The organism is Pseudomonas sp. FP1740 (assembly GCF_030687165.1).
Lineage (GTDB): Bacteria > Pseudomonadota > Gammaproteobacteria > Pseudomonadales > Pseudomonadaceae > Aquipseudomonas.
This window is the reverse complement of the sequence record NZ_CP117461.1, coordinates 1,860,976-1,976,062: the sequence shown is the minus strand read 5'-3', so window position 1 is coordinate 1,976,062 and position 115,087 is coordinate 1,860,976. Positions and strand designations below refer to the sequence as shown.

The window sequence follows — 115,087 nt, the reverse complement described above, 5'->3', positions numbered from 1 at the left end:
CAAAATCACCGGCCAGGACGTCACGCCGCGGATGCTGCGTCGTGGCTTGCTGTGCGATGCCGGTGCTTCGTTTTTCGCCGGCTTCTTCAACACCTTCACCCACTCCTCATTCGCTCAGAACATCGGCCTGGTACAAATGACCGGCGTACGTTGCCGCTCGGTGACCATCGTCGCCGGTGGCTTACTGATCGTGCTGAGCCTGCTGCCGAAAGCCGCGTTCCTGGTGGCGTCGATTCCGCCGGCGGTCTTGGGCGGTGCGGCAATCGCGATGTTCGGCATGGTCGCCGCCACCGGGATCAAGATTCTTCAAGAAGCCGACATCGGTGACCGGCGCAACCAGTTGCTGGTGGCGGTGAGCATCGGCATGGGGCTGATCCCGGTGGTGCGTCCGGAATTCTTCGCCCATCTGCCGATGTGGATGAGCCCGATCACCCACAGCGGCATCGCCATGGCCACGCTTAGCGCCCTGGCATTGAACCTGTTGTTCAACATCCTCGGCGGTCACGAACGCGCAGCCGTCAACGACTGCCACGCCCACACGCACTGACACAGTACAAAGCACACACCCTGTGGCGAGTTCCCACAGGGGTGGCTGCCTGCACCTCAAACAATAAAAACAAGAGGGAGCAACAGATGATTCGTACCCAGACAAGTCTGCCGTTCAGCAATGCCCCACATCTGTCGCCGGTGCTCTGTTGCGGGGCACTTGAGACCTGGCCAAGGAGTCAGTATTCTCCGCGGCCGCCCGAATCCGGTCTAAAAAAAAGCGCGGATTTAATTCCTGACCAGAAAGCCAACTTACCCCGACTCTGGACAGTACCAAGGCTTCCCGAAAAGACGCTCAATCGACTGTTTTAGAACAGCCGAACGGGCATTTTTTGGCTTTTTGAAAGCCTTGGCTCAGCTCTTGCTAACAGCACCAAAGCTGACCGAATGGATGATTTTTTACAGCAGCAAGAAAAGGCGCCACACCAGAGCGCCGACCTTAGAAAAATAACGTGGAACCACCTACTTTTTGGGAGCAACCGAATGAAACGTACGTGCACCAGCCTGATGCTCGCGGGATCCTTGCTGGCCGGGGGCCAGGCCATGGCCGGCGACTTGCTGCAATGGCAGAACAACAGCCTGACCTACCTCTATGGCAAGGACTTCCAGGTCAACCCGCGCATTCAGCAAACCGTCACTTTCGAGCACGCCGATGCATGGAAATACGGCGACAACTTCGTGTTCGTCGACAAGATTTTCTACAACGGCAAGGACGACCCCGGCGTCGGTTCGAACACCTACTACGGCGAAATCAGCCCACGCTTGTCGTTTGGCAAGATCTTCGACCAGAAACTGGAGTTCGGTCCGGTCAAGGACGTGCTGCTGGCCATGACGTACGAGTTCGGTGAAGGCGATACCGAGTCTTACCTGATCGGTCCTGGTTTCGACCTGGCGATTCCTGGCTTCGACTACTTCCAGCTGAACTTCTACCAGCGTCACACCGAAGGCAGCCGCCCGGGTGACAACGTCTGGCAGATCACCCCGGTCTGGTCCTACACCATTCCGGTGGGCGATTCGAACATCCTGATCGATGGCTTCATGGACTGGGTGGTCGACAACGACCAGAACAGCAAAGGCACCTACCACGCCAACCTGCACTTCAACCCGCAGATCAAATACGACTTGGGCAAAGCGCTGAACATTGGCGAGAAGCAGTTGTATGTGGGTGTCGAGTACGACTATTGGTCGGACAAGTACGGGATCAGGGACAGCCAGTACTTCAAGACCGATCAGAGCAACACGAGCTTGCTGGTGAAGTTCCACTTCTGATCGTAAAAGCTTCGCGGGCAAGGCTTGCCCGCGATTGCCACACCACAAACCTCAAGCCGGAACCGCAGGCTCCACCAACCCCAGAAACCGGCACAGGTCATCGCGCTTGGCCAACGCATCGCGCCGCCCCAGGTCAATCAATTCGCTGCAATACCCCGCCTCGAACAGCAGATAACTCAGCACCCCGGCCCCGCTGGTCTTGGTCGCCCCCGGCCCGCGCAAAAACAGGCGCAAGGCTGCCGGCAGTTCCTGGCGATGCCGCGCGGCAATTTCATCGATCGGCTGACTCGGTGAAATCACCAACACATCCACCGGCGCCGCCCCCAATGCACGACTCGAGATGCCGTCGGGCAGCAGATGGCTGAACTGGTTCAGACGCTGCAACAACTCGATGTCACTTTCCAGGCTGTCAATGAACGTACTGTTGAGCAGGTGCCCACCGACTTGCGCCAGGGTCGGCTGCTGACCGGTGTAGGCACGTTGCAGCGGCTGTTGCGGATCGATACCGCGCGGGTTGCCGCTGACGCCCACCACCAGCACGCGACTGGCGCCCAGATGCAGGGCCGGGCTGATCGGTGCTGATTGACGCACCGCGCCATCGCCGAAATATTCTTCGCCGATTTTTACCGGTGCGAATAGCAATGGAATCGCGGAACTGGCGAGCAGATGGTCGACAGTCAGTTGGGTCGGCACGCCGACTCGCCGATGGCGCAACCAGGATTCGATGGTGCCGCCGCCCTGATAAAACGTGACGGCCTGGCCGGACTCGTAGCCGAACGCTGTAACCGCTACGGCCCGCAATTGCTTTTGCGCAATCGCTTCGGCGATCCCGGGCATGTGGAGTTTGTGATTGAGCAAGCGGCGCAGCGGCGAACTGTTAAGCAGGGCCACCGGCACCGGCGAGCCAATGCCCATCAGGTTGTGACTGACAAAACGGGTGGCCTGATGAATCACCCCCGGCCAATCGCTGCGTAATACCAGATGGCTGCGAAAACCTTGCCAGAAGGCTGTCAGACGCTCAATCGCGCCACGAAAATCCATCGCCCCACTGGCCAGGCTGACCGCATTGATCGCACCGGCCGAGGTGCCGACGATCACCGGAAACGGATTCGCCGCCCCCATCGGCAGCAGCTCGGCAATCGCCGCCAGCACGCCCACTTGATAGGCCGCGCGAGCCCCACCGCCGGAAAGAATCAACCCTGTAACCGGTTCAGCAGGACTCATTGCAACACTCCATGGTGCTTAAAGGGATCGGTGACTCAACCGCGTTTGGCGTACAGTTTCGGCTCGCCCGGTGGGCGGCTCTTGAAGCGGCGATGCGCCCAGAGATATTGCTCCGGACATTCGCGCAACGCACCTTCCACCCATTGGTTGATCCGAATGCAATCGGCCTCTTCCGTCTCGCCGGGAAAGCCTTCGAGCGGGGCATGAATCACCAGTCGATAACCGCTGCCGTCAGCCAGGCGCTCCTGGGTGAACGGCACCACCTGCGCCTTGCCCAAGCGTGCGAATTTGCTGGTGGCGGTGACAGTTGCCGCCTGAATCCCGAACAGCGGCACGAAGATACTTTGCTTGGCGCCGTAGTCCTGATCCGGTGCGTACCAGATCGCTCTCCCTGCGCGCAGCAGTTTGAGCATGCCACGCACGTCGTCGCGCTCCACCGCCAGCGAGTCGAGGTTATGCCGCTCGCGGCCTTGGCGCTGGATGAAGTCGAACAGCGGATTCTTGTGTTCGCGATACATGCCATCAATGGTGTGTTGCTGACCGAGCAACGCTGCACCGATCTCCAGCGTGGTGAAGTGCACAGCCATCAGAATCACGCCCTTGCCTTGCGCCTGAGCCTGTTTCAAATGCTCCAGGCCTTCGACATGGGCCAGTTTCGCCAGACGCTTGCGCGACCACCACCAGCTCATGGCCATCTCGAAGAAGGCGATGCCGGTGGACGCGAAGTTTTCCTTGAGCAGGCGTTCGCGCTCGGCAGCGGATTTTTCAGGGAAACACAGCTCAAGATTGCGCTTGGCAATGCGCCGTCGGTCGCCGGCCACTCGGTACATCAATGCGCCCAGGGCGCGACCGATCGCCAGTAACGCCGGATACGGCAACTGCACAATCAGCCACAACAGCCCCAGGCCACACCACAGCGGCCAGAAACGCGGAGAAAGAAATGCTGTTCGAAATCGCGGGCGTTCCATTAAAGGTTCCGGAAAGTTAATGGCCGCGCATTCTACATCGTTCGACCCGGCTTGCGGCCTGCGGGCGTTCTCGTTATAAGTCTCGGCACTTTTAGTGACAAGCCGTTGTATGCCGACCATGAGCCAAACCGAACCGCTAGACCAAGATCCCGTGTTCCAGTTGAAGGGCAGCATGCTGGCCATTACGGTGCTGGAACTGGCCCGTAACGACCTCGAGAACCTTGATCGGCAACTGGCCGCCAAGGTCGCCCAGGCGCCCAACTTCTTCAGTAATGCGCCGCTGGTACTGGCCCTGGACAAACTCCCGGCCAGCGAAGGCTCGGTCGACCTGCCGGGATTGATGCGCATCTGCCGCCAGCATGGCCTGCGCACCCTGGCGATCCGTGCCAGTCGCATCGAAGACATCGCAGCGGCCATTGCGGTCGATCTGCCAGTGCTGCCGCCGTCCGGCGCGCGGGAACGCCCGCTCGACCCGCTCGAAGGCGTCGTAGCGAAAAAACCGGAAAAACCACCGGAGCCGACCATCAAACCGACAAAAATCATCACGTCGCCAGTACGGGGTGGCCAGCAGATTTATGCCCAGGGCAGCGATCTGGTGGTGATTTCGTCGGTCAGCCCGGGGGCGGAACTTCTCGCCGACGGGAACATCCATGTATACGGCGCGATGCGCGGCCGTGTGCTGGCCGGCGTCAAAGGTGATACGAAAGCCAGGATTTTCTGTCAGCAAATGACCGCTGAACTGGTCTCCATCGCCGGTCACTACAAGGTTTCCGAGGACCTGCGCCGCGATCCATTGTGGGGCGCCGGAGTACAAGTCAGCCTGTCGGGTGACGTGTTGAACATCATTCGGCTTTAACGGATACTGCCGCATTTTCCAAGCATCTCTAAAACGTAGCGAAAACGGCTCAAACGAAGTAGGAAAAAGGCTAAAAGCAGTGTTTACCGGGGGTAGATACCGCTCAAAACCGGATTCCAGCCAAGGCTGTCCGACTGCAGTAGTTTTTCAAGAGATGTTTTTCAGGGGCTAAACGTCCTTTTTCCTTAGGGGTAAAACACCTTGGCCAAGATTCTCGTGGTTACATCCGGCAAGGGTGGTGTGGGTAAGACCACCACCAGCGCCGCTATCGGTACCGGCCTCGCTCTGCGTGGTCACAAAACAGTTATCGTCGACTTCGACGTCGGCTTGCGTAACCTCGACCTGATCATGGGTTGCGAGCGCCGCGTGGTGTATGACTTCGTCAACGTGGTGAACGGCGAAGCCAACCTGCAACAGGCCCTGATCAAAGACAAGCGCCTGGAAAACCTCTACGTGCTGGCCGCCAGTCAGACCCGCGACAAAGACGCGCTGACCCAGGAAGGCGTAGAAAAAGTCCTGATGCAGTTGAAAGAAGACTTCGAATTCGTGGTCTGCGACTCCCCGGCCGGTATCGAGAAAGGTGCCCACCTGGCCATGTACTTCGCTGACGAAGCGATCGTCGTGACCAACCCGGAAGTCTCCTCCGTACGTGACTCGGACCGCATGCTGGGCCTGTTGGCCAGCAAGTCCCGTCGCGCCGAAAACGGCGAAGACCCGATCAAGGAACACCTGCTGCTGACCCGTTACAACCCTACGCGCGTCGTCAACGGCGAAATGCTCGGCGTCGAAGACGTCAAGGAAATCCTCGCGGTGACCCTGCTGGGCGTGATTCCGGAATCGCAAGCCGTCCTCAAGGCCTCCAACCAGGGCGTGCCGGTGATTCTCGACGACCAGAGCGACGCCGGCCAGGCGTACAGCGATGCCGTCGATCGTCTGTTGGGCAAGACCGTGGACCATCGTTTCCTCGATGTCGAGAAGAAGGGATTCTTCGAGCGACTTTTTGGAGGTAGGTAATGAACCTTTTTGACTTCTTTCGTGCCAACAAAAAGCCCAGTACCGCCTCGGTAGCGAAAGAGCGTCTACAGATCATCGTGGCGCATGAACGCGGCCAACGCAGTACGCCGGACTACTTGCCAGCCTTGCAGAAGGAACTGGTGGAAGTGATCCGCAAGTACGTCAATATAGGGTCCGATGACGTGCACGTCGCTCTGGAAAACCAGGGCAGCTGCTCGATTCTGGAACTCAATATCACCCTGCCCGATCGCTGAGTCGATCCGGCGGGAGCCACGGCGGCTCAGGGCCCTTCCATGACTGGAGGGGGCCTGAGTCGCCGTTGGCGTTTGTTACGAGGCTGTTTTAATGCCGTTGTCCAACATCCGCATCATCTATCAGGACGCCGCCGTACTGGTGGTGGATAAACCGACCCTGTTGCTCTCCGTCCCCGGACGGGCCGATGACAACAAGGACTGCCTGATTACGCGCCTGCAAGAAAACGGCTACCCGGAAGCGCGAATTGTCCATCGGCTGGACTGGGAAACCTCCGGCATCATTCTGCTGGCCCGTGATCCGGACACTCATCGCGAGCTGTCTCGGCAATTTCACGACCGCGAAACCGAAAAGGCCTACACCGCCCTGTGCTGGGGACAACCGGAACTGGACAGTGGCAGCATCGACTTGCCCCTGCGCTACGATCCGCCGACCAAGCCACGGCATGTGGTGGACCACGAATTCGGCAAGCACGCCCTGACCTTCTGGCGTGTACTGGAGCGTTGTGGCGACTGGTGCCGCGTCGAGCTGACGCCAATCACCGGCCGTTCTCACCAGTTGCGCGTGCACATGCTCTCCATCGGCCACCCGCTGCTGGGTGACGGGCTCTACGCCCATCCGCAAGCCCTGGCTGCCTGGCCACGCCTGTGCCTGCACGCGAGCATGCTGAGCTTCACTCATCCGCAAAGCGGCGAACGCCTGCGCTTCGAGTGCCCGGCACCGTTCTAACGGTGGTGCCCAGGCTTCGGTGTCGAGGGAGCTGTTGTGGCGAGGGGGCTTGCCCCCGTTGGAGTGCGAAGCGCTCCCAAACCCAGTGACCGTAGTTTGTCGGGCACACCGCGCAAGCAGGATTTGCGGCTGCTTCGCAGCCGAACGGGGGGCAAGCCCTCTCGCCACAACAGCAGTCCTTCACCGCCGCACTTTGCGCTTTCAATACGTTAAACTGGCGCCACTGCTGTCTGGAGCTTCTTATGCGCGAAGAGTTGAACCAAGGCCTGATCGACTTCCTCAAGGCCTCCCCTACCCCGTTCCATGCCACCGCAAGCCTTGTCCAGCGCCTGGAAGCGGCCGGTTTTGTGCGCCTCGACGAGCGCGAGCCCTGGACCACCGAAGCCAATGGCCGTTACTACGTCACCCGTAACGACTCTTCGATCGTCGCCTTCAAAATGGGCCGTCATTCGCCCCTGCACGGCGGCATTCGCCTGGTCGGCGCGCACACCGACAGCCCGTGCCTGCGGGTCAAACCCCAGCCGGAACTGCAACGCCAGGGCTTCTGGCAATTGGGCGTCGAAGTCTACGGCGGTGCACTGTTGGCGCCATGGTTCGACCGCGATCTGTCGTTGGCCGGCCGCGTGACCTTCCGCCGCGACGGCAAGGTCGAGAGCCAGTTGATCGACTTCAAGGCCCCCGTTGCAATCATTCCGAACCTGGCGATTCACCTCAACCGTGAAGCCAACATGGGCTGGGCGATCAATGCCCAGACCGAACTGCCGCCGATTCTCGCGCAATTCGCCGGTGACGAGCGCGTGGACTTCCGCGCCGTGCTCACCGATCAGCTGGCCCGCGAACATGGCCTGAATGCCGACGTGGTGCTCGATTACGAGCTGAGCTTCTACGACACCCAAAGCGCTGCGGTCATTGGCCTGCATGGCGATTTCATCGCGGGCGCTCGCCTGGACAACCTGTTGTCGTGCTACGCCGGCCTGCAAGCATTGCTGACGACCGAAACCGACGAAACCTGCGTGCTGGTCTGCAACGATCACGAAGAAGTCGGTTCCTGCTCGGCCTGTGGCGCCGACGGTCCGATGCTTGAGCAAACCCTGCGTCGCCTGTTGCCCGAAGGGGATGAGTTCGTACGGACCATTCAGAAATCCCTGCTGGTCTCGGCCGACAACGCCCACGGCGTACACCCGAACTACGCCGACAAGCACGACGCCAACCACGGCCCGAAACTCAACGCCGGCCCGGTAATCAAGGTCAACAGCAACCAGCGCTACGCCACCAACAGCGAAACCGCCGGGTTCTTCCGTCATTTGTGCATGGCCGAAGAAGTACCGGTGCAAAGCTTCGTGGTGCGCAGCGACATGGGCTGCGGCTCGACCATCGGCCCGATCACCGCCAGCCACCTGGGCGTGCGCACCGTGGACATCGGCCTGCCGACGTTCGCCATGCACTCGATCCGCGAGTTGTGCGGTAGCCATGACCTGGCACACCTGGTCAAAGTGCTGAGCGCGTTTTACGCCTGCCGCGAATTGCCATAACCCTTGTGATTAAAAGGCAACTTTTGTGGCGAAGGAGCAAGCTCCCTCGCCACAATGATCTTGCGATCCATTCCTGCCACACATCACCAACGCCCGCCCGAAAGCCGCCTAGACTTGCAGTAACCCCTCCGACAAGGCTGTCACCATGATCTCGATGTCTTCGTTTCACGCCATGCTGATCCCGATTCTTTCCGGGATGATCATGCTGGCCATCGGTTTCAACTTTCGCGACAAGAACGCCGGTGTGTTCGCGATGTGGGTCGGCATGCTGATGATCCTCGCCACCGTGATCTACAAGATCCTCGCCAAACTCAACGAATAAATCCTTACGCCCGGCTCGCATTGATTTTGACGGGCTCGTACACTCGGCCGATTCGCTCATCCGAGGTTGACCGCCTAGTGTTCGCTCGTCTTTTTGCCCTGCCCTATTTGTTCCTTGTCTGCCTGATAACGCTGCTGCCGCTGACGCCTGCCCAGGCGGCCGGCTTGCCGGGGCTGCTCAGCGGCTCGGCGAAAACCCAGCCCGAAGCGCAAGCTCCACTGGGACAGTCGCTGGACGAAGTCATCAAGTCGCTGGAAAACGATCAGCAGCGGACCAAACTGCTGGCGGACCTGAAAAAGCTGCGCGACGTCAGCAAAAAAGCCCAACCCACCACAGAAGAAGGCGTGCTGGGCCTGATCGGCGGCACCCTGGCCAGTTTCGAAAAGCAATTTTCCGGCGCCGACAGCCCCCTCACTCGCTGGTCCGAAGAAGTCAACCTGGCCAAGGATGAACTGGTGGCACTCATGCTGCCGGCCAATGAATGGCTGCCAATCATCTTTGCCTTCGCCATGATCCTGATGGTCTGGAGCCTGCTGGCGGCCGCCCTGATCTGGCTCGGCCACCGGGTGCGCATGCGCTTCGGTCTCACCGAAGAACTGCCGCAACACCCCAAGGCCCTGGACATGCTGCGCTTTGCCTTGCGCAAACTCGGGCCGTGGATGATCGCCCTGGTCATGACGGTATACATGACCTACGCCCTGCCCTCGTCATTGGGCAAAAGCCTGGCCATGGTGCTGGCTTATGCGCTGGTGGTCGGTACCTGTTTCTCGGCGATCTGCGTCATCGCGTTTTCCCTGCTCGATGGCCCGCATCGTCATCGCGCCCTGTACATCCTGCGGCATCAGGCCTTCCGCCCGTTGTGGCTGATCGGCAGTTTCGCCGCCTTCGGTGAAGCCCTGAACGACCCGCGCCTGATCGCCAGCCTCGGTGAGCATCTGGCCCATACGGCGGCGACGTTCGCCAATGTACTGGCGGCGATCTTCACCGGGCTTTTCATTCTGCGTTTCCGGCGGCCTATCGCACACTTGATCCGCAACCAACCGTTATCCCGGCGTCTGACCCGCCGCGCTTTGAGCGACACGATCGAAATCCTCGGGACGTTCTGGTATCTGCCGGCGCTGGTGCTGGTGGGCATCTCGCTGTTCGCCACCTTCGTCTCTGCCGGCGACACCAGCACCGCGTTGCGTCAGTCGCTGATCTGCACCGTGCTGCTGGTGTTGTGCATGGTCATCAACGGGCTGGTGCGCCGTCACTCACTCAAGCCTCAACGCGGCCCCAAGCGCCATGCGCTGTATTCGGATCGCCTGAAAAGCTTCTTCTACACCCTCGCCCATCTGCTGGTATGGCTGGCGTTCATCGAACTCGGCCTGCGGGTCTGGGGCATGTCGCTGATTCGCTTCACCGAAGGCGAAGGGCATGAAGTCAGCGTCAAGCTGTTCAGCCTCGGTGGCACGCTGATTTTTGCCTGGCTGATATGGATCCTCAGCGACACCGCCGTGCATCACGCCCTTACCCGCTCACGCAAAGGCCTGGCCAATGCCCGGGCACAGACGATGATGCCGCTGATCCGCAACGTGCTGTTCGTGGCGATTTTCATCATTGCGCTGATCGTCGCTCTGGCGAACATGGGCATGAACGTCACGCCGCTACTGGCCGGCGCCGGTGTCATCGGCCTGGCCATCGGCTTCGGCGCGCAATCGCTGGTGGCCGACTTGATCACCGGGCTGTTCATCATCATCGAAGACTCCCTGGCCATCGACGACTACGTGGACGTCGGCGGTCACCTGGGCACCGTCGAAGGCCTGACCATTCGCACCGTGCGCCTGCGGGACATCGATGGCATCGTCCACACCATTCCGTTCAGTGAAATCAAAAGCATCAAGAACTACTCCCGAGAGTTCGGCTACGCGATTTTCCGGGTGGCGGTGCCCTCAAACATGGACATCGACGAGGCGATCAAGCTGATGCGCGACGTCGGCCAGAAAATGCGCACCGACCCGCTGCAACGGCGCAACATCTGGTCGCCGCTGGAGATTCAGGGTGTAGAGAGTTTCGAGTCAGGCAATGCGATTCTTCGCGCGCGCTTCAAGACCGCGCCGATCAAGCAGTGGGAAGTGTCCCGGGCGTTCAACCTGTCGCTCAAGCGGCACCTGGATGAGGCCGGATTGGATCTGGCGACACCGCGCATGAGCATTCAGGTGATCACACCTGGTGGCGAACAATCTGCGTAGGTGAGAAATATCGTGTGTGCAGGTTCAGACCACATCCACCCCGACATGAATCGCATCATGGCGCCAAAACTCCAGGTCACAATCGATCAGCCGCTGATGCTGATCGTAGTTGACCCGGGCAATCCGCAACCCCGGGCTGCCCACCGACACCCGTAAAGCCGCCGCGGCGTCCACCGACAGCGCGGTCGGTACGATCTCGAAGCGCACCCGCCCGTAGTGCAAGTCGTAATGCCGCGCATACAGTTCGGTCATCGACTGATTCAGATCGAAGTCCAGGATCCCCGGAAAATACTGCGGGTTCAGGTAGTGCTCCACATACAGCACCAATCGCCCGTCAATCCGTCGCGAGCGGCAGATCTGGATCACGCTCGACAGCGCTGGCAGCTGCAGCCAGGCACACACCGCCGCTGACGCCGGTTGCAAACGCGCGGAAATCACCTCGGTGGACGGCACCCGCCCCTGGGCGCTGACCATCGCGTGAAAGTGGCTGCGCTGCATCAGGTTATAAGCCAGTCGCGGTGGCGACACGAACCAGCCGCGACGCTCCTCGCGATAAATCTGGCCCTGGGCCTCCAACTGCAACAACGCCTCACGCACGGTGATCCGCGTGGTACCGAACAACTCACTGAGCTTGCGCTCGGCCGGCAACTTGCTCCCGGGCGCCAACAGCCCGTGGTCGAGCTGTTCTTGCAGAACCTGCCCGATCGCTGTCACCGCTTTGGTTGTCTCGATGCGCATTAACGTTACCTATCTGGACTAGACCAGCACTGATTCAGGGCAGAACCGCGATTGAAACCGGGCTCCATCAATTGCCTGCAAGCCTAGGCACTGCAGATGACTGACAGATGACAAAGCCGCCGAACGGTTGCTTCAGACACCTGCAATTTCATGGCCAAGTCCCTTTCATATCAGCCCTTTAGCCATGGTCTACGCTTATCTCGCACCCCGCGTATCCGAGCGCAGGAAATTCAGGCCGACCGGTCGTCGACATCAAAATGTCATCCAGGACGCCTAAATTGGCTCAGGTATTGCTGACCTAGACCAACACAACCGCAATCGCAGCGTTGAAAACGCCCAAAGGAGCTTCGGATGAAACAGTTTTTCCTGGCATCACTGTTAGGCTCGACCATTGCCCTGTGCACTGCCGCCATGGCGGCGGATACCGATCTGAAAACACTCGAAGCCGCTGCGAAAGCGGAAGGCGCCGTCAACAGCGTCGGCATGCCCGATGACTGGGCCAACTGGAAAGGCACCTGGGAAGACCTGGCCAAGAAATACGGCCTGAAACACATCGACACCGACATGAGCTCGGCCCAGGAAATCGCCAAGTTCGCCGCCGAAAAAGACAACGCCACCGCCGACATCGGAGACGTCGGTGCCGCCTTCGGCCCGATCGCGGTCAAGCAGGGCGTGGTGCAACCTTACAAGCCGAGTACTTGGGCACAGGTTCCGGATTGGGCCAAGGACAAGGACGGTAACTGGGCGCTGGCCTACACCGGCTCCATCGCGTTCATCATCAATAAAAAGCTGCTGCACGGTTCCGAAGCACCGACCAAATGGGCCGACCTCAAGAGCGGCAAGTACAAAGTCTCCATCGGTGACGTGAGCACCGCAGCCCAGGCTGCCAACGGCGTACTGGCCGCCGCCCTCGCCAATGGCGGTGACGAGAAAAACATTCAGCCAGCCCTGTTGCTGTTCGCCGACATCGCCAAGCAAGGCCGCCTGTCCATGGCCAACCCGACGATCGCCACCATGGAAAAGGGTGAAATCGAAGTCGGCGTGGTCTGGGACTTCAACGGCCTGAGCTACAAGGCCAAGATGGCGAATCCGGATGACTACACCGTGCTGATTCCATCCGATGGCTCGGTGATTTCCGGCTACACCACCATCATCAACAAATACGCCAAGCACCCGAACGCCGCCAAACTGGCCCGCGAATACATCTTCAGCGACGCTGGCCAGATCAACCTGGCAAAAGGCAACGCCCGTCCAATTCGCGCCGAGCATTTGACTCTGCCGGAAGAGGTCAAGGCCAAGCTGCTGCCTAACGAACAGTACAAAAAGGTCACGCCGATCAAAGACGCCGACGCGTGGGAAAAGACCTCCAAGTCGCTGCCGCAGAAGTGGCAGGAAGAAGTCATCATCAATATGCCGTAAACCTGTAGATCCCCATTTGGAACTCCGATGGAGATCCAAATGGGGAAGCGGGCTTGTGTGGCGAGGGGGCTCGCCCCCGTTGGGCCGCGCAGCGAACCCAGGATCTGCGAGCGCTGCGCACTCCAACGGGGCGATGCGGCGGTCCGACAAGCCCCCTCGCCACAAGCCCGCTCCCACAGGGGATTGGTTGCGTACTTGATCATCTGTTTTTTGCGGAGTCCCACCCCCCATGAAGCACAACGTCATCCTTGTCGTGCTCGACGGCCTCAACTACGAAGTCGCGCGGCACGCCATGGGGCATCTGCAGGCTTACGTTGGCGCAGGACGCGCGGCGCTCTACAAACTGGAGTGCGAACTGCCGGCCCTGTCCCGACCGCTTTACGAATGCATCCTGACCGGCGTTGCGCCGATCGACAGCGGCATCGTTCACAACAACGTCTCGCGCCTGTCCAACCAGCGCAGCATCTACCATTACGCCAGCGACGCCGGCCTGAAAACCGCCGCCGCGGCCTATCACTGGGTCAGCGAGTTGTATAACCGTTCACCGTTCGTGGCTGCCCGGGACCGTCACACCGACGACCCGAAACTGCCGATCCAGCACGGTCACTTCTACTGGAACGACCACTACCCGGATTCGCACCTGTTCGCCGACGCGGAAAACCTGCGCCTGCGCCACGCGCCGAACTTTCTGTTGGTCCACCCCATGAACATCGACGACGCCGGGCACAAGCACGGCCTCGACACCCCGCAATACCGCAACAGCGCCCGCTCGGCGGACGTCATCCTCGCCGACTACCTGCAAGGCTGGCTCGATGCCGGATATCAGGTGCTGGTGACCGCCGACCACGGCATGAACAACGACCGCTCGCACAACGGCCTGCTGCCTGAAGAACGCGAAGTGCCGCTGTTCGTCCTTGGCGACGCCTTCAGCTTCAACCAAGGCGCTGCACCGAAACAAACCGAACTGTGCGGCACCGTCTGCGAACTGCTGGGCGTGCCCCACGACAAACCTGTGTGCCGGGAGCTGCTCAAGTGAATGCCATGACCCGCGGTAAATGGCTGGCCGCTTTGTGCCTGGTGCCCTTCGCGATTTTCTTCTTCGTGTTCGAGATCGCCCCGCTGCTCTGGGTGATGATCAACAGCCTGCAATCGGAAGAGTTCGGTTGGGGCCTGGCCAACTTCAGCAAAATCTTCAATTCGAAGTTCTATTTACAGGCGATCCAATACAGCCTCGAGATCAGTTTCTGGTCCAGCGTATTCGGCATCGTCATTGCCGTGCTCGGCGCCTATTCCCTGCGCCGGGTCGACTCGAAACTGCGCAACTTCGTGAATGCGTTCGCCAACATGACCAGCAACTTCGCCGGTGTGCCCCTGGCCTTCGCGTTCATCATCTTGCTGGGCTTCAACGGCACCTTCACCATCATGCTGAAACAGGCCGGAATCATTCAGGATTTCAACCTGTACTCGAAAACCGGGCTGATCATTCTCTACACCTACTTCCAGATCCCCCTGGGCGTGCTGTTGCTCTACCCGGCCTTCGATGCCCTGCGCGAAGACTGGCGTGAGTCTGCCGCGCTGCTCGGCGCCAACGGCTGGCAATTCTGGCGGCACATCGGTTTGCCGGTGCTGACTCCAGCACTGCTGGGCACGTTTGTGATTCTGCTGGCCAACGCCTTGGGCGCCTACGCCACGGTCTACGCGCTGACCACCGGCAACTTCAACGTGTTGCCGATCCGTATCGCGGCGATGGTGTCCGGCGACATTTCCCTCGACCCGAACCTCGCCAGCGCCTTGGCCGTGGTGCTGGTGGCGTTGATGACCCTGGTGACCATCGTGCATCAGCTGCTGTTGAAGAGGAGCTACCATGTCTCGCGCTGAACTGGGGCCCGTCGGTGTCTACCACCGGGTCATCGTGTATTTGCTGTTTGCCATTCTGTTGTTGCCGCTGCTCGGAACCCTGATCTACTCGATCGCCAGCAGTTGGTCGGCGACGATTATGCCCAGCGGCTTTACCTTCAAGTGGTACATCCAGCTATGGAGCGATCCGCGCTTTCTCGACGCGTTCGGCCAGTCGCTGCTGGTGTGTATCGGCTCGCTGATTCTGTCGGTGGTGCTGATCCTGCCGCTGCTGTTCGTGGTGCATTACCACTTCCCGAAACTCGACGCGCTGATGAACATCCTGATCCTGCTGCCCTTCGCGGTGCCGCCGGTAGTGTCGTCGGTGGGGCTGTTGCAGCTCTACGGTTCGGGGCCGTTCGCGATGGTGGGTACGCCGTGGATTCTGATCGGTTGCTACTTCACCGTGGCACTGCCGTTCATGTACCGGGCGATCACCAACAACCTGCAAGCGATCAACCTGCGCGACCTGATGGACGCGGCGCAACTGCTCGGCGCCAGCACTTGGCAAGCAGCCTTCCTGGTGGTGTTGCCGAACCTGCGCAAGGGGCTGATGGTGGCGTTGCTGCTGTCCTTCTCGTTCCTGTTCGGTGAGTTCGTGTTCGCCAATATCCTCGTCGGCACCCGCTACGAAACCCTGCAGGTCTACCTCAACAACATGCGCAACAGCAGCGGCCACTTCACCAGTGCGCTGGTGATTTCCTACTTCTTCTTTGTGCTGGTTCTGACCTGGGTGGCCAATATCTTGAACAAGGACAAAAGCGAATGAGCTATGTAAGCGTCCAACATCTTCAGAAAGATTACTCAGGCACCACCGTCTTCAGCGACATCAACTGCGAAATCAGGAAAGGCGAATTCGTCACCCTGCTCGGCCCGTCCGGTTGCGGCAAGTCCACGCTGCTGCGTTGCATCGCCGGCCTGACCTCGGTGGACGGCGGCCAGATTCTGCTGGAAGGTCACGACCTCGTCCCACTGAGCCCGCAGAAACGCGGAATCGGCATGGTGTTCCAGAGTTATGCACTGTTCCCGAACATGACCGTGGAGCAGAACGTCGCCTTCGGTTTACGCATGCAGAAGGTCAACGCCGACGACAGCCAAAAACGCGTCGCCGAAGTGCTGAGACTGGTAGAGCTCAATGACTTCGCCGCCCGCTACCCGCATCAGCTGTCCGGTGGCCAGTGCCAGCGTGTCGCCCTCGCTCGTTCGTTGGTGACCCGGCCTCGGCTGTTGTTGCTGGATGAGCCGTTGTCGGCGCTGGATGCGCGGATTCGCAAGCACTTGCGTGAACAGATCCGTCAGATCCAGCGCGAACTCGGCCTGACCACGATCTTCGTCACGCACGATCAGGAAGAAGCCCTGACCATGTCTGACCGAATTTTCCTGATGAATCAGGGAAAGATCGTACAGAGCGGCGATGCCGAAACCCTCTACACCGCACCCGTCGACGTGTTCGCCGCAGGCTTCATCGGCAACTACAACCTGCTGGACGCCGACAGCGCCAGCAAATTGTTGCAGCGGCCGATCACCCACCGCATCGCGATTCGCCCGGAGGCCATCGAGCTGAGCCTGAACGGCGAACTCGACGCGCAGGTGCGCAGCCACAGCCTGTTGGGCAACGTGATTCGCTACCGGGTCGAAGCCCGGGGGGTGGAATTGGTGGTGGATGTGCTGAACCGCTCGGCGTCCGATCTGCATCCCGATGGTCAGCGCCTGGCACTTTCCATCGATCCGACAGCCCTGTGTGAGGTAGCCTGATGACCTTGCTGATGTTGAAGAGAGAACCGTACTGATGGCCCTGGCAATTTTTGATCTGGACGAAACCCTGATCCACGGCGACTGCGCCTCGCTATGGAGCGAACAGATGGCCCGCCTCGGCTGGGTCGATGGCGAATCCTTCCTGCGTCGCGACAAGGAATTGATGGATGCGTACGGCAGGGGCCACCTGGCCATGGAGGACTACATGGCCTTCAGCCTGGAGCCGCTGATCGGTCGCACGCCGCAAGAGCTCGAGCACTTGGTAGCGCCCTGGGTGGAAGACTTCATTGAGCCGATTATCTTCAGCGACGCCACCAAAACCATCGCCGCCCACCGCAAGGCCGGCGACCGGATTCTGGTGATCTCGGCCTCGGGCACGCATTTGGTCAAGCCGATTGCCGACCGTCTGGGCATCGACGAAATTCTCGGCATCGAACTGGAAGTGGCGCACGGGGTGTACAGCGGCAACACGGTGGGCACCCTGACCTACCGCGAAGGCAAGATCACCCGCTTGCTGGAATGGCTGGATGCCGAAGAGGAAAACCTTGAAGGCGCGAGTTTCTATTCCGATTCACGCAACGATCTGCCGCTGCTGCTGAAGGTGGATTTCCCGCATGTGGTGAATCCGGATCCAGTGTTGCTCGAACACGCCGAAAAAGCCGGCTGGCCGATCCATATCTGGAAGTAACCAGATCCCTTGTGTTGATCGTTCCCACGCTCCGCGTGGGAACGATCATTAAAAGGCACTCACAGGTTCATGTTGTCAGCTCAGGCTGTCATCAATCACCAGCACCAGCTTGCCCGACACCTGATTGGTCGCCAGCTCCGCAAACGCCGCTTCGGCGTCCTCGATCGCAAACGTCCTGGCCAGTTGCGGGCTCAAACGCCCTTCGGCAAACAACGGCCAGACGTGCTGGCTGAGATCGCTGAACAAATCGGCCTTGAACTGCTCGTCGCGATTGCGCAGGGTCGAACCCAGCAGTTGCACGCGCTTGGCCAGCACCTGCGCCAGATCCAGCTGCGCTTCACGACCGCCCATCAAACCGATCAACACCCAACGGCCATCACGAGCCAGCAGCTTGAGGTTCAATGCCGCGTAGTTGCCACCCACCGGATCCAGGATCACATCGAACGGCCCCAGATCGTTCAGGCGGTCCAGATCCTTATTGCGCACCACTCCACCCTGGGCACCCAGCGCTTCACAGTAGGCCAGACGATCCTCGGAGCCGACGCTGACCCAGCACGGGTTGCCGAATGCCTTGCACAGCTGAATGGCAGCTGAACCGATTCCACTTGCTCCGGCATGCAGAAGAACTTTCTCACCCGGTTTGAGCGAAGCCAATTGAAACAAATTCAGCCAAACGGTCGCATACACTTCCGGCAACGCCGCGGCCTCGGCCAGGGACAAACCTTCGGGAACCGGCAACACATGCCGTCCGTCGACAACTACCTCTTCGGCCATCCCACCCCCGGCCAGCAAGGCGCAAACCCGATCGCCGACCTGCCAGGACGAGCCCGGGCCGACCTCGCTGATCACCCCCGAACACTCAAGACCCAGTGCTTGACTGGCTCCCGGCGGTGGCGGATACAGGCCCGCTTTCTGTAACAAATCGGCTCGATTGAGTCCCGCTGCCGCCACTCGGATACGAACTTGTCCTACATCGCACGTAGGACTCGGCTCCTCAACCCACTCCACTCGCCCCTCAACGCCTTGCAATGCTTTCACAGTGCCTCCATAGTGAGTCTGGACTGAGCCCGAAGCTATAGCGCCGGGCTTTCTTGCATTATGCGACCGGCCCTTGTGGGAACCGGCGACTTCAAAGACGGCCTAATATGCGTGATCAATTGTCCCCGCGTCGAATCAGCATGAAGCATTTTTTCCCCAGCACCGCCCTCGCTCTTGTCATTGGTCTCGGTCTTTTGCCGATGTCGAGCAATTCGTTCGCAGCCAACAGCTGGGACAAGCTTCAGCCCGATCGCGACGAAGTCATCGCCAGTCTGAACGTCGTCGAATTGCTCAAGCGTCACCATTACAGCAAGCCGCCGCTCGACGATGCACGCTCGATGATCATCTACGACAGCTACCTCAAGCTGCTGGATCCATCGCGCAGCTACTTCATGGCCAGTGACATCGCCGAATTCGACAAATGGAAAACCCAGTTTGACGACTTCCTCAAGAGCGGCGACCTGAACGCCGGGTTCACCATCTACAAGCGCTATCTGGATCGCGTCAAGGCGCGTCTGGACTTTGCCCTTGCCGAGCTGAACAAGGGCGTCGACAAGATCGACTTCACCACCAAGGAAACCTTGCTGGTCGACCGCAAGGATGCCCCTTGGCTCAAGACCACCGCCGAGCTCGACGACCTGTGGCGCAAACGCGTCAAGGACGAAGTGCTGCGGATGAAGATTTCCGGCAAAGAGCCAAAGCAGATTCAGGAAACCCTGACCAAGCGTTACAAGAATCAGCTGGTGCGTCTGGACCAGACCCGCGCGGAAGATATCTTCCAGGCGTACATCAACACCTTCGCCATGTCCTACGACCCGCATACCAACTATCTGTCGCCGGATAACGCGGAGAACTTCGACATCAACATGAGCCTGTCCCTGGAGGGCATCGGCGCCGTGTTGCAGAGCGATAACGATCAAGTCAAAGTCGTGCGCCTGGTGCCTGCCGGCCCGGCCGACAAGACCAAGCAGGTCGCTCCGGCCGACAAGATCATCGGCGTGGCCCAGGGCAACAAAGAGATGGTCGACGTGGTCGGCTGGCGCCTGGACGAAGTGGTCAAACTGATTCGTGGGCCGAAAGGCACCGTGGTGCGCCTGGAAGTGATCCCGGCCAGCAATGCGCCGAACGACCAGACCACCAAGATCGTGCCGATCACCCGCGAAGCGGTGAAGCTTGAAGATCAGGCGGTGAAGAAGTCGATCCTCAGCCTCAAGCAGGATGGCAAGGACTACAAGCTCGGCGTCATCGAGATCCCGGCCTTCTACCTGGACTTCAAGGCCTTCCGTGCCGGCGATCCGGACTACAAGAGCACCACCCGCGACGTCAAGAAGCTGCTGACCGAACTGCAGAAAGACAAGGTCGACGGCGTGGTCATCGACCTGCGCAACAACGGCGGCGGTTCCCTGCAGGAAGCCACCGAGCTGACCAGCCTGTTCATCGACAAAGGTCCGACCGTGCTGGTGCGTAACGCCGACGGCCGGGTCGATGTGCTGGAAGATGAAAACCCGGGCGCGTTCTACAAAGGCCCGATGGCGTTGCTGGTCAACCGTTTGTCCGCCTCGGCGTCGGAGATCTTCGCCGGTGCGATGCAGGACTACCACCGTGCACTGATCATCGGCGGCCAGACCTTCGGCAAAGGCACCGTGCAAACCATTCAGCCGCTGAACCATGGCGAACTGAAACTGACCCTGGCCAAGTTCTACCGGGTTTCCGGTCAGAGCACCCAGCATCAGGGCGTACTGCCGGACATCGATTACCCGTCGATCATCGACACCAAGGAAATCGGCGAAAGCGCCCTGCCGGAAGCCATGCCGTGGGACACCATCCGTGCGGCCATCAAGCCGGCGCTCGACCCGTTCAAGCCGTACATCACGCAGCTCAAGTCCGAGCATGACGTGCGCACGGCCAAAGACGCGGAGTTCGTGTTCATTCGCGACAAACTGGCCCTGGCCCAGAAGCTGATGGCCGAAAAAACCGTCAGCCTCAATGAAGCCGACCGTCGTGCACAACACGCCGATATCGAAGCCAAGCAACTGGCCATGGAAAACATCCGTCGCAAGGCCAAGGGTGAAGAGCCGCTCAAAGAGCTGAAGAAAGAAGACGAAGATGCCATCGCGGCCGAGCCGGACAAGACCAAGCCAGAAGACGACGCCTACCTGAGCGAAACCGGGCGGATTCTGCTGGATTACTTGAAACTCAACACCGCGGTCGCCAAGCACTAAGTGCTTACAATCAAGATGATGGCAATTTAATGCTGACGCTCCCCGGAGCGTCATCAAACAGACATCATTCTGTCGTGAAATAAAGGACTGGGAGCTTTGCGCTCCCAGTCCTTTTTTTATCGCCAGAGATCGCCATGACCACAACCGAACAGCTGAGTGCCTTGAGCTCAATACTGACTCAAAGCGGTTTGCACAGCCTGTTCCAGCCGATCATCTCCCTCTCCGAACGACAGATCATCGGCTACGAAGCCCTCAGCCGTGGCCCCTCCAACAGCCCGCTGCACTCCCCCATTGCCCTGTTCGCGGTCGCTCGCCAGGCCGGTCGCCTCAGCGAACTGGAGATCGCGTGCCGCCAAAGTGCTTGCCGACGGTTCAATGAACAGCAACTGCCCGGCAAACTGTTCCTCAATGTGTCCCCGGAATCCCTGCTCGAAGCCGCCCACCAACCCGGGCGCACCCTGCAACTGCTGCAGGATTTCGGCATACCGCCGAGCCAGGTGGTGATCGAACTCACCGAACAGACCCCGACCGACGATTTCCAGTTGCTGCAAACCGCCCTGCATCACTATCGGGCAATGGGCTTTTCCATTGCCCTGGATGATCTGGGCGCGGGCTATTCGAGCTTGCGGCTGTGGTCTGAATTGCGCCCGGATTACGTCAAGATTGATCGGCACTTTATCGACGGCATTCATCAGGACGCGCTCAAGCGTGAATTCGTCGGCTCGATCCTGCAGATCGCCAAGGCTTCGCGGGCAAAAGTGATCGCCGAAGGCATCGAATTGCCAGAAGAACTCGCCGTGCTGACCGAAATGGGCGTCGATCTTGTGCAAGGCTATCTGCTCTGCCGGCCCCAGGAGCATCCGCCCCGCGATGCCCGAACCTTGATGCCCAAACCAACCAGCGCCGCAGCGATGCTGAACGAGGACGCCAGTGACCTCAGCGCCCTGCTCAACGACCAACCGGCGATGGCCAGCGACACCCCGACCGCCACCGTACTGGAAGCCTTCCGCCGCCAGGCCAACCTGAACTCCCTGGCGGTGCTCGACAAGCAAGGCAGGCCGTGCGGCATCGTTCACCGTCACTCACTCTCAGACGCCCTGCTCAAGCCCTTCGCCACCGACCTGTTCGCCCGCAAACCCATCAGCCGCTTGATGAGCGACGACTTCCTCGCCGTGGAACTGAGCCAGTCGCTGCAACAGGTCAGCCGCCTGATCACCAGCCGCGCCCGCCAACGCATCGAAGAAGACTTCATCATCACCCTCAACGGCGGCTATCTGGGCCTGGGCCGAGTGATCGACGTGCTCAAACTGATTACCGAACTGAAAATCCAGCAAGCCCGCTACGCCAACCCGCTGACCCTGCTGCCAGGCAACGTGCCGATCCAGCAATGCCTGACACGCCTGCTGCAACAGGAACGGGAATCGGTGATCTGCTACGTGGACATCGACAGCTTCAAACCCTTCAACGACATCTACGGCTACGGTCGCGGGGACGAAGTCCTACTGTGTTTGGCGCAATGCCTGAACGACCGCGTCGACCCATCCCGCGACTTCGTCGGCCATATCGGCGGCGACGACTTCCTGCTGGTGCTCGGCCCCGAAGACTGGCGCAAACGCCTGAACCAACTGCTGGACGACTTCCACAGCCAATGCCGACGCTTCTACCGCAGCGAACACCTGGAAGCCGGCTGCTTCATCGCCCCCAACCGCCAGGGAGTGAGACAGGAGTTTCCGCTGCTGTCCCTGTCCATCGGCGTGGTGCACCTGCATCCACAGGCCTGCGGACAACTCGACGCGAGCCAACTGGCGGAAATGGCCTCCCAGGCCAAACACCACGCGAAGAATGTGCCGGGGTATAGCGTGCATGTGATTGATAGTTTGGCGGTGCCAGTCGTCGAAGAGACACTGATCTCAGGCCGGCGGTGATCACCAAAAAAATCGCAGCCTTCGGCAGCGCCCACAGGCGCGCAGGAGCTGCCGAAGGCTGCGATCTTTTGATCTTGCTCTTGTGTGGCGAGGGAGCTTGCTCCCGCTGGGCTGCGCAGCAGCCCCAACCACCACAACTCCCACCCTGTGGCGAGGGGGCTTGCCCCCGTTGGGCTGCGGAGCGGCCCCAAAACCTGCATTCCGGATATGTCAGGTACACCGCGGGGCTTGGTTTGGCGACCGCTTCGCAGTCGAACGGGGGCAAGCCCCCTCGCCACAAGAACCACTCGGCTCTAGTCCGATGACCGAGCCCTCAACCGCCTCCCAATCACATCCAGCACATCACAGCCATCGCGCAGTGGAATGGCACAGAGCAAGGCAAAGTCGCTGAGGATCATCGAATCGCACTCGACCGAGCCACGCATGGACAGGTTCTCAAGCACTTGGGTGACGGCGCGAATTCGGTAGCTGGCAGCTTCGGTCAGAATGTCCAGCGGCGCATGGGTATCGACAAACAGGGTGGGCATGTCGGTGCAGTTGCTGGTCAACGCCATGAAGCGGTTTTTGGGGTGGGGAATTGGTTTTTCGTAGGGTGGATCCGGATGAAGTGTTGGCATTTTAAAACTCCAGGAAAAATAGGAGCTGCCATTTGCCTTCCTACAGGCATGGGTGGCAGCTATACGCGGGGTAGGAATATCGAGCCCCAGAGACACTCGACCACGCCGAAGCATGCCCGCGCACAGCCGCCGCAACTAATTTTACGGACGCAAGTCAGCAGCCGCAAATCAGAAGTCGACACTTATGTCGTCTTTGGGAGGTTGAAGGGTTCCTACACCCTGCCACTGAATGTGCAGTGACCACCAAAGGCTATCGGTTGAACTCCTTCCGCGCCAGTTCACGAAAACCGCCACAACTTGAAGGAAACTTCCGAAGACCTTGCCCAGAAATTTCGCTCAAAGAAGGCATACGTGGCGGAAGGCTTCGCTGAAGCCTGGCTTGATTTTTCCACCGTGGGTTAGCCGATTTCGACCTATAGCTGCCGGTGGCGACAGGCAGAAATCGGCTGTGGATTCAACCGGTCGATGCAACAGATTGGCTAAATCGTTCAGCGGGCGTTTCGTAGTTTAGTGTTTTCCGAGGACGGCTGTTCAGCTGCCTTGCCACTTCATTGAGCGTGGCTTGCGAGTGCTCCGACAGGTCGGTGCCTTTCGGGAAGTACTGCCTTAACAACCCGTTGGTGTTCTCATTCGATCCCCGTTGCCAGGGACGATGAGGGTCGCAGAAGTAGACCTTGATGTCGGTAGCCACCGTAAAACGCTTATGGTCGGCCATCTCTTTGCCGCGATCCCACGTCAGCGATTGGTAGAGTTCCTCGGGGAGTTCGCGGGCGTTTTCGATCAGGGCGCTGATGACCGTCTCGGTGTCCTTACCGGCCAACTTCACCAGCATTACGTAACGGGTATGACGCTCCACAAGAGTGGCAATTTGGCTGTTCCTGCTACCGCACAGCAGGTCACCCTCCCAGTGACCTGGCACCGCCCGATCCTCAGCCGTGGCCGGGCGTTCGCGGATCGATACCGCGTCTGTGATTCGACCGTGATTTTCTTTCTTCTGCGTGTGATGGCGCGAGCGACGCATGGCTCGCGTTCGCCGTAAATGCTCAAGCAACTCCTTCTTCAGAGCCCCGCGAGCCTGTATGAAGAGGGTGCGATAGATCGTCTCGTGTGACACTGATAGCTCGTATCGTCCGGGTAGGTGCGCTTCAGCCAGCCGGCAATTTGTTCCGGTGACCACTGCAATTGAAGCTTGTCTGCAACAATTTGCGCCACCGCTCGGTTCTCAACAAGCTTGCAGACCTTGGGTCGATGGGCGCGATCCCAGGCAGCCTGATCCGCACGATTAGCCCGGTAGCCTCCTTGGCCACCGTTGCGTCTGATCTCACGACTGATCGTAGAGGCTGCTCGCCCTAGCAGCGCGGCTATGGAACGGATCGAGTTACCTGCCACCACTGCACGCGAAATCTCTTCGCGTTCAGCCAACGTCAGCGCCAATCTGGACCTGCGGCGTAGAGCGGGTCTGATCCCCCCGGTCTCCGCCAGAATGCGCTGTATCGATGAGTGGTTTCGATCAAATAGTTGGGCGATGTGCTGGAGAGAGTCGCCTTTCTGCCAGTGATCCCACATCAGTTTTTTCTGGCTTTCGGTGTAATAGATCCGAGGTCTCTGCTTCATCTGCAACACTCCTTCTGCTTACACAGAATTTAGTTGTGTTGCATCGACCGGTTGAATCCACAGCCAAAAGCGGCCCGTTAAAGCGCCTGCTAAACTAGGGGCGGCTCAGTGGTTCAGTCATGACAATCGGTGAGTAGAGATAGAGCGCCTTGCAATGCTTTAGCCCACTCATGCTTGCTTTCGGTAATATCCGGGATATCTCAGGATTGCCGAAGGTTAAGAAATGGACGTCATCCAGATGTCGTTATCGCTGCACGACCTTGGCCTCGCCTATCGCAAGGCCAAGGTTGACCTCTACTACTCAACCAACCCGTCGCTGTTCGACATTGCCAACTATGAAGACGACCTGAGCAAAAACCTCACTCGCCTGAAAGAGCAGATCGAAGCGATGAACGAGGATTGGGTGAAAGACCCTGCATTTCTCGGCACTTGGACGCTGGCCCCAAAAGAAATCGAGATTGTCAAAGGAAAGCAGGATCAAAGTCTGATCTTTGCCTCACCGGAAGCCGAGTGGCTAAGCGCGACTGAGGTCGGTAACCACCCCACTGCCGTATTCCGCCTAATGGCCCGCTGCAGCATCGACTTTCACGTGCTGTCATCACTATGGATGATGGAAGTCGGCGATCTCTTCGACAAGCAGCTCAGCAGCAACGTCTTTGGCAGCCGCCTACGCCGTAACCGGCACGATGCGATCAACACGTGGGCCCTTGGATCATTCAAGCCCTATCTCAGACCCTTCCGTGAATGGCGCGACGGTGGCATCAAGACGATGCGCACAGCCCTGAGCGAGAAGAAAAAAGTATTGGCACTCACAGCCGATGTAAGCAGTTTCTATCACGAGCTAAGCCCCGGCTTTATGCTCGACGACTGCTTCCTCAAACTAGCCAAAATTGAAATGAGCGAATCGCAGTCCAAACTGAACCGCCTGTTCATTTCCGCCTTGTTGGCCTGGGCACAAGAAACACCACTAGGAAAAGGTTTACCTGTAGGTTTGCCTGCGTCTGCCGTGGTCGCAAACGCGGCGCTAATCAGACTCGACCAGTTCATCGAGCAACAAGTAGTGCCACTGTATTACGGTCGTTATGTGGACGACATTCTGCTGGTTATGGAAAACGCCAGCGATATCAAAACCACTGAGCAGTTTTGGGAGTGGATCTTCAGTCGTGACGGCGGCAAGGACCTGCTCAAAAAAGATAACGGCAGCATCCTGTTCAAACCTGGATATCTCAAAGAAGACCGCATCGCTTTTGAAAACAGTAAAAACAAGCTGTTCATCCTTGCAGGGGCGGCAGGTACCGCTCTGGTCAACGCGATTTCCGAACAGATCAACCAACGTGCAAGCGAATGGCGCGCGTTACCCGATCTGCCGAATTCGCCCAACACTGTGGCTACGGACTTGCTCAAAGCTACCAACCTTGCCGGAGAGCAAGCAGACAATCTGCGAAAGACCGATGCACTGACGCTACACCGCGCCGGTTTTGCCCTTAGCCTTCGCAACTACGAAGCCTTCGAACGCGATATCCCCCCGGAGGATTGGCAAGCACACCGCCATGCCTTTTTCGCCGCAGTCATCGAGCATTTGCTTACCCCAGTTAAGTTTTTCGAACTGGCTCAATACCTCCCACGCATCATCCGCATGGCAACCGCCTGTGAAGATTTTGAGTACCTAGACAAAATCATCAATGCACTGGGTGGCCTGATCAATAAAGTTGAGAACGACTGCACTCTAGCGATCAAAAGCCTGGCTGCTGCCAACGTGCCACCCGAAGCCCGACATTTATGGAAGCGATCCATCTGGGAAGTGACAGCGCAGAGCATCGTCTCTGCGTTTCCGCCCCGCCTAAGCAAATCGGGGACTACCGCCTGGAAGAACCAAATGACCGGCCATATGGAGAGCCTTGCCTTCGTCATCTGGAATAACTTCCTGGACAGGCCAACGAACATCACCAGCCAGCACATACAGAAGCTTCATGCTCGGCTGTTCAGCTTCGATCTGGCCCATATCCCCTTGCGCTTTACAGGTCTGCCTCAGGAAATGGTCAGCCAGCGCGGTATTCCACACCGTAAAAGCCTCGCAACTTTTGACGCAGAAGAGCTATTGCCTGACGAGATGACCGACGGCATCGCCACACTGGCGAACTGGCTCAGGCTTAAACGCGGCACCCCGCCTGGACTAACCTTCGCCACTCGCCCATTCAGCCTCAATGAGCTCTACCTCATCGCCCCCACCCCTTTCGCCGCCTCCAGCCGCCAAACACTGGGGTTGGTGGTGCAAGCACTGCGAGGATTTGAGCTGGCCGCGCACAAGATGCCGCACCTCGACAAAAAGCAGGTTTTGCATATCCCGGACGGAGAACCCAATGCCAAACAGACCATCGCTGTGGCCAGTTTGGAAACCAAAGATGAAAGCTTTACCGCCGCCATCATGGGGTTGCCCGATCCGGACGGCCTGCACCGTTACCAACGCATCAATCGCCTGATCAACGAACTGATCTCTCGGCCTGACGGCGCTGGTTACTTGATCCTCCCGGAAGTGTCTCTACCACCCCAATGGTTTATGCGTATCGCCGACAAGCTAAAGGGCCGTGGCATATCTTTGATCACCGGGGTGGAGTACCTCCACGCACCGAGAAAGTATGTGCGCCACCAGGTTTGGGCTTCGCTAACGCATGACGGTCTTGGGTTCCCTTCGCTGATGCTCTATCGCCAGGATAAACAGCGTCCAGCATTCCATGAGGAACAAGAACTCTTTCGCCTAGCAGGCCTGCAGATGCAGCCCACTCAAGAGCAACAGTGGCAAAAGCCTCCGGTAATCCAGCATGGTGATTTCCGCTTTGCCATCATGATCTGCAGCGAGCTGACCAATATTCGTTATCGCGCCGACCTACGCGGTCAGGTCGACGCGCTGTTTGTTCCAGAGTGGAACAGCGACACCGACACATTCAACGCACTGGTGGAGTCTGCCGCCCTGGATATTCATGCTTACATCATCCAATGCAACAACCGCCGCTTCGGTGATAGCCGTATCCGCGCACCTTACAAGGAGCGCTGGAAGCGCGACATATTACGAGTCAAGGGAGGTAATCACGACTACTGCATTACAGGTGAAATCGACGTACTGAGCCTGCGCCAGTTCCAGTCCAGCCACCGCTCGCCAGCCTCAGGCTTCAAGCCTGTGCCAGATGGCTTCAACGAGGACATGGCATTGGATCGGAAAGTATTACCCAAAGGTGCCTAGACCTGACTCGATCAAGCAGAGAAAAATAAGGGGCAGACCACATTTAAAATAATGGTGATCTGACCCCATTTCTCCCGGGGCGATTCACCACCAACACCAACCTAACAGAGCCAAAGCTACCGCGAGCACAAAGACGCTAAATTCGAACCCACGGGATTACATTGATTTTCTGGATCAAAGGCCTTTCAGTGCTTCGCTAAGGCCATTCTTGGCTGGAATATCTTTCACGCACAGCGGTTGGCCGCTAGGGTCTTGCGGACGAAACACTTTCAGGCCCTGATTATCCTCCACCACCGACCAAGCGCACCCCTTGGCGTCTGTCAGGGTCAAGCCTTTGCCAACCGGGATAGGGTCGGCCACTGTCCACACCCGTGCCTCCTCAGAGGGTTGAGTGGAGTTTTCAATAGCTTGAGCATTGCTGACAGCCAGCAGCAGCGCCGTCATAAAAATCGCTTTCATCGTGTCCTCATACTAGACGTAGTGCCGATAGCCGACCCATCAACACAAGATGTTCGCCGCAGACACAAACCGCATCCGTTTATTGCCGGAGCGAAGTTGCGGCAGAAACCTTAACGTGACTATCGGCTGGATCGCTTGGGTCTTTAGTCCAATGACCGCGTTGTTTAGATTGCGCGTTGAAATTCAGACCGACCTGAATGTTCGCTCCTTGCCCATTCCTGCCTGTCGCGAAGAGCTGTAAACGGCCCGAAGTAGTCCATCCCATGCTGGCGATAGCTCGCCTGCAAGCAGTCATTCAGACTCAAAACTAACCAGCAAAGCTAATCCTCTCCGTAGTTGAACTTACGCAGAGTCATTGACTCTTCCGCCCGCACCCTCTCACTGTCTCGCATGGCTTCAAGCTCCGAAAGGTACTTGATGGCAAAGGTTCGAATGCGATCATCTGGGTCTTGGAGCCAGTCCAGCACCTCAAGGCGCTTCGTTTCGTACGCGTCGGCCATTCCATACTCTCCTGAGACAACGCCGGTACTCTGAAGAGCGATCTCGACCTCGGTGACGAGCGTACTACCTGAAGGCAAACGTTTAATGAGCTCCCTTGCGACTGGATGAATGAACGTCTCTCCGCTGTAAGCACGCAGGACGCAGACTACGAACTCCAGCTCAGTATCACCGCCCTCGCGAACCAATCGGACTAGTTCTTCCTGAAACGCATCTGAAAATTGCGGGAATATGATTTGGAGGAGTTTTGCGCCTCTGAAAACGAAGAGTGAGGAGTCCATGCGATAGCAGTCCAAAACCCTCTCGATCACCATCTTGGGGGCACTGGACAGGAGATTTTGAAGCGTATGAAACTGGAAGGGCAGCTCCTCGTACTCCAACCCTTCTTTCTCAGCCAGCGCTGCGGCGTGTTCATTAGTTCCGTACATCCGTGCGCAGAAAAACTCCACGACATCGAGCGGCTCAGTTTCCGCAATCACGGCCAGCACACCCTCGGCTTGATAGTCGATTTGAGGAAGGAAGCGCAGATTCTTCAATATTTCACTGCGTTCATTTGGCGAGAGCTCCGAGACTATCTTCTTTGCCTCTTTCCGAAACCAGACCTCCCTTACCCAGTTCGCATCTTTAAGTTCGGTAAGGCGAGATAAAGCGCTCAAGAACAACGCCTTCAGGTCGCCGAGGGCTTCTTTAATTGCAGATCTAGCGATGGCAACAGAAACGACCTGGCGAAGTACAAGGACGTCCTTGAGCTCGGTTGCTTTTTCGAGCAGTTGCCTCATGAGTTCAACATCGACATGTTTAGTCGACAAGAAAAGTTTGGCGCAGGCATAAAGGAAAGCAGGCTCATCTGGCCGCGCTTCCTGCACCCATCTTTGTATAAGCGATCGCAGTTCATCACGCTTCTCTCCATCCCAAAGGCCACGAAGAATCGGTATTAGAAACTTCGATAGTTGGTCTGAATCCTTGTTGAGCAAGTCGAGCGCAAAATTCGGGTAAAAACTCGCCACCTCAGTTAGGAATTCATAGAAGACTGGAAAGGTTGCTAGGTCATTAGACTCAGTTTTGGCGAAGGTTAGAATCCTGCGACGCCATATGTCTAAGTCCTCATCTGCGATCCTAGACGCAATTGCCCGAGCCTCCCTCACTCTAAAATCCTGGGACCCAAGTTCGAAAGATTCATCATGATTGGACTTCGACCAATCTCCGAAGATCCCCTCGAATCCTACAAGCGTCTTGTAGATTGTGTACTCTTCGTTGGAGTCAATGACAGCCTTCACATCAAGAGCTGCTGACCTCACATGCTCAGATGGGCTGTGATAGTGAATCCAGTAGCTGTCGTGTTCGAGCTTCTGGATGATCTGAAGGTCTTCATCTTTGGCAATCTGAGCAAAGAAAGCCAGTACCTCTTGGGCATTCTCGGAGACCATGTCCGAATATTTCTTGTCGACAGCAGCCCTGCTTTCGACGCGGGCGGCAGCATTCATCGCTCTGATGATGGACAGCTTCTGGAACTTGGCTTCGACGATGCTGTAGAGCTTCTTGAGAAGGGCGATGCTCCTTTGTCGGACTTCCAAGACGCCTCCATCAGCTGGCGTCGTTGCTCGAGAAAGGGTCACTGCTGTAGACGACCATCTAGCCGACCCCATTGACGTCGACAGGAGCCCCTCCAAGAGGGTGAGTACCCCCCTGAGTTGGGTCTTCAATTCATCGTCGCGCTTCTTCTCCAGCGTTTCGATGACCGACAACTGAGGTGCAGCTCCAATTCCCCGGCCTGACTCGGTCCCCTGCCCGTAATAGACTGATAGGTTGTACTCCGCTAGGTCGCCTAACACTGATATGGCGTCCTTGCACACGGACTCCTCGGCATGAGTCGAGGCCCAGAGCAAGGTGTCAACGACCGCAGGCGTCTCTAGGTAGCGTAGCCCGGACAGTACTTTGATGCCTTTGGACATCAGGGTGTATGCGTTGCGGTACTTCGACAAAGTCTCGACTAGAGTGTTGTACTCATCCGCATGCATTAAGTGCCGGGCCTCAACCGAGCGAATGAATTTGTCTAGGGTAGAGACAGCCTCCTTGCTACGCCGGAATCCCACCGTGGCCAGCACCTCGATGCTGAACTCAAGAGCTTCGTACGCATTTCCCTCATTCAGAGTCGCGAATGCATGCTCGCACGCGCGACCGATGGCCTCGTCAGCGGCCGGCGTGCTTGATTGGGCTAGTCGCCCTAAGACTTTGATGCGGGTTGCGGAATCCACTTTTTCAGCTCCCTAGCCCAATGAGTTTGATCATCTCCGGCTCTACCAACTGCGCAGCCATATCGGCGTGGCGCCCCTCTACAGCGAGATAGAGGTGGCCGATATCTCTTATCAACCCCAACAGTGCCAATCGCTCCAGTGCATTTCTCGCTGCCTCAGCTTCGACGCCCGATTGCACGAGCAAGCCAATGAGGGCCTGTTTGCCTGTACTCCTCAGGTAGCTGACGAACCCTAGCGCCTTCGCGTCGAGGAGCGTAAATGGTCTCGTTTGTACTGCAAGCAACTCCTCGAGTTCGCCGGCCACGGCAACCACCGGCCGATGCACTTCCTCATCGGGATCCTTCGGCAGCACAGGGGCCACTCGCTCTAACTGCATGTATGCCTGGATGATCGGATGGTCGTCCATAGGCAGTTCGCCTGGAGCCAAGGCGGCGACATCTACAAATCGCTCCTTCAACGCATCGATCAGCGGCGTCAACGTTGGGTTTTTTGTGGTGTTGTATGCGGTCAGAAATAAGCCCTTCTCTTTAGCTTCCTTCTCAAGATTGGGGGCGAGAACTCCTTTATCGAAGAAGGCCGCTTCGTCGCGAGACAGCAACAGCACCTCGGACCCTCCCGGCAGGGTGAGTAGGCTCTCCCAGATGAGACAATCCTTGTAGCCGTGGTCCGTCTTGGAAGTTGGTCGGACGCCATTGATCGAGCGGTCGGCCGCAGCAACTTTGAGCTCAGGGGTTGTCGGAATGATATGGATGACGTCTTCGAGTTGCGCCAATATCTCCAATGCCTGAGCTTCCCCAAACTGAGGTCTGGGGAGAAAACCACTCATGTCATACCCACAGAACGTCTTCAGCTTGTCCAGTTCCTTCATCGCCTTATCGCGCGCGTCATCTCCCGCCTGGATGAACTGGTTGATGTATTCCATCCGAAGCACTTCAGGCACCAACAGCTTGGCCTTCTTGGCACGCAGCATGGCGACAAGGAGCGGCCCACCCTTCTTTCGAAATAGGTGAGCATCGCGAACCGCCGCGTTGGTATCGCACAAGACGTAGAGTTGTCTGTTATCTGTCATAGCTGACCATGGCACAAGCACCAATCTTAGGTTCCACTACGCGCTTCTCCTATCCAATCGCCTTGGTTTGGTCATGCTGAATGGCGATGGTCGCCTCCCTCATTGCGGGCGGTAATGATAGTCCGCTTTTGTCCGAAAGCAGCTCGCCATAGAATTTACAATTGATCATCGTTAGGAGCCCCCACAACGCTTACTCATCGAAGAACATCGAATCACTACTCAGCATCGCCACTCGCCAACCCTTTCAACTTGATCTCAGCCAACGGATGCCCCGCCTTCAAGGCAATACGCCAAAACCGCGCCGCTTCCACCGGATCCGGCGCCTTGCTCGGCGTCCCCGCGAGGCAGATCACGCCCACCTGATACGCCGCCTTGCCATCCCCCGCCAACGCGGCCAGGCGCAGTAATCGCACACCCTCCTCGCGAGCCCCAATGCCGACGCCGCGAAAGGTCAGGATGTGGCCGTAGAAGCTCTGGGCGCCGACATCCCCCAGGTTCGCCATGCGCGCGAACTGGCCCTCGAGCCAGCGCCAGCCGCGCGGTTGGCGCACAAACCACGACCAGTGGAACAACCGGCGGGCCAGCCAGTAACCGGCCCGCGCCTTGAGTCGTAGGAACACTCAGGCTTCCGCCGACTCGGGGTACTCGTATTCGAACACCCGCACCACTTCCGAGGCATGCCAGGACGCGGCAGCCACGCCGTCGGACGGTCCGGAGAAGCGCCCGAGGCGCTCGACACATTCGAAGAAGCCGGTGCGCGGCAAACGACTGGCGCCCTGGCTGATCACCAGCGAGCTGCGCAGCGGCTGCTCGGCCCTGGCGTCCAGCGCGGCCAGGTGTTCAAGGGCGGCGGTCAGGGTTTGCATGGCGGGCGTGGGTAGCTGCAATCGCTCCAACAATGCCCGATAAGTCAGAAGATGGCGCTGACGGCGCGCCTGATCCAGTTCCCCCAGCAATCCGTCCCAATGTTGACGACTGATGCGTACGCTCACGATTCATCCCTCCATCCTGGCACCGTCAACTCCCAGGCGAGGCTGCGGCGAATAGCAGCGTCGGGTTGACGCTCACCGCTTTCGATCAAGGCGAGATATGACGGACTGATGCCTACCGTGCGGGCAAGCGCCTCAATGGCGATGCCCTTCCCTTCGCGCAAACTGCGTAGTTGATCCAGACCCGGAAGAGTCTGGTCTGATGTGGCCGCGGGACGCACTGTGGCTTCGCGCGGTGGTTGTTCGTTGATGCCTGCTGCTTTCAGTAGAGCCTGATACTGAGCCCATGGCAGAACCGCATATTCTGGTTCGCCTTCGCGTGTAATTATCTGAATATCCATGACTACCCCGTAGGACAACGACACGTAGCGAGTCGGCACTTTTCCCTAGAAGTGTAATCCTAACAGCGGCCAAGGTCGCGGGGGGTATGAATATGGATGATCCTGAATCGGTTCAGTTTTTTTTCGGGCCCTGAAGTTGCAGTTGTTCCGGGGTATCGGGCAGGCGTTCAACCACCGCGAGTTTTTCCGGCGCCTGACGCTTGCGCCAGGCGCGGAAGGCGTTGAGTTCGTCATCGAGGACTTTCATCAGCCAGGCCAGCACGGCAATGTCGTCGAGCATGCCGAACACCGGGATGAAATCCGGGATCGCATCCACCGGGCTCAGGAAATACATCAGGCCGGCCACCACCGAAACCATCGCTTTCGGGCTGATGGCTCGGTACTCGCCACGCCAGTAGGCCAGGCAGAGTGCCTGTAACAAGCGCAGATCGTCCTTAAGTTTGCCCAGACGATTACCTTGGCTCGCACCTTTGCTGGCAACCGCGAACAGCAGGGTCGGCAAACGACCACGGGCGAGCAGGCGCCCGGCCATTGGCAGGAAACGGGCGAAATTCCAGGGCATTTTCATCTTTTCCTCCCACTGAAATGTTATCCACACAAATTGTGGATAACCTTGTGAACAGAGCTGCATTTCACCGCTGGAAGCCCCGTTTCACAAGGGTCTTGCTCAGATCGGGCGTTTTTTACTCACATAAAAAAACCCAAGATTTCATTGACTTGGCGCACCGGTCCGTCTAGCTCGGGCACTCTCACTGGCTATGACTGCAGCGTACCGCATCCGTTCGCTTTGTTTACCTTCACCAAACCCCAGATGCAACAACGCCCCGCATAAGCGAGGCGTTGTTTTTTCGAGCAGACGCGGATTACTTGGCGTCGTCTTGTTTGGCTGGATCCTTGATGCCCAGCAGTTCCAGGTCGAATACCAGCACCGAGTTGGCTGGAATCGCCGGGCTAGGGCTTTGGGCGCCGTAAGCCAGGTCGCTAGGGATGTACAGTTTGTACTTCTCGCCAACGTGCATCAGTTGCAGGCCTTCGACCCAACCCGGAATCACACCGCTGACCGGCAGATCGATCGGGCTGCCGCGCTCGACGGAACTGTCGAAAACGGTGCCGTTGGTCAGTTTACCGGTGTAGTGAACAGTCACTACGTCGGTCGGCTTAGGCTGTGCGCCATCGGCCTTCTTGACCACTTCGTATTGCAGGCCGGAAGCCGTGGTGACGACACCGGCTTTCTTGCCATTCTCTTCGAGGAATTTCTTGCCGGCGGCTGCCGACTCTTCGCTCATCTTGGCCAAACGCTCTTCGGCACGCTTCTGCAGCGCTGCGAAGGCTTCAACCAGTTCCTCATCCTTCAGTTTCTGTTCTTTTTTGCCGACGGCATCTTCGATGCCTTGGGCTACGGCTTTGGAGTCCAGATCATCCATGCCTTCCTGAGCCAGGCTTTTGCCCATGTTCAGGCCAATGCCGTAGGAAGCTTTTTGCGCCGGGGTTTTCAGCTCTACGCTGGTCTGCGAATCACAACCCGCAAGTACCAGGCCAACCAGGGCCACCGCCGCCGCCAACCGATGCTGTTTCATGCTATTTCCTTGTTCATGCGCCTAAAGGGCAATCGAGTAAAGCCGCGAGCTTATCAGGCGGCCACGACCAATGGCTACCGGCATGAGAGCAGGAAACTTCCGATAAGTTCAGGTGTTTAAACGCATTTCGGGATTAGAAGGATGAAGCTTCTGTCATCTGGCTCTCACAGACCCCGATGCCGGTTCCCACAGCCCTTGGCGTAATGGCCTCTTGCCGCACTTCATCAGCTGAGGCATAAGAGAGGTACAAATTGACAAGGATGTTTATCGTGCGCCTCATAATCCGCTTGCTGATTCTGATCGTAGCACTGCTGGGGCTAGGCCTCGCCGTGGTGCTGTACTACGTCGCCAACCCGAAATTACCGGCCTGGTCACCGGCGCAACAGGTGCATTACCTGGAGCAATGGAGCGCCGCAGACCGCCAGGCCTACTACTTCACGCCCCAAGGCACCCAGGTCAAAGGCTTGCGCTATGAATGGTTCAACGCGCTCGAACTGCCGTTCTCGCAAAAACGATTCGCCGCTCCCGAATACCTCGCACGCTTTGGTTTTCTGATCGATCCGAGCCAGAAAGCCACGCCAGACAACCCTGGCAACCTGCCCGTCGGTTTCGCCCGTCATCAGAATCCGAGCAGCCAGGAAGAGTTTCTGGACATCACCTGTTCCGCCTGCCACACCGGCGAATTGCGTTTCAACGGCCAGGCCGTGCGCATCGACGGCGGCTCGGCCCAGCATGTGTTGCCGTCCAGCGTCCCGACCCTGCGCGGCGGCAGCTTTGGCCAGGCACTGGTGGCCAGCCTCGCCTCGACTTACTACAACCCGTGGAAATTCGAACGTTTCGCGCGCAATGTCCTGGGCCAGGACTATGACGCCCGGCATCAACAGCTACGCCAGGACTTCAAAAGCTCACTCGATACCTTCTTGAAAGTGGCCTGGAACGATACCCATCGCGGGCTCTACCCCACCGAAGAAGGCCCCGGCCGTACCGACGCCTTCGGACGCATTGCCAACGCCAGTTTCGGCGACGCCATTTCGCCGGCCAACTACCGCGTGGCCAACGCGCCGGTGGACTACCCGCAACTGTGGGATATGTGGACTTTCGACTGGGTGCAGTGGAACGGTTCGGCGCAGCAACCGATGGCCCGCAACATCGGCGAGGCCCTGGGTGTCGGCGCCACGCTGAATTTCTTCGACGCCAGCGGGCAGCCCCTCAAGGGCGACGACCGCTATCCGTCCAGCGTCCGGGTGCGCGATCTGCACCGGATCGAACAAACCCTGCAACGACTCAAGCCGCCCGTCTGGCCGGAAGCCTTGCTGGGCACCATCGACAAGCCGTTGGCCGCAAAAGGCCGCGCTCTATTCGCTGAAAACTGCGCCGGGTGCCACGTCCCCCGCGTCACCCAAAGCGACGACAGACCGGTGCACCACCTGAAATTACTGCCCGTGGAGGTGATTGGCACAGACCCCGGCGCCGCCAACAATATTGCCGACCATCGCTTCGATCTGACAGCCCTGCAGTGGGATCCCGCAGAGCTTGCGCAACTGGACGTGCAATTGCATCCAAAACCCACGGAGCCCTTGGATTTGAGCCAGTTGTCAGTGGCCAAGGGGCTGGCCTACGTCACTGCTTTCGTGGGGAACCAGGCCTATCGCGCAGCCAATGTGACGCCGGCGGAGCGCCCGAACCTGGACGGTTTCGGCCTGCCTATCGGTGTCCAGGAATTACGCAGCTATAAAGCCCGACCATTGGCGGGCGTCTGGGCCACACCGCCGTTTCTGCACAACGGTTCGGTGCCGAGCATTTATCAACTGCTCTCGCCCCAGGATGAACGTGCAACAACGTTCTACAAGGGCACCTTCGAATACGATCCCAAACACCTGGGCTATCGCACCGAAGCCTTCACCAACGGTTTTGTGTTCGACACGCGTATTACCGGCAATCACAACAGCGGCCACGAATTCCGCGCCGGCGAGCGCGGTAATGGCGTGATCGGTCGCCTGCTGCAACCGCAGGAGCGCTGGGCGCTGCTGGAATACCTGAAAGTGTTGGGCGGCCCGCTGGAGTCGCAATTGCCAGACCATCTCATCAGTCAAAAGGATTGACCCATGCTGATCACGCTCTGGCTACGTCTGGGTGCCTTCCTTGGTAAAACCCTGCTGTGGTTGTTGGGTTTGGGGGTCCTCGGCTGGACGCTGACCATGGCATGGCTCGCCTGGCAACATCGCGGCCCGGTATCGGCTGAAGAACTGATTCCGGACGGCGAAGCGGCGATGACCCGGGACATCATCCAGACAGCGGTGCGGATCGTCGATCAACACCGCGAAAGTACTCGCTATCTGCGCGACGCTCACGCCAAGGCCCATGGTTGCGTGAAGGCCGAGGTTCAGGTGCTGCCGGATCTGGCGACGGCGTTGCGCCAAGGCGTGTTCAGCGAACCCGGCAAAACCTGGCAAGCAACGATGCGTCTGTCCAACGGCAATGCCTATCCGCAGTTCGACAGCATCCGCGATGCCCGGGGCATGGCGATCAAGTTGTTCGATGTGCCGGGTAAACAGTTACTGAGTGACCGACAAGGGCGCAGCGAACAGGATTTCGTGATGTTCAACCATCCGAACTTCTTTGTCAGCGATGTCGCCGAGTACCGTCAGAATGTGGCCGCTCAGGCTGACGGCAAAACGATAATGGCGTTCTTCCCGGATTGGGACCCGCGCACCTGGCAGGTTCGTCATCTGTTTATTGCGCTGGCGACACTCTCCCCTGCCCCGGCAAGTCCGACCCAGACCACCTACTTTTCGGTTTCGCCGTACAAGTTTGGTGAGGCCAACGTCAAATTCCGGGTAATACCGGATCCGGAGAGCTGCCCGACCTACACGCTGCCCACGCAAAATCAAAACCTGCCGAACTTCCTGCGCAGTGCGCTGAACCAGCAGCTGTCGACTGATCGGGTGCCGGCCTGCTTCGTGTTACAGGTCCAGCGCCAGGATACGAGCCAATACATGCCGATCGAAGACACCAGTATCGAGTGGCGTGAACAAGACGCGCCTTTCGAAACCGTGGCCAGGATCAAGCTGCCCGCCCAGGATTTCGACACCCCGGCGCTGAACCTGCAATGCGACAACCTGTCGTTCAATCCATGGTTCGGCCTTGAAGCCCATCGGCCGATTGGTGGAATCAACCGGTTGCGCAAAGCGGTGTACGAGGCCGTCAGCGACTATCGACACAGCCGCAATACCGAACAATAAGTAAGGCAGAAACGAAAAAAGCGACCCGAACAGGTCGCTTTCTTCAGTGAATCCGGCAAAAAGCCAAATCCCAGACAGCAAAAAGCCCGCATTGAGCGGGCTTTCTGTGGTGATCTGGCGTTCAGTGTTCCAGATACCGAATATGGCGCAGCGGACGGGACTCGAACCCGCGACCCCCGGCGTGACAGGCCGGTATTCTAACCGACTGAACTACCGCTGCGCGAAACGCTTGAAACGAATGGTGGGTGATGACGGGATCGAACCGCCGACATTCTGCTTGTAAGGCAGACGCTCTCCCAGCTGAGCTAATCACCCTTCGCTTCGTTACGGGACGCATTATGCCACAAGTTTTCGTAAAGTGTTGATTTAATTGAAGTTTTTTCAAAAAAATCCGAAAACCGGTGAAACGACACAACCCGATGGAACAAGGTACAAACTTGAGACAGAAAAAAACCCGCCTCAGCGGGTTTTTCCGTGGTGACCTGGCGTTCAGTGGTCCAGGTTACCGAATATGGCGCAGCGGACGGGACTCGAACCCGCGACCCCCGGCGTGACAGGCCGGTATTCTAACCGACTGAACTACCGCTGCGCTAAACACTTGAAACGAATGGTGGGTGATGACGGGATCGAACCGCCGACATTCTGCTTGTAAGGCAGACGCTCTCCCAGCTGAGCTAATCACCCTTCGCTTCGGTGTGGCGCGCATTCTACGGAGCGACCCAATCTCTGGCAAGCACTTTTTTAATTAATTTTCTCAGGCCTTCCAAAGGCTTAGAGAAGGGTTGGCCTATGACCCGGCGAAGACAATAATGCCCCCCTTTGTATAAAGGAGAGACTCACCTCATGTGGTTCAAAAACCTGCTTATCTATCGCCTGACCCAAGATCTGCCTTTTGATGCCGAGGCGTTGGAAACTGCACTGGCCACCAAACTGGCGCGTCCATGTGCAAGCCAGGAGTTGACCACCTACGGTTTCGTCGCGCCATTCGGCAAGGGCGAAGACGCACCGCTGGTACACGTCAGCGGAGACTTCCTGCTGATCGCCGCCCGTAAAGAAGAACGCATTCTGCCGGGCAGCGTCGTGCGCGACGCGGTGAAGGAAAAGGTCGAAGAGATCGAAGCCGAACAAATGCGCAAGGTCTATAAAAAGGAACGTGATCAGATCAAGGATGAAATCATCCAGGCCTTCCTGCCCCGCGCCTTTATCCGTCGCTCGTCGACCTTCGCCGCCATCGCGCCGAAACAGGGCCTGATCCTGGTTAACTCGGCCAGCCCGAAACGTGCCGAAGACCTGCTGTCCACCCTGCGTGAAGTGATCGGCTCGCTGCCGGTACGTCCGCTGACGGTGAAGATGTCACCGACCGCAACCATGACCGAGTGGGTTACCACTCAGAAAGCCGCAGACGATTTCTTTGTGCTGGACGAGTGCGAACTGCGCGACACCCACGAAGACGGCGGCATCGTGCGTTGCAAGCGTCAGGACCTGACCAGCGAAGAGATCCAGCTGCACCTGAGCACCGGCAAAGTGGTCACTCAACTGTCGCTGGCCTGGCAGGACAAACTGTCGTTCGTGCTCGACGACAAAATGGTGGTCAAGCGCCTGAAGTTCGAAGACCTGCTGCAAGATCAGGCGGAACAGGACGGTGGCGACGAAGCACTGGGTCAACTGGACGCCAGCTTCACCCTGATGATGCTGACCTTCGGCGACTTCCTGCCGGCACTGGTTGAAGCGTTGGGTGGTGAAGAGATGCCACAAGGGATCTAAACCGACGCGCGGTCTAAATGTGGGAGCGGGCTTGCTCGCGAAGGCGTCATGACAAACAACATCATTGTTGAATGTCCGACCGCCTTCGCGAGCAAGCCCGCTCCCACATTGGATCTGCGCAATTTTCGAATACGAATAACAAGGATCAGGCCATGCGCGCACTCGCTGCATTGAGTCGTTTTGTCGGCAACACCTTCGCTTACTGGGTACTGATTTTCGCCATCGTGGCGTTTCTGCAGCCGGCCTGGTTCATCGGTTTGAAAGGCGCCATTGTGCCGCTGCTGGGGCTGGTGATGTTCGGCATGGGCCTGACCCTCAAGCTCGAAGACTTCGCCGAAGTCGCTCGCCATCCGTGGCGCGTGGCCCTGGGCGTGGTCGCCCACTTCGTGATCATGCCCGGCATGGCATGGTTACTCTGCCAGGTATTCCACCTGCCGCCAGAGATCGCCGTCGGGGTGATTCTGGTCGGCTGTTGCCCGAGCGGCACCTCGTCGAACGTGATGACCTGGCTGGCTCGCGGCGACCTGGCGTTGTCGGTGGCCATCGCAGCCGTCACCACCCTCCTCGCGCCATTGCTGACACCGGCGCTGATCTGGCTGCTGGCCTCGGCCTGGTTGCCGGTGTCGTTCATGGAGCTGTTCTGGTCGATCCTGCAAGTCGTGCTGTTGCCGATCGTACTTGGCGTGGTTGCCCAACGCGCACTCGGTGATCGGGTTCGTCACGCGGTAGAAGTGTTGCCGCTGGTGTCGGTGGTGAGCATCGTGATCATCGTCACGGCCGTGGTGGCTGCCAGCCAGGCGAAGATTGCCGAATCCGGTCTGCTGATCATGGCCGTGGTGATGCTGCACAACAGCTTCGGCTACTTGCTGGGTTACTTCACCGGGCGCCTGTTCAACCTGCCGCTGGCCCAACGCAAATCCCTGGCACTGGAAGTCGGCATGCAGAACTCCGGCCTGGGTGCGGCACTGGCCAGTGCGCACTTCTCGCCGCTGGCGGCGGTGCCGAGCGCGCTGTTCAGCGTCTGGCACAACATTTCCGGGGCGCTGCTCTCGACGTATTTCCGTCGAATGAGCGAGAAACAAGATCGGCAAATCGCTGCTCAACAGGCTGCGGACTAAGCCCAAAACTTGATCCTCGGGTTAATGATGGGCACTCTATTGCGCAACACGGGGACGACCTCGCGGCTCGTTCGAGTGCTTAATCCGGGGACGACCCCATCCATCGATGGAGGTCTTCCATGTCCTGGATCATTCTGTTTTTTGCCGGTCTGTTCGAAGTCGGCTGGGCCGTTGGCCTGAAATACACCGACGGCTTCAGCCGCCCTCTTCCCACCGCATTGACCGTTGCCGCCATGGCCATGAGCCTCGGCCTGCTGGGCCTTGCCATGAAGGAATTGCCGCTGGGCACGGCCTATGCGATCTGGACCGGCGTGGGTGCGGTGGGCACGGTGATCGCCGGGATCATTCTGTTTGGTGAATCCATGGCACTGTTTCGGCTGGCCAGTGTGGCACTGATCATTACCGGGTTGGTTGGGCTCAAGGTCAGCGCTTAGGCCACTGACGTCATCGCGGGCAAGCCCGCGATGACGCCCGCAAAGTCACCAACTATCTGACGGCCCCACGCAAATCCCCCACCATCGCCTGCAACTTAGCTGGCTCCGCCACTTCAACCGCCACCGCCGGCCCTGCCACCAAGGTCACCCGCGACCACAACCGACGGAACAAGCCCTTGTTCGGATCGCGGCTGAAGAAACTCCCCCACAACCCCTGCAACGCCAGCGGAATCACCGGCACCGGCGTTTCTTCGAGAATCCGCGTCAGCCCGCCCTTGAACTCGTTGATCTCGCCATCAGCGGTCAACTTGCCTTCAGGGAAAATACACACCAGCTCGCCATCCTTCAGATACTGGGCAATGCGGGTGAAGGCTTTTTCGTAGATTTGAATGTCTTCCTGGCGCCCGGCAATCGGAATTGCCCCGGCCGTGCGGAAGATGAAGTTCAGCACCGGCAGGTTGTAGATTTTGTAATACATCACAAAGCGAATCGGCCGACGCACGGCCCCACCGATCAGCAACGCATCGACGAACGACACATGATTGCAAACCAGCAGCGCAGCACCCTCATCGGGAATCAGCTCAAGGTTGCGATGCTCGACGCGGTACATGGAATGGCCGAGCAGCCAGATCATGAAGCGCATGCTGAATTCCGGGACGATTTTAAAGATGTAGGCGTTGACGCCGATGTTCAGCAGCGACACCACCAGAAACAGCTGCGGGATCGACAGCTTGGCGATGCTCAGCAAAACGATCGACACAATCGCCGACACCACCATGAACAGGGCGTTGAGAATGTTGTTGGCGGCGATCACTCGGGCCCGTTCGTTCTCGACGGTGCGGGACTGGATCAGCGCATACAGCGGCACGATGTAGAAACCGCCGAAGACTCCCAGCCCGAGGATGTCGATCAACACCAGCCAGGTGTGACCGAAGCCAAGGATTTCGAGCCAGCCATGGCCGGCAACGCTGTCCGGAATCCCACCGGAATGCCACCACAGCAACAGGCCAAATACCGTCAGACCGAACGAGCCAAACGGCACCAGACCGATCTCGACTTTGCGCCCGGAGAGTTTCTCGCAAAGCATCGAACCCAGTGCGATGCCGACCGAGAACACGGTAAGAATCAGCGTCACCACGGTCTCGTCACCGTGCATCCATTCCTTGGCATACGCCGGGATCTGCGTCAGATAAATCGCCCCGACAAACCAGAACCATGAGTTGCCGACGATCGAACGCGAGACCGCAGGGGTTTGCCCCAGGCCCAGTTTCAAGGTGGCCCAGGACTGGCTGAAGATGTTCCAGTTCAGGCGCATTTGCGGCGATGCCGCCGCAGCTCGGGGAATGTTGCGGCTGGCGAGGTAACCGAGCACCGCGATACCGACGATTGCCGTGGACACCACCGGCGCGTAGTTGCTGGCGGACATCATGATCCCGGCGCCAATCGTCCCGGCGAGAATCGCCAGGAATGTGCCCATTTCCACCAGCCCGTTACCGCCCACCAGCTCTTCTTCGCGTAAGGCCTGGGGCAGGATCGAGTACTTCACCGGCCCGAACAGCGCCGAGTGGGTACCCATGGCAAACAGCGCCACCAGCATCAGCGACAGGTGATCGAACATGAAACCGACCGCGCCCACCGTCATGATGACGATTTCCCCGAGCTTGATCAGACGGATCAGCGCGTCCTTGGCGAACTTCTCCCCGAACTGCCCGGCCAAGGCCGAGAACAGGAAGAACGGCAGGATAAACAGCAGCGCACACAGGTTGACCCAGATCGAACGGTCACCCTCGATGGTCAGCTTGTAAAGAATGGCGAGGATCAGCGACTGCTTGAAGATGTTGTCGTTAAAGGCCCCAAGGGACTGCGTGACAAAAAAAGGCAGGAAGCGCCGAGTGCGAAGCAAGGTGAACTGCGAGGGGTGACTCATCTTCCATGTGTCCCTGATTTTTTTGGTAGAGGGTGGCGTGGATACTGTTATTGGAATGTCGAACGTCGATCCAGGCCACACACATTACCTAATCTTTGCCGGTTATTTCTTTAATCCTGCGATGCACGGCGAGACAAACAATTCGCCCTTCCACGCGCCCTGTACCGTGCGTTTGGCGACAATCAGCCACATCACAGCCAGCATGGCCACCAACACGCAACCAAAGACACTGAAAAACGTCAGGTTCAAGGTGCTGGCCAGTTTTAGCGTAGTCAGGGAATAGACACCCAGCGGGAACGTGAAACCCCACCAGCCGAGATTGAACGGGATACCGGCGCGCAAGTAACGCACGGTGATCAGCAGCGCTATCAGCATCCACCAAAGCCCGAAGCCCCACAGCGTGATCCCGGCCACCAGTCCAAGCCCCTCGGCTATTTCACCGATTCCCGGCAGACCGTTGCCGGCAAAGATCGCTGGCGCGTCGGCGCCCAGCAGCAACATGCCCAGCGCACCCGTGCCAATCGGCCCAAGCGCCAGCCAGCTCGAGGCGGCCATGTTTTCGTGGGGCAATTTATGCAACGCCATGCGCAGCAACAGGATGGTCAGAATGCTGAACGCCACCGGCAGGGAAAAAGCCCAGAGTACGTAGCTGGTGACCAGCACAACTAACTGCGAATGCGCATCCACCAGATGCGGTGCCAACAAACCACCACTGGCAGCCGCCACTTCCGCCGCCACCACCGGCAACAGCCAGACGGCAGTCATCTGGTCGATGCTGTGTTCCTGCCGGGTGAACATCATGTAGGGAATCAGTACGCCGCAAGCCAGCGACATCGCCACGTCCAGCCACCACAGCACTTCGGCGACATGAATTACACCGTCGCCCCAGCGCGGCAGGCCGAACAACAGAAAGCCATTGACGATGGTCGCAAGGCCCATGGGAATGGTGCCGAAAAACATCGAAACCGTGGAATGGCCGAAAATCCGCCGCGCCTCGTCGAAGAACATGACCCAACGCGCGGCATACATGGCCGTGAACAATACAAACAGGCCAATATTGAACAGCCACAAGCCTTCGGCCAACGCATGCAGACCGGGAGTCGACACCGGCAGTTGCGCAAGCGCAAGCGCCAATACACCAGTGCCCATGGTCGCCGCGAACCAGTTGGGGGTGAATTGGCGAATGGCCTCCCGTGGGTGCTGCAGATCACTGAGCGGCTTGATACCGGGTTTAACGCTACGGGCGCAGGTCATGGCGAACTCCTGTCCTCTAATGAGGTAGGAGCTCATGATAGATTCGAATAGAATATCGATATAACGGGTAATATCTCTAACTGTTATCTGTTTTGCAGATATAGCATCAGACGCTGCGCTCAGTCGAAATGAATGGCTGCGCCAAGGCTAACGGTCATCGCACATCGACGCCACAAGCTCTAACGGACCGCTCACGAAGCAACCCGATCAGCGCACCGAGCGACAGGATGATCAGTACCGCGCCGTAACCGTCGGTGGTCGCCACCAGCCCAAAGGTGCGGGTCAGATTACCGGCCAGCAACGACGGCAAGCAGAACGCCAGATAACTGAGCACATAAAACGCCGACATCAACCCGGCCCGCTCATGAGGCAAGGCCAGCGGCACGATGCTGCGCAAGGCGCCAAGGAAGCCCGTACCGAATCCGCTGCCCGCCACCAGCGTGCCGAAGAAAAACAAGGGCAGGCTGGCGCTGTGGACCGCCAGTAGAATCAGCGCAACGCCTGCGGGCAGCAAGCTCGCGCCCAGCAGCAAGACCTTGTCGGCCGGCCGATTGCGCAAGGTATAGATCATCGAGGCACCGGTCACCGTCAACACGGCCACCGTCGCACCGCCAATCAGGTTCGACGTCGACCCGGTGGCTGTCCGCACCAGGGACGGCGCCAGGGAGGCGAAAAAGCCGCCGAGCGCCCACACCGCGAGGTCTATCGGCAGCACCCGCCACAACATTCGCCGCGCCTGAATCGGCACATGCAGGGTCGGGCGCAGCGAGGCCCAGGCACCCGGTTGTCGACTGACGCTTTCCGGCAGGCGCCAGACGTACAGCGCTTGCGTCAAAAACAGCGCGAACAACACCCAATAGGTCAATTGCAGCGGCAGGGGCGCAAACTCGGCCAATAATCCGCAGCCCATGGCCCCCAGCGCCATACCCAGCAACGGCGCAACACTGTTGACCATCGGCCCTTGCTGGCGATCGGTGTCCAGCAACGCCGCACTCAAGACGGCGGTGGCCATTCCCGTCGCAAACCCCTGAAGTACTCGCGCACCGATCAACCAGGCGACGCTGTCGGCGTTGATGAACAGCAACATTGCCAGCATATTCAGCAACACGGCGGTAAAAATCACCGGTTTGCGCCCCAGATAATCCGACAGCGAACCGACCGTGAGCAGCGCCGCCAGCAAGCTGAGGGCATAGACACCGAAAATAAGGGTCAGGGTCGCGGCTGAGAACTGCAGGTGCTCCTGATAGAGGTGATACAACGGGGTCGGCGCAGTGGAAGCGGCGAGAAAACTGAGTAAGGTGATCGCCAGAAACCACAGGCAGGAACGATTTGTCGCTGGAAGAGACATGAGCACACTCCGCAAAAGCTAATTTTTTGCTTTTGCGGAGTGTGCTACTGGCCTTCTCTTAAAGCAAATTCTTTGTGTTAAGGTCCATTGCATGGCTATTAAAGAAGGTTTACGTCCCGGAGGCAGAAGTGCCAGGGTTCAAGAGTCGATCCACTCGGCCGTCCGCGCGCTCCTTGAAGAGCAGGACCGCGCCTGCGTGACGGTGCCGCAGATTGCTGCCCGGGCCGGGGTGACGCCGTCGACCATTTATCGGCGCTGGGGTGATCTGTCTGCACTGCTGGCCGATGTCGCCCTCGCCCGCATGCGCCCCGACAGTGAGCCGGCCAATACCGGCAGCCTGCGCGGGGACGTGCGGGCCTGGGCGGAGCAATATCTGGACGAAATGAGTTCCGAACCCGGGCGCAACATGATGCGCGACGTGCAATCCAGCGCCACGCCGGGCTATTGCGTGACGATCATTGGCGGGCAGTTGCAGACGATTCTGGATCGCTATCCCGATCAATCACGGCCAAGTGTCGACCGGCTGATCAATATGGTGGTGGCACCGACGGTGTTTCGCATCCTGTTTGCGGCGCAGGCGCTGGAGGTTGAAGAGTTGCATCGGTTGATCGATATTGCGTTGAGTCAGTAACGCCACCTTCGCTTGTAGGAGCGAGCGATGCGGCGACCCGACTTGCCCGCGAAGAGGCCCGAAAAGACACCAAAGATCCAACTGACTCCCAACCTGCGACACCCCGCCACGCCACGACCTTGGTCGACACTGACTAACTCAGGCGGTCATGCGAGACTGTCTGGATCGGGCGCAGTCCCGGATGTCTTTTGTCTGGAGTTACCATGTCGCTGTCCACCGGGCTGATCGCCACTGTCGCCCTGGCCTATATGGCCATCCTGTTCGCCATCGCCTTTTACGGCGACCGTCGCAGCACGCCGTTGCCGCCACGGGTGCGTGCCTGGGTGTACAGCCTGTCGCTGGCGGTTTATTGCACCAGCTGGACGTTCTTTGGCGCCGTGGGCCAGGCAGCCGAACAACTCTGGTCCTTCCTGCCGATCTACCTCGGGCCGATCCTGCTGCTGGTGTGCGCGCCGTGGGTCCTGCAAAAAATGGTGATGATCAGCAAGCAGGAGAACATCACCTCCATCGCCGACTTCATCGCCGCCCGCTACGGTAAATCCCAGTCCCTGGCGGTAGTCGTCGCGCTGATCTGCCTGGTCGGCGTACTGCCCTACATCGCTTTGCAGCTCAAGGGTATCGTGCTGGGCGTGAACCTGTTGATCGGTGCCGGCGCCGACGCCATGGGTACGCGCGCGCAGGACACGGCGCTGATCGTCTCCCTGGTCCTGGCGCTGTTCACCATCGTTTTCGGTACCCGCAACCTCGACGCCACGGAACACCACCGCGGCATGGTGCTGGCGATTGCCTTTGAATCGCTGGTCAAGCTGTTCGCTTTTCTCGCGGTCGGCGCGTTCGTGACCTACGGCCTGTACGACGGTTTCGACGACCTGTTCGACCAGGCCATGCTCGCCCCGCGCCTGGAAGCGTACTGGAAGGAAACCATCAACTGGCCGTCCATGGTGGTGCAGACCGGTGTGGCGATGATGGCGATCATCTGCCTGCCCCGGCAGTTCCACGTGACCGTGGTGGAAAACATCGACCCCCAGGATTTGCGCCTGGCCAAGTGGGTGTTCCCGACGTATCTGGCGCTAGCCGCGCTGTTTGTGGTGCCGATTGCACTGGCCGGTCAGATGTTGCTGCCCAGTTCGGTGCTGCCGGACTCATTCGTTATCAGCCTGCCTCTGGCCCAATCTCACCCTGCCCTGGCAATGCTGGCGTTTATCGGCGGCGCTTCGGCGGCGACCGGCATGGTGATCGTTGCCAGCGTGGCGCTATCGACCATGCTCTCCAACGACATGCTGCTGCCATGGCTGCTGCGGCGCAACAACGCCGAACGGCCATTCGAAGTGTTCCGCCAGTGGATGCTTTCGGTGCGCCGGGTGAGCATTGTGGTCATTCTGCTGCTGGCCTACGTCAGCTATCGCCTGCTGGGCTCGACCGCGAGCCTGGCGACCATCGGCCAGATTGCCTTCGCCGCCGTGACCCAACTGGCCCCGGCCATGCTCGGCGCGCTGTACTGGAAACAGGCTAACCGCCGTGGCGTGTTCGCCGGACTGGCCACCGGGACATTCCTCTGGTTCTACACCCTGGTGTTGCCGGTTGCCGCCAACAGCCTCGGCTTGCCCTTGAGCAGTTTTCCGGGCCTGGCCTGGCTGCAAAGCAATCCGCTGAACCTGCCGATCACGCCGCTGACTCAAGGCGTGGTGTTGTCCCTGGCGGGTAACTTCACCTTGTTCGCCTGGGTCTCGGTGCTATCACGCACGCGGGTTTCGGAGCACTGGCAGGCCGGTCGTTTCATCGGCCAGGAAATCAGCCCCCGCCCCAGCGCCCGCTCGATGCTGGCGGTACAGATCGACGATTTGCTGCAACTGGCTGCCCGGTTTGTCGGCGAAGAACGGGCCCGTCAGAGCTTCATCCGTTTCGCCTACCGCCAGGGCAAAGGTTTCAACCCGAACCAGAACGCCGACGGTGAATGGATCGCCCATACCGAACGCTTGCTGGCCGGTGTACTCGGCGCCTCTTCGACTCGGGCGGTGGTAAAAGCCGCCATCGAAGGTCGGGAAATGCAACTGGAGGACGTCGTACGGATCGCCGACGAGACCTCGGAAGTGCTGCAATTCAACCGCGCCCTGCTGCAAGGCGCCATCGAGAACATCACCCAGGGCATCAGCGTAATCGACCAGTCGCTGAAACTGGTGGCCTGGAACCGACGCTACCTGGAGCTGTTCAACTACCCCGACGGTTTGATCAGCGTCGGCCGGCCGATTGCCGACATTATTCGCTACAACGCCGAACGCGGCCTGTGTGGCCCCGGCGAAGCGGAAGTGCATGTCGCCCGCCGCTTGCACTGGATGCGTCAGGGCCGCGCCCATACCTCCGAGCGACTGTTCCCCAACGGCCGAGTGATCGAGCTGATCGGCAACCCGATGCCCGGCGGCGGTTTCGTCATGAGCTTCACCGACATCACCGCGTTCCGCGAAGCCGAGCAGGCGCTGACAGAAGCCAATGAAGGCCTTGAGCGGCGGGTCGCCGAACGGACCCACGAACTGTCACAACTCAACCTTGCCCTGACCGAAGCCAAGGGCACCGCCGAATCGGCCAACCAGTCGAAAACCCGTTTCCTGGCCGCCGTCAGCCATGACTTGATGCAACCGCTGAACGCCGCGCGGCTGTTCTCTGCCGCCCTCTCCCATCAGGAGGAGGGTTTGTCCAGCGAAGCGCAGAAGCTGGTTCATCACCTGGACAGCTCACTGCGTTCGGCCGAAGACCTGATCAGTGATCTGCTGGATATTTCCCGTCTGGAAAGCGGCAAGATCAACCCTGATCGCAAGCCCTTCGCGCTCAATGAGTTGTTTGACACGCTGGGGGCCGAGTTCAAGGCACTGGCTCAGGAACAGGGGCTGAAATTCCGCGTCCGGGGCAGCACGCTACGGGTCGACAGCGACATAAAACTGCTGCGACGGATCTTGCAGAACTTCCTGACCAATGCCTTCCGCTACGCCAGAGGCCCCGTGCTGCTCGGCGTTCGGCGGCGCAACGGCGAGCTGTGCCTGGAGGTCTGGGACCGTGGACCGGGCATTCCGAAAGACAAACAACAGGTGATTTTCGAAGAGTTCAAACGCCTCGACAGCCACCAGACCCGGGCCGAGAAAGGCCTGGGCCTGGGACTGGCGATTGCCGATGGGTTGTGTCGCGTGCTGGGTCACACTTTGCGCGTACGCTCCTGGCCGGGGCGCGGCAGTGTATTCAGTGTCAGCGTGCCGTTGGCTCGGGCACAAGCCGCGGTGCCGGCCAAGGTTGCCGAACTCAATGGCCATTTACTCGGCGGCGCGCAGGTGCTGTGCATCGATAACGAGGACAGCATCCTGATCGGCATGAACAGCCTGCTCACGCGCTGGGGTTGCCAGGTCTGGACCGCGCGCAACCGTGATGAATGCGCGACGCTGCTCAACGACGGGATGCGCCCGCAGTTGGCGCTGGTGGATTACCACCTGGACGATGGCGAGACCGGAACCGACTTGATGGCGTGGTTGCGCACGCAATTGGGCGAGCCGGTGCCGGGGGTGGTGATCAGCGCCGATGGGCGGCCGGAGACCGTGGCCCAGGTGCACGCAGCGGGCCTGGATTACCTGGCCAAACCGGTGAAGCCGGCGGCGTTGCGGGCGTTGTTGAGTCGGCATTTGCCGCTGTAGTACGGCAAGTTTGGTACACACCACTGTGGCGAGGGGGCTTGCCCCCGTTGGGCTGCCAGCAGCCCTGATTTGTGCAGCTTCGGTGTTTCAGGCATACCGCTCTGCCTGCTTTGCGACTGCTTCGCAGCCGAACGGGGGCAAGCCCCCTCGCCACAGATGCCATCGTAAAAGATGGCTTATTCGGGCAACTCGGCCAAGCCATCGACATCCGTCATGGCCCGCTCCAGCAGGTCCGCCGGCAAGCTCTTGCTGGCTCGCGCGCCAAGCAATTTGAGCTGTTCGCTGCGACTGACCAGGTTGCCACGGCCTTCTGTCAGCTTATTACGGGCAGAGCTGTAGGCCTTGTCCAGTTGCTGCAAGCGATTGCCGACCTCATCCAGATCCTGAATGAACAACACGAACTTGTCGTACAGCCACCCGGCGCGCTCGGCGATTTCCCGAGCGTTCTGGCTCTGGCGTTCCTGCTTCCACAGACTGTCGATGACCCGCAAAGTGGCCAGCAACGTGGTCGGGCTGACGATCACGATGTTGCGGTCGAAAGCCTCCTGAAACAACGTCGGCTCAGCCTGTAACGCCGCGGAAAACGCCGCTTCGATCGGGACGAAAAGCAGGACGAAATCCAGGCTGTGCAACCCGTCGAGCCGCTTGTAGTCCTTGCCGGCCAGGCCTTTGACATGATTGCGCAGGGACAGCACGTGCTGCTTGATGGCGATCTGGCCGATGCCGTCGTCTTCGGCGGCCACATATTGCTGATAAGCCGTGAGGCTGACCTTGGAATCGACCACGACCTGCTTGTCGCCGGGCAGGTAAATAATCACATCCGGCTGGAATCGCTCACCGTCCGGCCCCTTGAGATTGACCTGGGTCTGGTACTCGCGCCCCTTCTCCAGGCCCGCGTGTTCAAGCACCCGTTCAAGAATCAGTTCACCCCAGTTGCCTTGGGTTTTCTGCCCTTTCAAGGCGCGGGTGAGGTTGGTGGCTTCGTCGCTCAGGCGCAGGTTCAGTTGTTGCAGACGCTCCAGTTCCTTGGCCAGGGAAAAGCGCTCGCGGGCTTCGGCCTGATAACTTTCCTCGACGCGTTTTTCGAACGACTGGATGCGCTCCTTCAACGGATCGAGCAATTGCCCCAGACGCTGCTGACTGGTTTCGGCAAAACGCTGTTCGCGCTCGTCGAAGATCTTGCCCGCCAGCTCGGCGAATTGCGCTCGCAGCTCGTCTCGCGAGCCTTGCAGGTCGTTGAGGCGCTGCTGATGGCTTTCCTGCTGCTCACGCAACTCGGCGTTGAGGGAGGCAGCCTGAGCGTCCAGGCGACGCAACTCAGCTTCTTTGCCGGCACGTTCGATGTTCCAGGCGTGGGCTGCGTCGCGGGCATCGTCGCGTTCGATCTGCAGCAATTCGACTTCACGGCGCAGGGCGGCCAGATCGGCTTGTTTGGCGGCGTTGGCCTGGCTCAGGTCAGCGACTTCATCACGGCAGGTGTCGAGCTGGGCGTTCAAGCCATCCTGCGTCAATTGGGCCATGGCCAGGCGCTCTTCCAGCAATGCCAGTTCAGCCTGCCCCGTACTCGCCCGACGCTGAAGTTGCCAGGCCAGTACCAGCAACGGCAGTGCAGCGCCCGCCAGCCCCAGCAATGCGCTGGTCAAATCCATCGCCATAGCCACTCCTGCCGATTAGATAAAGCGTGAAGGTTAACCAAGGCGTCAGGTCTTGGACAGCTCAGTCTTCGATCAGGCCGAGTTCCTGCTGGGCGCGTCGGTCCCCGGCGCGCGCAGCCTGGCGCAACAGCTCCTGGCCAATACGGCGATCCCGGGCATTCCCGCATTCGCGGCACATCAATTGGCCGAGGCGGCTTTGCGCGGCCACTACGCCTTCACGGGCAGGTTGCTTGAGTAAACGTCCGGCGAAGTGTTTGACGTTGGGGTTTTCGCCCAGGCGCGGGCTGTCCAGTAGCCACTCGGCCACACGCATCGAAAAGCGCTTGGGTGGGTTAATGCTGGAGGGCGCTGAGGCAGCAGAGACTGGTACTGAGCGAAACTTCATAAAGCACTGTGGGGCAGATCGGAAGGCGCGCCACTCTACTCTTTTTTTCGCACAGGTAAAGTCGAAAAAAGCCTGCACGCCCGTCCTAGAGCAAGCGCTCGGGACAATCCACAGAAGCTGTGGATAACTCAGTGGACAACCGCCCTTGAAGTCGCGCAAAGCCGTATGGAATGGGGCTCGCAGTCAAACTGACGATTTTTTCACCAGTAAAAAAAAGCGATGTTTTTCATTGACTTAAATTTTCGTTACAGGCACCCACCCTCGGTGAAGCGAGGATGACAGTGCGATGACAGTGCGCGCAACTAATGTGCACAAGTACCTGCGAGGCGGTTATATCGGTGCGCTTTTTCGGCGCGTTTTTCCGGTAACGCCTGGGGGTAAACCCGGCAACCCGCGCCACAGATTGATCCTGGCTCTATCGCCCTCTCGGATCAACGGCCGTTTTTCGGGCCATTGCGGGGCACGTCTCGGCCGATGACATTTTCCGACAGCACTGGCGGATGTGGTCGGTCGGCACTCCTGTGTCTTTTTGCGAACAGGCTTCCCTTCGGCCATTCAATCCGTTAGTATCCGCAGCGTTAGTACCAAGCTGAAAGTCAATTCTGGTCGAACAAATCCCCCCGGTCAGCCCTCCCTGAGAGAAGCCTTCACCGACAAAGCGGGATCGACCACCTCGATGGTTTCCAGGTAAATCTTGCGTCAACACAGCCTTTGAATCGAAAGCAAAGGGTGTTGCGAAGTTCACTTACTCTGACCGAACCAACCTGCAAATTGATCAGGATCTTCACCCCGGGCCCAGAACCTTTGCCCCTGATGTGTTGCCTGCCCTCCTAAGTACCTACCTGCCAGCCCAAGCGCGCCAACTTATCAGCGCTTCAAACTGGCTGCTTTGTTCCAGTCGGGTTCTTCGTTCGACCAATGGTGGTCGTCGTCACTGGAACGTTTTAATTTTGCACGGTTCTTATCCCGTGTCGCTTGTAGGAACACCCGATTATGTCTACTCAAATCCACACTCAGGATGCCATTCGCACCCTAACCAACGCTTTTGCTCCAATGAACTGCCTGATCATGGCCGCTCGCAAAGGCTGCTTCAGCTTCACTCTGGTCAACGAACACGGCATCGCTCGTCACAGCGAACGCCTGTACCCCGATCAATACTCCAGCGCCGAACCGCTGCAGGCTGTGATCGAGCGTACTCGCCAGGCACTGGTTGCCTGAGACGCCAGAAAGGCTGAAAACCTCAAAAGCCCTGCTGAAAAGCGGGGCTTTTTATTGCCCGATATTTCTCTTTTAGTCCCTATTGCCTAAGCACTAACCGATATAACAGTTATAACTCGAAGCCGGAAATATTTTAAAAACAGTCCTTTACAGCAAAATAATGACACTACACTTCAACTCAAGCGGCTTGATCCGCTTCCGGCGAGCCTGATTCGATCCACAGCTGCCAAGGCCCCCTTCAGGTATCGCCGACCACTTCATGTTTCGAGGGCGTTATGGGTATCGCTGCCAGCGAACTGTGCCGTTATGTGATCCGTCCGACATTGATCTACCTCGGACGCCATAGCGCGACTGCCGAATCCCTGCTGCTGGGCATCGCCGCCAGTCAGTCAGCCCTTGGTTCAGCCCTGCACGACCGCCGTGGACACGGCTTGTACCGGATCGCCGAGCCCCGCCACCAGGCCCTCTGGGATCACTACCTGGCCCTGGACCCGGAACGGGCGAGCCTGGTTCGCGGCCTGGCCAGCCAGCATGCTTTTCTCAGCGGACCGCATCTGGAATTGACCGTCAACCTGCGTTACGCCACAGCCATCGCCTGGCTGCTGGTAGAAGAACAGAACACTCCCCTCCCCGCCTCCGATGACTTGCTGGGAATGGCCCGAATCTGGCGCCAGACCTTCCAGCCCCAAGGTCGTTTGCGAGACTTCACCTACGCCTGGCAAACCTGTGTTTCATCGTTGAATCAGGTCGCCTGCTGATTCTCCCATTTCCGAAAATCGCCCAACAGGTCGCGATTTTGGTCGGATTGTCCTACAAAACCGCTCTAAATCAAGCGATACGGGCTATGGCGCCCGGACGAAAATGTTGGTAATTTTCGCCCCGGTGATCACCAGGAGTTCTAATAATGAAAAAAGTAATGCTCAAAACCACCCTTAGCCTCGCCGTTGCCTTGGCATCCACCCAGATCTTCGCCAGTGGTTTTGCCATCAACGAACAAAGCATCAGCGGGATGGGTACAGGTTTTGCCGGGCGATCTTCCGCTGCCGACGACGCAAGCACCATTTTCGGCAACCCCGCCGGCATGTCTCGCCTCAAGCGCGAACAAGTGACCGGCGGCGTTGCGCTGCTCGACGCACACACCGACATCAGCCACGCCAGCTCCCGCCCGAACAGCGGCAGCAACGATGGCGACATGGTTCCCTTGGTCGCCGTGCCGATGGGTTACTACGTCAAGCCAATCGATGACCATTGGGCATTCGGTATCGGCATGTACGCCCCGTTCGGCCTGGTGACCGACTACGAAAACGGCTTTGCCGGCCGCTACTTCGGCAGCAAGAGCGAAGTAAAAGTCATTACCTTGCAACCAACTGTCAGCTACGCCTTCAACGACAAGGTGTCGATCGGCTTCGGTCCGACCATCAACCGCATTGAAGGGACCCTGGAATCGAACCTGTCGATTACCCAGGCTGCACCGGACGGCAAGGTCAAAATCAAGGGCGACGACACCGCGCTGGGCTACAACATCGGCGTACTGGTTCAAGCCACCGACAGCACGCGCGTCGGCCTGACCTACCACTCGAAAGTGAAATACAAGCTCGACGGTGACACCAAGGTCAACTACAACGTCCTCGCGGCCGTGGGCCAGAGCCCAAGCCAGAAGTACGATGCTTCGCTGGACCTGACCACCCCTGAGTCGGTGGATCTTTCGCTCACTCACCAGTTCGACGACAAGTGGACCCTCTACGCAGGCAGCACCTGGACTCGCTGGAGCCGCTTGAAAGACATCACTGTCGAAAACAAAGGTGTGCCTAGCATCCTCAATGGCCAGTTCGGCACCATCACCGAAGAACAGAACTGGCACGACACCTGGGCTCATGCCATCGGCGCGTCCTACCAGTTGAACAAGGAATGGGTACTGCGTACCGGCCTGTCCTTCGACCAGGCACCGACCAACAACGTCAACCGCTCCCCACGCATCCCGACCGGCGATCGCAAGATTTTCAGCCTGGGCGCCGGCTGGAGCCCGACCGACGATCTGACCATCGACGTGGCGTACTCGTACTTGCGTGAAGAGTCGGTCAAGATCAACAACAGCAACAACCGTGGCCAGAGCTACAACGCCAAGTATGAAAACTGGGCGAACGGTTTCGGTGTAGGCGCGACCTACCGTTTCTGATCATTCTCGGCGAACCTGAACCCCTCTTCGCCTGAATTGAAAAAGCCCCGCTCTCTTGTACAGAGGCGGGGCTTTTTAGTGCGCGTCGATCAGGGTTTCGAGGCCAGGGCTTTCTCCACCGCCTCGATGAACTCGGGATTGTCGGGCTTGGTCAGGCTGGAGAAATTGGCGATCACATTGCCTTGGCGATCGACCACGTATTTGTAGAAATTCCACTTCGGCGAACTGCTTTGCTCGGCAAGGACCTTGAACAAATGCGTGGCGTCATCGCCGCGGACTTTCTGCGGCTCGGTCATGGTGAAGGTCACGCCATAGTTCACGTAACAGACCTTGGCAGTCTCTGCGCCATCCTTGGACTCTTGCCTGAAGTCATTGGATGGAACACCGACCACTTCAAGCCCTTGATCCTTGTAGCGCTGATACAACGCCTCAAGACCTTTGAACTGCGGGGCGAAGCCACAGAAGCTTGCGGTATTGACCACCACCAACGGCTTGCCGGCGAAGCGCTGGCACAAATCGATGGATTCCTTGGCGCGCAGCTTCGGCAATGAGCCTTGCAACAGCTCCGGGCATTCTGCTGCCTGAGCCAGCCCGGAAAAAACCATCAGCAACGCAGGAACTGCAAGCCAGCGCATCGGCATGTCGGTGCATCCTTGAGCAATCATCAGAACACGAAACTACTCGCCTTCGCCGCTCGCTAGCAAGCAGCTCGCTAGCAAGCACCCATGCCCAGCTGCATCAATGCCAGCCCACCCTGATGCCAGCCCCACCAAACCAGGGCCAGCAGCAATACGCCGACGGCGATGGCTGCCATCCGCGGCCAAAGACTGTTCATGCGGCACTCACCTGGGTTTGCAGGCGCGCTACCGGCTGCTCGCGCACTGGCCAGTTCAGGGCTGCGGCCATCAGACTCAAGAGAATCGCCACCTGCCAGATCAAGTCGTAGCTCCCGGTTCGGTCATACACCACCCCGCCCAACCAGCCGCCGAGGAACGAGCCCAGCTGGTGGAACAGGAAAACAATCCCGCCGAGCATGGACAGATTTCGGACACCGAACAAGGTTGCCACCGTGCCGTTGGTCAAGGGCACCGTCGACAACCAGAGAAAGCCCATGGCCATGCCGAACAAATAGGCCGTGACCTGAGTGACCGGCGCCCAGAGGAACAGCGCAATCACCACCGCCCGCAACAGATACAAACCGGTGAGCAAACGCGGCTTGGACATCCGCCCGCCAAGCCAGCCTGCGGTATAGGTACCGAAGATATTGAACAGCCCGATCAGCGCCAATACCGTGGTGCCGACGGAGGCTGGCAGGTGTTGATCCACCAGATACGCCGGCAGGTGCACACCGATGAACACCACTTGAAAACCGCAGACAAAAAAGCCGAACGCCAACAACCAGAACCCTGAATGGGAGCAGGCTTCGTGTAGCGCTTCAGAGAGGGTTTGCTCATGCCCGAGCACCGGCAACGGCTTGTCTTTAAGCATGCTCACCAGCGGCACGATCAGCGCCACCAGCAGACCCAGCACCAGCAATGCCGCAGACCAGCCCAGCCAGCCGATCAGCCCCAGTGTGCCGGGCAACATGGCGAATTGACCAAAGGAACCGGCAGCACTGGCGATCCCCATGCCCATGCTGCGTTTTTCCGGTGGTACGGCACGGCCGACCACGCCGAGGATCACCGAGAACGAGGTGCCGGACAGGCCGATACCGATCAACAACCCGGCGCTCAGGGACAAGGTCACCGCCGAATCGGACAACCCCATGAACACCAGACCCAGGGCGTACAGAACACCACCGATCAACACCACCTTCGCGGCGCCAAAGCGGTCGGCCAATGCGCCGGTGAATGGCTGCGCCAGGCCCCAGATCAGGTTCTGCAGGGCAATGGCGAAGGCAAACACTTCGCGGCCCCAGCCGAACTCGGCACTCATCGGCGCCAGAAACAGCCCGAAGCCGTGGCGCACCCCCAGGGACAACGCCAGTATCAGCGCACTGCCCAACAGCACCCAACCGCACGTACGCCACATCGATGTCATTGTTGTTCTCCGGTAGCGGGTATATACCCGCTTAAGATCGAAAAAACTGGCCTCAAGCCAGTTCGTCCAGCAGTTTCAGCAAGGTTTCACGCTTCTCGGCACCCAGACGGTCGATCAACCGCTGTTGCGCCGCTTCCCAGGCCGGCAAGGCTGCTGCCAGACGTTCGCGCCCTGTCTCGGTGAGCAGGACGATGCGATTGCGCATGTCTTCGCCCTCGACCAGCGTCACCAGACCTTCACCTTCCAGCACCCGTAGATTGCGCCCCAGGGTGCTGCGATCCAGGCCCATGGCCTCGGCCAGTGTCGAGATGCTCGGCTGATCCAGACGTTGCAGGTTGCACAGCAGAGAATACTGGGCAACGTTGATCCCGAAGCCGTCGAGCGCGCCGTCGTAATGCCTGCTGACGCCACGAGCGGCGCGACGCAGGTTAGTGCACAAACATTGAGAAGGAAGCATGGTGCGTGTATATACCCGCGGTTAAATGAAAGCAAATATTTCGACACATTTTACCTGTAAGAACGAGCAGTGCCGCGATCCGACTTGCCCGCTCCCCCACAGGAATTCAGAGCAGCGCCAATCCCACCAGCAACGCTACTTCCAGCAACTCCAGCAACGCCCCGGCAGTGTCGCCAGTCGTCCCGCCCAATCGCCGCATCATGACTTGCCGCAACCAGACAAACACCACAGCTGCCAGCGCAAGCGCCCACACACCGCTGAGGCCCGCGATCAACACACAGGCCACCGCGCTGATCACCAACACCTGTTTCCCGGCCGAACGTGGCAGATGATCGGCCAGCGCCTGCCCCAATCCACCGGGACGCACGTAAGGTGTAGTCAGGAATAATCCCAACAGCGCGCTGCGAGCAATCAGTGGAACGATGATCAGCACTACGCTGTGCTGCTGCTCGATCAACGCCAGCAATGCGGCGAACTTGAGTAGCAACACCAGCACCAGCGTCACCACCGCGATCGGCCCACTGCGTGGGTCTTTCATGATCGTGAGAGTGCGCTCACGGTCGCCATAACCGCCGAGCCACGCATCGGCGCTATCGGCCAGGCCATCCAGGTGCAACGCGCCACTGAGCAACACCCACACGGTCAGCAGCAACGCCGCGTGAAGCAACAACGGCGCGCCCAGCAACAGCCCGTTCAGCCCCCACAGAATGGCACCGAACAGCACGCCGACCAGCGGATAAAACAACAATGACCGGCCCAACTCCTCGGGCGTCGGCATGCCCGGCAGACGAATCGGCAGGCTGCTCAGAAATTGCAGGGCGATCCAGAACGGCAACATGATCAGATCACTTCCCTTAACAAGACGCCGGGTTCGACCGACAGCGAGAACAACGCGCCATGGCCAACCTCAACGTTGAGCAGCTGTTCACGCGGCAATCCGCGCGCTTGCGCCAGCAACAATCGCATGACGCCGCCATGGCTGATCAGCAGGACCCGCTCACCTGAATAGGCCGCGTGCAACCGCTCAATGGCCGCCAACACCCGCGTCGAAAAGTCGGCAACCGGCTCACCATCAGGCGGCGTAAACGAATAGGGATCGGCCCAGAACAAGCCCAATGCCTCGGCGCTGGTTTCCATCAGCGCCGCGGCGCTCTGCCCTTCCCAGGCGCCGAAATGCAGCTCTTGCAGATCCTTTTCCAGCTGCACCGGCAAACCCAATTGCGCCCCAAGCTCTTGCGCGAAGCGTGCACAACGCTGCAACGGCGAGCTGACCAAACGATCCCAAGGGCCCTGCTCAACCACCGCAGCGCGCATCTGCTCCCAGCCCTTGCCGGTCAGCGCGTCATCGAGGCTGCCGCGCAGGCCGCCACCGAGTTCGGTTTCGCCATGACGCAACAGGTCCAGGCGCAAGGTCATGCCGGGCGATCCGCCACTGCGGCTTCGGCGAATGTTGCCATCTGCCCGTGCAGGTCGCAGGCCAGGCGCAGCAATGGCACGGCCAACGCCGCACCACTGCCCTCGCCCAACCGCAGGCCGAGGTCCAGCAACGGTTCGGCGTTCAGGGTTTCCAGCACATGGCGATGACCCGGCTCGGCACCACGATGACCGAACAGCAACCACTCACGACAGGCCGGATTCAGACGCACCGCCACCAGCGCGGCAACGCTGCAAATAAACCCGTCGACCAACACCGCGACACCTTCCTGAGCACAAGCCAGGTACGCGCCAACCAGCGCAGCGATTTCGAAACCGCCGAGGTTGAACAAGGTTTGCAGCGCATCGCCACGTTGAGCGCCATGCAATGCCAAGGCGCGTTCGATGACCTGGGCTTTATGGCTGACACCTGCAGCGTTCAGGCCGGTGCCCGGCCCGGCCAGGTGCACCACCGGGCAATCGAGCAACGCACAGGCCAAGGCGCTGGCCGCCGTGGTATTGCCGATGCCCATTTCGCCGCCGATGAACAACTGCGCGCCTGCCGCGATGGCGCGTTGCACACTGTCGCGACCTGCCTGCAAAGCGAGTTCGCCCTGGGCCTGAGTCATCGCCGGGCCCTGGACGAAATTCGCCGTGCCCGGGCCGACGTTCAGGTGACGCACACCCGGCAGATTCAACGACGGCGTAACGGTGCCGAGGTCGACCACTTCAAGGGACGCGCCCAACTGCCGCGCCAACACGCTGATCGCCGCGCCGCCGCTGACGAAGTTGTGCAACATCTGCCCGGTGACTTCCTGCGGAAACGCCGACACCCCTTCGGCGACCACGCCATGGTCACCGGCAAAAATCGCGATCCACAGCTGATCGAGGGTCGGCTTGACCTGCCCTTGCAACCCGGCCAGTTGCACCGCCACCGCTTCGAGCTGGCCGAGGGAACCGGCAGGCTTGGTCAGTTGCTGTTGACGCGCCTGCGCCTGTTCGACCACTTGTGCATCGATTGGCTTGCACGGGTTCAGCCACCAGGTGTGAGTCATAACGCAGTTCCTTTCAAAGTCAGGGGCAGGCCGGCGACGGTCAGGACGACACGTTGGCAGCGCTCGGCCAAGGCTTGATGCAGCCAACCGGCTTCATCGACATAGCGGCGAGTCAATTCGCCCAGCGGCACGACACCCATTCCGGTCTCGTTGCTGACAAGAATGATTTCACCCGGCAACGACGCCAGGCAGTCCAGCAGGGCTTCGCGCTCGGCCGACAGGCGCTCGGCGCTATCGAGCATCAGCAGATTGGTCAGCCACAGCGTCAGGCAATCCACCAGCAGGCAACGGTCGACGCCGGCGCTTTCGCGCAGTACGCGGGCCAGCTCCAGCGGTTCTTCGATCAACGCCCAGTCGGCCGGACGACGGGCACGGTGATGGGTCACTCGCTCGTTCATTTCACCGTCCAGGGGTTGGCTGGTGGCGATATAAGTGACGTGGAGCTGGCTGTCAGTCGCCAGCTTTTCAGCCAGACGACTTTTGCCGGAGCGGGCGCCGCCGAGGATCAGTTGCAGCATGGTTGATTCCTTAAAATCTTCGATGAGGCCAGTGCAGCCACCTCAAAAACCGCAGAGTTCACGCAACAGCGAGGTATCCAGATGCTTCTCCACCAGGTCCGCCAACCGCTCGATATCGCGCTCGCGCAACCCGTGGTAATCCACCTCCTGCACCTCCTGCAAACCAGCCCAGCGCAACAGTGCACTGCACGCCGCCGGTGATTCGAACAGGCCATGCAGGTACGTACCGAAAATCTGCCCATCGGCACTTCGCGCACCATCGCAGCGACCATCGTCCAGCTGCACGGCGGCGTTTTCCAGCGCCGGCCCGGTGGTCACGCCGGCATGAATTTCATAGCCGCTGACCTGCGCATCTTCCAGCGCCAGACGCCCACGCACGTTGCGCAACTGCTTCTCTTCTTCGAGCTGCGTTTCGAACGCCAGCAAGCCCAAACCGGCACTGGAACCCGGCGCGCCTTCAAGGCCCAGCGGGTCATGCACCTGCTCGCCGAGCATTTGCAGGCCGCCGCAGATTCCCAGCACTTTGCCGCCGTAGCGCAAGTGCCGCGCGATCGCCGAGTCCCAGCCGTTGCTCCGCAGGTACGCGAGGTCGCTGCGTACGCTTTTCGAACCTGGGAGAATTATCAGGTCGGCCGATGGAATCGCCTGGCCAGGGCCGATGAATTGCAGGTCCACTTGCGGATGCAGGCGCAGTGGATCGAAATCGGTGTGGTTGCTGATGCGCGGCAGCACCGGCACCACCACGTTGAGCACTTGATCGGCCTTGTCGCTCTGACGTTGATCGAGGCCGTCCTCGGCCTCAAGATGCAGGTCCATCACATAAGGCAAAACGCCGATCACCGGTTTGCCGGTGCGCGCTTCCAGCCAGTCCAGCCCCGGTTGCAGCAAGGCGATATCGCCGCGAAAGCGGTTGATGATGAAGCCTTTGACCCGCGCCTGTTCGCTGGGCGACAGCAGCTCCAGCGTACCGACCAAATGCGCGAAAACCCCGCCGCGATTGATGTCGGCAATCAGCACCACCGGGCAGTCCACCGCCTCGGCAAACCCCATGTTGGCGATGTCGCCGGCGCGCAGGTTGATCTCGGCCGGCGAGCCCGCCCCTTCAACCATCACCAGCGGATACGCCGCGCTCAGCCGTTCATGGGAGGCCAGCACCGCCTGCATGGCGATGGCTTTGTAGTCGTGATAGGCGACGGCATTCATGGTGGTGACGGCGCGACCATGGATGATCACTTGGGCGCCGGTATCACTGTTGGGTTTAAGCAGCACCGGGTTCATGTCGGTGTGCGGTTCAAGGTTTGAAGCCTGGGCCTGCACCGCCTGAGCGCGACCAATCTCGCCACCGTCGGCGGTCACCGCACTGTTGAGGGCCATGTTCTGCGGCTTGAACGGCACCACGCTCACGCCTTGGCGCGTGACCCAGCGACACAGCGCCGTCACCAGTGTGCTTTTACCGGCGTCGGATGTGGTGCCTTGAACCATCAACGTTGTCATGGGTTTTCCTTGGCATAGATTTGCAGGGCTTGTTCGAGGCGCGACCAGTCCGTTTCATCCGCAGGTAAACCAAAACGCAGGCTGCTGTTGTGGGTGAACAACCGCAGCAGAATGCCGCGCCGGGCCATGAATTCATGCAGCGCTTCGGCGCGCTCGGTGATCAGCCACTGGAACAACGCACAGCCGCCCTGAGGCTTGAAACCATACTGCTCAAGCAGCAGCGCCAGACGCTCGCCAGCTTCGTCAGTGCGAATGCGCTGTCGGGTGTGCCCGTCCGTATCCGTCAGGCAAGCCTGGCCCAGTACGCGGGTCGGCCCACTGACCGCCCAAGGCCCGACTTGCTCGGCCAGCAGTTTGAGCAACTTGCGCTCGGCCAGCACAAACCCTAGCCGCACACCGGCCAGGCCGAAAAACTTGCCGAAGGAACGCAGCACGATCAAGCCGATCTGGTTGGTGAACGGCGCCAGACTCAAATGCGGTGTGTTGTCCATGAACGCCTCGTCCACCACCAACCAGCCACCGCGCTGGGCCAGCCGCGCGTGCCAATCCAGCAGACGGGCCGGGGTCAGGCTCAGCCCCGTGGGATTGTTCGGATTGACCACCACCAGCACATCGAGGTTGTCGAGAAAGAAATCGACTTCCGACTCCAGGACTTCACGCACGACATAACCGTTGCGGCGCCAGGCTTCGGCGTGCTCGGCGTAACACGGCGACAGCACACCGACCTTGCCGGCCCGGCGCAAACGCGGCAGCAACTGAATCGCCATTTGTGAACCGGCCACTGGCAACACCTGAGCCGCACCGTAATAGTCGCAGGCGGCTTGCTCCAGACCGTCATCGGTTTCCGGCAGACGTGCCCAGGCCCGCAGCGGGATATCCGGAACCGGGAATGGCCAGGGCGCAAGACCACTGGACAGGTCGAGCCAATCGGCTTCGGCGATGCCGTATTCAAGTGCTGCCTTGCGCAACCGGCCACCGTGCTCAAGCATAGAATTCAGCCCCCACGCAGAGAATCAGCAGCCATAACCATACCCCGCGCTGGACCAATTGCCAGCCACGATCGATGGAGTCGGCATCCGCCGGCACGCCTTCGCCCAACTGCGGACGCTGATGCAGTTCGCCGTGATAAATCGCCGCCCCGCCCAACTCGACACCCAACGCACCGGCACCAGCCGCCATCACCGGCCCGGCATTCGGGCTGTCCCAGGTCGGCCCCTGGGTGCGCCAGCATTTCAGCGCCAGTCGGGTTTTGCCCAACAGTGCGTAGGTCAACGCCACCAGGCGTGCAGGAATGTAGTTCAGGACATCGTCGATCTTTGCGGCAGCCCAGCCGAAACGCTCGAAGCGTTCGTTGCGATAACCCCACATCGCATCCAGGGTGTTGCTCAGACGATAGAGCGCCACACCGGGCGCACCCGCCACGGCAAACCAGAACAGCGCGGCGAACACTGCATCGCTGCCGTTCTCCAACACCGATTCGGTGGCGGCGCGGGCGACTTCGGTTTTGTCCAGTTCGCTGGTCTGACGGCTGACCAGATAACCGACGCGTGTGCGCGCCTCAACCAGATCATCGCTGCGCAGGGCCTTGGCCACCGGCTCGACATGCTCGCCGAGGCTGCGCATGCCAAGCGCGCAATAGAGCGCGAGAATCTCGACGATCCAGCCAACGTAAGGTGCCCAGGACAACGCGGTGACCAGCAAGGTCAGCGGCACGACCGCCATCACCCAGGCCGTCACCCCGTGACTGCGCCAGCCGCGGCCAGCGGAGTTGAAACGTTGTTCGATGCGATCGGCAAAACGACCGAACGCCACCAGCGGATGCCAGCGCTTGGGTTCACCCAGCAGCGCATCCAGCGCGACCGCGGCGACACTCAACAACGCCACACTCATTGACTCACTCCCCAATAATTTTCATACAGCAACTCGTTGAGCGGACGCGCCTGCGCCCAGCCTTCGAGTACCAGCATCGGCGCTGGATAGAATTCCTTGACCGGCCCCAGGCAAAGAACGGCCAAAGGCTTGGCCCCGACCGGTAAACCCAACAGGTTCGCCAAGGCTTGCGGTTCGAACAGCGACACCCAGCCCATGCCCAGGCCTTCGGCGCGGGACGCCAGCCACAGGTTCTGGATGGCACAGGACAGCGAGGCCATGTCCATTTCCGGTAACGTACGACGGCCGAAGATATGCCGTTCGCGATCGTCCATCAGCGCAGCGACCAGCACTTCGGCGCAGTCTTGGATGCCTTCGACCTTGAGCTTCATGAACTCGTCGGAGCGCTCGCCGAGGGCTTCGGCGGTGCGGACGCGTTCTTCCTCCACCAGTTGCTGGATCTTGCCGCGCAGCGCCCGGTCGCTGATGCGGATGAACCGCCAGGGCTGCATCAGGCCGACGCTCGGCGCCTGGTGCGCGGCTTCGAGCAGGCGCCTCAGTAACTCGGGCTCAACCGTGCCGCCACTGAAGTGGCGCATGTCACGACGCTCGCCGATGGCTCGGTAGACCGCATCGCGTTCGGCTTCGGAAAAGGCGTTTTCTGTCATGGCCTGCTCGCGATGACGGCTTCACGATCGGGCGCCAACAACGCAGCAATCGCCGCCGGATTGGACGGAAAATAAAAGTGCACATAAGAGGCCGTCATCCGCCCCTCACGATAAACCGCCTCTGCCCCTCGCCCGCCATTGGGGCTCAGGCCACGCGCAATCGGCTCAAGCTCGGTGCTGGTCAGCGAGTGGTGATAGGTGTGCCCGCGCAGCAAACCTTCAGGCAGTTCCACCGCCTGCAAGGCCAACGCCGCCAGACGCTTCTGCATCACCGCATCACCGGTCAACAAGCCAACCAGCTCAGCGCGAGTACCCTCGACATCGGTCAACGAGTCCAGCAGGTACAGCATGCCGCCACACTCGGCCAGCAACGGTTTGCCCGCTGCGTGGTGATCGCGAATGGCGATCAGCATTGGCGTATTTTGTGACAACGCCACATGGTGCAATTCAGGGTAACCGCCCGGCAGATAAAGGCTGTCTGCCTCCGGCAACTCGCGGTCGCGGATCGGCGAGAAGAAAGACAACTCGGCGCCCATCGCCCGCAGCAGATCCAGGCTCGCGCCGTAGGTAAACGCAAAGGCTTCGTCCCGGGCCACGGCAATCCGCACACCGGCCAGCAATGGTTCGGCGGCGATCACTTCAGGCGCGGCGAATTCCACGGCAGGTGGTAACGCCACGTCGCAACTGCTGGCCAGCGAGGCGGCGGCTGCATCGAGACGCAGATCGAGATCATTCAATTCGCTGGCCTGTACCAGGCCAAGATGCCGACTCGGCAATTCGATGCCGGTTTCCCGGGACAGCGCGCCGTACCAACGCAAGCCTTCTGTCAGGCTGCCTTCGAGCAATTGCGCATGACGCAGGGTGCCAACCCGGTTGGCCAACACACCGGCAAACGGCAAATCCGGCTGATAGCGCGCCAGCCCCAGGGCCAGTGCGCCAAACGTCTGCGCCATGGCGGTGCCGTCGATCACGCCGAGCACCGGAACACCGAAATGCCGCGCCAGGTCGGCGCTGGACGGCGTACCGTCGAACAGTCCCATGACGCCTTCGATGAGAATCAGGTCAGCTTCGCCAGCAGCTTCCCACAACAGACGACGACTTTCCTGCTCGCCAACCATCCACATGTCCAGTTGATAAACCGGTGCACCGCTGGCGCGCTCGAGAATCATCGGGTCGAGAAAGTCCGGGCCGCATTTGAACACGCGCACCTTGCGCCCCTGATTGCGATGCAAACGGGCGAGCGCGGCGGTGACGGTGGTCTTGCCCTGACCGGAGGCCGGCGCGGCAATCAGTACCGCCGGGCATTGACGTGGTTGATTCACAACTCGACGCCTTTTTGCGCCTTGATCCCGGCCTGGAAGGCGTGCTTGATCATGCCCATTTCGGTGACGGTGTCAGCCAGTTCAATCATCTCCGGTTTGGCGCCACGGCCAGTGACCACCACATGCTGCATCGGCGGACGGGCCTGCAAGTCGCTAAGCACCTGATCGAGATCGAGGTAGCCGTGCTTGAGGGCGATGTTCAATTCATCGAGTACCACCAGGCCAATCGACGGATCGCTCAGCAGTTCGCGGGACACCGCCCACGCAGCTTCGGCGGCGGCAATGTCACGCTGGCGGTCCTGGGTTTCCCAGGTGAAGCCCTCGCCCATCACATGAAAACGCACTTGCTCCGGAAAGCGCCGGAAGAACAACTCCTCGCCGGTGCTGCTGCGCCCCTTGATGAACTGCACCACGCCACATTGCATGCCGTGGCCCATGGAGCGCGCCAGCATGCCGAACGCCGAACTGCTCTTGCCTTTGCCGTTGCCGCTCAGCACCAGCAGTAGGCCGCATTCATTCGGCGAATTGGCGATGCGTTCGTCGATCACGGCTTTTTTGCGCAGCATGCGCGCCAGATGGCGTTCGTCACGATCGGGGGTATCAGTCATGGGGGAGCTCTCCGTTGAGGCTGGATAACGGCGGGCAGGCACAAGAATAGACGGCAAGAAGCCTGGCATCGCCCACCGTGATGCCGCTGAATGGATCAGGCCGGTCTCCGGGCTCATGAGCGGCTCGGGGCCAACTGCGCGCCTTCCCGCATCGTTCATCGACACAGTGGCATCAGGCGCAGTCTTCACTCATTTACCGTTGCGGGGGCAGCGCCGGGATCGTGATCATTCTTCGCTGGAAGAAATCCACTCACCGGCTTCCCTGTTTCACTCTGTCGACCAAGGCCACAGAGCACCTGAAACAAGCCGCGAAGGTTAGAGGGTTGGGGGTGGAGCGTCAATTAAAGACGGGACGCCTTCCGGCGAATAACTGCCGCCGATCAATTATCTGACGCCAATCTTGTGCCACACTGCCAGCAGTGATATCAAAGAGCCACAACCTCATAACACAATAACAAGGGTGAGCCACATGCAAGGCATGATCATCAGCAATCCGAAGCTGGAATTCCTGCGCCCGGTGCTGGAACGCTGGTTTGACTGTATCGACCGCTACAACGCCGTGCGCGGCGATAACGATACGCCTTACTGGTACGACGAAAACGCCAACCTCGGCCTGCTCTCTGCCGCAGCCTGGATGGCGGAAATGGTCACGCTGCAGCAAACACCGTCGCGCAAACAGACCGAAGAAGGCGAACGCAACGCCCGCGCCGATCTGTTTATCGCCACCAGCGAAGAACGCGCGTACCTGCAGGCCACCCAGCGCTGGCCGCGGGTCAACAACCTGAACCTGACCCAGGCACTGGCGGACATCACCAGCGACGCGAAGCGCATCAGCTACGCCAGCGACCTGAAACTCGGCTGCCTGTTTGTCGCCCCACAAAAAGCCCAGCACAGCGCTACCCCAGAAGAACTCCAGGACATGCTCGACGACCTGCAAAAGGAACACACCTGCGCCGTGGCCTGGTATTTCCCTTACGCCTACCGCAAGTTGCGCAATGAAGCCGGCAACTACCATCCGGGGATCGCCGTGCTGTTCAAGGAAGCCCGCGGCTGACCGGTTGAACCATCACGCATCTACGCTTCTCTATGATTACGTCAATGCATTCATAGGGAAGATCAGTAATGCGCAAACTCCAGCTCGTTTTCATCATCGCGCTCGCCGGAGGGCTCGCCGCCTGTGGTGAAACCTCCAGCCTGCAAGTCTCGGACGGCACCGGACCGTCGCCCAAGCTGCCGGAACCGAACAAAACCCTGATCCCGACGGTGAACATCGCCCCGGCAATCGGCTGGCCTCAAGATAAAAAACCCGTCGCCGCCGCAGGCACTCAAGTAGTCGCGTTTGCCGAAGGCCTCGAGCATCCGCGCTGGCTCTACGTGCTGCCCAACGGCGACGTACTGGTGGCCGAAACCAACGCGCCATCCAAATCCGATGACAGCAAAGGCATTCGCGGCTGGATCATGGGCAAAGTCATGGGCCGCGCCGGGGCCGGCGTCCCCAGCCCCAACCGCATCACTCTGCTGCGGGACAAGGACCACGACGGCGTCGCCGAAACCCGCACGGTGTTCCTGGAAAACCTCAACTCGCCTTTCGGCATGACCCTGGTTGGCAAAGACCTGTATGTCGCCGACACCGACCGCTTGCTGCGTTTTCACTATGAAAACGGCGAGACAGCGATCAAGTCGCAGCCGATCAAAGTGGTCGATTTGCCGGGCGGCTCGCGAAATCACCACTGGACCAAAAACGTCATCGCCAGCAAGGACGGCAGCAAGCTGTACGTCACCGTGGGCTCGAACAGCAACGTCGGTGAAAACGGCATGGATCAGGAGGAAGGTCGCGCGGCAATCTGGGAAGTCGATCGCGCCACCGGCAACCATCGAATCTTCGCCTCGGGGATTCGCAACCCGAACGGCCTGGCCTGGGAGCCGCAAAGTGGTGCTCTGTGGACCGCAGTCAACGAGCGTGACGAAATCGGCAGCGACCTGGTGCCGGACTACATCACTTCAGTGAAGGACGGCGGGTTCTATGGCTGGCCTTACAGCTATTACGGGCAACATGTCGATGTTCGCGTCGAGCCACAAAACCCTGATCTGGTCGCCAAGGCCATTGCACCGGACTACGCAGTGGGGCCCCATACCGCGTCGCTGGGCCTGACGTTCGCCGAAGGCAGCAAGTTGCCCGCGCCGTTCACCCAAGGCGCCTTCATCGGCCAGCATGGCTCGTGGAACCGTAAACCGCACAGCGGCTACAAAGTGATTTTCGTGCCGTTCAGCGCCGGCAAACCGAGCGGGCAGCCGCTGGATGTGCTGACCGGCTTCCTCAACGATGAAGGAAAAGCCATGGGTCGGCCGGTGGGCGTGGTGATCGATCAGCAGGGCGGCTTGTTGGTGGCGGATGATGTGGGGAACAAGATTTGGCGCGTTAGCGCGGCAAAATAATGTGATTACTGCAAGACGATAACCCTGTGGGAGCTCCCACAGGGGATCAGCGTTTACGACAGAGCGTGCGAGCAGGCATGACCTGCGCTATGGATTATGTGCCAAGTGCTCGGGCTGCAGGACGCGCTTGGCGCTCAGGTAGGCTTTCTGCCAGTAAGCCTTGGACAAGCTGTCCAGCTTGACCGTACCGCCCGTGGCTGGTGCATGGACGAAGCGCCCTTCGCCGACATAGATCCCGGCATGGCTGACCTGGGAGCCGCCATTGGTGGCGAAGAAAATCAGGTCGCCGGTTTGCAGGCCTTCCTTGCCGACGTCGGGAGCCTGCATGCCGATCATCTCGCGCGTGGACCGCGGCAAGGAAATGCCTGCGACATCGCGATAGACGTAACCGATCAAACCGCTGCAATCGAACCCGGAATCCGGCGTGTTGCCGCCCCAACGATAAGGCGTCCCCACCAGACCGAGCGCGCGAAACAGCACGTCTTCTGCCGCAGGGGAAAAGGCTTGGGGAGAACCGAAAACAATCGGCGCGCGAACCACCGGCGCAGGTGGCGGTGTGCGGCTGGCGCAGGCGCTGAGCAGCGCTGCGAAGAACATGAGTGCGAGGCGGGCCGACATCGTCATAAACAGAACATCCTGATCTGGCTGCGGCTTTTTTCTGCCACAAAGACAGAAAAGAAAACCGCCTGCGCAGAACGCAGGCGGTTTGCCATCAATAATAGATCAGGATTCTAGCGGCTACGCGGCAAACTTCAAGTAAGACTTTAAGTTCGCCTTGTAAACTGTCCGCTTATTTGCGCGCAGTGACGATAGGCGCTGCAGCCGGCGCCATCGCGAGTGCACGCTTGGCTTCGATGAAGGTCTTGCTCCAGTAGCTGTCGCCCAGGCTATCGACCCGGACACCACCGCTTTTGCGGCTGCTGGAGTGAATGAACTGGTTGTCACCCACGTAGATCCCGGCGTGACTGACACGACCGCGACGGCCATTGGTGGCGAAGAACAGCAGGTCACCCGGCTTGAGGGCGCTGCGAGCCACCAGCGGAGCGTCAACGTTGATCATTTCGCGAGTGGAGCGCGGCAGGTTCATGCCAGCCTCTTCACGAAACAGATAACCGATGAAGCCGCTGCAGTCGAAGCCTGCCTCGGAGGTGCCGCCGAAACGGTAACGGGTACCGATCAGGGACATGCCACGTTCGAGGATGCTGTCAGCCAGAACCGGAAGCTGGTACGACTTGCCCCCGGCGAAGTCTGCCAGTTCTTTATTGGTTGCTAGCTCTTCCTGGAAAAGAACGGAAGAAGACTGCGCGGTAACTGAATTTGAAACCTGATGCTGTGGCTCTTGCTGGGACACTGGAGAGTGAGCAGCGCAACCGAACAACAGGGTGACGAGTGCGAGAGGCACGAGGGGTGCGAAGCGATTTAGCATGGGCACGACCGTGGCTGATAGTTGTAAAGAAGCCGAGACTATGCCCGCTATCGATCTCATTTGCAAATTCAATCGATCTTTATGTGACTTATCGGTTTCTCGTTTCCATCTAAGCGCTTAAGCCCATTTTAAACCTTTGCGCAGCCTGCTCCCTTGCAGGAAAGCGGATTTGTTGACGCCTGGAATATGCCGGAACCCGCGAAAAACCTGGCTTTTACCAGCCCAACGTCTCTTTCAGGAACGGGATTGTCAGCTTGCGCTGAGCTTGAAGGGAGGCCTGATCGAGGCGCTCAAGCAGCTCGAAAAGCGCACTCATGCTGCGAGTACCACGAGTCAAAATAAAATGACCGACTTCGTCAGTCAGGTGCAGGCCACGACGGGAGGCGCGCAACTGCAAGGCACGCAACTTGTCTTCGTCAGAGAGCGGACGCATCTGGAAGATGAGCGCCAGTGTCAGCCGAGACTTGAGGTCCGCCAGCTTCACCGGCAGTTCGCGCGGGGACGTCGACGCAGCAATCAGCAGACGCCGACCGCTGTCACGCAGACGATTGAACAGATGGAACAACGCCTCTTCCCAATCCGCCTTGCCGGCGACCGCCTGCAAATCGTCCAGGCAAACCAGTTCGTATTGTTCGAGGTTGTCGAGGATTTCGATGCCACGGTCCATCAACTCGGCCAGCGGCAGATACACCGCCGGTTCACCCATCTGCTCGAAACGCAGGCAAGCCGCCTGCAACAAATGCGTGCGCCCTACCCCGTGCTTGCCCCAGAGGTAAATCAGGCTTTCCGTCCAGCCGGCGTCGGCTTCGCACAGCCGCTCGACATAGCCGAGTGCAGCGGCATTGGCGCCTGGGTAGTAATTGATAAAGGTGGCGTCATCACGCAGACGCACACCTAGGGGCAGCTGAATCGGTTTCATGCTGACTGAACAGTTCCAAAGGAACCGTTAGTGGCCTCTGTGTAAAGTTTGCGAAGTTTATACCCGTGAAGCTGACCGCACAATGCGACAGACCACAAGCAAAATCAAAGGTTTGCGTTAACGCGCTGGTTTTATGACAGTTTCTTTGGCGGTGCATGGGACTGCCGTGCAAGGGACAGGCAAACCTGGCATGAAACCAGGCTGCCTGTCATGAGCGATCAAATCCATTACAGCTTAGGCTCGTCGCTACCGCTGTAGATATCCGAACCCTTATACAAATCATGCATGTGGCGCACCAGGACCATGATCACCGCCGCCACCGGCAATGCCAGCAGCACACCGGTAAAACCGAACAGCTCGCCGCCGGCCAGAATCGCAAAGATCACCGCCACCGGGTGCAGGCCGATCCGGTCCCCCACCAGCAACGGCGTCAGAACCATGCCTTCCAGTGCCTGGCCGACCATGAACACCGCGACGATACCGATCATGGGATACAGATCGCCACCGAACTGGAACAGGCCGGCTATCAACGCCGCACCAATCCCGATGACAAACCCCATGTACGGCACGATCGCCGCCAGACCGGCAATCAGACCGATCAACAGTCCCAGCTCCAGCCCTATCATCATCAAGCCCGCGGCGTAAATCACACCCAGCGCCAGCATCACCAGCAACTGTCCGCGCACGAACGCCCCAAGCACTTCATGGCATTCCCCGGCCAGGGTCATGACACGCTCTTCACGATCACGGGGCAGCAGGCTGCGGATCTTGGCCATCATCAGGTCCCAGTCGCGTAACAGATAAAAACTCACCACCGGGATCAGCACCAGATTGGCCAGCCAACCAATCAGCGCAAGGCCTGAAGCCGTCGCCTGACTCAGCACCACGCCGACAATGTCGGTGGTCTGACCCATGTGCTCGCTGATCGCCGCCTTGAGCTTGTCGAACTTCCAGAAGCCCTCCGACAAACCCAACTTCGATTGCGCCCACGGCAACGCGGTGTGCTGCAACCAGTCGAGCATCTGCGGCGCCAGTTCATACAAGCGAAACAGCTGCTTGGCGAGCATCGGCACCAACACCAACAACAGCGTGGTGAGGATCATGCTGAATAACGCGAACACCGCCACCACGCCCCACGTCCGCGACAAACCAAGCGTCTCCAGCCGATCCACCAGCGGATCGAACAGATAGGCCAGCAACAGCGCCACCAGGAACGGCGTCAGGATCGGATGCAACAGGTAAACAAACGCGCAAAGCAGGGCCACCCCACCGAGCCAGAACCAACGCCGCGTATCGGCCATGTACCACTCCTGCTTCTATATAAAGAAAAAACTCACCAACGGAAACGCAACTGCGGCGTCGGGGCAGGTGCTGGCGCTGCGGCCGGCGCCGAACCCGCAGTCACGGGCTGAACAGGTGCCGGCGCCTGACCGGCCGGAACTTCCTGCAATTGCGCCAGGGACAACTGAGCTCGCAGCTGATCGGCGCTGCCGTTGACGCGATAAAGCACGCGGTCGCCATCGACACTTTGCAGACGCGCGCCAAAAGGCTCCAACAAACGCCCAAGCGTCGCATAACGCTCCAGATTCATGCCCTGCACTTCCAACAATTGCTCGCCCGACGCACCTGGCTTGGCGACGAAACGCGACGCCAGACGCTCGCTGACCGCCAGCATCACCGCATCGGCCACGGCGGCGGTATCGGCGCCCTGCACGCTACCGGCCTCTTTCTGATCGCCCAGCCACAGTCGCCACTTGGCTTGCCATTGCCCCCCTTCTTCACGGGCATGCACCGCCAGCAAGGCATCGGCATTGTAACGATCGGAGGCACTGCGCAGTGGCGCAGGGTCGGCACCTTCCAGATTCGGTGCCGTGGCGACGATCTGTTCATTCAGGTCAGCCAGCGGCAAACGCAACGGCAGGCCTCGGTGCTGAGCCGCCCGACGCAAGGGCGCAGCACTGGCCTGACCATCGCCGACCAGGCTAGAACCTTCGGTGGAATCGTTCAACCACCAGCCGAGGATCGACGGCCGATTGGCCCCCCACACGGCCAGCCCGGCACGACGCAAGGCCTGCTCGGTGGTGGCCGGATCGAAATCGACTTTCAGCACTTGCGGCGGCCCGGCGTCGTAGCCGAACTGACTGATGATCTGCTGAGGATCTTTGCGCACGGCCGCCAGACCGGGGCTTTGCGCCGCCTTGGGATCGCCGGTCAAGCGCAATACCAGCGTTTCCAGCGCCTGCTGAGTCGCCTGATCGCGCTCCTCCGGTGTCTGGCCGGTGACCGGTTGGCGCACTTGATAGAGGCCTTTGACTGTTTCGGCGTGGCTGGCCAGGCTGACCACGGATAAACAGCCCACGAACAAGAATTTAAGAAAACGCATGAAAGATTCCTGACGACAAGAGCGGCTGGAACAGACCGCATGAAGACGATTGAGCCAGGGCTGTGACCACAGGCCCAAGCAAAACATTCACGCGATCGCGGTAAGTTTTCGCACTGTCATAACGATAGACGGTTAACGTCGTACCTTATACAGCCATCCGGGACGCCGCCAACACGGGCAATATCAGTTTTTTTAACGCGATATGCCCCTGCCCGTCGGCACGAGGATGGCCGCTGCCCCTCAAGCCTGATAAAATCGCGCGCCTTCGCAGACCGGCTACAGCCGGGTCGTGTCGAAATAGCGCGTGAGGCTATTGCCTCATCAATTTCGACAGGCCCGCTGAACTCGGTCGTTACCCCTGAATCCCCCCTAAAGGCCTGGATCATGAGCAAGCAACCCTCCCTGAGCTACAAGGACGCCGGTGTAGACATCGACGCCGGTGAAGCATTGGTCGAACGCATCAAGAGCGTCGCCAAGCGCACTGCGCGCCCGGAAGTCATGGGCGGCCTGGGCGGTTTCGGCGCCCTCTGCGAAATCCCGGCCGGTTACAAACAACCGGTGCTGGTATCGGGCACTGACGGCGTCGGCACCAAGCTGCGCCTGGCGCTGAACCTGAACAAGCACGACAGCATCGGCATCGACCTGGTGGCCATGTGCGTGAACGACCTGGTGGTCTGCGGCGCTGAGCCGCTGTTCTTCCTCGACTACTACGCCACCGGCAAACTGAACGTCGACACCGCTGCTCAGGTTGTAACCGGCATCGGCGCCGGCTGTGAACTGTCCGGCTGCTCCCTGGTCGGCGGCGAAACCGCTGAAATGCCTGGCATGTATGAAGGTGAAGACTACGACCTGGCCGGCTTCTGCGTCGGCGTCGTGGAAAAATCCGAAATCATCGACGGTTCGAAAGTCGCTGCCGGCGATGCCCTGCTCGCCCTGCCGTCTTCCGGCCCGCACTCGAACGGCTACTCGCTGATCCGCAAGATCATCGAAGTGTCGGGTTCCGACATCGAGAACATCCAGCTCGACGGCAAACCGCTGACCGACCTTCTGATGGCTCCGACCCGTATCTACGTGAAGCCGTTGCTCAAGCTGATCAAGGACACCGGCGCCGTCAAGGCCATGGCCCACATCACCGGCGGCGGCCTGCTGGACAACATCCCGCGCGTACTGCCAAAAGGCGCTCAAGCGGTGGTTGACGTCGCGAGCTGGACCCGCCCTGCGGTGTTCGACTGGCTGCAAGAGAAAGGCAACGTCGACGAAACCGAAATGCACCGCGTGCTGAACTGCGGCGTCGGCATGGTCATCTGCGTTGCCCAGGAGCACGTTGAAACCGCGCTGAACGTCCTGCGTGAAGCTGGCGAGCAGCCATGGGTCATCGGTCAGATCGCCACCGCTGCCGAAGGCGCGGCCCAGGTCGAACTGAAGAACCTCAAGGCTCATTAATGTCCCAGACCTGTGATGTGGTGGTGCTGCTGTCCGGCACCGGCAGTAACTTGCAGGCCTTGATCGACAGCACGCGGACCGGCGATAGCCCGGCCCGCATTGCTGCGGTGATTTCCAACCGCGCCGACGCCTACGGCCTGCAACGCGCCAGGGACGCGGGTATCGACACCCGCACCCTGGATCACAAGGCTTTCGAGGGCCGCGAGGCCTTCGATGCCGCGCTGATCGAACTGATCGACGCCTTCAACCCCAAACTCGTGGTATTGGCCGGCTTCATGCGCATTCTCAGCGCTGACTTCGTGCGCCATTACCAGGGTCGCCTGCTCAATATCCATCCCTCGCTGCTGCCCAAATACAAAGGGTTACACACTCATCAGCGCGCGCTGGAGGCCGGCGATACGGAACACGGCTGCTCCGTGCACTTCGTCACCGAGGAACTCGATGGCGGACCACTGGTCGTACAGGCAGTAATACCGGTAGAGTTGCACGATTCGCCGCAGAGTCTGGCGCAGCGAGTCCACACCCAGGAACACCTGATCTACCCGATGGCCGTACGCTGGTTTGCCGAAGGCCGTTTATCACTCGGCGAACAAGGTGCTTTACTGGACGGACAGTTACTCGCGGCCAGCGGCCACTTGATTCGAACCTAGGAGATTTTATGCGTCGTGCCCTGCTCTTCGCTTGCGCTCTGCTCGCCCTGCCGTTTGCGCAGGCCGCGGACCTTCATCCCTTCTCCGCCAGCTACACCGCCGACTGGAAGCAACTGCCCATGAGCGGCACCGCCGAACGCAGCCTGACCAAGGAAGCCAACGGCGTCTGGAAACTCAGCTTCAAGGCGTCGATGATGATCGCCAGCCTGACCGAAGAAAGCACCCTGACCCTGGACAAGGACACGCTGCTGCCGCAGTCCTACCACTTCGAACGCGGTGGCCTGGGCAAAGCCAAGAAGGCTGATCTGGATTTCGACTGGACCAACAAGATGGTCACCGGCACCGATCGCGGTGACGCCGTCAAGCTCCCGCTCAACCGCGGCATGGTCGACAAGTCCACCTATCAACTGGCGCTGCAGCATGACGTGGCCGCCGGCAAGAAAAGCATGAGCTATCAGGTCGTCGATGCCGGCGAAGTCGATACCTATGACTTCCGCGTGCTGGGTTCGGAGAAAGTCGACACAAAGGCAGGCCAGATCGATGCAGTCAAGGTCGAGCGCGTGCGCGATCCGACACAAAGCAAGCGCATCACCGTGCTGTGGTTCGCCAAGGATTGGGATTACCTGCTGGTCCGCCTGCAACAGGTCGAAACCGACGGCAAGGAGTACAACATCATGCTCCTCGACGGTACGGTCAACGGCAAGACGGTCAAAGGCAGCTGATCCGGACCGACATGAAAGCCCCGCAAACGCGGGGCTTTTTTTCGTCTGGTGTTTCGTTGGGCGGGAGCGATCAGCGCACAGTACAACGTTGCTGGGCCAGTAGACGATCACCCTGGAACACCATGAAACGCCAAAGGGATCAAAAAGTGGAACGCCCGACTTGAGGAATACTCTATAAATTCAGGGTCTTTTTTGATCGAATGACTTTTCCTGATCCCTGCGAGGTTTCCCATGACTGTTACCGTCAATACTGTCTCCGCCGAAGGTTTTCGTCACAGCGTCCAGATCGATGACCATGAACTGTTTGCCGATGTTCCCAAGTCGTCCGGTGGCGAAGGCACCGCGCCAGAGCCCCATGACTATTTCGACGCGGCCCTCGGCGCCTGCAAGGCCCTGACCCTGAAGCTGTATGCGAAGAAAAAGGGCATTCCACTGACCGGCGTCGGGGTCGAGGTCAAGCGCGACAACAGTGAAGAGCAGAAAGGCAAATATGCCCTGCACGTCAAACTCACGCTCAAGGGCGTACTCACCGACGCCCAGCGCGACGAGCTGCACCGCGTGGCCGACCGCTGCCCGGTACACAAGCTGATGACCACCTCTGAAGTCAGCATCGAGACTCATCTGTCCGAAGGCGCCTTCAGCCAATAGCGGCAACGGCTACGCAAGCGGGTTATGCTCCCTGCGTCACCCGCTCAGCCTGGAACGCACCATGAACACTCCGCTCGTGATCCGCCCCCGCGCCGAAGATGTCGAAGGCCAACCGATCCTTCGCCCTTTGCCGTCAGCCAAATGCCGCAACGTCGGGCCCTTCGTGTTTTTCGACCACATGCTCGAAACCCGTTATCCACCGGGCAAAGGCATGAACATCCGTCAGCATCCGCACATCGGCCTGTCCACCCTCACCTACCTGTTCGAAGGGCAAATCCAGCACAAGGACAGCCTCGGTTCCGATCAGGTGGTGAAAGCCGGCGATGTCAGCTGGATGACCGCCGGCAGTGCGATTGCCCACGTCGAACGCACGCCCGAAGCCTTGAAGAACAGTGGCGGTACAATGCACGGCTTACAGATCTGGCTGGCTTCGCCCAAGGACCGTGAGCACGGCCCAGGACACTACAGCCACCATCCAGCAGCCACGCTGCCCGTCAGCGAAAACCTTGGCGTGAAGATACGAATGATCGCCGGGACGGGCTTTTGCCTTGAATCACCGGTCCCGGTACTTTCGCCTACGCTGTATGCCGAATTGAACCTGCAAACGGCGACCACACTGCTGATTCCCACCGAGCATGAAGAACGGGCGTTGTATGTGTTGAGTGGCGAGGCGCAGCTTGATGGCGAGTTGCTGGAGCCCTACACGCTAGTGGTGCTGCCGGCCGGGGAAGAGATGACGCTGTTCGCCGAGAGTGACTGCCATGCCGTGCTGTTTGGCGGAGCGCCACTGGACGGGCCACGACGGATCAACTGGAACTTCGTGGCCAGTGATCCGGCATTGATTGATGAAGCACGTCAGCGCTGGGCGGCCGGGGATTGGCCGACGGTGCCGGGGGAAAGTGAGCGGATTGAGTTGCCGAAACACCGAAGCCCGCCAACGCCCCTGTAACTGATCGTCTGATCGTTTCCACACCGCGAGCTTCCCTGGAGGCATTCCCACGCAGAACGTGGGAACGATCAGTGTCCGGACCGAGGGCAGCTTTCAGCCCTTGAACACTTCATCCAACAAGTTATGCATCGACGTGAACGCGCGAGCCGCGGTTTTCGCGTCATACATCATCATGCCCGGCACGTTGGCATGCGGGTCGGTGAACGAATGCACCGCGCCGCCATAGCTCAGCAATTGCCAATCCACACCGGCGGCATCCATCTCAGCTTCAAACGCTGGCAGTTGCTCTTTCGGCACCAACGGATCGGCAGCGCCATGCAGCACCAGCACCGAACCCTTGATGCTTTCCGCATCGTTCACATTCGGCGTATCCAGCGTGCCGTGGAACGACACCGCAGCCTTCACCGGCGCACCGCTACGCGCCAGCTCCAGCGCACAGCAACCACCGAAGCAGAAACCAAAAGTCGCCAGTTTCGAGGTATCGACCGCCGCCTCGCCCTGCCCTTGCAGTTGTTCGAAGGCGGCCTGCATGCGTTTGCGCAGTAAGGCGCGATCATTCTTCAGCGGCATCATCGCCGCGCCTGCCTCGTCGCCGTTCTGCGGACGAACCGATTGCCCGTACAGATCCGCGATCAGCACCACATAACCCTTGGATGCCACCGATTTGGCAATCTCCTCGGCACCGACGCTGACGCCCATCCAGTTCGGCGCCATCAACAGACCCGGACGCGGGCCTTTATGGTCAGCATCGAAGGCCAGACGGCTTTCATACGATTGGCCGTCGATCTGATAGGCGACGGATCGAACAGTGATTTGGCTCATGACTGACTCCCAGTAAAAAAGCACCAGAATGAAAAAACCCGCCGAAGCGGGTTTTTATACAACGTGGTTAAACCGACAGTTCAACCAGCAGCTTGTTCAGACGACGCACATAAGCGGCCGGGTCTTTCAAGCTGTCGCCGGCCGCCAGGGCCGCCTGATCGAACAGAATGTGCGACAGGTCGCCGAAGCGCTCGTCGCTCTGCTCGTTGTCGAGCTTCTCGATCAGCGGGTGAGCCGGGTTGAATTCGAAGATCGGTTTCGAATCCGGAACCTTCTGACCGCTGGCTTCCAGGATCTGACGCATTTGCAGGCCCAGGTCTTGCTCGCCGATGGCCAGAATCGCCGGGGAATCGGTCAAGCGATGGGAAACCCGCACTTCAGCAACGGACTCACCCAGAGCGGTCTTGAGACGCTCAACCAGGCCTTCTTTGGACTTGGCGACTTCTTCCGCGGCTTTCTTGTCTTCTTCCGAATCCAGGTTGCCGAGGTCCAGGTCACCGCGTGCCACGTCGACAAAGCTCTTGCCCTCGAAGTCGTTGAGGTAGCTCATCAGCCACTCGTCGATACGGTCGGTCAGCAGCAGCACTTCGATGCCTTTCTTGCGGAAGACTTCCAGGTGCGGGCTGTTTTTGACTTGCGCGTAGGTTTCGCCGGTCAGGTAGTAGATCTTGTCCTGACCTTCCTTGGCACGGGCCAGGTAGTCGGCCAGACCTACAACCTGCTCGCCGTCGTCGCCCTGAGTGGACGCGAAACGCAGCAGACCGGCAATTTTTTCTTTGTTGGCGAAGTCTTCTGCCGGGCCTTCTTTCATGACCTGACCGAAGTTCTTCCAGAAGCCTTTGTATTGCTCAGGCTCGTTCTTCGCCAGTTTTTCCAGCATGTCCAGAACGCGCTTGGTCAGCGCCGACTTCATGGAGTCGATGATCGGGTCTTTCTGCAGGATTTCCCGCGACACGTTCAGCGACAGGTCGTTGGAGTCGACCACGCCTTTGATGAAGCGCAGGTACAGCGGCAGGAACGACTCAGCCTGATCCATGACGAACACGCGCTGCACGTACAGCTTCAGGCCTTTCGGCGCTTCACGCTGGTACAGATCGAACGGAGCACGGGTCGGCACATAAAGCAGCGAGGTGTACTCGAGCTTGCCCTCGACTTTGTTGTGGCTCCAGCTCAGCGGGTTTTCGAAATCGTGAGCGACGTGCTTGTAGAACTCCTGGTATTCCTCGTCCTTCACTTCAGTGCGAGGGCGAGTCCACAGGGCGCTGGCGCGGTTGACGGTTTCCCACTCAACGGCAGGCTTCTCTTCGCCTTCGGCGGCTGCCACTTCTTTCGGCAACTCGATCGGCAAGGCGATGTGGTCGGAATACTTCTTGATGATGTTACGCAGACGCCAGCCATCGGCGAACTCGTCTTCACCGGATTTCAGGTGCAGAACGATACGGGTGCCGCGATCAGCTTTCTCGACGGTGGCGATTTCAAATTCGCCTTCGCCCTTGGACGACCAGTGCACACCTTCGCTGGCAGCGAGGCCGGCACGGCGGCTGAATACGTCAACTTTATCGGCGACGATGAACGCCGAGTAGAAACCGACACCGAACTGACCGATCAGGTGCGAGTCTTTTTTCTGATCGCCAGACAGGTGCTTCATGAAATCGGCGGTACCGGACTTGGCGATGGTGCCCAGGTGAGTGACCGCATCTTCACGGCTCATGCCGATGCCGTTGTCTTCGAGGGTGACGGTTTTAGCGTCCTTGTCGAAGCTCACACGGATTTTCAGTTCAGCGCCGCCTTCCAGCAATTCAGGCTTGGCCAGCGCTTCAAAACGTAATTTATCGACAGCGTCAGAGGCGTTCGAGATCAATTCGCGAAGGAAGATTTCCTTGTTGGAATACAGCGAATGGATCATGAGGTGCAGCAGCTGCTTCACCTCGGTCTGGAAGCCCAGGGTTTCCTTTTGAGTTTCCACACTCATGGTCATCAAACTCCAATCAGATGGCAGTGGCCGCGACCTTGAGGGTCGGCGGCGGGTTGTCCTCAGAGTTGGGGGCTGAGATCAGGATTTCAAGGGCTCTTCGATTTTGAAGTGGGCCCGGGCCGTGGCAATGGGCTCGGCTTCAGTGCTTTGCCAGGCGGTAATCGCCACGTTTGCTACCCGCCGCCCCTGGCGACAAACCTGGCATCGGGCCCAGGTATCGCGAAACTGCCCCGCGCGCAGGTAGTCGAGGGAGAAGTCGATAATCTTCGGCACACCGGGTGAGCCGGTGAAAATCAACAGGTGCAACGCCGCTGAGAGCTCCATGAACCCGGCAATCACCCCGCCATGAATCGCCGGCAGTAAAGGGTTACCAATGTTGTCTTTGTTGGCCGGCAGACGAAACAGCAGCTCATCTCCTACCCGCGAACATTCGACGCCGATCAGCTCGGCGTAAGGAATCAGCTGCAGCAGCGCGGCGTAGTCCCCCTGCGCATGAGCCTGTTGAAGCTGTTCCTTAAACGTGTCGGTCATTTCGTACCTCCGGCAATGGCGCCGCCAAAGTTTTTAGTACCTTTGATGCCCTTGCCCATGCGCATGAAAGTACCCACTACATGAGCGATGGGCTGTTCGGGGTCGTCCTGATAGGCAAAACCACGCGCAAAAATCACATCGGTAGTCACTCGGTAGCATTGGGCGAAGCCGTAAACGTCCTTGTGTGGCTCGGCGGCATGCATGTAGTCGATGCGCAGGTCGAGCGTCGGGCAGACTTCGAACTCAGGCAGCACGCAGAGGGTGGCCATGCCACAGGCGGTATCCATCAGCGAGGTCAACGCACCGCCATGAATCACCCCGGTTTGCGGATTACCGACGATCTGCCGGCTGTACGGGAGAATTACCGTCAGCCCTTCGCCGCTGGCGCTGTGAACGCGCATGCCGAGTACCTGACAATGGCGCAACGCCGACAGGAATCGCGTCGCACGCTCAAAAACGGGGTTTTCGGCCATCTGATAAAACGCTCCTTAGTGTCCGGGCAAAGTAGCAGGCTAAAGGGCAAAAGTTCCATGGCAAAACAAACTTATATATCTGAGTGATTTGAGGAACTTAACCGTGATTGCCGTGCTCGAAAGGCCAGTAGATATTTTCCATCAGGAGAAACACCCCATGCGTAAGACTTTAGCTATTGCCTTGATGTTGACCGCTTCCCTCGGTCTCGCTGCCTGCGATAAAAAATCCGAGGACAAAGCTCAAGATGCCGCCAAACACAGTGAGCAAGCTCAGGAAAAAATGAGCGAAGCTCAGGATAAAGTGAACGAGGCAGCGAAAGAAAACGCCGATGCTGCCAAAGCTCAGGCCGAATCGAACGCAGCAGCGGCAAAAGAAGCCGCGCCGGAAGCACCTAAAAACTAAAAGCGTTTTTTTGTGATAAAAGAAAACCCGCCAAGTGCGGGTTTTCTTTTATCTGCAGCTTTTGTTCGCAACGCAGTCTTAGAGCAAAATCATCCTAAAAGTCGGACTAATCATCAGCAACAACGAACACACTAATCCGACGAACCACACCAGACTTCGCTGCCAGGCCAGATCAGCCCAATAACACAGTAAGTAGATAACGCGCGCGATCACGAAGGCGATCGCCAGCGCATCGATCAGCCATCCCGCCGTTTGCGTGGTGTGCGCCATCAACACCCCGACCGCAAACAAAATGAACGCCTCGAAACTGTTCTGGTGGGCCGCCAATGCGCGGGCGCCGAAACCTGTGAGTTGCGCCTGTTGTTGACGCGGCAGGTGATTGTTGTAACCGCCCTGCTCTTTCATCGCCTTGGCCACCGGCATGCGCGCCACGAAAATCAACAAGGCGCTGATAAACACACACCAGAATGGAATACTCATCAAGCCGCCTCTTTGTTCAGCTCAGGCAATGGCGCCTCTGTAGGTGTATAGACCATCACGTCAAGAACGTCGGAGTGAAACTCGCGGCGATACAATACCAACACGACACCGGCGCTCATCAACATGAACAACCAGGGGCTGACAAACCACGCCAGCATGCTCATGCCGAAGTAATAGGAACGCAGACCGAAGTTGAACTGGTTGGCCGCCATGGAGATGACACGGGCGGCTCGGGAAGCAAAGGCGTTACGCTCTTGCTCGGACACATGCCGCTCACCGATCATCGGTGCCGAACCCACGAGAATGGCCGCAAAGTTGTACTGACGCATGCACCAGCTGAACGTAAAGAACGCATAGACAAACACCAGCGCCAGGCACAACAACTTGATCTCCGACATGCCTTGGGAAGCCTGTTGCACCATCGGGATATCAGCAAGCAACGACACGGCTCTTTCGGATGCCCCCAACACCGTGAGAATACCGGCCAGGATAATCAACGTGCTGGAAGCGAAGAACGAGGCGTTGCGCTCCAGGTTACCGATCACGCTGGCATCGGCGATGCGGTTGTCGCGCAACAGCATGCGGCGCATCCAGTCTTCGCGGTACAGGTGCAGCACACTGGCCAGGCATGCGGTGTCACGGCCCTTCCATGTCGCGTAACGGGTGTAGCCACCCCAACAGACGACAAACCAGAACGCGGCGAGGATGTGGATCAGATTGGCGTGGATGAACGACATGCAGTTCCTTGTGATGTGTAGACGATGATGAAATCTGCGGATAGTGCTTCGACGTTAACCCAAGGAAAAAGACACTGCATCACACGCATAAAAAATGCCCCGTATCGATTGATACGGGGCATTTCCATTTGTAGATCAAGCCCGCTTGTGGCGGGTCATGAAGCGGCTTAAGCCAGCGCTTCTTCGCGCTTGCCCAGCAGACGGTCGCAAACCACGGCAACCACCAGGGTCATGAACGACGGCACCAGCCACGCCAGGCCCTGCTCGCTCAGAGGCAGGTGAGCCAGTTGAGTCGGCATCCAGTCGGCGAGACCGGCGCCCTTGAGGGCGTCGATCATGCCGAAAATGAACGACACCAGCATCACCGGACCGACGATGCGACCCTGCTCATGCCAGAAGTCCTTGCAGAAGCTCAGGGCCACCAGGGCGATGCACGGCGGGTAGATGGCGGTCAGTACCGGAATCGAGAACGCAATCAGCTTGGTGAGGCCCAGGTTGGACACCAGCAGGGAGAACGCGGCCAGGATGATCACCAGCGTCTTGTAGGACAGTGGCAGCACACGGCTGAAGTATTCGGCACAGGCGCAGGTCAGACCGACCGCAGTCACCAGGCAGGCCAGGGAGATCAGCACCGCGAGGAAACCGCTGCCGAGCGAACCGAAGGTGTGCTGCACGTAGGCGTGCAATACCGCCGCGCCGTTGGTGGCACCGGCGGCCACTTCATGGCTGCCCGAGCCGAGACGGAACAGGCTGACGTAAACCAGCGCCAGACCTACACCGGCAATCAGCCCGGCAATGATCGCGTAACGGGTGATCAACACCGGCGATTCCACGCCACGGGAGCGGATCGCATTGACGATGACAATGCCGAATACCAGCGCACCCAGGGTATCCATGGTCAGGTAACCATTGATGAAGCCCTGGGAGAACGGTGCCGCCACATATTCAGGGGTAGCCACGCCAATGTTACCGGCCGGCAACGCGAACGCTGCGATGCCGAGAACGGCCAGGGCGATGATCTTCAGCGGTGCGAGGAACCGTCCTACGGTGTCCAGCAGACGGCCCGGATAGAGCGAGATGAAGAACACCAGCAGGAAGTACACCGAGCTATAGAGAAACAGCGCCAGCGGGCTCTCGCCGGTCAGCGGCGCCAGACCTACTTCGAACGACACGGTCGCGGTGCGCGGTGTCGCGAACAACGGGCCGACAGCGAGGTAGCACGCGGCTGCCAGCAGGCCACCGGCGATTTTACCGATCGGGCTGCTCAAGGCATCCATTGCACCGCCGACCTTGGCCAGGGCGACCACGGTGATCACCGGCAGACCGACTGCGGTGATCAGAAAACCCAGCGCCGCCATCCAGACATTAGGCCCGGACTGCAAACCGACGATAGGCGGGAAGATGATGTTGCCAGCCCCGACGAACAGGGCAAATGTCATGAAGCCCAGTGCCAGGATGTCCTGGCCTTTCAACACTTTCATTAAGGAAATACCACACTACTGAATCGGAATTTAGAGAGGGATTTCCCTTATGGGTGAGGGAAATGCTGTCGATCCGTATAGGACTGACCCGTTTAGCGCGCCGCAGCCTTGTGGGCCGCAAACGCAAAATGGCGGCTAGCCTACCGAATTTGCCCGCCAAACGCACTATTACGGGGCGAACTATCCGATACGCGACATTTCAGTGTCGTGTTTACATATCTAATTTTCACAACCGCCCTGTGGCGAGGGAGCTTGTCGGATCGCCGCACCGTCCCGCTCGGCTGCGCAGCAGACGCAAACAGACAAACACAAACTGCCTGATGTAACGCGAGTGCAGGTTTTGGGGTCGCTTCGCAACCCAGCGGGAGCAAGCTCCCTCGCTACAAAAAGCGCTGCGAATATCTCAAACCCCGGAAATGACAAAGGCCACCCGAAGGTGGCCTTTGTTTGGTGGAGCGTCAGTTAAGCGCGAGGCTTACTTGACGGCCCAACCGGTCAGCTCGGCCAGGGCCTTGCCGATGTCTGCCAGCGAACGCACGGTTTTAACGCCTGCGTCTTGCAGAGCAGCGAATTTCTCGTCTGCAGTGCCTTTGCCGCCAGAGATGATTGCGCCAGCATGGCCCATGCGCTTGCCCGGAGGAGCAGTCACACCAGCGATGTAGGAAACAACCGGCTTGGTCACGTGTGCCTTGATGTAGGCAGCCGCTTCTTCTTCAGCCGAACCGCCGATCTCGCCGATCATCACGATCGCTTCGGTCTTCGGGTCTTCCTGGAACAGCTTCAGGATGTCGATGAAGTTCGAACCCGGGATCGGGTCACCACCGATGCCGACGCAAGTCGACTGACCGAAACCGGCGTCAGTAGTCTGCTTCACAGCTTCGTAGGTCAGGGTGCCGGAACGGGAAACGATACCGACCTTGCCTGGCAAGTGAATGTGACCTGGCATGATGCCGATCTTGCATTCGCCTGGAGTGATCACGCCTGGGCAGTTAGGACCGATCAGGACTACGCCCAGCTCGTCGCACTTGACCTTGGCATCCAGCATGTCCAGGGTAGGAATGCCTTCAGTGATGCAAACGATCAGCTTGATGCCGCCGAAGGCTGCTTCCAGGATGGAGTCCTTGCAGAAAGGAGCTGGAACGTAGATCACGCTGGCGGTGGCGCCAGTGGCAGCTACAGCGTCTTTCACGGTGTTGAACACTGGCAGACCCAGGTGCTCGGTGCCGCCTTTGCCTGGAGTTACGCCGCCAACCATCTTGGTGCCGTATTCGATGGCTTGCTGGGTGTGGAAACTACCTTGCGAACCGGTAATACCCTGGCAGATAACTTTGGTGTCTTTATTGATCAGGACGCTCATTATTTGCCCTCCGCAGCTTTGACAACTTGTTGAGCAGCGTCGGTCAGGCTGGTAGCAGCGATGATGTTCAAACCGCTTTCTGCCAGTACTTTAGCGCCCAGCTCAGCGTTGTTGCCTTCAAGGCGAACAACAACCGGGATTTTCACGCCGACTTCTTTCACAGCGCCGATGATGCCTTCGGCAATCATGTCGCAACGAACGATGCCGCCGAAGATGTTGACCAGTACTGCAGCGACGTTAGTGTCGGACAGGATGATCTTGAACGCTTCGGTTACGCGTTCTTTGGTAGCACCGCCGCCCACGTCGAGGAAGTTGGCTGGTTTGCCGCCATGCAGGTTGACGATGTCCATGGTACCCATGGCCAGGCCAGCACCGTTGACCATGCAACCGATGTTGCCTTCCAGCGCTACGTAGTTCAGTTCGAACTTGGCAGCGTGCGCTTCGCGCGGATCGTCTTGCGACGGATCGTGGAAAGTCTTCAGCTTAGGCTGACGGTACATGGCGTTGGCGTCGATGTTGATCTTGGCATCGAGGCAATGCAGATCGCCGTCAGCCTTGATCACCAGCGGGTTCACTTCCAGCAGAGCCAGGTCGTGATCCTTGAACAGCTTGGCCAGACCTACGAAGATCTTGGCGAACTGAGCAACTTGCTTGCCTTCCAGACCCAGCTGGAATGCCAGCTCGCGACCCTGGAATGGCTGAGCGCCAACCAGTGGATCGATAGTGGCTTTCAGAATTTTTTCTGGAGTGTCGTGAGCGATTTTCTCGATGTCCACGCCACCTTCGGTGGAAGCCATGAACACGATGCGACGGCTCGAACGGTCAACGACAGCGCCCAGGTACAGCTCTTTAGCGATATCAGTGCACGATTCAACCAGGATTTTGGTGACCGGCTGACCATTGGCGTCAGTCTGGTAAGTCACCAGACGCTTGCCCAGCCACTGCTGTGCGAATGCTTTAGCGTCTTCTTTGCTGCGAACCAGCTTTACGCCGCCCGCTTTACCGCGACCACCGGCGTGAACCTGGGCTTTGACAACCCATTCGCTGCCGCCGATTTTGTCGCAAGCTTCTGCTGCTGCTTCCGGGGTGTCTACCGCGTAACCGGTGGATACTGGCAGGCCGTACTCAGCGAACAGCTGCTTACCCTGATACTCGTGAAGATTCATGCTTATTACCGTCTTCGTTAGGTACTGCGCATTCGGTGCTGCACTCATTCAAGTGCCGCACCACCTGTGACTGCTGCTTGCGTAACCTTTCCGGGTACCCGGTGCAGCTACGCAAGACTGCGTCCAGCGGACATTCCGCGGTGAGTCTTGCTCGCAAGGCTCACGACGGGCCGTACCGCCGTGGTTTCTTATTATCCGCTTAGCGTTTCTTGCGGTTGGCGATGTGGATGGCGCCGCCATTCACAGCCAACGCTGCTTCGTGCAAGGCTTCAGACAGGGTCGGATGGGAGAAAACCATCATGCCCAGGTCTTCAGCGCTGGTGCCGAATTCCATGCCGATCGCGCCCTGCTGAACCAGTTCTGCGGCGCTCGGGCCAATCACGTGGACGCCCAATACGCGGTCAGTCTTGGCATCAGCGATGACCTTGACGAAACCACCGGTATCGTTGGCGGCCATGGCACGGCCAGAGGCTGCGAACGGGAAGGTGCCGACGTTAACTTCTACGCCTTCAGCTTTCAAGGCCTGCTCGGTTTTACCGACCCACGCGATTTCCGGGTGAGTATAAATAACCGAAGGGATCAGATCATAGTTCATCTGGGCTTTGTGGCCCTTGATGCGCTCGACAACCATGATGCCCTCTTCCGAGGCTTTGTGAGCCAGCATCATGCCGCGAACCACGTCACCGATGGCGTAAACGCCCGGTACGGTGGTGGCGCAGTGATCGTCAACGTGCACGAAACCGCGCTCGTCGAGGGTCACGCCGCAATCGGCAGCCAGCAGATCAGTGGTCACCGGACGGCGACCAACGGCTACGATCAGCTTGTCGAAAGTGATGTTCTGTTCGCCGTTGGCATCGGTGTAGTTCACAACGACTTCGTCGCCGTTCACTTTGGAACCGGTCACGCGAGCGCCCAGCTTGATGTCCAGACCCTGTTTGGTCAGGGTTTTCAGCGCTTCCTTGGAAACAGCGGTGTCCGCTGCCATCAGGAAGGTATCCAGTGCTTCGAGAACGGTGACTTCGGCGCCCAGACGGGACCATACCGAACCCAGTTCCAGACCGATAACACCAGCGCCGATTACACCCAGGCGTTTTGGTACGGATTGGAATTCCAGAGCGCCAGTCGAATCGACGATCACATTCTGGTCGACCGGAGCCGGTGGAATGTCGATCGGACGCGAGCCCGGAGCCAGGATGACGTTTTCGGCTTCGATGACTTCAACCGAACCGTCAGGCTTGGTGACTTCGACTTTCTTGCCAGCCAGCAGTTTGCCGTGGCCCTGAATCGAAGTGACGCCGTTAGCCTTGAACAGCGTTGCAACGCCGGAGGTCAGGCCTTTGACGATGTTGGCTTTACGGCCGACCATTGCTGGCACGTCCATGGTCACGCCAGCGTGGTTGATACCGTGGATCGCGAAGCCGTCTTGCGCTTCGTGAAACTTCCAGGAGCTGTCCAGCAGCGCCTTGGATGGAATGCAGCCGACGTTCAGGCAAGTACCGCCGAGGGCCAGTTTGCCTTCCTTGTCGGTGTATTTCTCGATGCAGGCAGTGGTGAGGCCCAGTTGCGCTGCTTTAATGGCAGCCACGTAGCCGCCAGGGCCCGCACCAATCACTACCACGTCGAATTTCTGAGTCATGTGTCATTCCTTCTCGAATCAAACCGGACGGCCCCTTTTGAGGACCGTCGTGGGACGAAGCTGGTCATTACAGAAGGGCCGTCCATCATTGAACGGCCCGTGCAACGAAATCAGATATCCAGCAGCAAACGAGCCGGGTCTTCCAGCAGGTTCTTGATGGTCACCAGGAAGGTCACAGCTTCTTTGCCATCGATCAGACGGTGATCGTAGGACAGCGCCAGGTACATCATCGGACGGATAACTACCTGACCGTTGATCGCCATAGGGCGCTGGATGATGTTGTGCATACCCAGAATCGCAGCCTGTGGCGGGTTGACGATCGGAGTCGACATCATCGAACCGAAAGTACCGCCGTTGGTGATGGTGAACGTGCCGCCGGTCATTTCTTCCATCGACAGTTTGCCGTCACGGGCTTTCTTGCCGAAGGTAGCGATGCCGCCTTCGATTTCAGCCAGGCTCATCAGTTCGGCGTTACGCAGAACCGGTACAACCAGACCGCGGTCGCTGGAAACAGCCACACCAACGTCGGCGTAGCCGTGGTAAACGATGTCGGCACCGTCGATCGACGCGTTGACAGCCGGGAAGCGTTTCAGCGCTTCGGTAGCCGCTTTCACGAAGAACGACATGAAGCCCAGGCGTACGCCGTTGTGGGACTTCTCGAACAGGTCCTTGTACTTCGAACGCAGGGCCATGACTTCGGTCATGTCGACTTCGTTGAAAGTGGTCAGCATGGCCATGTTCGATTGAGCTTCAACCAGACGCTCGGCAACCTTGGCACGCAGACGGGTCATCGGAACGCGTTTTTCTACGCGGTCGCCAGCAGCGAATACCGGAGCCGAAGCAGCCGGTGCGGCAGCCTTGGCAGGTGCAGCAGCCGGAGCGGCTTTCTTGGCGGCAACAGCTGCTACCACGTCTTCCTTGGTCACACGACCGCCTTTGCCAGTACCAGCAACGGAAGCGATGTTGATACCGTTTTCTTCAGCCAGCTTGCGAGCAGCCGGTGCAGCAACAGGATCGTCTTCGCCCGCTTCGGCAGGTGCAGCGGCAGCAGCGGCAGCGGCAGGTGCAGCGGCGGCTGGAGCGGCAGCAGCACCGCCCTCACCAATGGAGCCCAGAACTTCGTCGGACAGAACGGTGTCGCCTTCGTTCTTGACGATCGCGCCCAGCACGCCATCAGCGGTGGCCAGAACTTCCAGTACGACTTTGTCGGTTTCGATGTCGACGATCAGATCGTCACGCTTGACGGCGTCGCCCGGTTTTTTGTGCCAGGTGGCAACGGTGCCATCGGCAACCGATTCCGGGAAAGTGGGGGCTTTGATTTCGATAGCCATTATCTGTGGGTCCTTAAATTCGGTTTCAGGTGCGCGAAGGCGTTAAACAGTGAAAGCATCTTGCAGCAGTTGTTCCTGCTGCTCGGCGTGCATCGAAGCGTAACCGCAAGCAGGTGCGGCAGACGCCTCACGACCGGCGTATTCCAGGACCAGGCCTTGTTTATGGTTGGTCAGGCTGCGACGCATGTGATGCTGGCTGCTGTACCAGGCGCCCTGGTTCATCGGCTCTTCCTGGCACCAAACCACGTTTTCGAGGTTGGTGTAAGGGGCGAGCGCCTCCATCAGGTCGTCCTCAGGGAACGGATACAGCTGCTCGATACGCACGATGGCGATGTCTTCACGACCTTCGGCACGGCGTTTTTCCAGCAGGTCATAGTAGACCTTGCCGCTGCACAGGATCATGCGAGTGACCTTTTTCGGGTCAAGCGCATCGATTTCCGGGATCACGGTCTGGAACGAACCTTCGGCCAGATCTTCCAGAGTCGAGATGGCCAGCTTGTGACGCAGCAACGACTTCGGAGTCAGGACTACCAATGGTTTGCGCAGCGGGCGAATCACCTGACGACGCAGCAAGTGGTAGATCTGGGCCGGCGTAGTCGGCACGGCTACCTGAATGTTGTGCTCGGCGCACAGCTGCAGGTAACGCTCCAGACGAGCCGAAGAGTGCTCAGGACCCTGGCCTTCATAACCGTGCGGCAGCAGCATGGTCAGACCGCAGAGACGGCCCCACTTGTGCTCGCCACTGGTAATGAACTGGTCGATAACCACCTGGGCACCGTTGGCGAAGTCGCCGAACTGGGCTTCCCAGATAACCAGAGCGTTCGGCTCGGTGGTCGAATAACCGTATTCGAATGCCAGAACCGCTTCTTCGGACAGGAACGAATCGTACAGGTCGAAACGTGGCTGCCCCTTGTACAGGTTTTGCAGCGGGATATAGGTACCCGCGTCTTTCTGGTTGTGCAAGACAGCGTGACGGTGCGAGAACGTACCGCGACCGATGTCCTGACCCGTCATGCGAATCGGGTGACCTTCGAACGCCAGGGTCGCGTACGCCATGGTTTCGGCGTAACCCCAGTTGATCGGCAGGCCGCCGGCTTGCATCTTCTGACGGTCTTCGTAGATTTTCGAGACCTGGCGCTGAACCACGAAGCCTTCCGGAATTTCCAGCAGCTTGGCGGACAGTTCCTGCAAGGTTTTCAGATCGAAGCGAGTGTCGTGACGCGCGGTCCAGGCGTGGCCCAGATACGGACGCCAGTCCACGAACAACTCTTTGTTCGGCTCTTTGACCAGGCTTTTTACTACGTGCAGACCGTTGTCCAGCGCGTTGCGGTATTCGTCGACTTTCGCCTGAACACGCTCAGCGTCCAGCACCCCACTCTGGGTCAGACGATCGGCATACAGCTCACGGGTGGTGCGCTGCTTGGTGATCTGCTGATACATCAGAGGCTGGGTACCGCTTGGCTCGTCAGCCTCGTTGTGGCCGCGACGACGGTAGCAGACCAGATCGATCACCACGTCACGCTTGAACTGCATGCGGTAGTCGATGGCCAACTGGGTCACGAACAACACGGCTTCCGGATCATCACCATTCACATGGAGAATCGGCGCCTGGATCATCTTCGCAACGTCGGTGGCGTACTCGGTGGAGCGCGAGTCCAGCGGGTTGCTGATGGTGAAGCCGACCTGGTTGTTGATCACGATGTGCACGGTGCCGCCGGTCTTGAAACCGCGGGTCTGCGACATCTGGAAGGTTTCCATGACCACGCCTTGACCGGCGAATGCCGCGTCACCGTGGATGGAGATCGGCAGAACCTTTTCACCGGTAGGATCGTTACGACGATCCTGACGGGCACGGACCGAACCCTCGACCACTGGAGAAACGATTTCCAGGTGAGACGGGTTGAAAGCCATGGCCAGGTGAACTTCACCGCCGGTGGTCATGACGTTGGACGAGAAGCCCTGGTGATATTTAACGTCACCGGAACCCAGCTCGACCTTCTTCTTGCCTTCGAACTCGTCGAACAACTCGCGCGGGTTCTTGCCAAAGGTGTTGACCAGCACGTTCAGACGACCACGGTGGGCCATGCCGATGACGATTTCCTTGGTGCCGTAGGAGCCGGAACGCTGGATCAGTTCATCGAGCATCGGAATCAGGCTCTCGCCGCCTTCCAGACCGAAACGCTTGGTACCCGGATACTTGGTCCCAAGGTATTTTTCAAGACCCTCGCCGGCAGTGACGCGTTCGAGCAGGTGACTCTTGATGTCGGCGGAGTACGTCGGACGGCCGCGCACGCTTTCCAGACGCTGCTGGAACCACTGGCGCTGCTCGGAATCGGTGATGTGCGTAAATTCAGCGCCGATGGTGCGGCAATATGTCTGCTGCAACGCTTCGTGAATTTCGCGTAGGCTCGCCTCCTCTTTGCCGATGAACAGGTCGCCGGCACGGAAGGTCGTATCAAGATCGGCATTGGTCAAGCCGTAATGATTGATTGACAGGTCTGCAGGTGCAGGACGCTGCCACAGCCCCAGCGGGTCAAGCTGGGCTGCCTGGTGGCCACGCATACGGTAGGCCTGGATCAATCGCAGCACTTCAACTTGCTTCTTCTCGTGCTCACTGCTCACGCTGCCGGCGGAAACCGGTTGGGCGCGGCGCTGGTTCTTTGCCAGCAAGACGAAATGATCGCGAATTGTGGAGTGCGAAACATCGGTGGCAGTGTTGCCATCAGCAGGCAACTTCTGGAAGTAGGTGCGCCACTCTTCTGGCACAGCGTTAGGGTCGTGCAGGTAGAGCTCGTAGAGCTCTTCCACATAGGCAGCGTTACTACCGGAAAGGTAGGCGCTGTTCCACATGCGCTGCATCACGCTTTCTTGCATGCTTGGTCACCCTCGGTTAGGGGAACACCACCGGCGTCGACACCGAGCAAACTTGCAGAAGTCCGAATGCAGCGACTAAAACAAGCCACTTAGGATCACGCTGATAGTCCGGGTACCAGCCCGGATGCCCCTGCTTGTCTCATTTCTTCAAAATAAGAGCCGCAGCCTTATGGGCTGCTGCTCAGGTTAAAACTACGGCGCCGGTTGAAGCCTGCGCCGTAGCATCTACGGGTACAACGGTTCTACGGGTACAGCAGCTGAATCACACGCCGCTTTGCAGCAGCATGTTACGGATGTGACCGATGGCCTTAGTCGGGTTCAGGCCTTTCGGACAAACGTTGACGCAGTTCATGATGCCCCGGCAGCGGAATACGCTGAACGGGTCATCCAGCGAAGCCAGACGCTCGGACGTCTTGGTGTCGCGGCTGTCTGCCAGGAAGCGGTACGCTTGCAGCAGGGCAGCCGGGCCCAGGAACTTGTCCGGGTTCCACCAGAAGGACGGGCACGAAGTCGAGCAGCAAGCGCACAGGATGCACTCGTACAGACCGTCGAGCTTTTCACGCTCTTCCGGGGACTGCAGACGCTCGATGGCCGGAGCCGGCGTGTCGTTCTGCAGGTATGGCTTAACCTTTTCGTATTGCTTGTAGAAGATGCTCATATCGACGACCAGGTCACGGATAACCGGCAAACCTGGCAGAGGACGAACGATCAGCTTGTTACCTTTTACGACGGCAGACAGCGGCGTGATGCACGCCAGACCGTTTTTGCCGTTGATGTTCATGCCGTCGGAACCGCAAACACCTTCACGGCAAGAGCGACGATAGGAGAAACCTTCGTCCTGCTCTTTGATCAGGGCCAGCACGTCCAGCACCATCAGGTCTTTACCACCGGTATCAACCTGGAATTCCTGCATGAACGGCGCAGCGTCCTGATCAGGGTTGTAACGATAAACACTGACTTGCAACATGGCGGCCACCCTTAATAAGTCCGAATCTTAGGTTCAAAAGTCGGAACAGTCTTCGGCGAGAAGTTCACTGCACGCTTGGCAACGCGCTTCTCACCCGGGAAGTACAGGGTGTGGCACAGCCAGTTTTCGTCGTCACGGTCTTCAAAGTCTTCACGGGCGTGAGCACCGCGGGACTCTTTACGTACTTCTGCAGCGATGGCGGTAGCTTCGGCCACTTCCAGCAGGTTCTGCAGCTCCAGCGCTTCGATACGCGCGGTGTTGAACGCCTGGCTCTTGTCGTTGATCTTGACGTTGGCGATACGGCCACGCAGATCAGCCAGTTGAGCAATACCCTTCTGCATGTATTCGCCAGTACGGAATACACCGAAGTAGTTCTGCATGCAGCTTTGCAGCTCGCGACGCAGGGTTGCCACGTCTTCACCATCGGTACGCTCGTTCAGAGCGGACAGACGTGCCAGAGCCGCGTTGATGTCGGCGTCGGTGGCGTCGTCGTATTCGATACCGTCGGTCAGCGCTTTTTCCAGGTGCAGACCGGCCGCACGACCGAAGACCACCAGGTCGAGCAACGAGTTGCCGCCCAGACGGTTGGCACCGTGAACCGATACGCAAGCCACTTCACCGACCGCGAACAGGCCCGGAATGATGGTGTCTTTGCCTTCGGCGTCCTGAGTGATCGCCTGGCCATGAATGTTGGTGGCAACGCCGCCCATCATATAGTGGCAAGTCGGAACAACCGGAACCGGAGCGACGACCGGGTCAACGTGCGCGAAAGTCTTGGACAGTTCGCAGATGCCTGGCAGACGGCTGTGCAGCACTTCCTCGCCCAGATGGTCGAGCTTGAGCATTACGTGGTCGCCATTCGGACCGCAACCGTTGCCGGCGATGATTTCTTTAACCATCGAACGGGCAACCACGTCACGACCGGCAAGGTCTTTGGCGTTCGGAGCATAACGCTCCATGAAACGCTCGCCGTGCTTGTTGATCAGGTAACCACCTTCACCACGGCAACCTTCGGTAACCAGTACACCGGCGCCGGCGATGCCGGTCGGGTGGAACTGCCACATTTCGATGTCTTGTACCGGCACGCCGGCACGCAGCGCCATGCCAACGCCGTCACCGGTGTTGATCAGGGCGTTGGTGGTCGAAGCGTAGATACGACCTGCACCGCCGGTGGCCAGTACGGTGGCCTTGGCACGGATATAGGTGGTTTCACCGGTTTCGATGCAGATCGCGATCACACCGACAAACTCGCCTTGACCGTTCTTTACCAGATCGACAGCGTAGTATTCGTTCAGGAACGTGGTGCCGGCTTTCAGGTTGCCCTGATAAAGGGTGTGCAGCAGCGCGTGACCGGTACGGTCGGACGCAGCGCAAGTACGCGCAGCCTGGCCGCCCTTGCCGTAGTCCTTGGACTGACCGCCGAACGGACGCTGGTAGATGCGACCGGTTTCGGTACGGGAGAACGGCAGGCCCATGTGGTCCAGTTCGAAAACTGCGGCCGGACCTTCCTGACACATGTATTCGATAGCGTCCTGGTCACCGATGTAGTCGGAACCCTTGACGGTATCGTACATGTGCCAGCGCCAGTCATCGTTCGGATCCGCAGACGCAATGGCGCAAGTGATGCCGCCCTGGGCCGATACGGTGTGCGAACGAGTCGGGAAAACCTTGGTGATCACGGCAGTCTTGTGACCGCCTTGTGCCAGTTGCAGCGCTGCGCGCATGCCGGCACCGCCGCCACCAATAATGATGGCGTCGAAAGAAATCGTTGGAATGTTAGCCATGGATCAGATACCCCAGAGAATCTGCACACCCCAGACGAAGTAAGCGAACATCGCAACGCCGCATACTGCCTGGAAAAGGAAACGTACTGCAGTCGCGGACTTGCCCAGCGCCATCGGCGTCAGGTAGTCGGTCGCGATGGTCCACATGCCGACCCAGGCGTGAGCGCCCAGGGCCACAAGGGCCAGCAGACTGAAGATACGCATCCCGTTGTGGGCGAACAGGCCATGCCATTGGGCGTAACCAATGCCAGGATTCGCAGCGAGGTATCCGATCAGGAAAATGAAATAAGCCGCGAGAACAACCGCAGACACACGTTGCGCCATCCAGTCATAGAGGCCCGAACGCGAAAGGTTCGTAACGCTGGTTACCATATCCAAACTCCTGCCAGAACGATCAACACCACGGAAACGGCGATGATAATTTTCGAGCCCAGGCGGCCGCCTTCCAGCGTCTCACCGATGCCCATGTCCATGATCAAGTGGCGCACACCGGCTACCAGGTGATACAGAAGAGCGGACAGGAGGCCCCATGCTACGAACTTGGCCAGCGGACTGGTCAAGCATGCCTTCACCTCGGCAAAACCTTCCTCGGAACCCAGAGACTTGCCCAATGCATACAGCATGAAGCCAAGGCCCAGGAAGAGGATGATGCCGGAAACACGGTGAAGAAACGACGTAACGCCGGTGATGGGGAGTTTGATGGTCCTTAGGTCTAGGTTTACAGGTCGTTGGCTTTTCACGGCTTTTTTTTCACACTGAAGAGCCCCTAACAATCAGGGCAAAGTTGTTGGGGAGTGCACTGGTCAGGTAACCACCACCCAGGGATGCGACCCCCAATAAAGCAGGCCCAAAAGCCCCTGGCGGTCGGTGGCCGAGTATAGACAGTTAGGCTACTAATGACAACGCGTTCACCTTCCCCTAATAGCGGATTGCACAAGTGACATAAAAGGCGTAAACGGCAGGCAATTTCGAGAAAAAAGTGCGGTTAAAGCCTTCTGGAGCAAGACTTTAGGCAAATTGACATTCGAATTTATCTCACTATAGTGGTGCGGGCCCTGCGTGGGGGGTCTGTCTGATGATTTCAAGCATAAATAGGAGGCCACATGGCTGACAAAAAAGCGCAGTTGATCATCGAGGGCGCAGCCCCCGTCGAGCTGCCCATTTTAACCGGCACCGTTGGTCCCGATGTTATCGACGTTCGGGGCCTGACGGCCACGGGCCGTTTCACCTTTGACCCTGGTTTCATGTCGACCGCCTCTTGCGAGTCGAAGATCACCTACATCGACGGCGACAACGGTATTCTGCTGCACCGCGGCTACCCGATCGAACAGCTGGCTGAAAAGTCGGACTACCTGGAAACCTGCTACCTGCTGCTCAACGGCGAGCTGCCGACCGCAGAACAGAAGGCCCAGTTCGTCGGCACCGTGAAGAACCACACCATGGTCCACGAGCAGTTGAAGACCTTCTTCAACGGCTTCCGTCGCGACGCCCACCCGATGGCCGTCATGTGCGGTGTAGTTGGCGCCCTCTCGGCGTTCTACCACGACTCCCTCGACATCAATAACCCGCAGCATCGCGAAATCTCCGCGATCCGCCTGGTTGCCAAGATGCCGACCCTGGCTGCAATGGTTTACAAGTACTCCATGGGCCAACCCATGATGTACCCGCGCAACGACCTGTCGTACGCGGAAAACTTCCTGCACATGATGTTCAACACCCCGTGCGAGATCAAACCGATCAGCCCGGTACTCGCCAAGGCCATGGACCGGATCTTCATCCTCCATGCCGACCACGAGCAGAACGCATCGACCTCCACCGTACGTCTGGCAGGTTCCTCGGGTGCCAACCCGTTCGCCTGTATCGCCGCCGGTATCGCTGCACTGTGGGGCCCTGCCCACGGCGGTGCGAACGAAGCCGTGTTGACCATGCTCGATGAAATTGGCGATGTCTCGAACATCGACAAGTACATCGCCAAGGCCAAAGACAAGAACGATCCGTTCAAACTGATGGGCTTCGGTCACCGGGTTTACAAAAACCGCGACCCACGCGCTACCGTCATGAAGCAGACCTGCGACGAAGTATTGAAGGAACTGGGCATCACCAACGATCCGCAACTCGAACTGGCCATGCGCCTGGAAGAGATCGCCCTGACCGACCCGTACTTCATCGAACGCTCGCTGTACCCGAACGTCGACTTCTACTCGGGGATCATCCTCAAGGCGATCGGCATTCCAACCAGTATGTTCACCGTGATCTTCGCCCTGGCGCGGACCGTCGGCTGGATCTCCCACTGGAAAGAAATGCTCTCCAGCCCGTACAAGATCGGCCGTCCGCGCCAGCTGTACACCGGCTACGAGTCGCGTGACATCACCCCGCTTGAAGACCGCAAATAAGACCTGTCTTGCGATAACGTCTTAAGCTGTACCGGGAACGGCCTCTATGTAGATAGAGGCCGTTTTTGTTTGTGCTCTTTGGTTGTGTGCATATCCGTTTTTTCGGTAACGGCGGCTGACGGTTTCGCTTTTACAGCGAGTCACTTTCGAAAAGCGCGAAAGTAACCTGCTGTAAGAGCGGAACCCTATGTGGCCGTTACCGCAGACACGAATATGTACACATTCAAAGAACCCGGTGGGCTATCAGGCCGCTTTCGCACGCAAGCCACACAACGGGCGATAACCGCCCAATAAAAAATACCCCGATCTCTCGACCGGGGCATTCGTGTCAATGCAGCTTATATATAAGAAGCCTTAGTGCGAAACCGCCCCACTCGCCCCCAACCCCGTCTGCGAACGGACAAACTGCGGGAAGAACAGCGCCCGCTCATTGTCAGCCGCAGCAGATTTGTCAGTGATCGAGAAGAACCAGATCCCGATAAAGGCAATGATCATCGAGAACAGCGCCGGGTATTCATACGGGAAGATCGCCTTCTCGTGACCCATGATCTGCACCCAGATGGTTGGCCCCAGCACCATCAAGCCAACAGCACTGACCAGCCCCAACCAACCGCCGATCATCGCACCGCGAGTCGTCAGTTTCTTCCAGTACATGGAAAGCAGCAGCACCGGGAAGTTACAGCTCGCCGCGATGGAGAACGCCAAGCCCACCATGAACGCGATGTTCTGCTTCTCGAACAGAATGCCCAGGCCGATCGCCAGCACCGCCAGGGCGATGGTGGTGATTTTCGAGACGCGGATCTCGTCCTTCTCGTTGGCCTTGCCCTTCTTGATCACGCTGGCATACAGGTCATGGGACACTGCCGAGGCTCCGGCCAGGGTCAGGCCGGCCACCACCGCCAGAATGGTCGCAAACGCCACCGCCGAGATGAAGCCCAGGAACACACTGCCACCCACCGCGTTGGCCAAATGCACCGCCGCCATGTTGTTGCCGCCCAATAGCGCGCCTGCCGCATCTTTAAAGGCCGGGTTGGTGCTGACCAGCAAGATCGCGCCGAAACCGATGATGAAGGTCAGGATGTAGAAGTAACCAATGAAGCCGGTCGCATACAGCACGCTTTTACGCGCTTCTTTCGCGTCACTCACGGTGAAGAAGCGCATCAGGATGTGCGGCAGGCCAGCGGTACCGAACATCAGTGCCAGGCCGAGGGAGAACGCCGAGATCGGGTCTTTCACCAGGCCGCCCGGGCTCATGATTGCTTCACCTTTGGCGTGAACCTTGATCGCCTCGGAGAACAGCGTGTTGAAGTCGAAGTTGACGTGCTTCATCACCATCAGCGCCATGAACGAGGCACCGGACAGCAACAGCACCGCCTTGATGATCTGCACCCAAGTAGTCGCCAGCATGCCGCCGAACAGCACGTACAGGCACATCAGGATACCGACCAGGATCACCGCAACGTGGTAGTCCAGGCCGAACAGCAGCTGAATCAGCTTGCCAGCACCAACCATCTGCGCGATCAGGTAGAACGCCACCACCACCAGCGAACCGCACGCCGACAGCGAGCGGATCTGGGTTTGCCCCAGGCGATAGGACGCCACGTCGGCAAAGGTGTACTTGCCCAGGTTACGCAGACGTTCGGCGATCAGGAACAGAATGATCGGCCAGCCCACCAGGAAGCCGATCGAGTAGATCAGGCCGTCGTAGCCGGAGGTGAACACCAGGGCGGAAATACCCAGGAAGGACGCCGCGGACATGTAGTCACCGGCAATCGCCAGACCGTTCTGGAAACCGGTGATCTTGCCACCCGCCGCATAGTAGTCGGCGGCCGATTTGTTGCGCTTGGACGCCCAATAGGTGATGCACAAGGTTGCCCCGACGAACACCACGAACATCATGATCGCGGATACGTTGAGCGGTTGTTTCTGCACGGCACCCGTCAGGGCCTCAGCCGCCCAGGCGCCCGGTGCAAAGGCTGCGATGCTCAAGAGAGCGATTAGACGCCGGATCATTGCTGAGCCTCCTTGAGAATCGCATTGTTCAAGTCGTCGAATTCGCCATTGGCGCGTCGTACGTAGATGCCAGTCAGGACAAAGGCCGAAACAATCAGCCCGACACCGATCGGAATGCCCCAGGTAATCGAAGACTCGGGGCTGATTTTTGCGCCCAGAATATGCGGCCCGTAAGCAATCAAAAGGATGAATCCGGAGTACAGCCCAAGCATGATCGCTGAAAGAATCCAGGCGAATCGTTCTCTCTTGCTAACCAGCTCCTTGAAGCGCGGGCTGTTTTGAATCGAGAGGTAAATGCTGTCGTTCATTGTTTTTATCCTCGCAGCACAGATTTAAGTTGGAACGTTATCCACTCTATGCGGCTGCCGGAGAGGTTCCAGACGACCTTAGTATTAGAACGACATGACGGCTTCTCCCCCGCCGAATTCCCACAGAAAGCAAAAAGCCCCTTGGCATTTAAACCAAGGGGCTTTGAGAGGTGCTGACCAGACGCTTCAGCTCAAATCATTTGGTCCATTCGGCAACGCGATCCGGGTGTTTAGCTACCCAGTCTTTCGCTGCGGCTTCAGGCTTGGCACCGTCCTGAATCGCCAACATGACCTGGCCGATTTCGTCCTTCGACGCCCACTGGAAGTTCTTCAGGAACTTCGCGACTTCAGGCGCTTTGGTTGCCAGTTCTTTGCTGCCGATGCTGTTCACGGTTTCAGCTGCGCCGTAAACGCCTTTCGGGTCTTCCAGGAAGCGCAGTTTCCACTTGGCGAACATCCAGTGCGGCACCCAACCGGTAACGGCAATGGATTCGTTTTTCTTCTCGGCACGGGTCAGCTCGGCAATCATGCCGGCGCCGGAACTGGCCTTGAGGGTGTAATTGTCCAGACCGTAATCCTTGATGGCCTGATCGGTCTTGAGCATCACGCCTGAACCGGCGTCGATGCCGACGATACGGCCCTTGAAGCTGTCGTCGGTTTTCAGATCCGCAATAGACTTGGCCTTGACGTACTCCGGCACGATCAGACCGATTTTCGCATCCTTGAAGTTCGGGCCGTAGTCGACGACCTGATCCTTGTTCTTCGCCCAGTATTCGCCGTGAGTCACAGGCAGCCACGCCGACAGCATGGCGTCGAGTTTGCCGGTGGCCACACCTTGCCACATGATCCCGGTGGCAACCGCTTGCAGTTTCACGTCATAACCGAGTTTCTGTTTGATCACTTCAGCAGCCACGTTGGTCGTGGCGACGCTGTCCGACCAGCCGTCCACATAACCGATCGTTACTGCCTTGCCTTCAGCGCTGGCTACGGTAGAACTGATTGCCAGCACCAAAGCGGCACCTGCGCCCAAGAGTCGTCGCATCTTCATCGTTACTTCCCCGAAAGTGCTGCACTCGACGGATGCCGAGTCGCTCAACGTATTTTTATGGTGCACAGCGCCCCCATCACGCCGACCGCAAACTCGCTCGATTATCAGTGGAGTGCTGACGTGTCGATCATCAACCTGACGCCAACAGTGACCTGCTCTGCCAGCGACCTCAAGACATCGAGAAACGACATCAGAAGGCCATTAATCGCGACCGCTAAAAATACATAGTCCATTCCGCCTGAACTTTGCATGTCAAAACCAAGCAGCCCACCAAGCGTAGGCCAAATGCAGGTAACATGCCGGGCTTTGCTCCCAGACGGCCTGAACATGCCCGCGACATCACGCTTTCCTTTTTTGGCTTATCTTTTTGCTTGCCTGCTGGGTCTGTTTGCCCTCGGCGGCTTCTGGTACGGCCTCGGCAAACCGGTGATCCTGCCGGACGTGGCCAGCGCAACGCACAAGCTGCAATGCGCCTCCTACACCCCGTTCGACAAGGACCAATCGCCATTCGACGTGCCGTTCAAACTGCGCCCCGAGCGCATGGACGCCGACCTCGCCCTGTTGGCGACCCGATTCGAATGCATCCGCACCTATTCCATGACCGGCCTCGAAGCCCTGCCCGACCTGGCGCGCAAGCACGGCCTGAAGCTGATGATCGGCGCCTGGGTCAACAGCAACCCGGTGGACACCGCCAAGGAAGTCGACCTGCTGATCGCCTCGGCCAATGCCAACCCGGATGTGGTGACCTCGGTCATCGTCGGCAACGAAGCCCTGCTGCGCAAGGAAGTCACCGGCGCGCAACTGGCAACGCTGATCAATAAAGTCAAAAGCCGGGTCAAGCAACCGGTGACCTACGCCGACGTCTGGGAGTTCTGGCTCAAACACCCGGAAGTCGCCCCGGCAGTGGATTTCCTGACCATCCATTTATTGCCGTACTGGGAAGACGATCCGTCGAACATCGACGCCGCGCTGCAACATGTGGCTGAAGTGCGCCAGGTGTTCGGCAACAAGTTCGCGCCCAAGGACGTGATGATTGGCGAAACCGGCTGGCCGAGCGAAGGTCGTCAGCGCGAAACGGCGCTGCCGAGCCGGGTCAATGAAGCCAAGTTCATCCGCAGCTTTGTGATCATGGCCGAGCAGCAAGGCTGGCATTACAACCTGATCGAGGCGTTCGACCAGCCCTGGAAACGCGCCAGCGAAGGTGCGGTGGGCGGTTATTGGGGACTGTTCGATGCCGATCGCCAGGACAAGGGCGTGCTCGCCGGGCCGGTCTCGAACGTGCCGTACTGGTCGCAATGGCTGGCGGTGGGTGGCCTGATCTTCATCGGCACGCTGATCCTCGGCGGTCGGGTTCGCAGCACCCGCGCAGCGTTGGTGCTGCCACTGCTCGGTGCCCTGGCGGCCTGCTCGATTGGCGCCTGGGGCGACCTGGCCCGCGTCACCACCCGTTTTGCCAGTGAATGGTTGTGGGTAGCGTTGCTGACGGGGTTGAACCTGTTGGTGCTGGCCCATGCCGCGCTGACCTTGAGCGCCCGCACCGGTTGGCGTGGGCGCGCCTTCAATGCACTGGAACGTCGAGCCGGCTGGTGGCTGGCAGCGACAGGTTTTGCCGCGGCGGTGATGATGCTGGAACTGGTGTTCGACCCGCGTTATCGCAGCTTCCCGAGTGTCGCCTTCATCCTGCCGGCGCTGGTGTACCTGTGCCGGCCGGTGAGCGTGCCTCGTCGGGAAATCGCCGTGCTGACCTTCATCATCGGCGCCGGCATTGCGCCGCAGCTGTTTCGTGAAGGTCTGCAGAATCAGCAGGCTTGGGGCTGGGCGCTGGTGAGTGTGTTGATGGTCGCGGCGTTGTGGCGCAGCTTGCGGGTTCGCAAGGGGTAATCTTCAGCGGGCAAGCCTGCTCCCACAGGGTTTACGCAATCCTTGTGGGAGCGGCGGTGCGGCGATCCGACTTGCCCGCGAAGGCTGACTATCAGGCACTACGAGAAGCCCGAACCAGACGCAATGCAGCAATCACCACCGCAAACACCGCCAACGTGGTGGTGTACAACGCCAGCGCCGGAAACCCGAACACCAGCGCCAATACCGCCAACCACCACCCTGCCCGCCCCGACAGCACAAAACCGGTCACGGCTGCCGCCACTGCCGCCCAGCCCAGCACCTTGAAATGAATCATCAAACCCAGGTTCGAGCGCACCTGGCATTCCCAGCGACTGGCCTCGTCAACGCAGATGCCGACCCATTGAGCATCCTCCATGAAGCCATAACGCGTGCCATAACTGGCGGCCAGCCACAATGGCAGAAGAACGAGCAGCAGAATCACGGGCAGACGGCGGGACATGAAGCACTCCAATAAACGAAATCGGCCGCCAGCTTAATCCCCCGCCCGTGGTAAGCAAATAACATCAATTAACTGTTCATGAAATAACTGCAAAGTGTATCGTCCCGCTACCGTTGCTCCGAAATCAGGCCTGTTTGCGGCCGATGCATGGCACTTTGGCCCAAATCCGATGGTCATAGCCTGCGAACTTCATCTGGCACCTTCCTCTAAGGGATCTAGTCATGCTCCGTTCCTTGCGCTTCGCCGCCCTGTTTGGCGGCTTGCTTTTAAGTGCGTCCGTACTGGCGGCCGATATTGACGCCGCCAGTTATGGCTACCCCCTGACCAACCCGTTCGAGGCGACCATCGCCACGACACCGCCCGACTTGCGCCCGGAATTGCCGCTGGATGAAGACATCAATCAGTCAGACCGCAGTGTCACGATGCGCCCGGAGCGTGAGTTCAATCTGCCGGACAACTTCTGGCCGGTGAAAAAACTCACCTATCGCATCGCCACGCAGGATCATGCCGCACCGTTGATCTTCCTGATCTCCGGCACCGGTGCACGCTATGACAGCACCCTCAACGAATACCTGAAAAAGCTCTATTACAAGGCCGGCTATCACGTGGTGCAGCTGTCGTCGCCCACCAGCTTCGACTTCATGAGCGCCGCCTCGCGCTTCGCCACCCCGGGCGTGACCAAGGAAGATGCCGAAGACATGTACCGGGTGATGCAGGCTGTGCGGGCGCAAAACCCGAAACTGCCGGTCACCGATTATTTCCTGACCGGTTATAGCCTCGGCGCCCTGGATGCGGCTTTTGTTGCACACCTGGATGAAACCCGTCGCAGCTTCAACTTCAAGAAAGTCTTGCTGCTCAACCCGCCGGTCAACCTTTACACCTCGGTCACCAACCTGGACAAGCTGGTACAGACCGAGGTCAAGGGCATCAACAACACCACCACTTTCTATGAGCTGGTGCTGGGGAAACTGACCCGCTACTTCCAGCAAAAGGGCTACATCGACCTCAACGATGCCCTGCTCTACGACTTCCAGCAGTCCAAGCAACACCTGAGCAACGAGCAGATGGCGATGCTGATCGGCACTTCGTTCCGTTTCTCGGCGGCGGACATCGCCTTTACCTCGGACCTGATCAACCGTCGCGGCCTGATCACGCCACCGAAATTCCCGATCACCGAAGGCACTACCCTCACGCCGTTCCTCAAACGCGCGCTGCAGTGTGACTTCGACTGCTACATCACCGAGCAGGTCATCCCGATGTGGCGCGCCCGCACCGACGGTGGCAGCCTGCTGCAACTGATTGATCAGGTCAGCCTGTATGCACTGAAGGACTACCTGCACGACAGCCCGAAAATCGCCGTCATGCACAACGCCGACGACGTGATCCTCGGCCCTGGCGACCTGGGCTTTCTGCGCCGCACCTTTGGCGATCGCTTGACTGTTTATCCATTGGGCGGCCATTGCGGCAACCTCAACTATCGCGTCAACAGCGACGCCATGCTGGAGTTTTTCCGTGGCTAAATACCTCCTGCTGACCGCAGCGTTACTCTGTGCAGGCGTCGCCAATGCCGACAACAGCAAAGCCAACGCCCCAGTGGTTATCGATAAAGACGGCTTCAAGGAACCGCTGAGCAAACTCAAATTCAACCCGGGGCTGGACCAGCGCGAGTTCGAACGCTCATCGCTCAACGCACTGAACGTCTATGACCCGCTGGAAGAGTGGAACCGCCGCGTCTACCACTTCAACTACCGGTTCGACGAATGGGTGTTCCTGCCCGTGGTCAACGGCTATCGCTACGTCACCCCAAGTTTCCTGCGCACCGGCGTCAGCAACTTCTTCAACAACCTCGGTGATGTGCCGAACCTGGTGAACAGCCTGCTGCAATTCAAGGGGCAGCGCTCGCTGGACACCACCGCTCGCCTGCTGCTCAACACCACCATCGGTGTCGCCGGCCTGTGGGATCCGGCCACCGCCATGGGCCTGCCGCGCCGCAATGAAGACTTCGGCCAGACCCTGGGCTTCTACGGTGTACCGGGCGGCGCCTACCTGGTGCTGCCGATCCTCGGCCCGTCGAACCTGCGTGACACCGCAGGCCTGGCGGTCGACTACACCGGCGAATCGGCGATCAATTTCCTGAACGTGTCCGAAGTCAGTTCCAACCACCCGGAAATCTGGGTACTGCGCGGCATCGACAAGCGCTATCAGAACGGCTTCCGCTACGGGCAGATGAACACACCGTTCGAGTATGAAAAAGTGCGTTACGTGTATACCGAGGCGCGCAAGCTGCAGATCGCCGAGTAACTTCGTCGGCAACAAAAAAGGCCATTCGATTTGCGTCGAATGGCCTTTTTCATGCGCGGCGTATCAAACACCAGCTCCCAGAGCTTCAGGCTTTCACCGTTTTCCAGAGCTTGCCTACCGCCATCACCCCCACCAACACCGCCGCACCCGCGACAATCCCGGCCACCGCATTGAGCAACGTCGGCACGATAAACCCGGCGCCACCAGACGCTGCGGTGACACTCTCGATCCAGTGATGAACCACCGGCACACCATGGGTCAGAATCCCGCCGCCGACCAGAAACATCGCCGCCGTGCCGATCACCGACAGGCTTTTCATCATGTACGGCGCCGCGCGCAGAATCCCGTCGCCGATGCTTTTGGCCATCTGGCCCGGCTTCTGGGTCAGCCACAGGCCAAGGTCGTCGAGTTTGACAATGCCGGCTACCAGGCCATAGACGCCGATAGTCATGACGATGGCGATGCCCGAAAGCACGATCACTTGCTGGGTCAGCGAAGCGTCAGCCACAGTGCCCAAGGTGATGGCGATGATTTCTGCCGACAAAATGAAATCGGTACGAATCGCCCCTTTGATCTTGTCCTTCTCGAACGCCACCAGATCGACTGCCGGATTGGCCACGGCCTCGACCAGCTCTGCGTGTTCAGCCTGATCTTCGGCTTTGCTGTGCAGGAATTTGTGGGCGAGTTTTTCGAAGCCTTCGAAGCACAGGTAAGCGCCACCGACCATCAGCAACGGTGTGACCAGCCACGGAATGAACGCACTGATAGCCAACGCCGACGGCACCAGGATCAGCTTGTTGAGAAACGAGCCCTTGGCGACTGCCCATACCACCGGGATTTCCCGTTCGGCACGCACGCCGGAAACCTGCTGGGCGTTGAGCGCCAGATCGTCGCCCAGTACACCGGCGGTCTTCTTCGCGGCCATTTTGGTCATCAACGCTACATCGTCCAGTACGGTGGCGATGTCGTCGATCAGCACCAGCAAACTGCTTCCTGCCATGAATCGGGTTTCCTTCTTGAATGAATGGTGCGCAGCATAACGCGACCCGAGGCCACACGGGGCATTCTTGAGCGCCGCGCGAGGCCGGTGCTACCATGCGCAACCGCCAGAACAGGCAAGGAACCCCTTGGTTTATGAGCACTATCCGCGAGCGCAACAAAGAACTGATCCTGCGTGCCGCCAGTGAAGAATTTGCCGACAAGGGCTTCGCTGCGACCAAAACCAGTGACATCGCGGCCAAGGCCGGGCTGCCCAAGCCTAACGTCTACTACTACTTCAAATCCAAGGAAAACCTCTACCGCGAGGTCCTGGAAAGCATCATCGAGCCCATCCTGCAAGCCTCGACGCCGTTCAACGCCGACGGCGTGCCCAGCGAGGTGCTCAGTGGCTACATCCGCTCGAAAATCCGCATCTCCCGCGACCTGCCCTTCGCCTCCAAGGTGTTCGCCAGCGAAATCATGCACGGCGCCCCGCATTTGAGCCCCGACCTGGTCGAGCAGCTCAACGGCCAGGCCAGGCACAACATCGACTGTATCCAGACCTGGATCGACCGCGGCCAGATCGCCCCGATCGACCCCAACCACCTGATGTTCAGCATTTGGGCCGCGACCCAGACCTACGCCGATTTTGACTGGCAGATCTCCGCAGTGACCGGCAAGGCCAAGCTGGATGAGGCCGACTATGAAGCGGCGGCGCAGACAATTATCCGGTTGGTGCTCAAGGGGTGTGAGCCGGACTGATAGCGGCCCAGGATCAATGCCGACTCGGCAGTCCATGAAAACTGCCGGTCGGGATTGCATGTTTGCGCCCTCTAAACCTTCGGCAGCGGATTCAACGCCACGGCTGCCCTGGGTTTTCTGAAAAAGATCCAGTAGACGATCGTGAGGATCAGCAGGAAAGGCACACCGAATACCAAGGTCATTTTGAAGGCATCGGTGAAGTAGGTGGTGATCATCACCGCGCCCATCAGCAGCAGCCCCAACAACGTGGTGTACGGGAACAGGCGCATGCGGAAGGACAGTTTCCGTTCACCGTTGCGCTCGTGGTAGCGACGGAAACAGTAGTGGGTCAGGAAGATCATGAACCAGGTGAAGATCGCGCCGAACATCGAGATCGCCATCATCAAGGTGAAGGAGCTTTCCGGGTACAGCACATTGAGCAACGTTGCCAGGGCAATGCCGGAACTCGACAGCAACAAGGCATTCAGCGGGATTCCGGTCTTGCTCAACACCCCCATGGACTTGGGTGCATAACCGCCGCGGGACAGGCTGAACATCATGCGGGTGGTGATGTAGAGCTGACTGTTCATCGCCGACAACGCCGCAATCAGGATCACGAAGTTCATCACGCCGGTTGCGCCGGGAATGCCGATGGTCTGCATGACGGTGACGAACGGGCTCTGCGCTTGACCGGCCTGGACCCACGGCACAATCGCCAGCATCAGGGCCAGGGTCAGCAGGTAGAACACCACCAGCCGCACGATGGTCGCACGAAAAGCCTTCTTCACCGCCCGCTCCGGGTCCTGCGCCTCGCCGGCGGCCACTGCGATCATTTCCACGCTCAGATAGCTGAAGATCGAGACGATCACCGCAATCCACATGCCTTGCAGACCATTGGGAAAGAAGCCGCCGTGGGCGGTGTAATTGTGCACGCCGTAATCCGCGTTGCCGGAACCGAACACCACATACACCGCGAGGAGGATGAAGCCGACAATCGCACCGATCTTGATGGTCGAGAACCAGTACTCGAAGGTGCCGAAGGTTTTCACGCTGATGGCGTTGAGCACGATCAGCATGCTCGAGAACGAAACAATCCAGATCCATTCCGGCACGTTGGCGAACCAGTACTTCATGTACATCGCCACCGCCGTCACTTCCGTACCCACTGCCAGCACAATCGCCGCCCAATAGGCATAGCGCACCAGGAACCCGGCCAATGGGCTGACATAGAATTCGGCATAGGCGCCGAACGAGCCGGAGGTCGAATGGGCCACCGTCATTTCCGCCAGACAGCCCATCAACAGCAGGGTGATGATCGCGCCAATCGCGTAGCTGAGCAAAACACTCGGCCCGGCATAACCAATGGCGTAGGCACTTCCCATGAACAGCCCGGTGCCAATCGCACCGCCAATGGCGATCATGCTCATCTGACCCGAGGTGAGCTGGCGCCTGAGGCCCTGCTCACGCTTGGAGATATTTTCAAAACCGGCGTTATCGGTCATTTTTCTTTCCTCTGAATATTGTCTTTCTTGAAGAGAGCAAATCGTTTGGGTTGCCGGTGGAGATCAGCCACGGATCAGAAAATATTCAGCGGATACTCGATGATCACCCGGACTTCGTTGTTGTCGGTGGTGTCCGCCCGGGCCACCTGGGCGGTGGAACGTATACTGGCCTGACGCACACGTATCGACAGGTCCTTGGCCTTGCCCTCCTGCACCACGTAGCGCGCTTCAAGGTCGCGTTCCCAGCGTTTGCCGTCACTGCCGTAACGCCCATAGGCACCATTGGGGCCACCGTCGTAGTGGCTGTCGTCGATATGGTCACCGCTCACATAGCGCGACATGAAGCTCAGGCCCGGCACGCCAAAGGGCGCCATGTCCAGGTCATAACGCAGCTGCCAGGAACGCTCATTGGGCGCGTTGAAGTCGAGGATCTGTACCGAGTTGGCAAGGAATACCGAGGTGCCCGGCTGCTGATCGAAGCCGAGATAATCGAACGGTTCATCGCCATCGACCCGTTGGTAGGCCAGGGTCAAGCGGTGCGCACCCACCTTGTAAGCGGCGGCCAGCGACCAGGTGGTGTTGTCGATCTTGCCGGCCAGGCGCTGGCCATAGTCGTTGGTGCGATAGAGGTTGAAATCCAGGTTCAGCGACTGGTTTTCGCTCAGGGCATAGCTGTAGTTGGCGTTGGCGTAGTACTGCCGCCAGATATCAGCGAACTGCGAACCATACAGGCTGACGCTCAATTGATCGCTCAGGGCATAACTGCCGCCCAGATAATCGACGCTGCGGGTTTCCACCCCGGCATACAGCGCCTTGAGGGCGCCATCGTCGTTGGTCGACGCACTGTCATTGCCCGAGGTGAAGTGCCCGGCATCGAGTTGCAGTCCTTTCAACTCGTTGCTGGTCAGCTGGAAACCATTGGCGTAGGTGGTGAACAGGCGCGCCGAGCCGGTGCCGAACACCGGGTTGAGCGGTGTCAGATTGCCGTATTTGAGTTCGGTCTTCGAGATCCGCGCCTTGAGCGCGCCACCCGCTTCGGAATACTCATCCTCGGCGCGTCCATCGGAATCGACCGGCAACAAACCGGTGCCGGTACGCCCCCTGCCGCTGTCGAGCTTGAGACCCAACTGCGCGTAGGCGTCGACTCCGAAACCCACTGTGCCCTGGGTATAGCCGGAACGATAATCGAGCATAAGTCCGTGGGCCCACTCCTCCCGATAGTTCTGGCTGCCCGGGTTGTTGAGGTTGTTGCGGTAGAAATAGAAATTGCGATTGGTCAGGGTCAGGCTGCTGTCTTCAACGAATCCATTGTCGGGTGCGGCATAGGCCACTTGGCCGAGACAGCTGGTAATGGCGAGCGGCAAGGCGGGCCAAAGGGACAATTTCATTCTGCGTGTTCCTTATTATTGTGTTTTCACAGAAGTGCTTATCGGAGGCGACCGAAGCCCTGCTGCCGTGAAATTCGCGGCAGCAAGACAAAGGCGTCGGGGGGTATCAGGTGACGCTGTGGCGGATCTGGAATTGCTCTTGCGACCAGGTTTTCTGATCAAGTATTTCGCCGAGGATCTGCACCGCATCCCAGACCTCGGTGAAGCTGGTGTACAGCGGGGTGAAGCCGAACCGCATGATCCGCGGCTCGCGGTAATCGCCGATCACGCCACAGGCGATCAAGGCCTGGATCACCGCATAACCCTGGGGATGTTCGAAGCTGACATGGCTGCCACGCTTGGCGTGTTCGCGTGGAGTGACCAGGGTCAGCTCGTGAGCGGCGCAGCGCTGCTCGACCAACTGGATGAACAGGTCCGTCAGCGCCAGGGACTTGCTGCGCAGGCTGGCCATGTCGGTCTGGGCGAAGACATCCAGACCACACTCGATCATCGCCAATGAAGTGATGGGCTGGGTGCCGCACAAATAGCGGGCGATTCCGCTGCTCGGCTGGTAATGCGACTCCATGGCGAACTGCCGCGAATGACCAAACCAGCCGGACAGCGGTTGCGCCACCAGATCGCACAGCTCAGGGGAAACCCAGACGAAAGCTTGCGAGCCCGGACCGCCATTGAGGTACTTGTAGGTGCAACCGATGGCGTAGTCGGCGCGCGCCTGATGCAGATCGACCGGCACCGCCCCGGCGGAATGCGCCAGGTCCCAGATGGCCAGCGCGCCGCATTCATGGGTCAGCGCGGTCAGGGCCTGCATGTCGTGCATGTAGCCGGTCTTGTAGTTGACGTGGGTGAGCATGACCACCGCGGTGTCCTGGTCAATCGCTTGCGGCAGCTCTTGCGGGCTGTCGACCAGACGCAGGCTATAGCCCTGCTGCAGCATGTCCGCCAGACCTTCGGCGATATACAGGTCAGTCGGGAAGTTGCTGGTCTCGGTAACGATCACCCGCCGCGTCGGCGCCCGCGTGGCTTGCACGCGCAGGGCGGCGCTGAGCACCTTGAACAGGTTGATCGAGGTGGTGTCGGTCACCACCACTTCGCCGTCATCGGCGCCAATCAGCCCCGCCAGTCGATTGCCCAGACGTTCAGGCAGGTCGCGCCAGCCGGCGCTGTTCCAGCTGCGAATCAGGCCATTGCCCCATTCATCGGCGATCACTGCCTGAGCACGCGCCAGCGCTGCGACCGGGCGCGCGCCCAAGGAGTTGCCGTCGAGATAGATCACGCCTTCGGGGAGCACAAACTGCTTGCGCAGAGGGGCCAGAGCGTCCTGCGCATCAAGCGTCAGACAATCGTTTCTTGTAGTCATTGGGTGTCCTGCTTTTTGAAAGAAGTGCCGTCCGGGCAGATCGCGATAGTCGGGTGTGAGTGTCGTGTTTCAGGCGCTATTTGCGCCTTCACGGTGAGGAAATAATGAACGAAGCTTTAGAGAATTTTCGTGCAAAGTAAGCGGCCATCTAGTATTTATCTCGAAGAAAATTCGAATCCAACTCCAAATATCGCGGATTTATTCTAGTCATGACTCTCGACCCGACAGACCTGCGGATCCTGCACCTCTTGCAACGAGACGGCCGTATCAGCAACCACGAAATGGCAGAGAAGGTCGCACTGTCGCCGTCGGCCTGTTTGCGCCGTTTACGCTTGCTGGAAAGTGAAGGAATCATCACCGGCTATCGCGCGATGCTGAACGCAGAGAAGCTGGGAGTCGAACTGGAAGCCATCGTCCATGTGTCATTGCGACAGGACGTCGAGGACTGGCACGAGACCTTCATCAAGAAGGTCCAGTTGTGGCCGGAAGTGGTCACCGCCTACGTGATTACCGGGGCGAGCAACTATGTGCTGCGGGTCCAGGCGCGCAATGTCAAACACTTCTCCGACTTCATCGTCAACCAACTGAACCGCACGGCGGGGGTGACTGATATCCGCTCGGAAATCGTGTTGCAGAAAATCAAGGAGCGGGAGACGTTGCTTGATTTGGTGGTGCGTAAGTGAGCCGCCGGGATATTCAGACCCCGCGCATGCGCCGGGCTTCGTTACGCTGCAAGGTCGTGCTGGGGGACTCGTCGAACAACTTGCGGTATTCGGCGGAAAAACGTCCCAGATGCGTAAAGCCCCAGCCCATGGCAATCGCGGAAATATTGCGCGCCGAGCCGTGTTCGAGGATTTCCTGGCGCACAGCGTTCAACCGGTATTTTTTCAGGTAGACCATCGGCGACAGGGCGAAGTACTTCTTGAACGCCTCGCACAGCTTGAAACGCGAGACCCCGGCCGCGACCTCGATATCCTCCAGGTGCAAGGCTTCGCGAGCATTGTCGTGAATGTATTGTTTGGCTCTGATCAGGTAGTGCGGCAGTTTCACGCCAAGCACGTTGCGCAATTCTTCGGAGTAGTTGTTCGGCTGGGCGAGGATCAAACCTTTGATCAATGAGCTTTCGATGTCCCGAGTGAAGACTACCTGTTCGTACAGTTCATTGCTGCGTTCCAGCTCCGCGATGAAATAACGCGCCATGCGCCACCACGAGGCCGACGCGCCGTCCACCGCATCCATCACCGGCTCGAAACGCAGCGGCGTATCCAGCGGTCGCTGCAGCATGCCCTCCAGCGACTCGCTCATGGCGACGCGGGTGATCACCACCTGAACTTTGCGGCAGTCACCGGAGATCGCCAGCATCTGGTTCTCGTTCGGGGAAATGATCACCCCTTGATCGCGGTTGGATTTCGACACGCTGCCATTCTTGCTCAGCTCCTGCTCGCCCACCAAAGGCAAACTCAGGCTGTAACTACTGAAGTGCTCGGCGTCTTCGATATCGATGGTGACATCGGTGCCGTATGAGAGCGTGCCCAGGGTCGTGGCCATCGACTTGAACACATTGGCGCTGTGA

General features: G+C 59.1%; 104 protein-coding genes, 4 tRNA genes, 1 pseudogene and 1 riboswitch (2 of these 110 running past the window's edge). Of the genes and pseudogenes, 42 read left to right on the top strand and 67 right to left on the bottom strand.

Features of this window, described 5'->3' with window-relative positions; genetic code table 11:
- Positions 1–547 carry the final stretch of a nucleobase:cation symporter-2 family protein gene (locus PSH69_RS08780; protein WP_305411684.1) on the top strand. Its footprint begins 812 nt before the window's first position, so 547 of the gene's 1,359 nt are visible here — the last part of the coding sequence; its start codon lies off the left edge, out of view; it ends in the stop codon at positions 545–547.
- 482 nt (positions 548–1,029) lie between these two features.
- On the top strand, positions 1,030–1,815 hold the full coding sequence (locus PSH69_RS08775; RefSeq protein ID WP_019648211.1) for an outer membrane protein OmpK: 786 nt from the start codon (positions 1,030–1,032) through the stop codon (positions 1,813–1,815).
- 51 nt (positions 1,816–1,866) lie between these two features.
- Here the strand turns inward: PSH69_RS08775 and PSH69_RS08770 are convergent, their stop codons facing one another.
- Complete coding sequence (locus PSH69_RS08770) at positions 1,867–3,039, bottom strand: patatin-like phospholipase family protein (RefSeq protein ID WP_305411683.1); 1,173 nt, start codon at positions 3,037–3,039, stop codon at positions 1,867–1,869.
- Between the two features lie 35 nt (positions 3,040–3,074).
- Positions 3,075–4,007, bottom strand: a complete 933-nt coding sequence (locus tag PSH69_RS08765) for a lipid A biosynthesis lauroyl acyltransferase (RefSeq protein ID WP_305411682.1) — start codon at positions 4,005–4,007, stop codon at positions 3,075–3,077.
- Positions 4,008–4,125: 118 nt separating this feature from the next.
- Here PSH69_RS08765 and minC point away from each other — a divergent pair, with 118 nt between their 5' ends.
- From minC to PSH69_RS08730, 7 genes are all read left to right on the top strand, one after another.
- Complete coding sequence (minC, locus tag PSH69_RS08760) at positions 4,126–4,863, top strand: septum site-determining protein MinC (protein WP_026331736.1); 738 nt, start codon at positions 4,126–4,128, stop codon at positions 4,861–4,863.
- A 201-nt stretch (positions 4,864–5,064) separates the two neighbouring features.
- Positions 5,065–5,877 (top strand): septum site-determining protein MinD, encoded by an 813-nt coding sequence (gene minD, locus PSH69_RS08755; RefSeq protein WP_007940844.1) that lies wholly within the window; start codon positions 5,065–5,067, stop codon positions 5,875–5,877.
- Positions 5,877–6,131, top strand: coding sequence for a cell division topological specificity factor MinE (gene minE, locus PSH69_RS08750; protein WP_007940845.1), 255 nt, complete (start codon positions 5,877–5,879; stop codon positions 6,129–6,131). The genes minD and minE overlap by 1 nt, the downstream gene beginning before the upstream one ends.
- A 91-nt stretch (positions 6,132–6,222) precedes the next feature.
- The gene (locus tag PSH69_RS08745; RefSeq protein WP_018925180.1) at positions 6,223–6,858 is read left to right on the top strand and encodes an RluA family pseudouridine synthase; all 636 of its coding nucleotides are present in this window, start codon (positions 6,223–6,225) and stop codon (positions 6,856–6,858) included.
- Positions 6,859–7,100: 242 nt separating this feature from the next.
- A complete protein-coding gene (locus PSH69_RS08740; RefSeq protein WP_018925179.1) occupies positions 7,101–8,390 on the top strand; it encodes a M18 family aminopeptidase in 1,290 nt (429 codons plus the stop codon).
- Between the two features lie 145 nt (positions 8,391–8,535).
- Complete coding sequence (locus PSH69_RS08735) at positions 8,536–8,712, top strand: hypothetical protein (protein WP_008005668.1); 177 nt, start codon at positions 8,536–8,538, stop codon at positions 8,710–8,712.
- A 77-nt stretch (positions 8,713–8,789) separates the two neighbouring features.
- Positions 8,790–10,943 carry a mechanosensitive ion channel family protein gene (locus PSH69_RS08730; RefSeq protein WP_305411680.1) on the top strand — a complete coding sequence of 718 codons (2,154 nt, stop codon included), beginning with the start codon at positions 8,790–8,792 and terminating at the stop codon, positions 10,941–10,943.
- A gap of 24 nt (positions 10,944–10,967) precedes the next feature.
- On the opposite strand, the gene PSH69_RS08725 is transcribed toward PSH69_RS08730, so the two are convergent.
- Positions 10,968–11,681 (bottom strand): UTRA domain-containing protein, encoded by a 714-nt coding sequence (locus PSH69_RS08725; protein WP_007940851.1) that lies wholly within the window; start codon positions 11,679–11,681, stop codon positions 10,968–10,970.
- A 351-nt stretch (positions 11,682–12,032) separates the two neighbouring features.
- Between PSH69_RS08725 and PSH69_RS08720 the strand changes: the two genes are divergently transcribed.
- The 6 genes from PSH69_RS08720 (at position 12,033) to PSH69_RS08695 (ending at position 17,439) form a co-directional block, all read left to right on the top strand.
- Positions 12,033–13,100, top strand: coding sequence for an ABC transporter substrate-binding protein (locus PSH69_RS08720; RefSeq protein WP_018925177.1), 1,068 nt, complete (start codon positions 12,033–12,035; stop codon positions 13,098–13,100).
- 229 nt (positions 13,101–13,329) lie between these two features.
- A complete protein-coding gene (locus tag PSH69_RS08715) occupies positions 13,330–14,136 on the top strand; it encodes an alkaline phosphatase family protein (protein WP_305411679.1) in 807 nt (268 codons plus the stop codon).
- 5 nt (positions 14,137–14,141) lie between these two features.
- Positions 14,142–14,978 (top strand): ABC transporter permease subunit, encoded by an 837-nt coding sequence (locus PSH69_RS08710; protein WP_167331172.1) that lies wholly within the window; start codon positions 14,142–14,144, stop codon positions 14,976–14,978.
- The gene (locus tag PSH69_RS08705) at positions 14,965–15,765 is read left to right on the top strand and encodes an ABC transporter permease (protein WP_018925174.1); all 801 of its coding nucleotides are present in this window, start codon (positions 14,965–14,967) and stop codon (positions 15,763–15,765) included. Before PSH69_RS08710 ends, PSH69_RS08705 begins: the two co-directional genes overlap by 14 nt.
- A complete protein-coding gene (locus PSH69_RS08700) occupies positions 15,762–16,751 on the top strand; it encodes an ABC transporter ATP-binding protein (RefSeq protein WP_007936172.1) in 990 nt (329 codons plus the stop codon). The genes PSH69_RS08705 and PSH69_RS08700 overlap by 4 nt, the downstream gene beginning before the upstream one ends.
- A 34-nt stretch (positions 16,752–16,785) precedes the next feature.
- Complete coding sequence (locus tag PSH69_RS08695) at positions 16,786–17,439, top strand: HAD family phosphatase (protein WP_007936171.1); 654 nt, start codon at positions 16,786–16,788, stop codon at positions 17,437–17,439.
- A gap of 75 nt (positions 17,440–17,514) precedes the next feature.
- Here PSH69_RS08695 and PSH69_RS08690 read toward each other — a convergent pair whose 3' ends face one another.
- The gene (locus PSH69_RS08690) at positions 17,515–18,477 is read right to left on the bottom strand and encodes a zinc-binding dehydrogenase (protein WP_026286337.1); all 963 of its coding nucleotides are present in this window, start codon (positions 18,475–18,477) and stop codon (positions 17,515–17,517) included.
- 140 nt (positions 18,478–18,617) lie between these two features.
- On the opposite strand from PSH69_RS08690, the gene PSH69_RS08685 reads away from it, so the two are divergent.
- Positions 18,618–20,699 (top strand): carboxy terminal-processing peptidase, encoded by a 2,082-nt coding sequence (locus PSH69_RS08685; RefSeq protein WP_305411678.1) that lies wholly within the window; start codon positions 18,618–18,620, stop codon positions 20,697–20,699.
- Positions 20,700–20,833: 134 nt separating this feature from the next.
- On the top strand, positions 20,834–22,624 hold the full coding sequence (locus PSH69_RS08680; protein ID WP_064619284.1) for a bifunctional diguanylate cyclase/phosphodiesterase: 1,791 nt from the start codon (positions 20,834–20,836) through the stop codon (positions 22,622–22,624).
- A gap of 293 nt (positions 22,625–22,917) precedes the next feature.
- On the opposite strand, the gene PSH69_RS08675 is transcribed toward PSH69_RS08680, so the two are convergent.
- Entirely contained in the window at positions 22,918–23,241 is a 324-nt protein-coding gene (locus tag PSH69_RS08675; protein ID WP_026286336.1) for a hypothetical protein, read from the bottom strand.
- A gap of 454 nt (positions 23,242–23,695) precedes the next feature.
- Positions 23,696–24,855, bottom strand: a pseudogene (locus tag PSH69_RS08670) (IS30 family transposase).
- A 223-nt stretch (positions 24,856–25,078) separates the two neighbouring features.
- Between PSH69_RS08670 and PSH69_RS08665 the strand changes: the two are divergent.
- Positions 25,079–28,093: an RNA-directed DNA polymerase gene (locus PSH69_RS08665; RefSeq protein ID WP_305411677.1), complete on the top strand. Its 3,015-nt coding sequence runs from the start codon at positions 25,079–25,081 to the stop codon at positions 28,091–28,093.
- A 174-nt stretch (positions 28,094–28,267) separates the two neighbouring features.
- Here PSH69_RS08665 and PSH69_RS08660 read toward each other — a convergent pair whose 3' ends face one another.
- The 8 genes from PSH69_RS08660 to PSH69_RS08625 all read right to left on the bottom strand — a co-directional run bounded on the left by PSH69_RS08660 (position 28,268) and on the right by PSH69_RS08625 (position 35,281).
- Positions 28,268–28,552 carry a hypothetical protein gene (locus PSH69_RS08660; protein WP_305411676.1) on the bottom strand — a complete coding sequence of 95 codons (285 nt, stop codon included), beginning with the start codon at positions 28,550–28,552 and terminating at the stop codon, positions 28,268–28,270.
- A gap of 320 nt (positions 28,553–28,872) precedes the next feature.
- The gene (locus PSH69_RS08655) at positions 28,873–31,305 is read right to left on the bottom strand and encodes a hypothetical protein (RefSeq protein ID WP_305411675.1); all 2,433 of its coding nucleotides are present in this window, start codon (positions 31,303–31,305) and stop codon (positions 28,873–28,875) included.
- 4 nt (positions 31,306–31,309) lie between these two features.
- Positions 31,310–32,374 carry a PIN domain-containing protein gene (locus PSH69_RS08650; protein WP_305411674.1) on the bottom strand — a complete coding sequence of 355 codons (1,065 nt, stop codon included), beginning with the start codon at positions 32,372–32,374 and terminating at the stop codon, positions 31,310–31,312.
- A 215-nt stretch (positions 32,375–32,589) separates the two neighbouring features.
- Positions 32,590–32,994, bottom strand: coding sequence for a sel1 repeat family protein (locus PSH69_RS08645; protein ID WP_305411673.1), 405 nt, complete (start codon positions 32,992–32,994; stop codon positions 32,590–32,592).
- On the bottom strand, positions 32,995–33,366 hold the full coding sequence (locus tag PSH69_RS08640; RefSeq protein WP_007898892.1) for a hypothetical protein: 372 nt from the start codon (positions 33,364–33,366) through the stop codon (positions 32,995–32,997).
- Positions 33,363–33,704 carry a helix-turn-helix domain-containing protein gene (locus PSH69_RS08635; RefSeq protein WP_026286335.1) on the bottom strand — a complete coding sequence of 114 codons (342 nt, stop codon included), beginning with the start codon at positions 33,702–33,704 and terminating at the stop codon, positions 33,363–33,365. Before PSH69_RS08635 ends, PSH69_RS08640 begins: the two co-directional genes overlap by 4 nt.
- A 112-nt stretch (positions 33,705–33,816) precedes the next feature.
- Complete coding sequence (locus PSH69_RS08630) at positions 33,817–34,272, bottom strand: YkvA family protein (RefSeq protein ID WP_028940036.1); 456 nt, start codon at positions 34,270–34,272, stop codon at positions 33,817–33,819.
- A 295-nt stretch (positions 34,273–34,567) separates the two neighbouring features.
- On the bottom strand, positions 34,568–35,281 hold the full coding sequence (locus PSH69_RS08625; protein ID WP_018925162.1) for an FKBP-type peptidyl-prolyl cis-trans isomerase: 714 nt from the start codon (positions 35,279–35,281) through the stop codon (positions 34,568–34,570).
- A 269-nt stretch (positions 35,282–35,550) separates the two neighbouring features.
- Here PSH69_RS08625 and PSH69_RS08620 point away from each other — a divergent pair, with 269 nt between their 5' ends.
- Positions 35,551–37,383, top strand: coding sequence for a di-heme-cytochrome C peroxidase (locus tag PSH69_RS08620; RefSeq protein ID WP_305411672.1), 1,833 nt, complete (start codon positions 35,551–35,553; stop codon positions 37,381–37,383).
- A gap of 3 nt (positions 37,384–37,386) precedes the next feature.
- Positions 37,387–38,523 (top strand): catalase family protein, encoded by a 1,137-nt coding sequence (locus tag PSH69_RS08615; RefSeq protein WP_305411671.1) that lies wholly within the window; start codon positions 37,387–37,389, stop codon positions 38,521–38,523.
- A 143-nt stretch (positions 38,524–38,666) separates the two neighbouring features.
- On the opposite strand, the gene PSH69_RS08610 is transcribed toward PSH69_RS08615, so the two are convergent.
- The 4 genes from PSH69_RS08610 to PSH69_RS08595 form a co-directional block, all read right to left on the bottom strand.
- Positions 38,667–38,743, bottom strand: a tRNA-Asp gene (locus PSH69_RS08610).
- 19 nt (positions 38,744–38,762) lie between these two features.
- Positions 38,763–38,838 (bottom strand) — tRNA-Val (locus PSH69_RS08605).
- A 197-nt stretch (positions 38,839–39,035) separates the two neighbouring features.
- Positions 39,036–39,112, bottom strand: a tRNA-Asp gene (locus PSH69_RS08600).
- 19 nt (positions 39,113–39,131) lie between these two features.
- Positions 39,132–39,207 (bottom strand) — tRNA-Val (locus PSH69_RS08595).
- A 159-nt stretch (positions 39,208–39,366) separates the two neighbouring features.
- Here PSH69_RS08595 and rdgC point away from each other — a divergent pair.
- From rdgC to sugE, 3 genes are all read left to right on the top strand, one after another.
- Positions 39,367–40,287 (top strand): recombination-associated protein RdgC, encoded by a 921-nt coding sequence (rdgC, locus tag PSH69_RS08590; RefSeq protein WP_019579659.1) that lies wholly within the window; start codon positions 39,367–39,369, stop codon positions 40,285–40,287.
- A gap of 152 nt (positions 40,288–40,439) precedes the next feature.
- Positions 40,440–41,405 carry a bile acid:sodium symporter family protein gene (locus PSH69_RS08585; RefSeq protein WP_305411670.1) on the top strand — a complete coding sequence of 322 codons (966 nt, stop codon included), beginning with the start codon at positions 40,440–40,442 and terminating at the stop codon, positions 41,403–41,405.
- Between the two features lie 119 nt (positions 41,406–41,524).
- Positions 41,525–41,839: a quaternary ammonium compound efflux SMR transporter SugE gene (sugE, locus tag PSH69_RS08580; RefSeq protein WP_305411669.1), complete on the top strand. Its 315-nt coding sequence runs from the start codon at positions 41,525–41,527 to the stop codon at positions 41,837–41,839.
- Between the two features lie 52 nt (positions 41,840–41,891).
- Here sugE and PSH69_RS08575 read toward each other — a convergent pair whose 3' ends face one another.
- From PSH69_RS08575 to PSH69_RS08565, 3 genes are all read right to left on the bottom strand, one after another.
- A complete protein-coding gene (locus PSH69_RS08575; RefSeq protein WP_305411668.1) occupies positions 41,892–43,766 on the bottom strand; it encodes an MFS transporter in 1,875 nt (624 codons plus the stop codon).
- A 102-nt stretch (positions 43,767–43,868) separates the two neighbouring features.
- Positions 43,869–45,020, bottom strand: coding sequence for a TDT family transporter (locus tag PSH69_RS08570; RefSeq protein ID WP_305411667.1), 1,152 nt, complete (start codon positions 45,018–45,020; stop codon positions 43,869–43,871).
- A 154-nt stretch (positions 45,021–45,174) separates the two neighbouring features.
- Complete coding sequence (locus tag PSH69_RS08565; protein ID WP_305411666.1) at positions 45,175–46,368, bottom strand: MFS transporter; 1,194 nt, start codon at positions 46,366–46,368, stop codon at positions 45,175–45,177.
- A 91-nt stretch (positions 46,369–46,459) separates the two neighbouring features.
- Between PSH69_RS08565 and PSH69_RS08560 the strand changes: the two genes are divergently transcribed.
- Both PSH69_RS08560 and PSH69_RS08555 read left to right on the top strand, forming a co-directional pair.
- A complete protein-coding gene (locus tag PSH69_RS08560) occupies positions 46,460–46,999 on the top strand; it encodes a TetR/AcrR family transcriptional regulator (RefSeq protein ID WP_086945823.1) in 540 nt (179 codons plus the stop codon).
- Between the two features lie 203 nt (positions 47,000–47,202).
- Complete coding sequence (locus tag PSH69_RS08555; RefSeq protein ID WP_305411665.1) at positions 47,203–50,673, top strand: PAS domain-containing hybrid sensor histidine kinase/response regulator; 3,471 nt, start codon at positions 47,203–47,205, stop codon at positions 50,671–50,673.
- 176 nt (positions 50,674–50,849) lie between these two features.
- Here the strand turns inward: PSH69_RS08555 and rmuC are convergent, their stop codons facing one another.
- Both rmuC and PSH69_RS08545 read right to left on the bottom strand, forming a co-directional pair.
- On the bottom strand, positions 50,850–52,214 hold the full coding sequence (gene rmuC / locus PSH69_RS08550; protein ID WP_169342498.1) for a DNA recombination protein RmuC: 1,365 nt from the start codon (positions 52,212–52,214) through the stop codon (positions 50,850–50,852).
- Positions 52,215–52,389: 175 nt separating this feature from the next.
- Positions 52,390–52,713, bottom strand: coding sequence for a sel1 repeat family protein (locus PSH69_RS08545; RefSeq protein WP_305411664.1), 324 nt, complete (start codon positions 52,711–52,713; stop codon positions 52,390–52,392).
- A 993-nt stretch (positions 52,714–53,706) separates the two neighbouring features.
- On the opposite strand from PSH69_RS08545, the gene PSH69_RS08540 reads away from it, so the two are divergent.
- The 3 genes from PSH69_RS08540 (at position 53,707) to PSH69_RS08530 (ending at position 56,107) form a co-directional block, all read left to right on the top strand.
- Complete coding sequence (locus tag PSH69_RS08540) at positions 53,707–53,931, top strand: hypothetical protein (RefSeq protein ID WP_007898912.1); 225 nt, start codon at positions 53,707–53,709, stop codon at positions 53,929–53,931.
- Between the two features lie 275 nt (positions 53,932–54,206).
- Complete coding sequence (locus PSH69_RS08535; protein WP_007936111.1) at positions 54,207–54,689, top strand: hypothetical protein; 483 nt, start codon at positions 54,207–54,209, stop codon at positions 54,687–54,689.
- A gap of 146 nt (positions 54,690–54,835) precedes the next feature.
- A complete protein-coding gene (locus PSH69_RS08530; RefSeq protein WP_305411663.1) occupies positions 54,836–56,107 on the top strand; it encodes an OmpP1/FadL family transporter in 1,272 nt (423 codons plus the stop codon).
- An 89-nt stretch (positions 56,108–56,196) separates the two neighbouring features.
- Here the strand turns inward: PSH69_RS08530 and PSH69_RS08525 are convergent, their stop codons facing one another.
- The 14 genes from PSH69_RS08525 to cobO all read right to left on the bottom strand — a co-directional run bounded on the left by PSH69_RS08525 (position 56,197) and on the right by cobO (position 67,551).
- Positions 56,197–56,748 carry a glutathione peroxidase gene (locus PSH69_RS08525; protein WP_305411662.1) on the bottom strand — a complete coding sequence of 184 codons (552 nt, stop codon included), beginning with the start codon at positions 56,746–56,748 and terminating at the stop codon, positions 56,197–56,199.
- A 71-nt stretch (positions 56,749–56,819) separates the two neighbouring features.
- Positions 56,820–56,942 (bottom strand): hypothetical protein, encoded by a 123-nt coding sequence (locus tag PSH69_RS08520; RefSeq protein ID WP_007936107.1) that lies wholly within the window; start codon positions 56,940–56,942, stop codon positions 56,820–56,822.
- Positions 56,939–58,147 (bottom strand): MFS transporter, encoded by a 1,209-nt coding sequence (locus PSH69_RS08515; RefSeq protein WP_019648170.1) that lies wholly within the window; start codon positions 58,145–58,147, stop codon positions 56,939–56,941. Before PSH69_RS08515 ends, PSH69_RS08520 begins: the two co-directional genes overlap by 4 nt.
- A gap of 52 nt (positions 58,148–58,199) precedes the next feature.
- Complete coding sequence (locus tag PSH69_RS08510; protein WP_007898923.1) at positions 58,200–58,604, bottom strand: MarR family winged helix-turn-helix transcriptional regulator; 405 nt, start codon at positions 58,602–58,604, stop codon at positions 58,200–58,202.
- A gap of 106 nt (positions 58,605–58,710) precedes the next feature.
- The gene (locus PSH69_RS08505) at positions 58,711–59,442 is read right to left on the bottom strand and encodes an adenosylcobinamide-GDP ribazoletransferase (RefSeq protein ID WP_305411661.1); all 732 of its coding nucleotides are present in this window, start codon (positions 59,440–59,442) and stop codon (positions 58,711–58,713) included.
- Positions 59,443–59,444: 2 nt separating this feature from the next.
- Positions 59,445–60,020: an alpha-ribazole phosphatase family protein gene (gene cobC, locus PSH69_RS08500; RefSeq protein ID WP_305411660.1), complete on the bottom strand. Its 576-nt coding sequence runs from the start codon at positions 60,018–60,020 to the stop codon at positions 59,445–59,447.
- Entirely contained in the window at positions 60,017–61,072 is a 1,056-nt protein-coding gene (gene cobT / locus PSH69_RS08495) for a nicotinate-nucleotide--dimethylbenzimidazole phosphoribosyltransferase (protein ID WP_018925134.1), read from the bottom strand. The genes cobC and cobT overlap by 4 nt, the downstream gene beginning before the upstream one ends.
- Complete coding sequence (gene cobU, locus PSH69_RS08490; protein WP_305411659.1) at positions 61,069–61,590, bottom strand: bifunctional adenosylcobinamide kinase/adenosylcobinamide-phosphate guanylyltransferase; 522 nt, start codon at positions 61,588–61,590, stop codon at positions 61,069–61,071. Before cobU ends, cobT begins: the two co-directional genes overlap by 4 nt.
- A gap of 42 nt (positions 61,591–61,632) precedes the next feature.
- Positions 61,633–63,084, bottom strand: a complete 1,452-nt coding sequence (locus PSH69_RS08485) for a cobyric acid synthase (RefSeq protein ID WP_305411658.1) — start codon at positions 63,082–63,084, stop codon at positions 61,633–61,635.
- Positions 63,081–64,073, bottom strand: a complete 993-nt coding sequence (cobD, locus tag PSH69_RS08480; RefSeq protein WP_305411657.1) for a threonine-phosphate decarboxylase CobD — start codon at positions 64,071–64,073, stop codon at positions 63,081–63,083. The genes PSH69_RS08485 and cobD overlap by 4 nt, the downstream gene beginning before the upstream one ends.
- The gene (gene cbiB, locus PSH69_RS08475) at positions 64,066–64,974 is read right to left on the bottom strand and encodes an adenosylcobinamide-phosphate synthase CbiB (RefSeq protein ID WP_305411656.1); all 909 of its coding nucleotides are present in this window, start codon (positions 64,972–64,974) and stop codon (positions 64,066–64,068) included. Before cbiB ends, cobD begins: the two co-directional genes overlap by 8 nt.
- Positions 64,971–65,621 carry a 5,6-dimethylbenzimidazole synthase gene (gene bluB, locus PSH69_RS08470; RefSeq protein ID WP_019648163.1) on the bottom strand — a complete coding sequence of 217 codons (651 nt, stop codon included), beginning with the start codon at positions 65,619–65,621 and terminating at the stop codon, positions 64,971–64,973. Before bluB ends, cbiB begins: the two co-directional genes overlap by 4 nt.
- Positions 65,618–66,943 (bottom strand): cobyrinate a,c-diamide synthase, encoded by a 1,326-nt coding sequence (locus tag PSH69_RS08465; RefSeq protein ID WP_305411655.1) that lies wholly within the window; start codon positions 66,941–66,943, stop codon positions 65,618–65,620. Before PSH69_RS08465 ends, bluB begins: the two co-directional genes overlap by 4 nt.
- A complete protein-coding gene (gene cobO / locus PSH69_RS08460; protein WP_007936078.1) occupies positions 66,940–67,551 on the bottom strand; it encodes a cob(I)yrinic acid a,c-diamide adenosyltransferase in 612 nt (203 codons plus the stop codon). Before cobO ends, PSH69_RS08465 begins: the two co-directional genes overlap by 4 nt.
- A gap of 80 nt (positions 67,552–67,631) precedes the next feature.
- Positions 67,632–67,866, bottom strand: a riboswitch (cobalamin riboswitch).
- 154 nt (positions 67,867–68,020) lie between these two features.
- On the opposite strand from cobO, the gene PSH69_RS08455 reads away from it, so the two are divergent.
- Together PSH69_RS08455 and PSH69_RS08450 are read left to right on the top strand one after the other, a co-directional pair.
- Positions 68,021–68,605, top strand: a complete 585-nt coding sequence (locus PSH69_RS08455) for a hypothetical protein (protein ID WP_018925127.1) — start codon at positions 68,021–68,023, stop codon at positions 68,603–68,605.
- A gap of 68 nt (positions 68,606–68,673) precedes the next feature.
- Entirely contained in the window at positions 68,674–69,987 is a 1,314-nt protein-coding gene (locus PSH69_RS08450) for a sorbosone dehydrogenase family protein (protein ID WP_305411654.1), read from the top strand.
- A gap of 87 nt (positions 69,988–70,074) precedes the next feature.
- Here the strand turns inward: PSH69_RS08450 and PSH69_RS08445 are convergent, their stop codons facing one another.
- The 5 genes from PSH69_RS08445 to PSH69_RS08425 all read right to left on the bottom strand — a co-directional run bounded on the left by PSH69_RS08445 (position 70,075) and on the right by PSH69_RS08425 (position 74,715).
- Entirely contained in the window at positions 70,075–70,611 is a 537-nt protein-coding gene (locus PSH69_RS08445) for a C40 family peptidase (protein WP_064619367.1), read from the bottom strand.
- A 166-nt stretch (positions 70,612–70,777) separates the two neighbouring features.
- Entirely contained in the window at positions 70,778–71,413 is a 636-nt protein-coding gene (locus PSH69_RS08440; protein WP_019579634.1) for a C40 family peptidase, read from the bottom strand.
- 214 nt (positions 71,414–71,627) lie between these two features.
- Entirely contained in the window at positions 71,628–72,332 is a 705-nt protein-coding gene (gene hda, locus PSH69_RS08435; RefSeq protein WP_007936072.1) for a DnaA regulatory inactivator Hda, read from the bottom strand.
- A gap of 227 nt (positions 72,333–72,559) precedes the next feature.
- Positions 72,560–73,633: an AI-2E family transporter gene (locus PSH69_RS08430; RefSeq protein ID WP_305411653.1), complete on the bottom strand. Its 1,074-nt coding sequence runs from the start codon at positions 73,631–73,633 to the stop codon at positions 72,560–72,562.
- 32 nt (positions 73,634–73,665) lie between these two features.
- Entirely contained in the window at positions 73,666–74,715 is a 1,050-nt protein-coding gene (locus tag PSH69_RS08425) for a DUF2066 domain-containing protein (protein ID WP_305411652.1), read from the bottom strand.
- Between the two features lie 384 nt (positions 74,716–75,099).
- On the opposite strand from PSH69_RS08425, the gene purM reads away from it, so the two are divergent.
- The 5 genes from purM to PSH69_RS08400 all read left to right on the top strand — a co-directional run bounded on the left by purM (position 75,100) and on the right by PSH69_RS08400 (position 79,127).
- Positions 75,100–76,158 carry a phosphoribosylformylglycinamidine cyclo-ligase gene (gene purM / locus PSH69_RS08420; RefSeq protein WP_007936066.1) on the top strand — a complete coding sequence of 353 codons (1,059 nt, stop codon included), beginning with the start codon at positions 75,100–75,102 and terminating at the stop codon, positions 76,156–76,158.
- Positions 76,158–76,808 (top strand): phosphoribosylglycinamide formyltransferase, encoded by a 651-nt coding sequence (gene purN / locus PSH69_RS08415; RefSeq protein ID WP_018925121.1) that lies wholly within the window; start codon positions 76,158–76,160, stop codon positions 76,806–76,808. The genes purM and purN overlap by 1 nt, the downstream gene beginning before the upstream one ends.
- A gap of 8 nt (positions 76,809–76,816) precedes the next feature.
- On the top strand, positions 76,817–77,530 hold the full coding sequence (locus PSH69_RS08410) for a DUF3108 domain-containing protein (protein ID WP_018925120.1): 714 nt from the start codon (positions 76,817–76,819) through the stop codon (positions 77,528–77,530).
- 231 nt (positions 77,531–77,761) lie between these two features.
- Complete coding sequence (locus PSH69_RS08405) at positions 77,762–78,178, top strand: OsmC family protein (protein ID WP_007936063.1); 417 nt, start codon at positions 77,762–77,764, stop codon at positions 78,176–78,178.
- Between the two features lie 61 nt (positions 78,179–78,239).
- Positions 78,240–79,127: a pirin family protein gene (locus tag PSH69_RS08400; RefSeq protein WP_305411651.1), complete on the top strand. Its 888-nt coding sequence runs from the start codon at positions 78,240–78,242 to the stop codon at positions 79,125–79,127.
- A 93-nt stretch (positions 79,128–79,220) separates the two neighbouring features.
- On the opposite strand, the gene PSH69_RS08395 is transcribed toward PSH69_RS08400, so the two are convergent.
- The 4 genes from PSH69_RS08395 to PSH69_RS08380 all read right to left on the bottom strand — a co-directional run bounded on the left by PSH69_RS08395 (position 79,221) and on the right by PSH69_RS08380 (position 82,928).
- Positions 79,221–79,949, bottom strand: a complete 729-nt coding sequence (locus tag PSH69_RS08395; RefSeq protein WP_305411650.1) for a dienelactone hydrolase family protein — start codon at positions 79,947–79,949, stop codon at positions 79,221–79,223.
- A 67-nt stretch (positions 79,950–80,016) separates the two neighbouring features.
- Positions 80,017–81,921 carry a molecular chaperone HtpG gene (gene htpG / locus PSH69_RS08390; protein WP_305411649.1) on the bottom strand — a complete coding sequence of 635 codons (1,905 nt, stop codon included), beginning with the start codon at positions 81,919–81,921 and terminating at the stop codon, positions 80,017–80,019.
- 81 nt (positions 81,922–82,002) lie between these two features.
- The gene (locus PSH69_RS08385) at positions 82,003–82,455 is read right to left on the bottom strand and encodes a PaaI family thioesterase (RefSeq protein WP_019579626.1); all 453 of its coding nucleotides are present in this window, start codon (positions 82,453–82,455) and stop codon (positions 82,003–82,005) included.
- Positions 82,452–82,928, bottom strand: a complete 477-nt coding sequence (locus PSH69_RS08380) for a PaaI family thioesterase (protein WP_138866101.1) — start codon at positions 82,926–82,928, stop codon at positions 82,452–82,454. Before PSH69_RS08380 ends, PSH69_RS08385 begins: the two co-directional genes overlap by 4 nt.
- 157 nt (positions 82,929–83,085) lie before the next feature.
- On the opposite strand from PSH69_RS08380, the gene PSH69_RS08375 reads away from it, so the two are divergent.
- Positions 83,086–83,331, top strand: a complete 246-nt coding sequence (locus PSH69_RS08375; RefSeq protein WP_138866808.1) for a hypothetical protein — start codon at positions 83,086–83,088, stop codon at positions 83,329–83,331.
- Positions 83,332–83,409: 78 nt separating this feature from the next.
- Here the strand turns inward: PSH69_RS08375 and PSH69_RS08370 are convergent, their stop codons facing one another.
- From PSH69_RS08370 to sdhC, 12 genes are all read right to left on the bottom strand, one after another.
- A complete protein-coding gene (locus PSH69_RS08370; protein WP_305411648.1) occupies positions 83,410–83,811 on the bottom strand; it encodes an MAPEG family protein in 402 nt (133 codons plus the stop codon).
- On the bottom strand, positions 83,811–84,548 hold the full coding sequence (locus tag PSH69_RS08365) for a DUF599 domain-containing protein (RefSeq protein ID WP_305411647.1): 738 nt from the start codon (positions 84,546–84,548) through the stop codon (positions 83,811–83,813). Before PSH69_RS08365 ends, PSH69_RS08370 begins: the two co-directional genes overlap by 1 nt.
- Positions 84,549–84,715: 167 nt before the next feature.
- A complete protein-coding gene (brnQ, locus tag PSH69_RS08360) occupies positions 84,716–86,029 on the bottom strand; it encodes a branched-chain amino acid transport system II carrier protein (protein ID WP_111454375.1) in 1,314 nt (437 codons plus the stop codon).
- A 475-nt stretch (positions 86,030–86,504) separates the two neighbouring features.
- Positions 86,505–87,386, bottom strand: a complete 882-nt coding sequence (gene sucD / locus PSH69_RS08355; RefSeq protein WP_007919877.1) for a succinate--CoA ligase subunit alpha — start codon at positions 87,384–87,386, stop codon at positions 86,505–86,507.
- On the bottom strand, positions 87,386–88,552 hold the full coding sequence (gene sucC / locus PSH69_RS08350; protein ID WP_007919879.1) for an ADP-forming succinate--CoA ligase subunit beta: 1,167 nt from the start codon (positions 88,550–88,552) through the stop codon (positions 87,386–87,388). Before sucC ends, sucD begins: the two co-directional genes overlap by 1 nt.
- Positions 88,553–88,751: 199 nt before the next feature.
- Positions 88,752–90,188 carry a dihydrolipoyl dehydrogenase gene (gene lpdA / locus PSH69_RS08345; protein WP_018925110.1) on the bottom strand — a complete coding sequence of 479 codons (1,437 nt, stop codon included), beginning with the start codon at positions 90,186–90,188 and terminating at the stop codon, positions 88,752–88,754.
- Positions 90,189–90,298: 110 nt separating this feature from the next.
- On the bottom strand, positions 90,299–91,519 hold the full coding sequence (odhB, locus tag PSH69_RS08340) for a 2-oxoglutarate dehydrogenase complex dihydrolipoyllysine-residue succinyltransferase (protein WP_305411646.1): 1,221 nt from the start codon (positions 91,517–91,519) through the stop codon (positions 90,299–90,301).
- Positions 91,520–91,561: 42 nt separating this feature from the next.
- Complete coding sequence (locus PSH69_RS08335; RefSeq protein ID WP_018925108.1) at positions 91,562–94,393, bottom strand: 2-oxoglutarate dehydrogenase E1 component; 2,832 nt, start codon at positions 94,391–94,393, stop codon at positions 91,562–91,564.
- 262 nt (positions 94,394–94,655) lie between these two features.
- Positions 94,656–95,360: a succinate dehydrogenase iron-sulfur subunit gene (locus PSH69_RS08330; protein ID WP_018925107.1), complete on the bottom strand. Its 705-nt coding sequence runs from the start codon at positions 95,358–95,360 to the stop codon at positions 94,656–94,658.
- An 11-nt stretch (positions 95,361–95,371) separates the two neighbouring features.
- The gene (gene sdhA / locus PSH69_RS08325; protein ID WP_305411645.1) at positions 95,372–97,144 is read right to left on the bottom strand and encodes a succinate dehydrogenase flavoprotein subunit; all 1,773 of its coding nucleotides are present in this window, start codon (positions 97,142–97,144) and stop codon (positions 95,372–95,374) included.
- 3 nt (positions 97,145–97,147) lie between these two features.
- Positions 97,148–97,516, bottom strand: coding sequence for a succinate dehydrogenase, hydrophobic membrane anchor protein (gene sdhD / locus PSH69_RS08320; RefSeq protein ID WP_003210573.1), 369 nt, complete (start codon positions 97,514–97,516; stop codon positions 97,148–97,150).
- Positions 97,510–97,884: a succinate dehydrogenase, cytochrome b556 subunit gene (gene sdhC / locus PSH69_RS08315; protein WP_015096190.1), complete on the bottom strand. Its 375-nt coding sequence runs from the start codon at positions 97,882–97,884 to the stop codon at positions 97,510–97,512. The genes sdhD and sdhC overlap by 7 nt, the downstream gene beginning before the upstream one ends.
- Before the next feature lie 363 nt (positions 97,885–98,247).
- Here sdhC and gltA point away from each other — a divergent pair, with 363 nt between their 5' ends.
- Positions 98,248–99,537: a citrate synthase gene (gene gltA / locus PSH69_RS08310; protein WP_018925105.1), complete on the top strand. Its 1,290-nt coding sequence runs from the start codon at positions 98,248–98,250 to the stop codon at positions 99,535–99,537.
- Positions 99,538–99,891: 354 nt separating this feature from the next.
- Here gltA and PSH69_RS08305 read toward each other — a convergent pair whose 3' ends face one another.
- From PSH69_RS08305 to PSH69_RS08295, 3 genes are all read right to left on the bottom strand, one after another.
- Positions 99,892–101,550 (bottom strand): cation acetate symporter, encoded by a 1,659-nt coding sequence (locus PSH69_RS08305; protein WP_018925104.1) that lies wholly within the window; start codon positions 101,548–101,550, stop codon positions 99,892–99,894.
- On the bottom strand, positions 101,547–101,858 hold the full coding sequence (locus tag PSH69_RS08300; RefSeq protein ID WP_007939152.1) for a DUF485 domain-containing protein: 312 nt from the start codon (positions 101,856–101,858) through the stop codon (positions 101,547–101,549). Before PSH69_RS08300 ends, PSH69_RS08305 begins: the two co-directional genes overlap by 4 nt.
- 196 nt (positions 101,859–102,054) lie before the next feature.
- Positions 102,055–102,906, bottom strand: a complete 852-nt coding sequence (locus tag PSH69_RS08295) for a glycine betaine ABC transporter substrate-binding protein (protein ID WP_111454377.1) — start codon at positions 102,904–102,906, stop codon at positions 102,055–102,057.
- 285 nt (positions 102,907–103,191) lie between these two features.
- Between PSH69_RS08295 and PSH69_RS08290 the strand changes: the two genes are divergently transcribed.
- Positions 103,192–104,787 carry a beta (1-6) glucans synthase gene (locus tag PSH69_RS08290; RefSeq protein WP_305411644.1) on the top strand — a complete coding sequence of 532 codons (1,596 nt, stop codon included), beginning with the start codon at positions 103,192–103,194 and terminating at the stop codon, positions 104,785–104,787.
- A gap of 91 nt (positions 104,788–104,878) precedes the next feature.
- Here the strand turns inward: PSH69_RS08290 and PSH69_RS08285 are convergent, their stop codons facing one another.
- Entirely contained in the window at positions 104,879–105,247 is a 369-nt protein-coding gene (locus tag PSH69_RS08285) for a hypothetical protein (RefSeq protein WP_305411643.1), read from the bottom strand.
- A 221-nt stretch (positions 105,248–105,468) separates the two neighbouring features.
- Between PSH69_RS08285 and PSH69_RS08280 the strand changes: the two genes are divergently transcribed.
- Together PSH69_RS08280 and PSH69_RS08275 are read left to right on the top strand one after the other, a co-directional pair.
- Complete coding sequence (locus PSH69_RS08280; protein ID WP_019579617.1) at positions 105,469–106,767, top strand: serine protein kinase PrkA; 1,299 nt, start codon at positions 105,469–105,471, stop codon at positions 106,765–106,767.
- Positions 106,760–107,548: a VacJ family lipoprotein gene (locus PSH69_RS08275; RefSeq protein WP_305411642.1), complete on the top strand. Its 789-nt coding sequence runs from the start codon at positions 106,760–106,762 to the stop codon at positions 107,546–107,548. Before PSH69_RS08280 ends, PSH69_RS08275 begins: the two co-directional genes overlap by 8 nt.
- 85 nt (positions 107,549–107,633) lie before the next feature.
- Here the strand turns inward: PSH69_RS08275 and PSH69_RS08270 are convergent, their stop codons facing one another.
- A complete protein-coding gene (locus tag PSH69_RS08270; RefSeq protein ID WP_305411641.1) occupies positions 107,634–108,548 on the bottom strand; it encodes a DUF808 domain-containing protein in 915 nt (304 codons plus the stop codon).
- Positions 108,549–108,682: 134 nt separating this feature from the next.
- Here PSH69_RS08270 and PSH69_RS08265 point away from each other — a divergent pair, with 134 nt between their 5' ends.
- The gene (locus tag PSH69_RS08265) at positions 108,683–109,288 is read left to right on the top strand and encodes a TetR/AcrR family transcriptional regulator (protein WP_007939160.1); all 606 of its coding nucleotides are present in this window, start codon (positions 108,683–108,685) and stop codon (positions 109,286–109,288) included.
- 71 nt (positions 109,289–109,359) lie between these two features.
- Here the strand turns inward: PSH69_RS08265 and PSH69_RS08260 are convergent, their stop codons facing one another.
- The 3 genes from PSH69_RS08260 to kynU all read right to left on the bottom strand — a co-directional run bounded on the left by PSH69_RS08260 (position 109,360) and on the right by kynU (position 113,514).
- Positions 109,360–110,769 (bottom strand): amino acid permease, encoded by a 1,410-nt coding sequence (locus tag PSH69_RS08260; protein ID WP_305411640.1) that lies wholly within the window; start codon positions 110,767–110,769, stop codon positions 109,360–109,362.
- Between the two features lie 74 nt (positions 110,770–110,843).
- Entirely contained in the window at positions 110,844–112,157 is a 1,314-nt protein-coding gene (locus tag PSH69_RS08255) for an OprD family porin (RefSeq protein ID WP_305411639.1), read from the bottom strand.
- A gap of 106 nt (positions 112,158–112,263) precedes the next feature.
- Positions 112,264–113,514: a kynureninase gene (kynU, locus tag PSH69_RS08250; protein WP_305411638.1), complete on the bottom strand. Its 1,251-nt coding sequence runs from the start codon at positions 113,512–113,514 to the stop codon at positions 112,264–112,266.
- 209 nt (positions 113,515–113,723) lie between these two features.
- Between kynU and PSH69_RS08245 the strand changes: the two genes are divergently transcribed.
- On the top strand, positions 113,724–114,197 hold the full coding sequence (locus PSH69_RS08245; protein WP_007939165.1) for an Lrp/AsnC family transcriptional regulator: 474 nt from the start codon (positions 113,724–113,726) through the stop codon (positions 114,195–114,197).
- A gap of 13 nt (positions 114,198–114,210) precedes the next feature.
- Here the strand turns inward: PSH69_RS08245 and PSH69_RS08240 are convergent, their stop codons facing one another.
- Positions 114,211–115,087, bottom strand: the 3' portion of a protein-coding gene (locus PSH69_RS08240) for an AraC family transcriptional regulator (protein WP_305411637.1). It continues 137 nt past the right edge of the window; the window shows 877 of its 1,014 coding nt (coding positions 138–1,014); its start codon lies off the right edge, out of view; its stop codon occupies positions 114,211–114,213.

What these genes read in the sequence shown, in the direction of transcription:
- PSH69_RS08245 (WP_007939165.1), top strand. Translation starts at nt 113,724, where the DNA reads ATGACTCTCGACCCGACAGACCTGCGGATCCTGCACCTCTTGCAACGA.
- cobU (WP_305411659.1), bottom strand. Translation starts at nt 61,590, where the DNA reads ATGCTGCAACTGATCCTCGGCGGCGCCCGCTCCGGCAAAAGTCGTCTG.
- cobC (WP_305411660.1), bottom strand. Translation starts at nt 60,020, where the DNA reads ATGACCTTGCGCCTGGACCTGTTGCGTCATGGCGAAACCGAACTCGGT.
- PSH69_RS08445 (WP_064619367.1), bottom strand. Translation starts at nt 70,611, where the DNA reads ATGACGATGTCGGCCCGCCTCGCACTCATGTTCTTCGCAGCGCTGCTC.
- PSH69_RS08330 (WP_018925107.1), bottom strand. Translation starts at nt 95,360, where the DNA reads ATGTTGCAAGTCAGTGTTTATCGTTACAACCCTGATCAGGACGCTGCG.
- PSH69_RS08440 (WP_019579634.1), bottom strand. Translation starts at nt 71,413, where the DNA reads ATGCTAAATCGCTTCGCACCCCTCGTGCCTCTCGCACTCGTCACCCTG.
- PSH69_RS08575 (WP_305411668.1), bottom strand. Translation starts at nt 43,766, where the DNA reads ATGAGTCACCCCTCGCAGTTCACCTTGCTTCGCACTCGGCGCTTCCTG.
- PSH69_RS08365 (WP_305411647.1), bottom strand. Translation starts at nt 84,548, where the DNA reads ATGTCGTTCATCCACGCCAATCTGATCCACATCCTCGCCGCGTTCTGG.
- rdgC (WP_019579659.1), top strand. Translation starts at nt 39,367, where the DNA reads ATGTGGTTCAAAAACCTGCTTATCTATCGCCTGACCCAAGATCTGCCT.
- PSH69_RS08615 (WP_305411671.1), top strand. Translation starts at nt 37,387, where the DNA reads ATGCTGATCACGCTCTGGCTACGTCTGGGTGCCTTCCTTGGTAAAACC.
- PSH69_RS08770 (WP_305411683.1), bottom strand. Translation starts at nt 3,039, where the DNA reads ATGAGTCCTGCTGAACCGGTTACAGGGTTGATTCTTTCCGGCGGTGGG.
- brnQ (WP_111454375.1), bottom strand. Translation starts at nt 86,029, where the DNA reads ATGAAAGTGTTGAAAGGCCAGGACATCCTGGCACTGGGCTTCATGACA.
- PSH69_RS08765 (WP_305411682.1), bottom strand. Translation starts at nt 4,007, where the DNA reads ATGGAACGCCCGCGATTTCGAACAGCATTTCTTTCTCCGCGTTTCTGG.
- htpG (WP_305411649.1), bottom strand. Translation starts at nt 81,921, where the DNA reads ATGAGTGTGGAAACTCAAAAGGAAACCCTGGGCTTCCAGACCGAGGTG.
- PSH69_RS08720 (WP_018925177.1), top strand. Translation starts at nt 12,033, where the DNA reads ATGAAACAGTTTTTCCTGGCATCACTGTTAGGCTCGACCATTGCCCTG.
- gltA (WP_018925105.1), top strand. Translation starts at nt 98,248, where the DNA reads ATGGCTGACAAAAAAGCGCAGTTGATCATCGAGGGCGCAGCCCCCGTC.
- cbiB (WP_305411656.1), bottom strand. Translation starts at nt 64,974, where the DNA reads ATGAGTGTGGCGTTGTTGAGTGTCGCCGCGGTCGCGCTGGATGCGCTG.
- PSH69_RS08380 (WP_138866101.1), bottom strand. Translation starts at nt 82,928, where the DNA reads ATGGCCGAAAACCCCGTTTTTGAGCGTGCGACGCGATTCCTGTCGGCG.
- PSH69_RS08405 (WP_007936063.1), top strand. Translation starts at nt 77,762, where the DNA reads ATGACTGTTACCGTCAATACTGTCTCCGCCGAAGGTTTTCGTCACAGC.
- PSH69_RS08450 (WP_305411654.1), top strand. Translation starts at nt 68,674, where the DNA reads ATGCGCAAACTCCAGCTCGTTTTCATCATCGCGCTCGCCGGAGGGCTC.
- PSH69_RS08285 (WP_305411643.1), bottom strand. Translation starts at nt 105,247, where the DNA reads ATGTCCCGCCGTCTGCCCGTGATTCTGCTGCTCGTTCTTCTGCCATTG.
- PSH69_RS08400 (WP_305411651.1), top strand. Translation starts at nt 78,240, where the DNA reads ATGAACACTCCGCTCGTGATCCGCCCCCGCGCCGAAGATGTCGAAGGC.
- kynU (WP_305411638.1), bottom strand. Translation starts at nt 113,514, where the DNA reads ATGACTACAAGAAACGATTGTCTGACGCTTGATGCGCAGGACGCTCTG.
- PSH69_RS08700 (WP_007936172.1), top strand. Translation starts at nt 15,762, where the DNA reads ATGAGCTATGTAAGCGTCCAACATCTTCAGAAAGATTACTCAGGCACC.
- PSH69_RS08570 (WP_305411667.1), bottom strand. Translation starts at nt 45,020, where the DNA reads ATGACCTGCGCCCGTAGCGTTAAACCCGGTATCAAGCCGCTCAGTGAT.
- sdhA (WP_305411645.1), bottom strand. Translation starts at nt 97,144, where the DNA reads ATGGCTAACATTCCAACGATTTCTTTCGACGCCATCATTATTGGTGGC.
- PSH69_RS08630 (WP_028940036.1), bottom strand. Translation starts at nt 34,272, where the DNA reads ATGAAAATGCCCTGGAATTTCGCCCGTTTCCTGCCAATGGCCGGGCGC.
- PSH69_RS08290 (WP_305411644.1), top strand. Translation starts at nt 103,192, where the DNA reads ATGCAGGTAACATGCCGGGCTTTGCTCCCAGACGGCCTGAACATGCCC.
- PSH69_RS08260 (WP_305411640.1), bottom strand. Translation starts at nt 110,769, where the DNA reads ATGACCGATAACGCCGGTTTTGAAAATATCTCCAAGCGTGAGCAGGGC.
- cobT (WP_018925134.1), bottom strand. Translation starts at nt 61,072, where the DNA reads ATGACTCACACCTGGTGGCTGAACCCGTGCAAGCCAATCGATGCACAA.
- PSH69_RS08505 (WP_305411661.1), bottom strand. Translation starts at nt 59,442, where the DNA reads ATGTTGCCGTTCTGGATCGCCCTGCAATTTCTGAGCAGCCTGCCGATT.
- PSH69_RS08520 (WP_007936107.1), bottom strand. Translation starts at nt 56,942, where the DNA reads ATGAACAGTCTTTGGCCGCGGATGGCAGCCATCGCCGTCGGCGTATTG.
- PSH69_RS08665 (WP_305411677.1), top strand. Translation starts at nt 25,079, where the DNA reads ATGGACGTCATCCAGATGTCGTTATCGCTGCACGACCTTGGCCTCGCC.
- PSH69_RS08695 (WP_007936171.1), top strand. Translation starts at nt 16,786, where the DNA reads ATGGCCCTGGCAATTTTTGATCTGGACGAAACCCTGATCCACGGCGAC.
- PSH69_RS08725 (WP_007940851.1), bottom strand. Translation starts at nt 11,681, where the DNA reads ATGCGCATCGAGACAACCAAAGCGGTGACAGCGATCGGGCAGGTTCTG.
- PSH69_RS08705 (WP_018925174.1), top strand. Translation starts at nt 14,965, where the DNA reads ATGTCTCGCGCTGAACTGGGGCCCGTCGGTGTCTACCACCGGGTCATC.
- PSH69_RS08300 (WP_007939152.1), bottom strand. Translation starts at nt 101,858, where the DNA reads ATGAACGACAGCATTTACCTCTCGATTCAAAACAGCCCGCGCTTCAAG.
- sucC (WP_007919879.1), bottom strand. Translation starts at nt 88,552, where the DNA reads ATGAATCTTCACGAGTATCAGGGTAAGCAGCTGTTCGCTGAGTACGGC.
- PSH69_RS08775 (WP_019648211.1), top strand. Translation starts at nt 1,030, where the DNA reads ATGAAACGTACGTGCACCAGCCTGATGCTCGCGGGATCCTTGCTGGCC.
- PSH69_RS08585 (WP_305411670.1), top strand. Translation starts at nt 40,440, where the DNA reads ATGCGCGCACTCGCTGCATTGAGTCGTTTTGTCGGCAACACCTTCGCT.
- odhB (WP_305411646.1), bottom strand. Translation starts at nt 91,519, where the DNA reads ATGGCTATCGAAATCAAAGCCCCCACTTTCCCGGAATCGGTTGCCGAT.
- lpdA (WP_018925110.1), bottom strand. Translation starts at nt 90,188, where the DNA reads ATGACTCAGAAATTCGACGTGGTAGTGATTGGTGCGGGCCCTGGCGGC.
- PSH69_RS08370 (WP_305411648.1), bottom strand. Translation starts at nt 83,811, where the DNA reads ATGAGTATTCCATTCTGGTGTGTGTTTATCAGCGCCTTGTTGATTTTC.
- cobD (WP_305411657.1), bottom strand. Translation starts at nt 64,073, where the DNA reads ATGCTTGAGCACGGTGGCCGGTTGCGCAAGGCAGCACTTGAATACGGC.
- PSH69_RS08430 (WP_305411653.1), bottom strand. Translation starts at nt 73,633, where the DNA reads ATGGCCGATACGCGGCGTTGGTTCTGGCTCGGTGGGGTGGCCCTGCTT.
- PSH69_RS08270 (WP_305411641.1), bottom strand. Translation starts at nt 108,548, where the DNA reads ATGGCAGGAAGCAGTTTGCTGGTGCTGATCGACGACATCGCCACCGTA.
- PSH69_RS08715 (WP_305411679.1), top strand. Translation starts at nt 13,330, where the DNA reads ATGAAGCACAACGTCATCCTTGTCGTGCTCGACGGCCTCAACTACGAA.
- PSH69_RS08745 (WP_018925180.1), top strand. Translation starts at nt 6,223, where the DNA reads ATGCCGTTGTCCAACATCCGCATCATCTATCAGGACGCCGCCGTACTG.
- PSH69_RS08395 (WP_305411650.1), bottom strand. Translation starts at nt 79,949, where the DNA reads ATGAGCCAAATCACTGTTCGATCCGTCGCCTATCAGATCGACGGCCAA.
- sucD (WP_007919877.1), bottom strand. Translation starts at nt 87,386, where the DNA reads ATGAGCGTCCTGATCAATAAAGACACCAAAGTTATCTGCCAGGGTATT.
- PSH69_RS08530 (WP_305411663.1), top strand. Translation starts at nt 54,836, where the DNA reads ATGAAAAAAGTAATGCTCAAAACCACCCTTAGCCTCGCCGTTGCCTTG.
- PSH69_RS08525 (WP_305411662.1), bottom strand. Translation starts at nt 56,748, where the DNA reads ATGCCGATGCGCTGGCTTGCAGTTCCTGCGTTGCTGATGGTTTTTTCC.
- PSH69_RS08305 (WP_018925104.1), bottom strand. Translation starts at nt 101,550, where the DNA reads ATGATCCGGCGTCTAATCGCTCTCTTGAGCATCGCAGCCTTTGCACCG.
- PSH69_RS08255 (WP_305411639.1), bottom strand. Translation starts at nt 112,157, where the DNA reads ATGAAATTGTCCCTTTGGCCCGCCTTGCCGCTCGCCATTACCAGCTGT.
- PSH69_RS08635 (WP_026286335.1), bottom strand. Translation starts at nt 33,704, where the DNA reads ATGGATATTCAGATAATTACACGCGAAGGCGAACCAGAATATGCGGTT.
- PSH69_RS08555 (WP_305411665.1), top strand. Translation starts at nt 47,203, where the DNA reads ATGTCGCTGTCCACCGGGCTGATCGCCACTGTCGCCCTGGCCTATATG.
- hda (WP_007936072.1), bottom strand. Translation starts at nt 72,332, where the DNA reads ATGAAACCGATTCAGCTGCCCCTAGGTGTGCGTCTGCGTGATGACGCC.
- PSH69_RS08710 (WP_167331172.1), top strand. Translation starts at nt 14,142, where the DNA reads ATGACCCGCGGTAAATGGCTGGCCGCTTTGTGCCTGGTGCCCTTCGCG.
- minE (WP_007940845.1), top strand. Translation starts at nt 5,877, where the DNA reads ATGAACCTTTTTGACTTCTTTCGTGCCAACAAAAAGCCCAGTACCGCC.
- PSH69_RS08265 (WP_007939160.1), top strand. Translation starts at nt 108,683, where the DNA reads ATGAGCACTATCCGCGAGCGCAACAAAGAACTGATCCTGCGTGCCGCC.
- cobO (WP_007936078.1), bottom strand. Translation starts at nt 67,551, where the DNA reads ATGACTGATACCCCCGATCGTGACGAACGCCATCTGGCGCGCATGCTG.
- PSH69_RS08685 (WP_305411678.1), top strand. Translation starts at nt 18,618, where the DNA reads ATGAAGCATTTTTTCCCCAGCACCGCCCTCGCTCTTGTCATTGGTCTC.
- PSH69_RS08540 (WP_007898912.1), top strand. Translation starts at nt 53,707, where the DNA reads ATGTCTACTCAAATCCACACTCAGGATGCCATTCGCACCCTAACCAAC.
- PSH69_RS08410 (WP_018925120.1), top strand. Translation starts at nt 76,817, where the DNA reads ATGCGTCGTGCCCTGCTCTTCGCTTGCGCTCTGCTCGCCCTGCCGTTT.
- PSH69_RS08280 (WP_019579617.1), top strand. Translation starts at nt 105,469, where the DNA reads ATGCTCCGTTCCTTGCGCTTCGCCGCCCTGTTTGGCGGCTTGCTTTTA.
- PSH69_RS08335 (WP_018925108.1), bottom strand. Translation starts at nt 94,393, where the DNA reads ATGCAAGAAAGCGTGATGCAGCGCATGTGGAACAGCGCCTACCTTTCC.
- PSH69_RS08375 (WP_138866808.1), top strand. Translation starts at nt 83,086, where the DNA reads ATGCGTAAGACTTTAGCTATTGCCTTGATGTTGACCGCTTCCCTCGGT.
- PSH69_RS08740 (WP_018925179.1), top strand. Translation starts at nt 7,101, where the DNA reads ATGCGCGAAGAGTTGAACCAAGGCCTGATCGACTTCCTCAAGGCCTCC.
- sugE (WP_305411669.1), top strand. Translation starts at nt 41,525, where the DNA reads ATGTCCTGGATCATTCTGTTTTTTGCCGGTCTGTTCGAAGTCGGCTGG.
- PSH69_RS08455 (WP_018925127.1), top strand. Translation starts at nt 68,021, where the DNA reads ATGCAAGGCATGATCATCAGCAATCCGAAGCTGGAATTCCTGCGCCCG.
- purM (WP_007936066.1), top strand. Translation starts at nt 75,100, where the DNA reads ATGAGCAAGCAACCCTCCCTGAGCTACAAGGACGCCGGTGTAGACATC.
- PSH69_RS08565 (WP_305411666.1), bottom strand. Translation starts at nt 46,368, where the DNA reads ATGTCTCTTCCAGCGACAAATCGTTCCTGCCTGTGGTTTCTGGCGATC.
- PSH69_RS08425 (WP_305411652.1), bottom strand. Translation starts at nt 74,715, where the DNA reads ATGCGTTTTCTTAAATTCTTGTTCGTGGGCTGTTTATCCGTGGTCAGC.
- PSH69_RS08625 (WP_018925162.1), bottom strand. Translation starts at nt 35,281, where the DNA reads ATGAAACAGCATCGGTTGGCGGCGGCGGTGGCCCTGGTTGGCCTGGTA.
- PSH69_RS08515 (WP_019648170.1), bottom strand. Translation starts at nt 58,147, where the DNA reads ATGACATCGATGTGGCGTACGTGCGGTTGGGTGCTGTTGGGCAGTGCG.
- PSH69_RS08650 (WP_305411674.1), bottom strand. Translation starts at nt 32,374, where the DNA reads ATGACAGATAACAGACAACTCTACGTCTTGTGCGATACCAACGCGGCG.
- PSH69_RS08735 (WP_008005668.1), top strand. Translation starts at nt 8,536, where the DNA reads ATGATCTCGATGTCTTCGTTTCACGCCATGCTGATCCCGATTCTTTCC.
- PSH69_RS08560 (WP_086945823.1), top strand. Translation starts at nt 46,460, where the DNA reads ATGGCTATTAAAGAAGGTTTACGTCCCGGAGGCAGAAGTGCCAGGGTT.
- PSH69_RS08295 (WP_111454377.1), bottom strand. Translation starts at nt 102,906, where the DNA reads ATGAAGATGCGACGACTCTTGGGCGCAGGTGCCGCTTTGGTGCTGGCA.
- purN (WP_018925121.1), top strand. Translation starts at nt 76,158, where the DNA reads ATGTCCCAGACCTGTGATGTGGTGGTGCTGCTGTCCGGCACCGGCAGT.
- PSH69_RS08535 (WP_007936111.1), top strand. Translation starts at nt 54,207, where the DNA reads ATGGGTATCGCTGCCAGCGAACTGTGCCGTTATGTGATCCGTCCGACA.
- PSH69_RS08675 (WP_026286336.1), bottom strand. Translation starts at nt 23,241, where the DNA reads ATGCCAACACTTCATCCGGATCCACCCTACGAAAAACCAATTCCCCAC.
- PSH69_RS08680 (WP_064619284.1), top strand. Translation starts at nt 20,834, where the DNA reads ATGACCACAACCGAACAGCTGAGTGCCTTGAGCTCAATACTGACTCAA.
- PSH69_RS08385 (WP_019579626.1), bottom strand. Translation starts at nt 82,455, where the DNA reads ATGACCGACACGTTTAAGGAACAGCTTCAACAGGCTCATGCGCAGGGG.
- minC (WP_026331736.1), top strand. Translation starts at nt 4,126, where the DNA reads ATGAGCCAAACCGAACCGCTAGACCAAGATCCCGTGTTCCAGTTGAAG.
- PSH69_RS08660 (WP_305411676.1), bottom strand. Translation starts at nt 28,552, where the DNA reads ATGAAAGCGATTTTTATGACGGCGCTGCTGCTGGCTGTCAGCAATGCT.
- sdhD (WP_003210573.1), bottom strand. Translation starts at nt 97,516, where the DNA reads ATGGTAACCAGCGTTACGAACCTTTCGCGTTCGGGCCTCTATGACTGG.
- PSH69_RS08485 (WP_305411658.1), bottom strand. Translation starts at nt 63,084, where the DNA reads ATGACAACGTTGATGGTTCAAGGCACCACATCCGACGCCGGTAAAAGC.
- PSH69_RS08510 (WP_007898923.1), bottom strand. Translation starts at nt 58,604, where the DNA reads ATGCTTCCTTCTCAATGTTTGTGCACTAACCTGCGTCGCGCCGCTCGT.
- bluB (WP_019648163.1), bottom strand. Translation starts at nt 65,621, where the DNA reads ATGACAGAAAACGCCTTTTCCGAAGCCGAACGCGATGCGGTCTACCGA.
- PSH69_RS08545 (WP_305411664.1), bottom strand. Translation starts at nt 52,713, where the DNA reads ATGAAGTTTCGCTCAGTACCAGTCTCTGCTGCCTCAGCGCCCTCCAGC.